Source organism: Sinorhizobium fredii USDA 257, assembly GCF_000265205.3.
GTDB lineage: Bacteria > Pseudomonadota > Alphaproteobacteria > Rhizobiales > Rhizobiaceae > Sinorhizobium > Sinorhizobium fredii_B.
Window position 1 is genome coordinate 4,373,320 of record NC_018000.1, and the last position, 113,183, is coordinate 4,486,502.

Annotated in this window: 106 protein-coding genes, 9 pseudogenes and 1 riboswitch (2 of these 116 only partly in view); of the genes and pseudogenes, 42 read left to right on the plus strand and 73 right to left on the minus strand. The window is 62.1% G+C overall.

Going from position 1 to position 113,183, the window contains the following annotated elements; genetic code table 11:
- Positions 1-905: the 5' portion of a glycoside hydrolase family 43 protein gene (locus USDA257_RS20430; protein ID WP_014764863.1), read on the minus strand. It extends 721 nt beyond the left edge of the window; 905 of the gene's 1,626 nt are visible here — the first part of the coding sequence; it begins with the start codon at positions 903-905; its stop codon lies beyond the left edge, outside the window.
- Between the two features lie 331 nt (positions 906-1,236).
- Between USDA257_RS20430 and USDA257_RS20435 the strand changes: the two genes are divergently transcribed.
- Positions 1,237-1,812: a TRAP transporter small permease subunit gene (locus USDA257_RS20435; RefSeq protein ID WP_014764865.1), complete on the plus strand. Its 576-nt coding sequence runs from the start codon at positions 1,237-1,239 to the stop codon at positions 1,810-1,812.
- Positions 1,809-3,596 carry a TRAP transporter large permease gene (locus USDA257_RS20440; RefSeq protein WP_014764866.1) on the plus strand — a complete coding sequence of 596 codons (1,788 nt, stop codon included), beginning with the start codon at positions 1,809-1,811 and terminating at the stop codon, positions 3,594-3,596. The genes USDA257_RS20435 and USDA257_RS20440 overlap by 4 nt, the downstream gene beginning before the upstream one ends.
- Positions 3,597-3,699: 103 nt before the next feature.
- Here the strand turns inward: USDA257_RS20440 and USDA257_RS20445 are convergent, their stop codons facing one another.
- From USDA257_RS20445 to USDA257_RS20485, 9 genes are all read right to left on the minus strand, one after another.
- Positions 3,700-4,806, minus strand: a complete 1,107-nt coding sequence (locus USDA257_RS20445) for a TRAP transporter substrate-binding protein (RefSeq protein ID WP_014764867.1) — start codon at positions 4,804-4,806, stop codon at positions 3,700-3,702.
- A 291-nt stretch (positions 4,807-5,097) separates the two neighbouring features.
- The gene (mgrA, locus tag USDA257_RS20450; protein ID WP_014764868.1) at positions 5,098-6,126 is read right to left on the minus strand and encodes an L-glyceraldehyde 3-phosphate reductase; all 1,029 of its coding nucleotides are present in this window, start codon (positions 6,124-6,126) and stop codon (positions 5,098-5,100) included.
- Positions 6,127-6,342: 216 nt separating this feature from the next.
- A complete protein-coding gene (locus tag USDA257_RS20455; RefSeq protein WP_014764869.1) occupies positions 6,343-7,476 on the minus strand; it encodes a Gfo/Idh/MocA family protein in 1,134 nt (377 codons plus the stop codon).
- A gap of 15 nt (positions 7,477-7,491) precedes the next feature.
- Complete coding sequence (locus tag USDA257_RS20460; RefSeq protein ID WP_014764870.1) at positions 7,492-8,253, minus strand: sugar phosphate isomerase/epimerase family protein; 762 nt, start codon at positions 8,251-8,253, stop codon at positions 7,492-7,494.
- 140 nt (positions 8,254-8,393) lie between these two features.
- Positions 8,394-10,868: a beta-mannosidase gene (locus USDA257_RS20465; RefSeq protein WP_014764871.1), complete on the minus strand. Its 2,475-nt coding sequence runs from the start codon at positions 10,866-10,868 to the stop codon at positions 8,394-8,396.
- A gap of 79 nt (positions 10,869-10,947) precedes the next feature.
- A complete protein-coding gene (locus USDA257_RS20470) occupies positions 10,948-12,033 on the minus strand; it encodes an ABC transporter ATP-binding protein (RefSeq protein WP_014764872.1) in 1,086 nt (361 codons plus the stop codon).
- A gap of 6 nt (positions 12,034-12,039) precedes the next feature.
- Positions 12,040-12,972: a carbohydrate ABC transporter permease gene (locus USDA257_RS20475; protein ID WP_048657419.1), complete on the minus strand. Its 933-nt coding sequence runs from the start codon at positions 12,970-12,972 to the stop codon at positions 12,040-12,042.
- A gap of 1 nt (position 12,973) precedes the next feature.
- Positions 12,974-13,882, minus strand: a complete 909-nt coding sequence (locus USDA257_RS20480; protein ID WP_014764874.1) for a carbohydrate ABC transporter permease — start codon at positions 13,880-13,882, stop codon at positions 12,974-12,976.
- Positions 13,883-14,088: 206 nt separating this feature from the next.
- Complete coding sequence (locus tag USDA257_RS20485; RefSeq protein WP_014764875.1) at positions 14,089-15,324, minus strand: ABC transporter substrate-binding protein; 1,236 nt, start codon at positions 15,322-15,324, stop codon at positions 14,089-14,091.
- A gap of 512 nt (positions 15,325-15,836) precedes the next feature.
- Here USDA257_RS20485 and USDA257_RS20490 point away from each other — a divergent pair.
- Entirely contained in the window at positions 15,837-16,898 is a 1,062-nt protein-coding gene (locus USDA257_RS20490) for a LacI family transcriptional regulator (protein ID WP_014764876.1), read from the plus strand.
- A 50-nt stretch (positions 16,899-16,948) separates the two neighbouring features.
- On the opposite strand, the gene USDA257_RS20495 is transcribed toward USDA257_RS20490, so the two are convergent.
- Positions 16,949-17,623, minus strand: a complete 675-nt coding sequence (locus tag USDA257_RS20495) for a hypothetical protein (RefSeq protein ID WP_014764877.1) — start codon at positions 17,621-17,623, stop codon at positions 16,949-16,951.
- 221 nt (positions 17,624-17,844) lie between these two features.
- Between USDA257_RS20495 and USDA257_RS20500 the strand changes: the two genes are divergently transcribed.
- The gene (locus USDA257_RS20500) at positions 17,845-18,444 is read left to right on the plus strand and encodes a YdeI/OmpD-associated family protein (protein WP_014764878.1); all 600 of its coding nucleotides are present in this window, start codon (positions 17,845-17,847) and stop codon (positions 18,442-18,444) included.
- Positions 18,445-18,465: 21 nt separating this feature from the next.
- Here the strand turns inward: USDA257_RS20500 and USDA257_RS20505 are convergent, their stop codons facing one another.
- The 5 genes and pseudogenes from USDA257_RS20505 to USDA257_RS37990 all read right to left on the minus strand — a co-directional run.
- The gene (locus tag USDA257_RS20505) at positions 18,466-18,966 is read right to left on the minus strand and encodes an SMI1/KNR4 family protein (RefSeq protein ID WP_161623538.1); all 501 of its coding nucleotides are present in this window, start codon (positions 18,964-18,966) and stop codon (positions 18,466-18,468) included.
- A gap of 218 nt (positions 18,967-19,184) precedes the next feature.
- Complete coding sequence (locus USDA257_RS20510) at positions 19,185-19,454, minus strand: hypothetical protein (protein WP_014764879.1); 270 nt, start codon at positions 19,452-19,454, stop codon at positions 19,185-19,187.
- A gap of 100 nt (positions 19,455-19,554) precedes the next feature.
- Positions 19,555-20,985 (minus strand): NADP-dependent phosphogluconate dehydrogenase, encoded by a 1,431-nt coding sequence (gene gndA / locus USDA257_RS20515; protein WP_014764880.1) that lies wholly within the window; start codon positions 20,983-20,985, stop codon positions 19,555-19,557.
- Positions 20,986-21,162: 177 nt separating this feature from the next.
- A complete protein-coding gene (ccoS, locus tag USDA257_RS20520; RefSeq protein ID WP_014764881.1) occupies positions 21,163-21,321 on the minus strand; it encodes a cbb3-type cytochrome oxidase assembly protein CcoS in 159 nt (52 codons plus the stop codon).
- Positions 21,311-22,426 (minus strand): annotated as a pseudogene (locus USDA257_RS37990) (HAD-IC family P-type ATPase); the annotation flags it as partial. The pseudogene USDA257_RS37990 and the gene ccoS, both read right to left, overlap by 11 nt.
- Before the next feature lie 57 nt (positions 22,427-22,483).
- Here USDA257_RS37990 and USDA257_RS20530 point away from each other — a divergent pair.
- Positions 22,484-22,839: pseudogene (locus tag USDA257_RS20530) on the plus strand (SRPBCC family protein); the annotation flags it as partial.
- The gene (locus USDA257_RS20535) at positions 22,836-23,183 is read left to right on the plus strand and encodes a VOC family protein (protein ID WP_014764883.1); all 348 of its coding nucleotides are present in this window, start codon (positions 22,836-22,838) and stop codon (positions 23,181-23,183) included. The pseudogene USDA257_RS20530 and the gene USDA257_RS20535, both read left to right, overlap by 4 nt.
- 546 nt (positions 23,184-23,729) lie before the next feature.
- Here USDA257_RS20535 and USDA257_RS20540 read toward each other — a convergent pair.
- The 13 genes from USDA257_RS20540 to USDA257_RS20600 form a co-directional block, all read right to left on the minus strand.
- Positions 23,730-24,440: a PAS domain-containing protein gene (locus tag USDA257_RS20540; protein ID WP_014764885.1), complete on the minus strand. Its 711-nt coding sequence runs from the start codon at positions 24,438-24,440 to the stop codon at positions 23,730-23,732.
- 315 nt (positions 24,441-24,755) lie between these two features.
- The gene (locus USDA257_RS20545; RefSeq protein ID WP_014764886.1) at positions 24,756-25,679 is read right to left on the minus strand and encodes a lipid A biosynthesis lauroyl acyltransferase; all 924 of its coding nucleotides are present in this window, start codon (positions 25,677-25,679) and stop codon (positions 24,756-24,758) included.
- Positions 25,680-25,690: 11 nt separating this feature from the next.
- Positions 25,691-26,719, minus strand: coding sequence for a zinc-binding dehydrogenase (locus USDA257_RS20550; RefSeq protein WP_014764887.1), 1,029 nt, complete (start codon positions 26,717-26,719; stop codon positions 25,691-25,693).
- Between the two features lie 43 nt (positions 26,720-26,762).
- Positions 26,763-28,046, minus strand: a complete 1,284-nt coding sequence (locus USDA257_RS20555; protein ID WP_014764888.1) for a beta-ketoacyl-ACP synthase — start codon at positions 28,044-28,046, stop codon at positions 26,763-26,765.
- Positions 28,047-28,057: 11 nt separating this feature from the next.
- The gene (locus tag USDA257_RS20560) at positions 28,058-29,257 is read right to left on the minus strand and encodes a beta-ketoacyl-ACP synthase (protein ID WP_014764889.1); all 1,200 of its coding nucleotides are present in this window, start codon (positions 29,255-29,257) and stop codon (positions 28,058-28,060) included.
- Between the two features lie 2 nt (positions 29,258-29,259).
- Positions 29,260-29,736 (minus strand): 3-hydroxyacyl-ACP dehydratase FabZ family protein, encoded by a 477-nt coding sequence (locus tag USDA257_RS20565; protein ID WP_014764890.1) that lies wholly within the window; start codon positions 29,734-29,736, stop codon positions 29,260-29,262.
- 115 nt (positions 29,737-29,851) lie between these two features.
- Positions 29,852-30,130, minus strand: coding sequence for an acyl carrier protein (locus USDA257_RS20570; protein ID WP_012708338.1), 279 nt, complete (start codon positions 30,128-30,130; stop codon positions 29,852-29,854).
- A 291-nt stretch (positions 30,131-30,421) separates the two neighbouring features.
- Positions 30,422-31,180 carry a glycerophosphodiester phosphodiesterase gene (locus USDA257_RS20575; protein ID WP_014764891.1) on the minus strand — a complete coding sequence of 253 codons (759 nt, stop codon included), beginning with the start codon at positions 31,178-31,180 and terminating at the stop codon, positions 30,422-30,424.
- Positions 31,181-31,201: 21 nt separating this feature from the next.
- Positions 31,202-32,185, minus strand: coding sequence for an adenosylcobinamide-phosphate synthase CbiB (cbiB, locus tag USDA257_RS20580; RefSeq protein ID WP_014764892.1), 984 nt, complete (start codon positions 32,183-32,185; stop codon positions 31,202-31,204).
- Positions 32,186-33,187, minus strand: a complete 1,002-nt coding sequence (gene cobD / locus USDA257_RS20585) for a threonine-phosphate decarboxylase CobD (RefSeq protein ID WP_014764893.1) — start codon at positions 33,185-33,187, stop codon at positions 32,186-32,188.
- A 2-nt stretch (positions 33,188-33,189) separates the two neighbouring features.
- Complete coding sequence (locus USDA257_RS20590) at positions 33,190-34,485, minus strand: cobyrinate a,c-diamide synthase (protein ID WP_014764894.1); 1,296 nt, start codon at positions 34,483-34,485, stop codon at positions 33,190-33,192.
- Entirely contained in the window at positions 34,482-35,324 is an 843-nt protein-coding gene (cobA, locus tag USDA257_RS20595; RefSeq protein WP_014764895.1) for a uroporphyrinogen-III C-methyltransferase, read from the minus strand. The genes USDA257_RS20590 and cobA overlap by 4 nt, the downstream gene beginning before the upstream one ends.
- 112 nt (positions 35,325-35,436) lie before the next feature.
- On the minus strand, positions 35,437-35,895 hold the full coding sequence (locus tag USDA257_RS20600; RefSeq protein ID WP_014764896.1) for a cobalamin biosynthesis protein: 459 nt from the start codon (positions 35,893-35,895) through the stop codon (positions 35,437-35,439).
- Positions 35,896-36,382: 487 nt separating this feature from the next.
- On the opposite strand from USDA257_RS20600, the gene USDA257_RS20605 reads away from it, so the two are divergent.
- The 3 genes from USDA257_RS20605 to USDA257_RS37995 all read left to right on the plus strand — a co-directional run bounded on the left by USDA257_RS20605 (position 36,383) and on the right by USDA257_RS37995 (position 37,956).
- The gene (locus tag USDA257_RS20605) at positions 36,383-37,168 is read left to right on the plus strand and encodes a TSUP family transporter (protein ID WP_014764897.1); all 786 of its coding nucleotides are present in this window, start codon (positions 36,383-36,385) and stop codon (positions 37,166-37,168) included.
- Between the two features lie 201 nt (positions 37,169-37,369).
- Positions 37,370-37,786 (plus strand): hypothetical protein, encoded by a 417-nt coding sequence (locus USDA257_RS20610; RefSeq protein ID WP_014764898.1) that lies wholly within the window; start codon positions 37,370-37,372, stop codon positions 37,784-37,786.
- Positions 37,783-37,956: a methyltransferase family protein gene (locus USDA257_RS37995; protein ID WP_223843348.1), complete on the plus strand. Its 174-nt coding sequence runs from the start codon at positions 37,783-37,785 to the stop codon at positions 37,954-37,956. The genes USDA257_RS20610 and USDA257_RS37995 overlap by 4 nt, the downstream gene beginning before the upstream one ends.
- 38 nt (positions 37,957-37,994) lie before the next feature.
- Here USDA257_RS37995 and cobO read toward each other — a convergent pair whose 3' ends face one another.
- From cobO to cobU, 4 genes are all read right to left on the minus strand, one after another.
- Positions 37,995-38,639: a cob(I)yrinic acid a,c-diamide adenosyltransferase gene (cobO, locus tag USDA257_RS20615; RefSeq protein WP_014764900.1), complete on the minus strand. Its 645-nt coding sequence runs from the start codon at positions 38,637-38,639 to the stop codon at positions 37,995-37,997.
- Between the two features lie 10 nt (positions 38,640-38,649).
- Complete coding sequence (cobN, locus tag USDA257_RS20620; RefSeq protein ID WP_041414468.1) at positions 38,650-42,666, minus strand: cobaltochelatase subunit CobN; 4,017 nt, start codon at positions 42,664-42,666, stop codon at positions 38,650-38,652.
- Positions 42,667-42,893: 227 nt separating this feature from the next.
- Positions 42,894-43,958, minus strand: a complete 1,065-nt coding sequence (gene cobW, locus USDA257_RS20625; protein ID WP_014764902.1) for a cobalamin biosynthesis protein CobW — start codon at positions 43,956-43,958, stop codon at positions 42,894-42,896.
- Positions 43,959-43,961: 3 nt separating this feature from the next.
- Positions 43,962-44,489, minus strand: a complete 528-nt coding sequence (cobU, locus tag USDA257_RS20630) for a bifunctional adenosylcobinamide kinase/adenosylcobinamide-phosphate guanylyltransferase (protein WP_014764903.1) — start codon at positions 44,487-44,489, stop codon at positions 43,962-43,964.
- Between the two features lie 135 nt (positions 44,490-44,624).
- A riboswitch (cobalamin riboswitch) is annotated at positions 44,625-45,019 on the minus strand.
- 240 nt (positions 45,020-45,259) lie between these two features.
- Between cobU and USDA257_RS34380 the strand changes: the two are divergent.
- Positions 45,260-46,263, plus strand: a pseudogene (locus USDA257_RS34380) (FecR family protein).
- Between the two features lie 57 nt (positions 46,264-46,320).
- Here the strand turns inward: USDA257_RS34380 and USDA257_RS20645 are convergent.
- Positions 46,321-48,486 carry a CHASE2 domain-containing protein gene (locus USDA257_RS20645; protein WP_014764905.1) on the minus strand — a complete coding sequence of 722 codons (2,166 nt, stop codon included), beginning with the start codon at positions 48,484-48,486 and terminating at the stop codon, positions 46,321-46,323.
- Positions 48,487-48,636: 150 nt separating this feature from the next.
- Positions 48,637-50,091 carry a cobyric acid synthase gene (locus USDA257_RS20650; RefSeq protein WP_014764906.1) on the minus strand — a complete coding sequence of 485 codons (1,455 nt, stop codon included), beginning with the start codon at positions 50,089-50,091 and terminating at the stop codon, positions 48,637-48,639.
- An 809-nt stretch (positions 50,092-50,900) separates the two neighbouring features.
- Between USDA257_RS20650 and USDA257_RS20655 the strand changes: the two genes are divergently transcribed.
- From USDA257_RS20655 to USDA257_RS20660, 3 genes and pseudogenes are all read left to right on the plus strand, one after another.
- Complete coding sequence (locus USDA257_RS20655) at positions 50,901-51,899, plus strand: glycine betaine ABC transporter substrate-binding protein (RefSeq protein WP_014764909.1); 999 nt, start codon at positions 50,901-50,903, stop codon at positions 51,897-51,899.
- Between the two features lie 193 nt (positions 51,900-52,092).
- Positions 52,093-52,191: pseudogene (locus USDA257_RS38000) on the plus strand (proline/glycine betaine ABC transporter permease); the annotation flags it as partial.
- Positions 52,184-53,230 (plus strand): quaternary amine ABC transporter ATP-binding protein, encoded by a 1,047-nt coding sequence (locus tag USDA257_RS20660; RefSeq protein ID WP_014764910.1) that lies wholly within the window; start codon positions 52,184-52,186, stop codon positions 53,228-53,230. The pseudogene USDA257_RS38000 and the gene USDA257_RS20660, both read left to right, overlap by 8 nt.
- A 48-nt stretch (positions 53,231-53,278) precedes the next feature.
- On the opposite strand, the pseudogene USDA257_RS20665 reads toward USDA257_RS20660, so the two are convergent.
- A pseudogene (locus tag USDA257_RS20665) lies at positions 53,279-53,688 on the minus strand (tautomerase family protein).
- 105 nt (positions 53,689-53,793) lie between these two features.
- Between USDA257_RS20665 and USDA257_RS20670 the strand changes: the two are divergent.
- Positions 53,794-54,657: a LysR substrate-binding domain-containing protein gene (locus USDA257_RS20670; protein WP_041414472.1), complete on the plus strand. Its 864-nt coding sequence runs from the start codon at positions 53,794-53,796 to the stop codon at positions 54,655-54,657.
- 122 nt (positions 54,658-54,779) lie between these two features.
- A complete protein-coding gene (bmt, locus tag USDA257_RS20675) occupies positions 54,780-55,796 on the plus strand; it encodes a betaine--homocysteine S-methyltransferase (protein ID WP_014764913.1) in 1,017 nt (338 codons plus the stop codon).
- 88 nt (positions 55,797-55,884) lie between these two features.
- Here the strand turns inward: bmt and USDA257_RS20680 are convergent, their stop codons facing one another.
- From USDA257_RS20680 to USDA257_RS20690, 3 genes are all read right to left on the minus strand, one after another.
- The gene (locus USDA257_RS20680) at positions 55,885-57,852 is read right to left on the minus strand and encodes an acyltransferase family protein (RefSeq protein WP_014764914.1); all 1,968 of its coding nucleotides are present in this window, start codon (positions 57,850-57,852) and stop codon (positions 55,885-55,887) included.
- 142 nt (positions 57,853-57,994) lie between these two features.
- Entirely contained in the window at positions 57,995-59,149 is a 1,155-nt protein-coding gene (locus USDA257_RS20685) for an aminotransferase class I/II-fold pyridoxal phosphate-dependent enzyme (protein WP_014764915.1), read from the minus strand.
- A gap of 52 nt (positions 59,150-59,201) precedes the next feature.
- The gene (locus tag USDA257_RS20690; RefSeq protein WP_014764916.1) at positions 59,202-59,840 is read right to left on the minus strand and encodes a helix-turn-helix transcriptional regulator; all 639 of its coding nucleotides are present in this window, start codon (positions 59,838-59,840) and stop codon (positions 59,202-59,204) included.
- A 117-nt stretch (positions 59,841-59,957) separates the two neighbouring features.
- Here USDA257_RS20690 and USDA257_RS20695 point away from each other — a divergent pair, with 117 nt between their 5' ends.
- The gene (locus USDA257_RS20695) at positions 59,958-60,302 is read left to right on the plus strand and encodes a hypothetical protein (protein ID WP_014764917.1); all 345 of its coding nucleotides are present in this window, start codon (positions 59,958-59,960) and stop codon (positions 60,300-60,302) included.
- A gap of 139 nt (positions 60,303-60,441) precedes the next feature.
- On the opposite strand, the gene USDA257_RS20700 is transcribed toward USDA257_RS20695, so the two are convergent.
- The 5 genes and pseudogenes from USDA257_RS20700 to USDA257_RS20720 form a co-directional block, all read right to left on the minus strand.
- Positions 60,442-62,439: a vWA domain-containing protein gene (locus USDA257_RS20700; protein WP_041414473.1), complete on the minus strand. Its 1,998-nt coding sequence runs from the start codon at positions 62,437-62,439 to the stop codon at positions 60,442-60,444.
- On the minus strand, positions 62,436-62,966 hold the full coding sequence (locus tag USDA257_RS20705; protein WP_014764919.1) for an RNA polymerase sigma factor: 531 nt from the start codon (positions 62,964-62,966) through the stop codon (positions 62,436-62,438). Before USDA257_RS20705 ends, USDA257_RS20700 begins: the two co-directional genes overlap by 4 nt.
- Before the next feature lie 112 nt (positions 62,967-63,078).
- Positions 63,079-63,780 (minus strand): annotated as a pseudogene (locus USDA257_RS20710) (phosphodiester glycosidase family protein); the annotation flags it as partial.
- A 177-nt stretch (positions 63,781-63,957) separates the two neighbouring features.
- Positions 63,958-64,659 (minus strand): ferredoxin, encoded by a 702-nt coding sequence (locus USDA257_RS20715; protein ID WP_014764921.1) that lies wholly within the window; start codon positions 64,657-64,659, stop codon positions 63,958-63,960.
- Between the two features lie 107 nt (positions 64,660-64,766).
- Complete coding sequence (locus tag USDA257_RS20720; RefSeq protein ID WP_014764922.1) at positions 64,767-66,341, minus strand: trimethylamine methyltransferase family protein; 1,575 nt, start codon at positions 66,339-66,341, stop codon at positions 64,767-64,769.
- 517 nt (positions 66,342-66,858) lie between these two features.
- On the opposite strand from USDA257_RS20720, the gene USDA257_RS20725 reads away from it, so the two are divergent.
- A complete protein-coding gene (locus USDA257_RS20725; protein WP_014764923.1) occupies positions 66,859-67,557 on the plus strand; it encodes a corrinoid protein in 699 nt (232 codons plus the stop codon).
- A 106-nt stretch (positions 67,558-67,663) separates the two neighbouring features.
- Here USDA257_RS20725 and USDA257_RS34385 read toward each other — a convergent pair whose 3' ends face one another.
- A complete protein-coding gene (locus tag USDA257_RS34385; protein ID WP_080605651.1) occupies positions 67,664-67,822 on the minus strand; it encodes an entericidin domain-containing protein in 159 nt (52 codons plus the stop codon).
- A gap of 39 nt (positions 67,823-67,861) precedes the next feature.
- Between USDA257_RS34385 and USDA257_RS20735 the strand changes: the two genes are divergently transcribed.
- The 9 genes from USDA257_RS20735 to USDA257_RS20775 all read left to right on the plus strand — a co-directional run bounded on the left by USDA257_RS20735 (position 67,862) and on the right by USDA257_RS20775 (position 76,226).
- Positions 67,862-68,485, plus strand: a complete 624-nt coding sequence (locus USDA257_RS20735; protein WP_014764924.1) for a DUF1638 domain-containing protein — start codon at positions 67,862-67,864, stop codon at positions 68,483-68,485.
- Between the two features lie 199 nt (positions 68,486-68,684).
- Entirely contained in the window at positions 68,685-69,503 is an 819-nt protein-coding gene (locus tag USDA257_RS20740) for a formyl transferase (RefSeq protein WP_014764925.1), read from the plus strand.
- A 20-nt stretch (positions 69,504-69,523) separates the two neighbouring features.
- A complete protein-coding gene (locus USDA257_RS20745; RefSeq protein ID WP_014764926.1) occupies positions 69,524-69,718 on the plus strand; it encodes a hypothetical protein in 195 nt (64 codons plus the stop codon).
- Between the two features lie 1,005 nt (positions 69,719-70,723).
- Positions 70,724-71,026 (plus strand): virulence factor, encoded by a 303-nt coding sequence (locus tag USDA257_RS20750; protein WP_014764927.1) that lies wholly within the window; start codon positions 70,724-70,726, stop codon positions 71,024-71,026.
- On the plus strand, positions 71,019-71,600 hold the full coding sequence (locus USDA257_RS20755) for a methylenetetrahydrofolate reductase C-terminal domain-containing protein (protein WP_014764928.1): 582 nt from the start codon (positions 71,019-71,021) through the stop codon (positions 71,598-71,600). The genes USDA257_RS20750 and USDA257_RS20755 overlap by 8 nt, the downstream gene beginning before the upstream one ends.
- The gene (locus USDA257_RS20760) at positions 71,597-72,688 is read left to right on the plus strand and encodes a methylenetetrahydrofolate reductase (RefSeq protein ID WP_014764929.1); all 1,092 of its coding nucleotides are present in this window, start codon (positions 71,597-71,599) and stop codon (positions 72,686-72,688) included. The genes USDA257_RS20755 and USDA257_RS20760 overlap by 4 nt, the downstream gene beginning before the upstream one ends.
- A 121-nt stretch (positions 72,689-72,809) precedes the next feature.
- A complete protein-coding gene (locus tag USDA257_RS20765; RefSeq protein ID WP_014764930.1) occupies positions 72,810-73,772 on the plus strand; it encodes a methyltetrahydrofolate cobalamin methyltransferase in 963 nt (320 codons plus the stop codon).
- Positions 73,773-73,774: 2 nt separating this feature from the next.
- Positions 73,775-74,107 carry a hypothetical protein gene (locus tag USDA257_RS20770; RefSeq protein ID WP_014764931.1) on the plus strand — a complete coding sequence of 111 codons (333 nt, stop codon included), beginning with the start codon at positions 73,775-73,777 and terminating at the stop codon, positions 74,105-74,107.
- A 70-nt stretch (positions 74,108-74,177) separates the two neighbouring features.
- Complete coding sequence (locus USDA257_RS20775; RefSeq protein ID WP_041414475.1) at positions 74,178-76,226, plus strand: ASKHA domain-containing protein; 2,049 nt, start codon at positions 74,178-74,180, stop codon at positions 76,224-76,226.
- Between the two features lie 21 nt (positions 76,227-76,247).
- Here USDA257_RS20775 and USDA257_RS20780 read toward each other — a convergent pair whose 3' ends face one another.
- The 3 genes from USDA257_RS20780 to USDA257_RS20790 all read right to left on the minus strand — a co-directional run bounded on the left by USDA257_RS20780 (position 76,248) and on the right by USDA257_RS20790 (position 78,022).
- The gene (locus USDA257_RS20780) at positions 76,248-76,715 is read right to left on the minus strand and encodes an SRPBCC family protein (protein WP_014764933.1); all 468 of its coding nucleotides are present in this window, start codon (positions 76,713-76,715) and stop codon (positions 76,248-76,250) included.
- Positions 76,684-77,046, minus strand: a complete 363-nt coding sequence (locus tag USDA257_RS20785) for an ArsR/SmtB family transcription factor (protein WP_048657420.1) — start codon at positions 77,044-77,046, stop codon at positions 76,684-76,686. The genes USDA257_RS20780 and USDA257_RS20785 overlap by 32 nt, the downstream gene beginning before the upstream one ends.
- A 61-nt stretch (positions 77,047-77,107) precedes the next feature.
- Entirely contained in the window at positions 77,108-78,022 is a 915-nt protein-coding gene (locus USDA257_RS20790) for a LysR substrate-binding domain-containing protein (RefSeq protein ID WP_014764934.1), read from the minus strand.
- Between the two features lie 131 nt (positions 78,023-78,153).
- Between USDA257_RS20790 and USDA257_RS20795 the strand changes: the two genes are divergently transcribed.
- The 3 genes and pseudogenes from USDA257_RS20795 to USDA257_RS38960 all read left to right on the plus strand — a co-directional run.
- Entirely contained in the window at positions 78,154-78,504 is a 351-nt protein-coding gene (locus USDA257_RS20795) for a hypothetical protein (RefSeq protein WP_223843350.1), read from the plus strand.
- A gap of 115 nt (positions 78,505-78,619) precedes the next feature.
- Entirely contained in the window at positions 78,620-78,820 is a 201-nt protein-coding gene (locus tag USDA257_RS35610; RefSeq protein ID WP_014764935.1) for a hypothetical protein, read from the plus strand.
- Positions 78,821-79,013: 193 nt separating this feature from the next.
- Positions 79,014-79,094: pseudogene (locus USDA257_RS38960) on the plus strand (Hint domain-containing protein); the annotation flags it as partial.
- 80 nt (positions 79,095-79,174) lie between these two features.
- Here USDA257_RS38960 and dmeF read toward each other — a convergent pair.
- Positions 79,175-80,167 (minus strand): CDF family Co(II)/Ni(II) efflux transporter DmeF, encoded by a 993-nt coding sequence (gene dmeF, locus USDA257_RS20805; protein ID WP_014764936.1) that lies wholly within the window; start codon positions 80,165-80,167, stop codon positions 79,175-79,177.
- On the minus strand, positions 80,164-80,436 hold the full coding sequence (locus USDA257_RS20810; RefSeq protein WP_041414476.1) for a metal/formaldehyde-sensitive transcriptional repressor: 273 nt from the start codon (positions 80,434-80,436) through the stop codon (positions 80,164-80,166). Before USDA257_RS20810 ends, dmeF begins: the two co-directional genes overlap by 4 nt.
- Positions 80,437-80,814: 378 nt before the next feature.
- Here USDA257_RS20810 and USDA257_RS20815 point away from each other — a divergent pair, with 378 nt between their 5' ends.
- Entirely contained in the window at positions 80,815-81,819 is a 1,005-nt protein-coding gene (locus USDA257_RS20815) for a GlxA family transcriptional regulator (RefSeq protein WP_012708387.1), read from the plus strand.
- Between the two features lie 39 nt (positions 81,820-81,858).
- Here USDA257_RS20815 and USDA257_RS20820 read toward each other — a convergent pair whose 3' ends face one another.
- Together USDA257_RS20820 and USDA257_RS20825 are read right to left on the minus strand one after the other, a co-directional pair.
- The gene (locus USDA257_RS20820) at positions 81,859-83,190 is read right to left on the minus strand and encodes a GGDEF domain-containing protein (protein WP_014764939.1); all 1,332 of its coding nucleotides are present in this window, start codon (positions 83,188-83,190) and stop codon (positions 81,859-81,861) included.
- Between the two features lie 285 nt (positions 83,191-83,475).
- Complete coding sequence (locus USDA257_RS20825) at positions 83,476-84,309, minus strand: response regulator (protein WP_014764940.1); 834 nt, start codon at positions 84,307-84,309, stop codon at positions 83,476-83,478.
- A gap of 231 nt (positions 84,310-84,540) precedes the next feature.
- Between USDA257_RS20825 and USDA257_RS20830 the strand changes: the two genes are divergently transcribed.
- The 5 genes from USDA257_RS20830 (at position 84,541) to USDA257_RS20850 (ending at position 88,153) form a co-directional block, all read left to right on the plus strand.
- Positions 84,541-85,950 (plus strand): adenylate/guanylate cyclase domain-containing protein, encoded by a 1,410-nt coding sequence (locus tag USDA257_RS20830; protein ID WP_014764941.1) that lies wholly within the window; start codon positions 84,541-84,543, stop codon positions 85,948-85,950.
- A gap of 81 nt (positions 85,951-86,031) precedes the next feature.
- Positions 86,032-86,274: a hypothetical protein gene (locus USDA257_RS20835; RefSeq protein ID WP_041414477.1), complete on the plus strand. Its 243-nt coding sequence runs from the start codon at positions 86,032-86,034 to the stop codon at positions 86,272-86,274.
- Positions 86,275-86,346: 72 nt separating this feature from the next.
- Positions 86,347-86,754, plus strand: coding sequence for a GFA family protein (locus tag USDA257_RS20840; protein ID WP_014764944.1), 408 nt, complete (start codon positions 86,347-86,349; stop codon positions 86,752-86,754).
- A gap of 180 nt (positions 86,755-86,934) precedes the next feature.
- Positions 86,935-87,594 carry a dihydrofolate reductase family protein gene (locus USDA257_RS20845; protein WP_014764945.1) on the plus strand — a complete coding sequence of 220 codons (660 nt, stop codon included), beginning with the start codon at positions 86,935-86,937 and terminating at the stop codon, positions 87,592-87,594.
- A gap of 139 nt (positions 87,595-87,733) precedes the next feature.
- Complete coding sequence (locus tag USDA257_RS20850) at positions 87,734-88,153, plus strand: CBS domain-containing protein (RefSeq protein WP_014764946.1); 420 nt, start codon at positions 87,734-87,736, stop codon at positions 88,151-88,153.
- Positions 88,154-88,233: 80 nt separating this feature from the next.
- Here the strand turns inward: USDA257_RS20850 and USDA257_RS20855 are convergent, their stop codons facing one another.
- Positions 88,234-88,497 carry a hypothetical protein gene (locus USDA257_RS20855; protein WP_014764947.1) on the minus strand — a complete coding sequence of 88 codons (264 nt, stop codon included), beginning with the start codon at positions 88,495-88,497 and terminating at the stop codon, positions 88,234-88,236.
- 377 nt (positions 88,498-88,874) lie between these two features.
- On the opposite strand from USDA257_RS20855, the gene USDA257_RS20860 reads away from it, so the two are divergent.
- On the plus strand, positions 88,875-89,507 hold the full coding sequence (locus USDA257_RS20860; RefSeq protein ID WP_014764948.1) for a TerC family protein: 633 nt from the start codon (positions 88,875-88,877) through the stop codon (positions 89,505-89,507).
- 238 nt (positions 89,508-89,745) lie between these two features.
- On the opposite strand, the gene USDA257_RS20865 is transcribed toward USDA257_RS20860, so the two are convergent.
- Positions 89,746-92,232: a mechanosensitive ion channel family protein gene (locus USDA257_RS20865; RefSeq protein WP_014764949.1), complete on the minus strand. Its 2,487-nt coding sequence runs from the start codon at positions 92,230-92,232 to the stop codon at positions 89,746-89,748.
- A 403-nt stretch (positions 92,233-92,635) separates the two neighbouring features.
- On the opposite strand from USDA257_RS20865, the gene USDA257_RS20870 reads away from it, so the two are divergent.
- The 3 genes and pseudogenes from USDA257_RS20870 to USDA257_RS20880 all read left to right on the plus strand — a co-directional run.
- Positions 92,636-93,118, plus strand: a complete 483-nt coding sequence (locus USDA257_RS20870) for a hypothetical protein (RefSeq protein ID WP_014764950.1) — start codon at positions 92,636-92,638, stop codon at positions 93,116-93,118.
- Positions 93,119-93,121: 3 nt separating this feature from the next.
- The gene (locus tag USDA257_RS20875; RefSeq protein ID WP_014764951.1) at positions 93,122-94,351 is read left to right on the plus strand and encodes an HlyD family secretion protein; all 1,230 of its coding nucleotides are present in this window, start codon (positions 93,122-93,124) and stop codon (positions 94,349-94,351) included.
- A 16-nt stretch (positions 94,352-94,367) separates the two neighbouring features.
- Positions 94,368-94,694, plus strand: a pseudogene (locus tag USDA257_RS20880) (SulP family inorganic anion transporter); the annotation flags it as partial.
- A gap of 49 nt (positions 94,695-94,743) precedes the next feature.
- Here USDA257_RS20880 and USDA257_RS20885 read toward each other — a convergent pair.
- From USDA257_RS20885 to USDA257_RS20895, 3 genes are all read right to left on the minus strand, one after another.
- Positions 94,744-95,211: a GFA family protein gene (locus tag USDA257_RS20885; RefSeq protein WP_014764953.1), complete on the minus strand. Its 468-nt coding sequence runs from the start codon at positions 95,209-95,211 to the stop codon at positions 94,744-94,746.
- Positions 95,212-95,321: 110 nt separating this feature from the next.
- Positions 95,322-95,882: a DUF924 family protein gene (locus USDA257_RS20890; protein ID WP_014764954.1), complete on the minus strand. Its 561-nt coding sequence runs from the start codon at positions 95,880-95,882 to the stop codon at positions 95,322-95,324.
- Positions 95,883-96,118: 236 nt separating this feature from the next.
- A complete protein-coding gene (locus tag USDA257_RS20895) occupies positions 96,119-97,894 on the minus strand; it encodes an SLC13 family permease (RefSeq protein ID WP_014764955.1) in 1,776 nt (591 codons plus the stop codon).
- Positions 97,895-98,223: 329 nt separating this feature from the next.
- On the opposite strand from USDA257_RS20895, the gene USDA257_RS20900 reads away from it, so the two are divergent.
- Both USDA257_RS20900 and USDA257_RS20905 read left to right on the plus strand, forming a co-directional pair.
- Positions 98,224-98,502, plus strand: coding sequence for a hypothetical protein (locus USDA257_RS20900; RefSeq protein ID WP_014764956.1), 279 nt, complete (start codon positions 98,224-98,226; stop codon positions 98,500-98,502).
- 32 nt (positions 98,503-98,534) lie between these two features.
- Complete coding sequence (locus USDA257_RS20905; RefSeq protein ID WP_014764957.1) at positions 98,535-98,828, plus strand: hypothetical protein; 294 nt, start codon at positions 98,535-98,537, stop codon at positions 98,826-98,828.
- Between the two features lie 91 nt (positions 98,829-98,919).
- On the opposite strand, the gene USDA257_RS20910 is transcribed toward USDA257_RS20905, so the two are convergent.
- The 3 genes from USDA257_RS20910 to USDA257_RS20920 all read right to left on the minus strand — a co-directional run bounded on the left by USDA257_RS20910 (position 98,920) and on the right by USDA257_RS20920 (position 100,441).
- A complete protein-coding gene (locus USDA257_RS20910; RefSeq protein ID WP_014764958.1) occupies positions 98,920-99,258 on the minus strand; it encodes a DUF1515 family protein in 339 nt (112 codons plus the stop codon).
- Positions 99,251-99,502, minus strand: a complete 252-nt coding sequence (locus tag USDA257_RS20915; protein ID WP_041414479.1) for a hypothetical protein — start codon at positions 99,500-99,502, stop codon at positions 99,251-99,253. The genes USDA257_RS20910 and USDA257_RS20915 overlap by 8 nt, the downstream gene beginning before the upstream one ends.
- 120 nt (positions 99,503-99,622) lie before the next feature.
- Complete coding sequence (locus USDA257_RS20920; RefSeq protein ID WP_014764960.1) at positions 99,623-100,441, minus strand: membrane protein; 819 nt, start codon at positions 100,439-100,441, stop codon at positions 99,623-99,625.
- Between the two features lie 333 nt (positions 100,442-100,774).
- On the opposite strand from USDA257_RS20920, the gene USDA257_RS34405 reads away from it, so the two are divergent.
- A complete protein-coding gene (locus USDA257_RS34405) occupies positions 100,775-101,617 on the plus strand; it encodes a glycosyltransferase family 2 protein (RefSeq protein WP_080605653.1) in 843 nt (280 codons plus the stop codon).
- A gap of 160 nt (positions 101,618-101,777) precedes the next feature.
- Here the strand turns inward: USDA257_RS34405 and USDA257_RS20930 are convergent, their stop codons facing one another.
- From USDA257_RS20930 to USDA257_RS36795, 13 genes and pseudogenes are all read right to left on the minus strand, one after another.
- Positions 101,778-102,248 (minus strand): hypothetical protein, encoded by a 471-nt coding sequence (locus USDA257_RS20930; protein WP_048657421.1) that lies wholly within the window; start codon positions 102,246-102,248, stop codon positions 101,778-101,780.
- A 26-nt stretch (positions 102,249-102,274) separates the two neighbouring features.
- A complete protein-coding gene (locus tag USDA257_RS20935) occupies positions 102,275-103,486 on the minus strand; it encodes a hypothetical protein (RefSeq protein WP_014764963.1) in 1,212 nt (403 codons plus the stop codon).
- Between the two features lie 124 nt (positions 103,487-103,610).
- A complete protein-coding gene (locus tag USDA257_RS20940; protein WP_014764964.1) occupies positions 103,611-104,960 on the minus strand; it encodes a tail fiber domain-containing protein in 1,350 nt (449 codons plus the stop codon).
- A gap of 7 nt (positions 104,961-104,967) precedes the next feature.
- Positions 104,968-105,414, minus strand: coding sequence for a GNAT family N-acetyltransferase (locus tag USDA257_RS20945; RefSeq protein ID WP_014764965.1), 447 nt, complete (start codon positions 105,412-105,414; stop codon positions 104,968-104,970).
- Positions 105,411-107,024, minus strand: coding sequence for a hypothetical protein (locus USDA257_RS20950; RefSeq protein ID WP_014764966.1), 1,614 nt, complete (start codon positions 107,022-107,024; stop codon positions 105,411-105,413). The genes USDA257_RS20945 and USDA257_RS20950 overlap by 4 nt, the downstream gene beginning before the upstream one ends.
- The gene (locus USDA257_RS20955) at positions 107,021-107,623 is read right to left on the minus strand and encodes a phage adaptor protein (RefSeq protein ID WP_014764967.1); all 603 of its coding nucleotides are present in this window, start codon (positions 107,621-107,623) and stop codon (positions 107,021-107,023) included. Before USDA257_RS20955 ends, USDA257_RS20950 begins: the two co-directional genes overlap by 4 nt.
- A complete protein-coding gene (locus tag USDA257_RS20960; RefSeq protein WP_014764968.1) occupies positions 107,620-108,216 on the minus strand; it encodes a phage adaptor protein in 597 nt (198 codons plus the stop codon). Before USDA257_RS20960 ends, USDA257_RS20955 begins: the two co-directional genes overlap by 4 nt.
- Positions 108,213-108,536, minus strand: coding sequence for a hypothetical protein (locus USDA257_RS20965; protein WP_014764969.1), 324 nt, complete (start codon positions 108,534-108,536; stop codon positions 108,213-108,215). Before USDA257_RS20965 ends, USDA257_RS20960 begins: the two co-directional genes overlap by 4 nt.
- Positions 108,533-108,709 (minus strand): hypothetical protein, encoded by a 177-nt coding sequence (locus tag USDA257_RS37215; protein WP_014764970.1) that lies wholly within the window; start codon positions 108,707-108,709, stop codon positions 108,533-108,535. Before USDA257_RS37215 ends, USDA257_RS20965 begins: the two co-directional genes overlap by 4 nt.
- 66 nt (positions 108,710-108,775) lie before the next feature.
- On the minus strand, positions 108,776-109,771 hold the full coding sequence (locus tag USDA257_RS20970; RefSeq protein ID WP_014764971.1) for a DUF5309 domain-containing protein: 996 nt from the start codon (positions 109,769-109,771) through the stop codon (positions 108,776-108,778).
- 158 nt (positions 109,772-109,929) lie between these two features.
- A complete protein-coding gene (locus USDA257_RS20975) occupies positions 109,930-110,883 on the minus strand; it encodes a hypothetical protein (RefSeq protein ID WP_014764972.1) in 954 nt (317 codons plus the stop codon).
- A 159-nt stretch (positions 110,884-111,042) separates the two neighbouring features.
- Positions 111,043-111,279 (minus strand): hypothetical protein, encoded by a 237-nt coding sequence (locus tag USDA257_RS20980; RefSeq protein WP_014764973.1) that lies wholly within the window; start codon positions 111,277-111,279, stop codon positions 111,043-111,045.
- A 541-nt stretch (positions 111,280-111,820) separates the two neighbouring features.
- Positions 111,821-113,183 (minus strand): annotated as a pseudogene (locus tag USDA257_RS36795) (portal protein); it runs 690 nt beyond the window's last position.

Sequence of the window (113,183 nt, forward strand, 5' to 3'; positions counted from 1 at the left end):
CAGCCATCCTCCCGCCAGGCGCACTTCTGCAGCGCCGTCTCGCGGCCGAGCGTGCAGCGGCGATGCGGCGGCAGCGGCCGGCCGCAAAGATGCGTGTGATAGGCTTGCCCGTCCGGCGTCTCGACATATTGGCCGTGGCCGGCCCGCTGCAACGGCGCTTCCGGATGGTCCTTCGAGGTGATGAGATAAACGTTCGGATGCATCTCGTAGGGGCCGTCGATCGCCCTCGAGCGCGCCATAGTCACCGCATGATCATAGCCTGTGCCCCCTTCGGCCGTGGTCAGGTAATACCAGCCGTCACGCTTGAAGAGATGCGGCCCCTCGACGAGCCCGAGCGAACTGCCGGCGAAGATGTTCTTGACCGAGCCGACGAGCTTGCGCGTCCGCTCGTCCCATTCCTGCAGCAAGATGCCATCGAAGGCCGGATGCTTCGGCGCACCGCCGAAGCTCTCGGAACGGTGGTTCCACTGCATGTTGAGGAACCACTTGCGGCCGTCATCGTCGTGAAAGAGAGACGGATCGAAGCCCGACGAATTGACATAGACCGGATCCGACCACGTCGCCTCCACCGCTTCGGCCGTGACGATGTAATTATGCGCATCCTTGAAGTTGCCGTCGAAACGCTTGACATCCGTATAGACGAGCCAGAACAGCCCGTCGCAATAGGAAAGGCACGGCGCCCAGATGCCGCAACTATCGGGATTGCCGCGCATGTCGAGCTGGCTTGCACGCTCCAGCGGCCGTCGGACGAGGCGCCAGTTCACCAGGTCGCGCGAGTGGTGGATCTGCACGCCCGGATACCACTCGAATGTGGACGTCGCGATGTAGTAGTCGTCGCCGACGCGGCAGATCGACGGGTCGGGATTGAAGCCCGGCAGAATCGGATTGCGGATCGACGCGGCCATGTTTCCTTCCTCCGTTTGCACGCATCCAGCCCGAAACTCTGGGCCGTTGCAAGGCTTACGCTTCGCTTTTCAGCCTCGAGACGGGCTGCCGACTCGGCTTGTCCGGCGCCGGGCCGCAAGCGGCGTGGGGACATCGAAGGCAAGGCGACGGGTTCTGCCGCGCGCTTGCGCCTTCGATTTAGGCATTCCCGAGGTCTCCCCACCCTACTTTCGTATATGGGCCCGCCGCCAAGCGGAAAAATGGACGCTCAGGCTTGAAAGGAGACTTGAAATCGGCACTGTGACTGTGCTTGGCAAGATAAAAAACCAGCCAATGCGGGGAGGTATTTTGATGAAACCGTTACTCGGCATCAGCCGATTGATAGACGTTGTGACCGAGAAGATCGGCAAGGCGGTCTCCTGGCTCATTCTCGTCGCCGTGCTCGTCAGCGCCGGCAACGCGGTCGTGAGAAAAGCGTTCAACGTCTCGTCCAACGCCTGGCTCGAGGCGCAATGGTATCTCTTCGGTGGCGCCTTCATGCTCGCGGCCGCCTATACGCTGAGCCAGAACGAGCACATCCGCATCGATGTCGTGTACGGCATGTTTTCGCGCCGCGTGCAGCATTGGATCGACCTCTTCGGCCACGTCTTCTTCCTGATGCCGTTTGTCCTTTTGATGCTCTATTATTTCGTGCCTTACGTGCGGATGTCCTACGTCTCCGGCGAGGTCTCCTCCAGCGCCGGCGGACTGATCATTTGGCCCGCAAAGGCCATCCTGCTGGCCGGCTTCATCCTGCTCGCACTGCAGGGTGTTTCGGAAATCATCAAGAAGATCGCGATCATGACCGGCAATATGGACGATCCGACTCCTTATGTGCCGACCCACGCGCCGCTTGAGGACGCCGTAGTTCCGGAGGTGCGCCAGTGATCGAATTCATCGCAGAAAACCTGGCGCCGATCATGTTCCTGTCGCTGATCGTGTTCCTGCTGCTGGGTTATCCCGTCGCCTTCTCGCTCGCCGCAAACGGCCTGCTGTTCTTCATCATCGGCGTGGAGCTCGCACCGCTGTCGGATTCGATCAATCTCTCCTGGCCTCTGCTGAACGCGTTGCCGGAACGTTTCTGGGGGGTGATGTCGAATGACACATTGCTTGCCATCCCCTTCTTCACCTTCATGGGAATCGTCCTCGAACGGTCCGGCATGGCGGAAGACCTGCTCGACACGATTGGGCAACTGTTTGGCCCTGTTCGCGGCGGCCTTGCCTATGCGGTGATTTTCGTGGGCGCCCTGCTTGCTGCCACGACCGGCGTCGTTGCTGCCTCGGTCATCGCCATGGGGCTGATCTCGCTGCCGATCATGCTGCGCTACGGCTACGACCGGCGCGTCGCTTCCGGCGTTATTGCTGCGTCCGGCACGCTCGCCCAGATCATCCCGCCGTCACTGGTGCTGATCGTTCTTGCCGACCAGCTCGGCCGTTCGGTCGGCGACATGTATGCCGGCGCCCTGATCCCGGGTCTCGTGCTGACGTGCCTCTACATGGGCTACATCCTGCTCATGACGTTCCTGAAGCGAGACTCCATGCCGGCGTTGCCGCTCGAGGCCCGCACCCTCGGATCGGGCGTGACGTCGCTCGTCGTCGCGCTCGCCGTCGCCGGCGGCATCGCCTATGCGGCCCATGTTTTTCTTTCCCCGACACAGGGTGAGAACGCGGACATCCTCGGGGCGGCCGTCGGTGTCGCGTTCATCTATGTGGTAGCCCTGATCGACCGGACGATGAAGATCAACGCGCTGTCCCGGCTGGCACAGCAAGTCATCATCGTGCTGATCCCGCCGCTGGCGCTGATTTTCCTCGTGCTCGGGACGATCTTCCTCGGCATCGCGACGCCGACCGAAGGCGGAGCGATGGGTGCCGTCGGCGCGCTGATCATGGCCGCGGCCAAAGGTCGGCTGAACATGGAGGTCGTTCGTGCGGCACTCGCCTCGACGACGCGCCTGTCCGCCTTCGTGCTGTTCATCCTGATCGGCGCCCGCGTCTTTTCGCTCACCTTCTACGGCGTCAACGGCCATCTCTGGGTCGAACACCTGCTGGTCGGGTTGCCGGGCGGCGAGATCGGCTTCCTCATCGCCGTCAACCTGCTCGTTTTCTTCCTGGCGTTCTTCCTCGACTTCTTCGAGCTCGCCTTCATCATCGTGCCGCTGCTCGCACCGGCAGCCGACAAGTTGGGCATCGATCTGATCTGGTTCGGCGTGCTGCTCGGCATCAACATGCAGACGAGCTTCATGCATCCGCCCTTCGGCTTCGCGCTCTTCTACCTGCGCTCCGTCGCAGCCCGGGTGCCCTATCTCGACAAGGTGACCGGCAAGATGACGCAGCCGGTGACTACCGGCCAGATCTATTGGGGTGCCGTACCCTTCGTCGGCATTCAGATCCTGATGGTGGCGTTGACGATCCTCTTCCCGCAGATGGTCATGCATTACAAGGGAAGTGGCGCCACGGTCGATCCGTCCACGATCAAGATCGAGGTGCCCGGCTTCGGCCAGGGCGGCGGTGGTTTGACCCTCCCGGACAATGGCGGCGGTCTGGGTCTTCCCGGTGGACTGCAACTTCCCGGCGGCAGCCCGCTTGATGGGGGCCAGCAACCGGGGCAGCAGAACGCTCCCCAGCAGAACAACCCGGCGCCCGACCTCAGCGCACCGCCGTCCTTCAAGTGAGCAAAAGAGCCGGCCCCGGCGGCCCTTTCTCATTTTCTTCCGAACAAAGAAAAACCCCGGAGCGCCGCTCCGGGGTTTTCTGTTTCGATGAATGAAGCTGAGCTCAGACCTTGCCGTTGCGCTGCTGGATCATCATGAACGTATCGTAGTTGTATTCGGCGATCTGGGCGTTCAGATAGTACTCGCCGCGGAAAGCCTTGATCGACTCCCAGATCTTCTTGAAGGTCGGGTTCGCGGCTTCCATCTCCGCATAGACCTTGTTGGCCTCGTCGAAGCAGGCGGAGAGGATTTCCGGGCTGAACGGGCTCAGCTTCGCACCGGCGCCGACCAGACGCTTGATCGCCGACGGGTTGAGGTAGTCGTACTTCTGCAGCATGTTCGCATCGGTCGCCTGGCATGCAGTGCGCAGCAGCGACTGATAGCCCTTCGGCAGGCCATCGAAGGCCGCCTTGTTGAACATCGCATGGACCGTCGGCCCGCCTTCCCACCAGCCGGGGTAGTAGTAGTAGGGCGCGACCTTGTAGAAGCCGAGCTTCTCGTCGTCATAGGGGCCGACCCATTCCGCGGCGTCGATCGTGCCTTTTTCGAGCGCCGGATAGATGTCGCCGCCGGCGAGTTGCTGCGGCACGACGCCGAGGCGTTCCATCACCTTGCCGGCGAATCCGCCGACGCGCATCTTCAGGCCCTTCATGTCAGCAACGGTCTTGATTTCCTTGCGGAACCAGCCGCCCATCTGGACGCCGGTATTGCCGCCCGGGAAGCCGACGAGGCCCTGGCCGCCCAGGAATTCGTTGAACATGTCGATGCCGCCGCCGTGATAGTGCCAGGCGTTCATGCCGCGCGCGTTAAGTGCGAAGGGTACGGCAGCACCCAGCGCCCAGCTCGGGTCCTTGCCCCAGTAATAGTAGGCGACCGTATGGCAAGCCTCCACCGTGCCCGCCGCCGTCGCGTCGGCTGCCTGAAGGCCGGGGACGATTTCGCCGGCAGCAAAGACCTGGATCTGGAAATTGCCGTCGGTGGCTTCGGACACGTATTTCGACAGAACCTCCGCGCCGCCATAGATAGTATCCAGCGACTTCGGGAAAGACGACGTCAGACGCCAGGTTACCTTCGGAATGCTCTGCGCGATGGCCGGCGCAGCGAGCGCCGTCGCGGCAGCCGCACCCAAGCCGCCGAGGCTTGCGTTTTTGATGAATGAACGGCGATCCATAATTCCTCCCAATTTCCCGCCATGACGGTTGCAAGCACGTGTAGCTGCCCGCGACCGTTGCTTGAGCCATTCCCCGGCGCGCATCCGCATACCGAGAGCTCGTTCTCCTCGTTTACCGGTCGCAAGAGGACAAACATCCTCCCGAAAATCGGACCGGCGACAGTGCACCATACATATTCACTAATGCGTGTCCAGCGGTGGCTTTCAGCCGCCACCCCCTACTTTTGTACAGGCCCTGGAAACCGTGTCGGATTGCCTGAAATCAAGGCGAATCAAAGAATTCAGCTGTGGTCAACGCTCGGCCGAAGATGCCCAGAGATTGACGTCCGCTTCCCGCGCGTAGAGATCGATCTCGGCCAGTTCCTCCGCCGTGAACGTGTCGTTCTCGAGCGACTTGACGCAATCGACGATCTGCTCGGAACGGCTTGCGCCGATCAGCGCCGAGGTGATGCGGCCGCCGCGCAGAACCCAGGCCAAGGCCATCTGCGCCAGCGTCTGACCGCGCCGTTCGGCAATGGCGTTCAACTTGCGGATGTTGTCGGTGATCGCCGGACGAATGAAGTCCTTCTTGAGGAAGTGATTCTGGGCGGCGCGGCTGTCCCCGGGGATGCCGTTGAGATACTTCGTCGTCAGCATGCCCTGGGCGAGCGGCGAGAAGACGATCGAGCCCATGCCAAGCCCTTCGAGCGCGTCGACGAGGCCGTCATCCTCAATCCAGCGGTTGAGCATGGAGTAGCTCGGCTGGTGGATGAGGCATGGTGTGCCGAGGTCCTTGAGGATCGCTGCCGCCTCGCGGGTGCGCTGCGAATTATAGGAGGAGATGCCGACATAGAGCGCCCTTCCCGAGCGGACGATGTAGTCGAGCGCGCCGCAGGTTTCCTCGAGCGGCGTGTCCGGATCGAAGCGGTGGGAATAGAAGATGTCGACATAGTCGAGCCCCATGCGCTTCAAGCTCTGGTCGCAGGAGGCAATCAGATATTTGCGACTGCCCCATTCGCCATACGGCCCCGGCCACATGTCGTATCCCGCCTTGGACGAGATGATCAGTTCATCGCGCAGGCCGGAAAATTCGGTCCTGAGGACCTCCCCGAAGGCAGTCTCGGCCGAGCCGGGCGGCGGCCCGTAATTGTTGGCGAGATCGAAATGGGTGATGCCGAGGTCGAAAGCCGTCCGGCACATGTCCACCTTGCGCTCGTGCGGCGTGTCGCCACCGAAATTGTGCCACAGCCCCAGCGAGATCGCCGGCAGCTTCAGCCCGCTCCGGCCACAGCGGTTGTACTTCATCTTCTCGTATCGGTTTTCCGCCGGTTGCCAGACCATGGGTGAAATTCCTTCGTTTCAGGTTGGGTGCGTTTGAATACCCCTCCCCAACCCCTCCCCACAAGGGGGAGGGGCTAGGAGCCCGCAGCAACGGCCTGCCAAGCTCCAGCCCCGAAGACTGGAGCAAGGGTCGACGCGAAAGCGAAATCGGAGCGGCACCGGAAGCCCCTCCCCCTTGTGGGGAGGGGTCTTCCTGAACATTAAAGGGGGCTCTGTTTACCGCAGAAGCGCCTGCGCCTCATCGATGCCGAGTGCTGCCGGCTGGGTGCAGGTCGTCGAAAGCGTTACGAAGCGGCCCTCCTCGCCCGATTTCAGGATCGACACCATGACGTCGACCGCATGCAGGGCGCGGTCGAGCGAGCAGCGCGCGTCACGTCCATTCAGGATCGCCTCCGCCAGGTCGGCGAGACCGGCCGTGCGGTAGTTGGCGATCGGGCCGAGCGGATGCTGCCAGTTGTTGACGGCGAAGGGATGCTCCCACATTTGCAACGGCTGGATGTCCTTGTCCTGCCCGCTTGCTTCGACCGTCCCCCCGAAGAAATTCGGATCCGGCACGAACAACGAGCCCTCAGTGCCGTAGAGCTCCATATGGGTGTGGCGATGCGACCAGACGTCCCAGCTTGCCGATAGGGTGATCGTGGCGCCGTTGTGGAATTCGAGCAGCGCATGGATGTTGGTCGGCGTCTTGACCGGGATTACCTCCCCCTTGCGCGGCTCGCTGGTGATGGTGCGGGTCCGGCTCGCCATCGAGGAAAGCGCTGCGACGCGTTTCACCGGTCCGATCAGGTTGACGAGATTGGCGATGTAATAGGGCCCGAGATCGAGCACCGGTCCGCCGCCCGGCAGAAAGAAGAAGTCCGGGTTCGGGTGCCACATCTCCATGCCGGGGCTCATCACATGGCAGGTGCCGGAGGTGATGCGGCCGATCTTGCCGGCATCGATATGGGCACGGGCAAGCTGGTGCGCGCCGCCGAGGAAAGTATCGGGCGCCGAGCCGACCATCAGTCCCTTTGCCCTGGCGATCGCCCGGAGTTCCTCCCCCTGCTCGATCGTCAGGACCAGCGGCTTCTCCGAATAGACGTGCTTGCCGGATTCGAGAATTGCCTTCGAAACCGGGAAATGCGCATCCGGGATCGTCAGGTTGACGACGATGTCGATCTCCGGATTGACCAGCATTGTCTCGATGCTCTGCGCACTGACGTCGAACTCAGCCGCACGCGCCTCGGCGGCGGCCGGGTTGATGTCGGCGCAGGCGACGACCCTGATGCCCTTGAAGAGCGGCGCAAGCTTGAAATAGGTGGTTGAAATGTTGCCGCATCCGATGATGCCGACACCGAGTTCCTTTGCCATGGACGTATCCGCTCCTCAGTAGGACTGAATGGAAGCCAGCGAGCGCTTGGCGAAGCGCCTGAAGTCGCTGGGGTTGTCATGTTCTGCGATGAAATACTTGGCCGAGGTCTTGGAGAGCGCCTGGATGAGCGCCTTCCAGCCGAGCGTGCCCTGGCCGACATCCGCCCAGCCGTCCTCGTTCGCATTCTCGCCCTTGGGCGCGATGTCCTTGACGTGGACGGCGGTGATGCGGTTGCCGTATTTCGAAATCCAGGCAAAGGGGTCGGCATTGCCACGCACGATCCAGGCGATGTCCGCCTCCCAGGAGAGATCCGTGCCGCCGGCAAAAATCAGGTCGAGCGGCACCGAGCCGTCCGCAAGTGCATGGAACTCGAAATCATGATTGTGCCAGCCGAAGTCGAGCCCCGCGTCGCGGAACGGCTTGCCGGCTGCCTGCAGCCGTGCACCGAAGGCGCGCCAGCCGGCCGCGTCAGTCGGACGCTGGTCGGGCATCAGATAGGGGCAATAGATGGCGCGGATACCGAGCGCCTTAGCGATCTCAAGGACCCGGCCCGGATCCGTCTCGAGCATGTCGAGCCCGAAATGGGCTGTCGGCATGGCGAGGCCATTGCGATCGAGGCCGCTCTTGAAGCCAGCGATCTCTCCGTCGGTCAGCGACGCGTAGAGTGCACCGTAACCTTCGACCTGGGTATAGCCCGCTTCGCCGAGTGCGGAGAGCACTTCGGCAAGAGGCGGGAAGTTGCGGGCGCTGTAAAGCTGGAAACTGACGTCTTTCATCGAAAATCTCCTCGTGGGTTTTGCGCGAATGGGATTTCGCGGGAATAAAGGTGGAAGCGGCTGGCGCCGCATCGTTGGTTCAAAGGGCGGAGTTCATGATGGAGAGGCACGCGTTCTGACAGAATGCCGCTTCATCTCGCTCAGCCTCTTCCTTGGCAGGATTCGAGATCGTAAGCGCCGAAACACGGAACAGCACCCTCGGTGAGCGGCGCCTTTGGCGTAAAGCGAACGACTTTGGATTGGCCAGCGGTCAGATCGAAGGCATTGTCGGAATAGCGGCCCTCGACATCCGCCTCGACCATGACGTGCAGCGCGAGACCGGTCGCGGTCACGGTAAGGTCGAAACTCCCGTCGGACCGCGGCGCCGCTTCGAGCGTCAGCCCGGACGGCGCGAGATCGAGCGCCTTGTAGGTGCCATGGACGTAATGGCCGTCGCCGCGCATGCCGTTGGATGCCTCGAACGACCAGAACAGGAGCGCATCCTGCGGAATGTCGCTTGCGGCTATCGTGACGAGCGTCGCCGCCCGGTCGGGCGAGCAGGAGCCCATCGCCGCCATCTGCGGGCGGCGGCTGCCGTCGAGCGAAACGAGGAAGGTCTCGAGTTCGATTGTCACCGGCTCGGGCGTGTCGTTCGCTACAGAGAAGGCTATCTCCCCGCCGTCCGACGTCGGAATGGCGGCAACGGCCACCGGCTGGAAAAAGCGCCGCGCCATGTAATGCATCGCTTTCCAATGGCCGCCATAGTCGAGGCTCGACCAGGAGGCGACAGGCCACGTGTCATTGAGCTGCCAGTACAGCGTCCCCATGCAATGGGGCTTCAGCGAGCGCCAGTAATCGACTGCCGTCCGGATCGCCAGGCCCTGCTGGATCTGGCTCAGATAGACGAAGCTAGGGAAATCCTTCGGGAAGCGGAAATAGCGGAACATGGTGCCGGCAATCCGCTCGTTGCCGCCGGCGTTTTTCTGATGCGCCTCCATCACCGGCGAGGCGATATTAAGATCGCTGGCCTCGGCGAACTGCCGGATCACCGGCATCGACGTATAGGACTGGAAGCCGAATTCCGAGCAGAAGCGCGGCCGAACGGTCCGATAATTGTCGAAGGACTTGTTCTCATGCCAGACGGACCAGTAGTGCATGTCACCGGCGCCGTCCGCATGCCAGGCATCGCCGAAATTGAGGTAGCCGACCGACGGGCTTGACGGCCACCAGATCGCCTCTGGCGAGGCAGCCTTCATCGTCGTTTCGACGGTTCGGTTCAGCCGATCATAGGAAACGAGGTAACGATCGCGATCCTTGCGGCTCTCCTCGAACCAGGTCAACGCTCCGACGAGTTCGTTGTCGCCGCACCAGAGCGCGATAGACGGGTGGGAATGAAGCCGCTTGACCTGATAGTCCACTTCGGCGGCGACGTTCGCGAGGAAGTCCGGCGTCGAGGGGTAGAGATTGCAGGCGAACATGAAGTCCTGCCAGACCAGCAGGCCGAGCCGGTCGCAGAGGTCGTAGAACCAATCCGGCTCGTAGAAGCCGCCGCCCCAGACGCGGATCATGTTCATGTTGGCTTCGACGGCGGAACGCAACAGGTCCTCGACGCCATCCGGCGTGACACGGGACATCAGCGCATCCGCCGGTATCCAGTTCGCGCCGCGGCAGAAGATGTCGCGGCCGTTGATGCGCAGCGCGAAGCGGCTGCCGGCTTCGTCCTTGTCGGTAACGAGTTCGAGGCTGCGAAAGCCGATCTGGCGCGTGATGCTCTCCTCAGGCGTTTCCACCTTGAGGATCGAGAGCGCCGGCTCCCCGCTGCCGGCCGGCCACCAGAGCCTCGGTTCCGCCACGTTGAACACATGGGTGATGCGGGTCTCGCCCGCCGCGACGCTGCAGTCCAGCCGCTCGCGCAGGCCGACGAGCTCGAAGTGGATCGGCAGGATACCCGGATCGCGGGCATGGAGCTCGACCGTCACCTGCAGGTCGACAGAACCATCCTCCAGCCAGACCTGTCGCGTCGTGACATGTTCGATCCGCGCCGTCTCGAGCCGGCAGAGCGCCAGCGCGCCGTAGACACCGAGCGGCGCGATGGCGATGTTCCAATCCCACCCGAAATGGCATTGCGGCTTGCGCAGCATATTGCCGTTGGCGATCGGCGAATTGCCGTCGTGATAGGGCACGTAAAAAGGCTGCGTTGCCTGGCGCCGAGCACCCTCAGCAATCGACGAATGAAGCACGATGCGGATTCGGTTCTCTCCGGCGACAAGCGCCTGCGCAACATCGGGGCGATGGCGGCGGAAGCAATTGTCCGCCTGCAGAACGAGGCGATCATTGACGAAGACCGAGGCGACAGTGTCGATGCTCTCGAAATCGAGATACCAGTGTCCTTCGAGATCGCCTGCATCAATGGCGACGGTGCGCTCAAGCACCCACTCCTTGTGGGCCACCCATTGGATATCCGCCTCGTTCCGGCCGCGATAGGGGTCGGATATGATGGCGGCCCGCTCGAGCGCGCTGTGCACGTCGCCCGGAAGCGCAATGGTCAGCGCGTGGCTGTTATCCGCCGAAGCGAGCAGCCAATCGCCGGAAAGGTCGATGCGGATGGCGTCGCGGTTGATGATTTCGGAAGGCATTCCCAGAGTCCATTCGTTGGCCGGCGGTTGGCCCCGGCTTTTTTTCGATCGGAAGCCGTCGGCCCCCGTCAGACATTAGTCAGAGACGGTTTTCCGAGACCGCGTCGAAGATCGAGGCGACGGCCATGTCGAAGGTGAGCCGTACCGTGCTGCCCGGTGGATAGCGACGCTGGCCAGCGATCCGCACGGACATCGATTGTCCGGCAAGTCTCAGCCATAGGAGATTGTCGGCGCCCATCGGCTCCTCGATATCGACGACCGCCTGGTGCACCGCGTCGCCGTCGCGCGCCTCGTCGACCTTGACATGTTCCGGCCTTAGACCAAGCACCACCTTCTGACCGGGCTGCAGCTTCGTTTGCGCCGGATAAGCCGTGACGTCGAAGGCGACGCCGCCGACCCGAACGAAATTGCGGCCGTCCTTCGCTTCCACCTCGCCGCGGAAGAAGTTCATAGACGGCGAGCCGATGAAGCCCGCAACGAAGAGGTTCTCCGGGGCATTGTAGATCGTCATCGGATCGGCAAGCTGCTGGATGACGCCGCTCTTCATGACGGCAATCCGATCGGCAAGCGTCAGCGCCTCGATCTGGTCGTGGGTGACATAGATCATCGTGTTCTTCAGCGACTGGTGCAGCCGCTTGATCTCGACGCGCAATTCGGATCGCAGCTTGGCGTCGAGGTTCGACAGCGGCTCGTCGAAGAGGAAGACGTCGACGTCGCGCACCAGTGCCCGGCCGATCGCCACACGCTGCCGCTGGCCGCCGGAAAGCTCCGACGGCTTGCGCTTCAGCAACGGCTGTATCTGCAAAATCTCCGAGGCGCGCTTCACGCGCTTGTCGATTTCAGGTTGCGGAATCTTGGCGACCTGCAAACCGAAGGAGAGGTTCTTCTCGACCGTCATCTGCGGATAGAGCGCGTAGGATTGGAACACCATGCCGATGCCACGATCCTTCGGCTCCTCCCAGGTGACGTTGCGATCCTTAATGAAAATCTGCCCATCGGACACGTCGAGCAAGCCGGCAATGCAGTTCAGCAGCGTCGACTTTCCGCAGCCGGACGAACCGAGCAGAACGAGAAATTCGCCATGGTCGATATCGAGATTGAGCTTGTCGAGAACCGTTACGGCACCGAAGTTCAGCGACAGATCCCTGACGGAAACACTTGTCATGCTTGCTTATCCTTTCACTGCACCGGCCGCGATGCCGCGGACAAAGAGCCGTCCGGAGACGAAATAGACGACGAGCGGAACGGCCCCCGTCAAAATCGTTGCCGCCATGTTGACGTTGTATTCCTTCACGCCCTGCACCGAATTGACGATGTTGTTGAGCTGGACGGTCATCGGGTAATACTCCGGCCGCGTGAAGACGACGCCGAACAGGAAGTCGTTCCAGATTCCGGTGACCTGCAGGATCATCGCCACCACGAAGATCGGCAACGACATGGGCAGCATGATCTTGAAATAGATCGTCCAGAACCCGGCACCATCGACGCGCGCCGCCTTGAAGAGCTCCTCTGGCAAGCCGGCGAAGTAATTGCGGAACAGCAGGGTGAGGATCGGCATGCCGAAGATCGTGTGCACGATGACGAGGCCGGTCAGCGTTCCGTAGACGCCCATTTCTCGGAGCACGATGACGATCGGATAGATCATCACCTGGTAGGGAATGAAGGCGCCGACGATCAGGATGGTGAAGAAGAGGTCTGCCCCCTTGAACCGCCAGTTCGCAAGCGCATAGCCGTTTACCGAGGCGACCGCGATCGAGATGATCGTCGATGGCACGGTGATGCGGACCGAATTCCAGAAACCGCGCGAAAGCCCGTCGCAGTTGAGGCCGGTACAAGCCTCGGCCCAGGCCTTCACCCAGGGCTCAAAGGTGATCTCGAGCGGCGGCGCGAAGATGTTGCCGACGCGGATTTCCGGCATGCCCTTCAGCGAGGTCATGATCATCACATAGAGGGGCAGCAGATAGTAGAGGGCCACGACGATCAAGGTGCCGTAGACGATGATGTTGCGCCGCGAGAGCCGCCGGCGCGGCTTGCGCCCGCTGGGACCGGTAGTGATCCGTCCGGCTCCCGCATCGGCGGTGAGCGTCCCGTTGCTGGTGACCATGTTATCCACGCTTGCGGCCTCCCCCGAATTCCAGATACGCCCACGGCACGATGATGATGGCGACGGTGACGAGCATCATGGTGGAGGCGGCGAAGCCCTGCCCCAGGTTCTGGGCGAGGAACATGTAGTCGTAGACGTATTTGGCCGGCACTTCCGATGCGATCCCCGGCCCGCCGCTCGTCTGCGCCACCACGAGGTCATAGACCTTGACGATGCCGCTCGCGATGATCACCAGGGTGGTGATGAAGACGCCGCGCATCATCGGGATGATGATCAGCACATAGGTCTTCCACATCGGGATGCCGTCGACCCGCGCTGCCTTCCAGATGTCCTCGTCGATGCCGCGCAGGCCTGCGAGCATCAAACACATGACGAGACCCGTGCCCTGCCAGAGCGCGGCGATCAGGATGCCGTAGATGACGATGTCGGCGTCGTAGAGCGGATCGAAGGAGAAACTCGTCCAGCCGAGCGAGCGAACGATCGATTGGATGCCGTATTGCGGATTGAGCAGCCATTGCCAGACGAGCCCGGTCACGATGAAGGACAGGGCGAAGGGATAGAGCATGATCGTGCGAAAGGTGTTCTCGAAGCGGATCTTCTGATCCATCAATGCGGCGAGCACGAAGCCGATCACCAGGCTGAAGATCAGCGAGAAAAACCCGTAGACTGCAAGGTTCTGGATGGAAATGATCCAGCGCGGCGCCGCCCACAGCCGCTCGTACTGATCGAGCCCGACGAAAGAGAGGCGCGGCAGCAACTTTGAACTCGTGAAGGAATAGACGACGGTCCACATTGTGCCGCCGAGGAAGATGACCACGGCTGTCAGGATCATCGGGATAGAGGCGATCTTCGCATTCAGGTTGCGCAGCCACTGGTTCGGCCTAGCCGAACCACGTGTGAGAGCCGTCATGTTTCCTCCTCCGGAACTGCGACAATGTCTGAGGGTGGCCGGCCTATGCGACGACTAAGCCGCCGAGCGCCAACACCGACCACGAGCGTAGCCCCTGCCCTCGTCTGCCTCTGCCGCCGCACCGCCTCATGCGGATCCGGCGCGGATTTTAGGACGAGAGCTTGGGCGACGGCCCCGCCAGCAGCGAGGCCGTCAAGAGGCCGCGATCAATCTGCCGCCGCGATGATCTCCGCGAAGCGCTTCTGCGCGTCTTCGGGCGTCATGGAGGCGTTTGCGAAGAACTCGGAGAAGAGGTCTTCCTTCTGCTTCTGGCTGTCGGGCGACAGAAGCTGGTCAGTGCCTTGGATCACATTGCCCTTGGCGAGGATTTCGAGGCCCTTCTTCATGCAGTCATTGGCGGTCGCGAGGTCCACGTCGCCGCGCACCGGCAACGAGCCTTTCTTCAGGTTGAACGCCACCTGCGTTTTCGGATTGATCAGCGTCGATGCCAGCACCTCCTGCGCCTTCGACTTTTCCTCATCCTCGAGCAGCGGGAAATAGAACGCATCGCCGCCGGTCGAGATCACCTCGTTCACGCCGAGACCCGGAAGGCAGGTGTAGTCGACACCAGCTTTCTGGCCCGCGACCTGGAACTCGCCCTGCGCCCAGTCACCCATGATCTGGCCGCCAGCCTTGCCGGTGATCACCAAGTTGGTTGCCTGATTCCAGTCCTGAACATTGCTGCCCTTCGACAACTTGCGAGCATCGTCGGCAGCCTTGAAGACCTTGGCGATCTCGGGTCCGGCAGCCACTGCCTCGTCCTTCTTGGCAAAGACGCTCTCGAAGACGTCCTTGCCGGCAATGGCCACCATCAAGACGTCGAACGCTCCTGCCGCCTGCCACGGCTGGCCACCGACCGCAAGCGGTATAATCCCGGCCTTTTCAAGCGCCGGTGCCGCAGCGACGAACTCGTCCCAGTTCTTCGGAACCGGAACGCCTGCCTGCTTGAAAGCGGCATTCGAGAGCCATAGCCACTGCCAGGAGTGGATGTTGACGGGTGCGCAATAGATCTTGCCTTCGATGGTGCAAGAGTCGAGCAGGCTTGCCGGCTTGACGATCTCCTTCCAGTTCTCCCGGGTGGCGACATCGGTCAGGTCGCGCATCAGACCAGCCTCAACCAATTCCTGCGCCTGACGGCCATGGTTGAACTGGGTTGCGCCCATCGGGTCGCCGCCGGTGATGCGGCTGATCATGATCGGTCGCGCCGTTCCGCCGGAACCGGCGATCGCACCGTCGACCCATTTGTTGCCGGTCGCGTCGAAGGCCTTCGCCAGTTCGGCGACCGCTGCGGCCTCGCCGCCGGACGTCCACCAATGCGTGACTTCAAGATCGGTGGCGTGAGCCAGGCCAAACGGCAGGGCCACGGTTGCGGCCAGAGCGCCGGCCAAAGAACGTAATTTCATGAGTCTCCTCCCTCACTGTAACGTTACCGTAAAAAACTTAGTTCAAACCATTTGCCGACGCAACACCCACAACGGATAATTCAAATTAATTAGAAAGCCACATCCGCAGATTGCATCCGGCAGTTCCTGGAACGTCTCCTTTGTTCCCCATTCGTATCCGATGCCATTGCGCGGGCGGAAGACGATAAATACTTGATTTGTCACAAACAACTAATGAAATATGTAGTTGCAACGGGCGCCGCGATTTCGCATGCGCAGTATGGAACTTCGCGGACGCCAGATTCAACCCTCTGTTTATGCTCTTCGCAGTGCAACAACAAAAAAGCTCGACATTGCTACTGTATCGTTACAGATTTCGTGGGCGATTTCGCTCCGCCCCGATATGGTACGTCTGGGCAAATCGTATATAACGGCGGCAATTGGCCAGGAGACGGGCTATCGCCATGGTGTCGGCACCGCGATTGCGGTTCGAAACCGATGGGGGTCCCGAACAGGCAGGCTATGTGACGGGCATGGAAGGCAGGACAAAGAACAGGCCAGCGGCAGCGCCGCCAGCGGAAGGCGGCAGGCCGACACTGAAGACGATCGCCTTCATGACCGGGCTCGGCATCACAACCGTTTCCCGCGCGTTGAAGGATGCGCCCGATATCGGCGCGGAGACCAAGGAGCGCGTCCGGTTAGTTGCAAAGCAGATCGGCTATCAGCCGAACCGTGCAGGCGTGCGCCTCAGAACCGGCAAGACCAATGTCATAAGCCTTGTCCTGACGCTCGAGGAAGAGATCATGGGCATAACCAGCCCGATGGTCATCGGCATCACCGAAATCCTCGCCGGCACACCGTACCACCTCGTCGTGACGCCCTACAGTTCCTCCAAGGATCCGCTCGGTCCGATCCGCTACATTCTCGATACGGGCGCCGCCGACGGCGTGATCATCTCTCGAATGGAGCCGCACGACCCACGCGTGACGCTGCTCACCGAACGTCAATTGCCGTTCGCGACGCATGGACGGACAGAGATGGGGATCGCCCACCCCTATCACGACTTCGACAACGAGCGCTTCGCCTACGAGGCCGTGCGCCGGCTCGTCGAGCGCGGCAGGCGCCGGCTGGTGCTCCTGGAGCCGCCGCCGCACCTCACCTTCCATTCGCATATGCGCACCGGCTTCGAACGCGGCCTCAAGGATTTCGATGCAGAGTCGGTGAGCTTCCACCAGGTCAACATCGACTACAGCCTGGTCGCCACGCGCGATGCCTTCGAAAAGCTGATGCGCTCGGAAGAGGCCCCCGACGGCATCGTTTCCGGTAGCGGTTCCGGCGCGATTGCGCTGATCGCCGGCATCGAGGCGGCACGAAAGAAGCTTGGCGAAGACGCAGACATGGTTTCCAAGGTGCCGAGCGACTTCCTGCGTTGGCTGCGTCCGGAGGTGATGACCATGTACGAGGATATCCGCCTGGCCGGTCGGGAGCTCGCCAAGGCGGTGATCGGCCATATCGAGGGAAAGCCCCCCGAGACCCTTCAAAGCCTCAGCCAGCCGGAGTTTCAGCCTCCGATGGCGAGGTCGGCCAAGGCATAGAGGTATGCTCTCAGGCATCGGCCGAAGTGGACCGCAAGTCTCACAACGCCTCAGAGGACACAGCCGCACCTCGCGGATCGGGCATAGGAGACGATCTCGTCTCGCTTGCTGCGTGCGCCGCCGAGGAACTCATCGACGGCCGCGGCAACGTCGTTCGGCCGGTACCGCGCCCAATGGCCGAGGCCGTGGAGGGCTGCCTCCTGACACGCGATCGAGTCGAGTCTTAACGATCGACGCATCACGTCGATCGCCGCCCTGTGCATGAGATCGCACGCCGGATCGTCGGCAAGCGCCAAACATGGGAACTCGTCCCACCACATGTAGCAGACGGTGTTAAGCGGAGCCGCCCCGGGTTCGTCGATGTGGCCCAACACGGCGGCGCAGCGCGACGCGAACAGGTCGGCGAAGACAGTCTCGATCGCCTCGACGCAGCGCAGCCGCGCTGCCGTGGGCGTGGTTGTCTTGTAGAACCACCCGTTGTCGCCCGAGGCGCTGGTGCTCAGCAGGTAGGTGAAGCCCTGAGCGATCTGCGCGTCGGAGAAGAAGGCCAGCGAACGCTCGGTCGTCGAAAAGAGTCTGGTGAAGTAATCGATGGCGACAGGCGGCTCCGGATCCCACCACGGAGGGTCTTCATCGAAGAACCAGGGATTGCCATGCGGCCGGATCGAGTGGCTGAACGCATGCTCGAGCCAATCATCGTAGCTCAGGTTCGACACCGCAGGCATGCAAACCTCTTCCCACAGGGATCACGTCGCCGACACGCTGGCCTGCCGGCGCGCTTGGCGTTACCTTTTCACGAGCCCGTCGCGCGCGCCAGTCGCGCTCACCGAGTTTCGTCATCGCCTGCGCGTACTCGCGGAACTTAAGGGCTGGAAGGCAGAAGCGCCGCCTTGTAGGCTGCCCGGTGCAAGGTCGAAATTTCAGCCGACAGGAGGAAAGTTGCTTCATGCCGCCCGTCAAGGTCGATCCCGAAAAGGTGCACGAGTTCGAGACCGCCGAGAGCTTTTATCGCTGGCTCGGCAACCACCATGACAAGGAGGACGAAGTCTGGATCAGGATCCACAAGGTGGATTCGGGGCTCAAGTCGATCACGCCCAAGGAAGCCATCGACGTGGTGCTCTGCTGGGGCTGGATCGACGGCGTACGCAAGGGCCTCGACGACAAGAGCTATCTGCAGCGCTACACCCCGCGCGGCAGGAAAAGCACCTGGAGCCAGATCAATGTCGACAATGTTGCACGGCTGGTCGAAGAAGGCCGGATGACCGAGCACGGTCTCAGGCAGGTGGAGATGGCCAAGGCCGACGGCCGTTGGGACCGCGCCTACGGGAGCGGCAAGGACATGAAGATTCCCGACGATCTCCAGGCCGCGATCGATGCGGAACCCAAGGCTCGGGAAATGCTCGGCAAGCTCAGTGAACAGAACCGCTTCGCGCTTGCCTTCCGCACCCATAACATGAAGACGGAAGTCGGTCGGAGGAAGAAGATCCAGACCTTTGTCGAAATGCTGAAGTGCGGCGAGACGATTTACCCGCAGCGGGAGAAGTGAGGCGGCCGAACGCGTGCCGCATCATTTTCGTGGGGCGAGCAACGGCAACCTGAATAGCTGTCTGTAGAAGGTGCAATCCGTCATCAACCGCGCGAGAAATTGGTTGAAGTTCCGTGCATACGCGGATTTCCCGAAAGGATAGTACACAGCAGTTCCATGCCCTCGCCTGAAACCCAGAACTGAATTGTTTCCCAGACTGAAGAAGGGAACTTCGTCGTCGTCGATGAAGTCAGGATCGATACGCCACTCGACCGGGTTACGGCGCAATATCTCGGCAATACTCGATGTGCTTAGGAAGGAATTCTCGAAATCGAGAGTATCCCCGCCGTTGATATCCGCTGTCAGCCGCCCGGTCCCAATCTGCCGCAAGAAGGCGAGATATACCGGCGGCAGAGCGTCACCAAATTCACGTTCGAAATCCTGGATTTCAGCTTCACCGTGAGGGACGAACAAATTCGGTGTCGTGTGGTCGTCGCGGTCACGCACGAATTGCCGATACCAGCCCCAGACTTCTGGTTCCATGTTCTCTTTCATTTGTCGGTAATCTGTTAGTTACTTCCGCTGCCTGAATATCTGCCAAACGAATGGGGCGGCGCATGTTTGGCCGTCCCATTTCCCCCATTCCCCAAAAAATCAAGTTCCGCTGAGACGTTCAACCCACTGCCCACGGCCTGGATGGCTGACGGCACCGTCGATGCGGCCGAAGCCGTTCAGCGCAAATCCGGGTGCGGCCGTATGCTTCATATGCTCACGGCTGGCCAATATTTATCGTCGGCGAAATCCGTCGGGATCGGATTGAGCTGTTCGAGTTTCTCGGCAACGAAATCGATCTGCATCTTCAGATAGCGGATTGAATGCGGCATCGGTGCACCGGTGGCGAGGCTGCGTACCCGCCATTGCTCGTAGCCCGACGCCCTTATGCGCCGCTCCGCCTCGCCGCGGATGCCTGCCGGCCCTTTTCCGGACCTGGTTTCGATCGCTTTGCCCCCTTCGATCACTCTGAATTTCATGCTGCCTTCCCGATTGCTCCCTTGCTTGAGATGCCGTGAGCTTGTCGTGAAAGGGCAGCCAGCGCCACCCTTCCTTTGGTAGAAGCGGTCTAAACTGATCTTACGCGTTCAGCCCGCTGCCCCACGGGCCGTGGTGGCTGTCGGCGCCGTCCACGCGATCGAAGCCGTGGGCGCCGAAGAAGTCGCGCTGCGCCTGGATCACATTGGCCGTGCCGCGGCCGCGGCGGTAGCTGTCGAAATAGCCGAGCGCCGAGGCGAGCGCCGGCACCGGCAGGCTGCCGAGCACGGCCGCGGAGACGACGCGGCGCAGAGCCCCGTCCGTCTCTTTTACCATCGAAGCGAAGGCAGGCGTCACAATCAGATTGGCCGCATCCGGCGCCTTGGTGAAGGCGGTGGTGATCTCGTCGAGGAATTGCGAGCGGATGATGCAGCCGGCGCGCCAGATCCTGGCGATCGTCGGCATCGGCAGGTTCCAGTTGAACTCCTTCGAGGCCGCGGACATTACGGCGAAGCCCTGGGCATAGGCACCAATCTTGGCGGCGAGCAGCGCGTTCTCCAAGTCCTTGATGAAGGCCTGCCTGTCGCCGACCTTGAACTCGCCGACCGCCGGCAGGCCGAGGATCTTTTCGGCGGCTTCACGTTCCTCCTTGGCGGCGGAAATGCTGCGGGCGGCGACGGCCGCTTCGATGGCAGTCGCCGGAACGCCCATGTTCTGCGCTTCGATCACCGACCACTTGCCGGTGCCCTTCTGGCCGGCCTTGTCGAGGATCAGGTCGACGATCGGCTTGCCGGTCAGCGCGTCGGCGGCCTTCAGCACCTTCTCGGTGATCTCGATCAGATAGGAATTGAGCCGACCCTTGTTCCAGGCGCCGAAGACCTCGCCGATCTCCTGCGCGGTCATCTTCAGCCCATCGCGCAGGATGCCGTAGATTTCGGCGATCATCTGCATGTCGGCATATTCGATACCGTTGTGGATGGTCTTGACGAAATGACCGGCGCCGTTTTCGCCGAGCCAGGCGACGCAGGGATCATTGTCATATTTCGCAGCGATCGAGGTCAGCACCTTCTCGACACGGCGATAGGACTCTTCGGTGCCGCCGGCCATGATCGACGGCCCATGGCGCGCACCTTCCTCGCCGCCGGAAACACCCATGCCGATGAAGGTGAGGTCCGAGTCCTTCAACGCGTCGAAGCGGCGCATCGTGTCGCGGAAATTGGCGTTGCCCGCGTCGATCATGATGTCGCCCTTCGAAAGATAGGGCTTCAACGCCTGCATCTGCTGGTCGACCGGATCGCCGGCCTTGATCATGATGATGATCGGACGCGGCGGACGGATCGCGGCGACGAACTCCTCGATCGTCTCGCAGGGAACGATCTGCTCCTTGAGCGCGCCAGCCTCCGCGTAGAATTTGCGCGTCGCGTCAACCGTGCGGTTGAAAACGGCGATCCTGTTTCCTTTTTCAGCGATATTGAGCGCCAGGTTCGATCCCATGACGCCGAGACCGATTAGGCCGATTTCCGCCTTTGACACGTGATTGTCTCCATTGGACAGGAGAGGCTGGCATCGACCGCGATGACCGTGTGCCGACCCCTTGAATTTGATCTGCGCATGTAGGGCACCTCACAAGAAAAGCGACGGGCGAGACATGCGGCGGCGGAGGCTGTTTTGGCACTCAAATCGATTTACGACAAGCCATTCCCGACAAAATCAATGCTTCTCCGGCTTGCCGTCGCCGTCGTCGAGCACGCGCCATGACGCGCCGTCGAGATCCTCATATTGTCCGCTCTTCAGCGCCCAGAGAAACGCGGCAAGACCGAGGCCACCGAGAAGCAGCGCGATCGGGATGAGATAGATGAGAGTGTTCATCGGGCGCTCCCTCAGCGGTCTTCGCGGACGCAAGGCTTCGCAACCTCAGGGCCTTCGCAACGACGATCATCGACGAGGTGGATGTCGCGATCGCCGCCACCAGCGGCGTTGCATAGCCGAGAATTGCGATTGGAACGGCGACGAAGTTGTAGCCGATCGCCAGGCCGAAATTCTGGCGGATCAGCCGACCGGCCCGATGCGAGATTTCGATGGCGAAGGGAACGGCGGTCAACGGTAGGGCATGAAGTCGAAATCGGCAGCCTGGCGCACGACGTCGGCGGCCGTTGCCGGCGCCATCGAAACATGGGCGGCGCGAAGTGCCGGGGCATCGTTGATGCCGTCGCCGACCATCAATACCCGGTGACCACCGGTTGCGGCGGCAAAAGCCCCATCTTGTCGCGCGGCGAAAGCTCGGCCCGCCATTTTAATATTCCGAGCCTGCGGCCGATCTCCGCCACGACTGGCTCCCGGTCGCCGGAAAGAATGCCGGTCGCAAGCCCAGTTTGTGCAGCGCGGCGACGCTCTCGCGTGCGGCTGGGCGCAGGCGATCTTCGAAGCGGAAGCAGGCAAGCTCTCGGCCGTCAAGCGAGAGGATCGCTTCCGGCAGCCCGCCCGAGACGCCGCTGCCGCCAGAGGCGAAGCTGCGGCTGCCAAGCCGATAGACCCCATCCGGCGTCCTGGCTTGAATGCCCGAACCCGGAATTTCGCTTATGTCCCCTTCCAGAAAACTGCCGGCCACGTGGTGCAGCGCGACCGCGATCGGATGGCGCGAATGCGCGGCGAGCGCCGCGGCGGTCGCCAACGCGTCAGGCGAAATCTCGTTCTGATTGACCAGCCGCGGCTCGCCGATCGTCAGGGTCCCGGTCTTGTCGAGAAGCACCGTGTCGATCCCGGCGAGGCGCTCCATGGCCGAGCCGTCCTTGACCATCACCCCTCCCTGGAAGAGGCGCCCCCGCATCATGTGGTCGAGCGTACGACCGATCAGCAGGAAGAACAGCAGGGTTACGGACGCATCGAACCAGGCATGTTCACCATGGCCGATCGTTTCGTAGAGCGACATGCAATAGGAAAGCGTCACCGCCAGCGCGATCGGCACATCCATGTCTATTTCATTGGCTACAATCAGCTCCTTTCGGCCCACTTCTCGTTGTAGGATCGCTGTCACGAGAAAATGCCGCTTTGGGCCTCGGGGCTCTCCTCGGGGCTTACGCGCGACGGAGACGAATGGATTGCGCCCGGCCCGCTCGGCAACGCCCGCGTCCGCTTCGCTCCCGACAATCAGCTCGGCGCCGTGGACCATCTCGTGACGCTCGAGAACGGCGCGAAGGTTCACAATGCGTTGCGTGTCGTACGAATGGCGATGGCGCGGAAGTGATGTTCACTTTGCTGAGACAGGCCGACATGAGCGACGAGCAGTTCGCGGCCGACGCCGCCTGTGTGGAGAAGGATCTCGCCGCGTTGAAGGCCATGCTGGAAACAGGTAACGAGAAGACAAAGACGGGAGAGGACATGCCATGATCGGCAACGACCGACGCATCGACTATATCGAATTCAACGTTGCCGACATCGCAGCGAGCAAAGCCTTCTACGGCAGCGCCTTCGGCTGGACCTTCACCGACTACGGTCCGGAATATTGCGAATTTGCGGACGGCCGGCTCACCGGCGGCTTTACGACGCTCGGATCGGTCCGCAGCGGAGGGCCGCTCGTCATCATCTATGCCGACGACCTGGAGGGCGCCCTGGCCCGTGTCGAGGGCGCCGGCGGCAAGATCCTCAAGCCGATCTTCCCCTTCCCCGGCGGCCGGCGCTTTCACTTTGCCGATCCGGATGGTTACGAGTTGGCGGTCTGGTCCAAGCAATAGTGGCGATGACGGCGAAGGATTAGTCGCCGAAGCGGATGAAAAGCGCGCTGACAAGGCCGAAGACGACGATGCACTGCAGGATGAACATGGGCCATTCCTGTGACATCACGCATCTCCTTTCGAGTGACGCCGCCACAATGGATCAGCTGCAAAGGGCGACGCCCGAACGCAGGTGCCTCTCGCGGCAAACGCCGTTTTCAATCGGCATCGGCGGCCTCCGGCAAAGTTTAGCATCTCCTGTTGATTTGCGCACAGAAAAGCCGCGCGCCCCTGAAGGGCGCACGGCAAATGCGCACAGCCATGCTTTGGCGCTCGATGCCTCTGCTACTCGCCGCCGCCAAGCGAATGAACGAACACGGCGAGTTGCTTGACGGCCGTATCGCCTATGCGGGGCAGCCACGGCATCCTCGCTCGGCACAACTGCATGTTTCCTTAAATCGCAGCCGATTTAAGGGTAAAAACATGCAGCAATTAAAAGTGCTACAGCGACCTTTGTGCGCCTGAAAGGCGCACGGCGCTGAAGGACGAGCTGCCGCATCATGGCGGTCAAGCGGCCACCGCCCTCCGCCTGTCGGCATGTTCCTGAATAACCAGGATGGCGCCGATGAGCTTGCCGGCACATGATCGGCAGGGTGTCATGCGGCAGCGGACGACGACGGTGCGGCCATCGACGGTCTTGGCGAAGGTGTAATCGATTACCTCGCCGGCGAAGCAGCGGTCGAGATGGACCTTGACGCGCTCTTCGAAGCGCCGAAAGCCGATGAACTCGACGACATGTCGGCCGATCAGATCCATCGGCCGGCGTTCGAGATGGATGGCATGCGCGGCATTGGTGTAGAGGTACCGGTAATCCGGCGTGATGACCGCGACGCGGTCGGGAAGACAATCTAGGATCGCCTCGTTCAGCAAGCCCTCGTCGGCGCGCCCTTTGGTCGGCAGTTTCGGAGCCCGGTCAAGGTCGAGCCCGGCGAGATCAGTAGTTCCTGTTGCCGCAAGATAGCGATCGATCAGCGACTTCAGCAATCGCGAGTGGCGCAGCACACAGGCGAGGTCGTCCGCCTCGGCACGCAACAGGTCCACGAGAAATTGGAACTGAAGGCGGGCATCTTCGATGCTCGCGGCCTTCTCGTCGTAGACGGCTCTCAAAATCGGATCGAGCTCTCGATCTAGTATGCCGACCAAATGCTCGTCTGCGACCTTTACCGCATACTGCAACTGCGAATACTTGAACCAAAACAGCTCAATCAATTCGTTCAATTCGCAAACCTCATTCCCACGGCAAAGCCTGCGCCAATGCGTTCAAAGGCGAGCCAGTACAGCTGAAAATTTGTAAATTTTGATCGAACCCCTGATGCGACGCGAGACCGCCTTGCACCTTCCACGCCCTCAGCGCAAGGACGAGTGTACACGCATCGCGTGGTCGTTCAACTGCAGAAGGCAGAGCGAATCGGCCGCAAACGTTTTCGACGCCGAATATTTGCAACATGTTCGATATTCGAGGCGAACTGTACCTCGCGGCGCGCGCCGTGCAAGCACGCCTAGTGACGCGGCAGACACATCCGAGATGATTGGCTAGAGATAGCGCTTGATATGCCAACGGTCGTGGTACCAGAGCCACTGGCCCGGATATTCGCGAACCCAGCTCTCGACCTTGTCGTTCAGCATCTGCGCCGTTGCGTTGACGTCGACGCTGCCATCAGCCCTGCGGGGAATTTCGATCGCCGGTTCGATTTCCAGGCGGAAGCGGCCGCCGGGGAGACGGATGCAACGGGCCGGATAGACCTCGCAATTGAACTGGCGGACCAGTTTTGCGAGCAGCGGATTGGTCTGGACGTCCTGCCCGAAAAACTTCGTCTTCAGCCCCTTGCGGAACTTCTGGTCGACCAGCACGCCAACGCCGCCGCCACGCTCGAGCTGGCGGGCAAGTGCGAAGGAAGAGCCCGCATGCGACGGCACGAGGTTGCCCATCCGCTCCTTGCGGAACTCGAATACCTTCTCCGCCATGTAAGGATTGTTCGGCGGCCGGAAGAGCACAGTCACGTCCAGCCCAAAGGCAGACCCCGCCACCGGCAGCATCTCGAAATTGCCGCTATGCGCCGTGAAGACGATGAAGGGCCGTGGATTGTCGCGCAGTTCGAGGAAGAGCGGTATGCCCGAAACCTCCACCCTGCCCGGCTCCGCACGGTGCGGATCGAAGTCGAACAGCCGGTCCAGGAAGACGTACTCGGCGGCGAGCCGGCCCATATTACCCCAGCTTTCGAGCGCGATCTCCTGTATCCAGCCGTCGCTCTTTTCCGGAAAGGCATTGCGCAAATTGGTGAGCGTCAGCTTGTAGCGGCGGGTCTTCGGACCGATCCAGCGAGCAACGCGATCCATGAAATTGATCGCGCTATCCGCCGGAAAGAGCTTCAGGATATTGAGCAGCAGGAACACGAATTGCGCGATCAGCCATTGCCGGAAGCGATCGGCAGCGAGCACCAGCCGTGTGATCAGCATTCGCACCGGGGTCAATCCATCCGCAGAATGATCTTGCCGAAGATCCGGCGCGACTCCATGCGCTCGAGCGCGCGATCGATGTCGGCAAGGCCGACCTCCGTATCGATCACCGGATGAACGAGGCCGCTTGCCATTTTCTGCATGGCGTTCGCCATGTTCTCCATGCGGCAGCCGAACGAGCCGAGCAGCTTCAACTGCTGCTGGAAGAGCATCATCAGGTTCATGTCGGTCGAGACGCCGGATGTCGAGCCGCAGGTGACGAGACGGCCGCCCCGCTTCATCGACAGCATCGAGCCTGCCCAGGTATCCTTGCCGACATGCTCGAAGACGACGTCGACGCCCTTCTTCTTGGTGAGCTTCCGCACCACGCCCTCGAAGCGGTCGGTGCGGTAGTTGATCACGTGATCGGCCCCGAGCGCCCTGGCCTTTTCGATCTTGTCGTCGGAGCCGACCGTGGTGATGACGGTGCAGCCGATCTTCTTGGCGAGCTGGATCGCCGCCGAGCCGATGCCGGAGCCACCGGCGTGGACGAGGATCGTTTCGCCCGGCTCGAGCTTGGCGTTGTCGAACAGCATGTGCTCGACGGTCCCGAAGGTGACCGGAGCGAGCGCCGCACCGACCGCGTCGACACCGGGCGGTGCGGGAACCAGCAGGCGCGCCGGCAGATTGATCTTCTCCTGGGCAAAACCGTCGAGGTGGAAGCCGTGCACGCCGCCGACATGCTCGCAGAGATTGTCGCGCCCTTCCTTGCAGGGACGGCAGAGGCCGCAGGTGCGCGCCCCATAGATCGAAACGAGTTGGCCCGGCAGAACGCTCGCCACACCCGGGCCGATGCTCTCGACGACGCCGGATGCTTCCGCACCGATGACCAGGGGCATCTTGCGTTTGGCGAAGGCCATGCCGCGCCAGCCCCAGACGTCGATATGGTTGAGCGCAACCGCCTTGACCCGGAGCGTCACTTCGCCGGGACCGGGCGCCTCCGGCTCCGGCAGGTCGGTGATTTCGAGCTTGCGGTCATCGAGCAATTGCAGGGCGCGCATGGTCTTTCCTTTGCGGAAGGCAGGTATTCAATCGTCGAGCGGCTTAGGCCGGCTCGGCGGTCATCACGAGGCTGGCGTTCTGGCCGCCGAAACCGAAGGAATTCGACAGGACGGCAGTGACCTGCTGGCTACGCTTCGCGTTCGGCACGACGTCGAGAACGATCGCCGGATCCGCGTTCTGGTAGTTGATGGTCGGCGGCAGCGTGCCGGTGAGCATCGTCTGGATCGAAAAGACCGCCTCGACCGCCCCGGCGGCGGTCAGCGTATGGCCGATCATCGACTTGTTGGACGAAACCGGGATCGATGGCAGCCGCTCGCCGAAGACGGCCGACATCGACAGATATTCCATCTTGTCGTTCTCCGGCGTCGATGTGCCGTGCGCATTGATGTAGCCGATGCCGGTTTCATCGATACCTGCGTCAGCGAGCGCGGCGCGGATCGTCGCGATCGCCGGCCCGCCATCCGGCGAGGAACGCGTGCGGTGGAAGAGATCGGCCTTTTCACCGCAGCCCTTGAGAATGCCGTAGACGCGTGCGCCGCGGGCGATGGCCGCTTCGAGCGATTCGAGCACCAGAGTGGCCGCGCCTTCGGCGATCACGAAGCCGTCGCGATCTTTGGTAAACGGCTTCGACGCCTTTTCCGGCGGATCGTTCTGGGTCGACAGCGCGGAAAGCAGCGAGAAGCGGATCAGCGCCTCGGCGCTGACGGAGCCGTCGGTCGCGACCGTCAGCGCTCGATCGGTGCGGCCCTGGCGGATCGCCTCGACGCCGAGCTGGATGGCGGTGGCGCCCGAAGCGCAGGCCGTCGACAGCGTCACAGGCAAGCCGCGCGTACCGAAACGATCGGCGAGCCGCTCGGAAATCGAGCCGAACAGCACCGCCTCGTGGAAGATCGGATCGGCCTTCTGGCGCATGGCAGCGAGGAACCGGTTATAGGCGTCGCCTGGCCGCTCCGAGGCCGGCGCCCGGTCCGCGAGCTCGAAGCGCGCGTTCCACTCCGGTTCGATCGGCGGCGCAGCCAGGAACAGCGGGCCCTTGAAATCGCCGGAAAGGCCTGCCTGCGCGAGCGCTTCCAGAGTGGTCTCGCGCGCCATCGCATAGGAGCGTTCGACAGCGTTTTCGGCCGGAATCTCAATGAAGTCGACCGTGCCGCTGATGCGGGTCGAAAGCCCCTCGGTCGGGAAGCGGGTGATCTTGTGAATGCCGGAAACGCCGCCGCTGAGCGCCGCCCAGTTGTCCTCCAGCCCGTGACCGAGCGAAGTGATGACGCCCATGCCGGTAACGGCGACGATCGGACGGCCGAGGTGGTCGGTGTAAGCTTTGCTCATGCTCGAGCTCCTTATTCCGCGGACAGCACGGCGATCCCTTCGCCGCGGGCATGGCCGATGGTCGTGACGATCGCCGCCTTGGCGGGCGCCGTCATCAGCGCTTCGGCAGGATCGAAGGGCGGTACCTTGGCCGCATGCCCGAGCGAAAGCGCGGCAAGGGCCATGCCGACCGGGAACTGCGCCTCGATACCGTGGCCGACGAGACCGCCATAGGCGCGGACCGGCCGTCCGGCCAGCTCCGAATCGAGGAAAGCCTTCTCGCGCCGCGCCAGGTCATGGAAGCCACTGGTGCCGGAAAAGACCACGGTCGACTGCGCCTCAAGCGCTGCGCCCGGCCGTGCCAGATCCCTAAGCCGTGCTTCAAGTCGGCCGTCCTCGCGGCTGCCCCGATCGCCTTCGATCGCACCAATGGTCGCATAGACGCGGGCGCCGCGGGCTTCGGCGTATTCGCGTGACTCCAGAACGAGGAAGGCGCCCACCGATCCCAGGATCATGCCGCCGCCGTTATCGGCTTTGCGCGACCAGATCGGATGCCACTCACCAAGGGCATGCCCCTGGATGGCTTCGATCAAAAGGATGATGTCGAGACGCTCGGCCGAAAAGGCGCCGCCGACGAGCGTATGCGTCGACTGCCCGGCCTTGATGCGGGCGAAGGCGGTTTCAATCGCCGAAATACCCGCCGCTTCCTCGCCCATGAAGGTGCGCGACGAGCCTGTCACCTTGTGCACGATCGAGATATTGCCGGCGAGCAGATTGGAAAGCTGGGCCAGAAAGAGCGTCGGGCGGAGCTCGGTCGTCAGCTTCTCGTTCAGAAGCTGTTCGCGATCGTTGCGCCTCAGGGCCTCGTCGACGATCAGCGAGTCGACATTGATGTCACGCTCGCCGCCACCGGCCGCGACGATCATATCCATGCTGCCGCAAGCTTCGAGATTGTCCTTGAGCCCCGCATCGTCCAGCGCGAGACCGGCTGCGAAGACGCCGAGACGCTGCCAATTCTCCATCTGACGCTGATCGCCGCGCTTGGCGATCTGCTGCGACCAGTCGATCTCCGGCAGAGGATGGACCGGATAGGGTGCAAAACGCTCCGTCTCGATGCGCGCCCTCGGCGGTTCGACGGCATTCAACAGGGCCACGTGCGGCTCGGCGCCAACCCCCTGGCTCGTTACAATGCCGACGCCGGTGATCACCACGTCGTTTGCGGATTTGGTCATCTTTACTTCTCCGAAGCGGCCGTCGCGGCCATCAATCCCACTTCCTCGGCGCGCTTGCGGACGATCTCGCCAAGCGGCACCTGATCGAACGGCATTGTCCTGAGCTTCAGCTGCGCGTCGCAGATCTTCTTGCCGCCCGAGGCGATCTTGGCCTTGGTCACCGCGAAGCCAGAGCCCTCGTGCTCGAGAAATGCTTCGATTTCGAGCTCGGCCGAAGGCTCGACGAATGTGCGCATCTTGGCGCCGTCGACCGACATCAGGAAGGGCATCGCCGCGAATTTGGTGGCGGCAAGCACGAGAAAGCCGGAAGCCTGTGCCATCGTTTCGATCAGTAGCACGCCGGGAACCAGCGGATAGCCGGGAAAATGGCCCTCGAACACCGGGCTCTTCTCCGGCACGACGGATCGCGCCGTGAGCCGGCCCGCCGCGAGATCGACGGATTCGACCCGGTCGACCATCTGGAAATATTCAAGCAGCATCAGGGCTCATCCCGTTCGTTTTGGGCTCAAGTAAAAATGCCGATGCCGCCTGTCAAGCGAAGGTCGCTGCAGGCGGCATCGGGAAACGGATCGAACCGTGTCAGCGGCGTGTCAATCAGGCCTTGGCCGCCCGAAGCTCATCGATTTTGGCACAGAGGTTCTTCAGCACGAAGTATTCCTCGGTCGACACCTTGCCTTCGTTGACTTCCTGGGTCCACTGCTCGAGCGGAATCTTGATGCCGAATTCCTTGTCGATCGCAAAGACGATGTCGAGGAAGTCCAGGCTGTCGATGCCGAGATCATCGATCGTGTGGCTTTCCGGCTTGATCGTCTCGCGATCGATCTCGCTCGTTTCCGCAATGATGTCGGCAACCTTGTCGAATGTAGCTGTCACGCGCTTACCTCTTGAAAATCGAGTCTTGGCGAACCCTATAGAAAAATGCACCGCAAAAGCCAATGCCTCCTGGTCTTTTGCCACTCAGATTTGAAAAACGGTGTTGCCAAACGGCGACCGACTGCGGCTCGAGCGCAGATATGCGCCGGAAACGGGGCCTGCACCTTCAAGCCGAGGATTGCAACATCGGCTGTTCACCCCCTCGGCTCGTCGTCGCGATCGCGCCGGTCGGAGCGCGGTTTTTAATCTCGATCAAGTGATCGCCAGCCAAAGCCGATAAATTGACATTCGTCAGTTCCGCCTGAGAATATCCATCGCCAGACGCGCATCGTCCAAGAGGATAGCGTCGGGTTCGATCCGATGCACTTGCTCAAGTCCTTCTCGGTCGATCAGGCCGACCGGAAAGGGCGGGTATTCCGGCAGTGGAATTGAGCGCGGCTGACCGACCATTACCGCAAGACGCAGGCCAGCGTCGCGAACGATTGCCGCGCGTTCAGGGCTCGCCGCGCCCTGCCATAGCCTGAACCAGTCGGCTCCGGCATCACGCGCCTGAGCGGCGGAGTCCGGGTCCTCCACGAAAGCGAGAATGGCGATGTCCGGTCGGACAGAGCGCGCGCAAGCGATGAGGTCGAAGCTGCGCAGCCCCAGCATCGTTCGCTCGATCGCATTCGCGCGTGCGACCTCATCGATGATGAGTGCGAGCGGCACCGGATCGTTAAGCTTGATGTCCAGGAGAACGCCCAACGGGCCGGACGCCGCCAGCGCCTCGTGGAGCGTCATCGTGCTCGGCAGCAGCTGCCGCAGCGTTGCGAGATCCACAGCCGAGACGCTGCGCGCATCTCCGCAAAGCCGTCGAAGGTCGTCATCATGCATGCAAACGAAGGCGCCGTCCTTCGTGACGCGTATATCCGTCTCGATGGCATCTGCCCCAGCACCCTCGGCGGCACGCAGCGCCTCCACGGTATTCTCGGCAGCAAGGGCAGCACCGCCGCGGTGCGCAACGATGAGAGGCTTGCGGCCGGAGCGACCAATCCACAAATCAGACGACATCGCCTCTCCGACGCTGGACTTTCAGAATAGCAGGAACGGCAGAACGATGACGGCAGAGGCCAGAGCGAGCGCGGTGCAGGCGCCATAGAAGACGCCAACGGCGGCGTCGATATCGTCAATCGTTGCGACTGCGCGGCCGGAGCCGTTGATCATCGGCTCGTCCACCATCGTTCCGCCGTAGACGCGCGGCCCGGCAAGCTGAATGTCGAGCGCGCCCGCCATCGCCGCCTCGGGCCAGCCGGAATTGGGCGAGCGGTGGAAGCCATGGTCGCGCTTTGCCACCTCGATCGCGGCTTTGGCCGCTTCGAGACCCCGTGTGAGACGGGCCCCAGCGGCAATGAGGAGAACCGAGAGCCGCGCCGCCGGAAGGTTGGCGAGGTCGTCGAGCCGCGCCGAGGCCCAGCCGAAATGAAGATACTTCGGGCTCTTGTGGCCGATCATCGAATCTGCAGTATTCAGCATCTTGTAGGCAAACAGGCCGGGAAGCCCGGCAACAGCGTACCAAAGGGCCGGAGCGACGACACCATCGGAAAGGTTTTCCGCGAGGCTTTCGATCGCCGCCCGGCAGACGCCGCGCTCATCCAGCGTTTTCGGATCGCGGCCGACGATCATCGAAACAGCCTCGCGGCCACCCGCAAGACCGTCGCTGCGCAGGCCGTCAGCGACCTGGCGAACGTGATCGGCGAGGCTCTTCTGCGCGAGGAAAACGGCAACGGTCATTGCCTCGAGAACGAAGCCAAGAGCGCCGAGAACATCGAACAGGCGATTGAGCACCACACCGAACACGATGCTCGAGGCGAGGAGGACGAGGATGGTCACAATGCCCCGCATTTTCAGCCAGCCGCCGTCCGCCGCTCCACGATTGAGCGCCGCGTCGAAAACGCCGATCGCCTTACCGAAGAGCACCACCGGATGCGTTAGCCTCTCCCAGAGCCAGTCGGGATCGCCGACGAGGCGGTCGATGATGAGAGCCACAACGAGGACGAGGAAAATTTCGGCCGACATCTAGACTCCTGCCCGGCGCAAGGCTTCGGCCAGACGGCGGTCGCCAGCCGCGTCGGCGGTCAGCCCGATCCGCAGCCAGCGCCGATCGTAGTCGAACTTGCGCGTCAGAATGCGCTCCTGGCAGAGCGCCGTATGAAGATCATATGCCCGTTCATGGTCGACGAGCGTGAAGAGCCCGGTGCCACCGATGAGATCGATGCCGGCGCCGCGGAGCACTGCATCGAGCGCAGCATTCCGTTGGAGGATGCTTTCCCTTATCGGCTTCGTGTCGCTTTCCATCAGCTTCGCCGAAACGGCAAGCGCCGGCCCTGACACCGCCCAAGGGCCAAGCCATTCGCGGAAGGTTTCCGTGATCGACCCGCTTGCGACAACGAAGCCAAGCCTCAGGCCCGCGAGACCGAAGAACTTGCCGAAGGAACGGAAGACAACGAGGTTGCCATGGGCGGCGACATCAGCGGCAACGCTTGCCTGAGGCTCGAGATCCCCGAAGGCTTCGTCGACGACGAGCAGGCCGTCGTGCGCCTTCATCGCCGCTGCCATGGCCAGAATTTCGTTGGGCTGGAAAAGTCGGCCGGTCGGGTTATTGGGATTTACGAGAACCACAATGCCGTGCGCCGCCGCGAGATCATCGGCGCGTGCGACAGTGTCGACGATGAAGCCCGCCGCCTTCAGGACGCGCGCGTATTCGCCATAGGTCGGCCCGAATATGGCGGCGCGCCTCCTCGGGTCAGCAAGCCGCGGCAGCAACTGAATGACGGCTTGGGTCCCGGGCACCGGCAGCGGCAGGAGATCGCTGGTCCTGTAATAGCCGCGTGCGGCTGTGCGCGCTGCCTCCTCCAGATGCCGATCCGGCAAGCGATGCCAGACCCGCGCGTCGATCTCCGGCAGTGCGACCGGGCACGGATTGATGCCGGTCGAAAGGTCGAGCCAATCGTCGGGCGCACCGCCGAAGCGGGCCGCAGCCTCGGTGATTCCGCCGCCATGGACAATCGGCGCAATCATCGTCACTCCGCAAGATCGATGAGATGCATGAAGGAGCCGGCAACAGTCCCGCGGCGAAGGCCGGTGCGGCCGAGGTCGACGCCTGCAGCATCCACCACGGCGAAGAGCGGCTCGGCCGCCCCTTCGGAAACGATGGTCGAATAGTGAAATTCGTGCGCCGTCATCGGTCCCTCGAAAAACCCATTGTCGATCGGCGCGACGCGCCGGTAGCCGAGATGCCGCCTGCGCTCCGCGAAACTGGTGACGAGCGGCAACAGCCCAAGCATCTCGTAACGTCTGCCGTCCGCTGCGACAAGCCCTTCGCCCAGCGCCATGTAGCCGCCGCACTCCCCGTAGATGCGGACGCCTCGCCCGGCCGCAGCCTGCATTGCCATGCGGAAGTGCGAAGCACCGACGAGCATCTCGGCGTGCAATTCCGGATAGCCGCCCGGCAGATAGATCGCGTCGGCGCCAACATCGGGCGCTTCGTCATTCAGCGGTGAAAAGAACGAGATTTCCGCTCCCTGCCTGCGCCAGCCGGAGAGCAGATGCTCGTAACTGAAAGCGAAGGCGACGTCGCGAGCGACGGCGATCCGCTGGCCGAGCGGACTCAGTGCTTTCGCTTCCGGCGGCGTATCCGCCCGCAAGGGAAACGCTACGGCGAGGATGGCATCGACATCGCAGCCCGACGCGACGCGCATCGCCGCATGGTCGATGAAGGCTTCGAGCGCCCCGTGCTCGCCGGCCTGTACGAGACCCAGATGCCGTTCTGGCAGCGTCAACGCGTCATCGTGGCGCAGCACGCCGAAAATCGGGACGGCTGCGCGGTCGAGCGCGTCGCGCAGCATCGCCTCATGGCGGTCGCTGCCCACCCGGTTCAGGATGACGCCGGCGACGCACACATCATCGCGGTGATCCATATAGCCGCGCACCAGCGCCGCGACCGAATGGGAGAGACGGGCGCAATCGACAACCAGGATCACCGCCAGCCCGAGCGTTGCGGCCAGATCTGCCGGCGATCCCGTGCCGTCGGCGGCGCCGTCATAAAGCCCCATCATCGCCTCGATGATGAGCGTGGAGCCGTCCTTCGTCGCGGCCGCAGCGTTGGCGAGGCGCAGTTCCGGCCGCATCGCCCAGGGATCATAGTTGAGACAGGGCTTGCCGCTTGCGGCGGTGTGGAAGGCCGGATCGATGTAGTCCGGGCCCGCTTTGCCTGGTGCGATGGAAAAGCCGCGCCGCGTCAGCGCCCGCAGCAGGCCGAGCGTCACCGTTGTCTTGCCCGAGCCGGAGCTCGGGGCAGCAATCATCAGACCGCTCATGCCGGGTTCCGGCGTATGCGGTTCGAGAATGGGTCCGCGGTAAGCGCGCGGCCACTGAGCGCGCCCACCCAGTCGAGCGACGGACGCAGCCGAACGACTTCCCCGACGACGACGATTGCCGGCGGCTCCAATCCCGAAGCCGCAACATCGGTTTCGGCACGGGAAAGCGTGGTCTCAAGCACCACCTGCTCAGGCGTCGCCGCATTGCAGACGAAGGCGACCGCCTCGTCGGGCGAACGGCCGGCGGCGATGAGGTTCGCCGAAATCTGACCGATATGCTTCATCGCCATGTACATGACGATGACCGGCGACCCCTTGGCGATGCCTTCCCAATTGATCTGGTCCGGCACCACGCCGGAGGAATCGTGGCCGGTGAGGAAGGTGACTGCGTGATTGACTTCACGATGGGTCACCGGAATGCCGGCATAGGCAAGCCCGCCAATGCCCGCGGTGATGCCGGGCACGATGCGGAACGGAATACCGTGCTCGACAAGCGTCAAAGCTTCCTCGCCGCCGCGGCCGAAGACAAACGGGTCACCGCCCTTGAGGCGCAGGACTCTGAGCCCGGCGCGGGCCAGTTCGACGAGGCGGAGCGAGATGTCGCGTTGCTTCGGCGACGGCTTGCCGCCGCGTTTGCCGGCAAATTCGAGTGCGGCGCTCGGCTTGGCAAGCTTCAGGCAATCGGCATTCACCAGCGCATCATGAACGATCACATCCGCCTGGCGGAGCGCATTGGCGGCATGAAGCGTCAAAAGCCCCGGGTCACCGGGTCCGGCACCGACGAGCCAGACCGAACCGGGATCGAGTTCGGGAAGGCCGGCAAAAAACGCATCCGTCACGGCTTGTTACTCCGGGCCTGGCGAAACATCTGAACTAGTTCTCTTTGGAAGGAAATTACGGCAGAGCATTGAATCTGCGCATCAAACACGGAATGGGCGGCAGTACGAACCATCAGACGGTCTCCGAGGCGCCTGTTGCGGCACTGTGAGGTCCGGCGTAGTGGCGCGGCCCCGCGATCGCTGCCGTCGCGCGGGCCGAGCGGATCTTCGGAACGAGCAGGACTGCATCGCACCCTGCCCCCGCCAGCGCCGCTCCCTCGGCGACGCCATGGCAGCCTGTATGGGCAAAGACGATCTCGGAAGGATTCTGCAGTCGGGCCGCCTCCGCCTCGAGCGTCGCCGCCTCGAAGAAGCGGACGGGCACCGAAAACCGCCGGCCCGCCGCATGAATGGCGGGCTCCTCGGAGCGCGCGTCAAGCGAAGCGACGAACGCGACATCTCCTTCGGCCGCGCCCGCGTCAGCGAGCGCCTGCTCGGCAAGCGCGATCACTTCCTCCGGTTTGGCGTTTCGCTCGCAGCCGAGGCCGAGAACAAGTTTGGCGGTCGGGTCTGGTCTCTTGACCGAAGGCATCTGCGGCGCGGCTCCCCGGCAGCGCCCCGCATCCATCCGGATGCACAAAGCCGCTGCGACTCATTGAACATCTGCGCGGTTTACTCCAATACCCACTGGTGTTGGAACCGCGCTGCGGTCGGCGTTCCAAACGAAGCGCCGGCCTGGGCAGACAGCCGCACCGGTCAGGACAGCACCGGATCGGGCCCCCTGAATGGGTCGACCGCACCGGACGCTCTTTCGATCCGCTCGCACGGACGCCGTCGTATGATCGTCATTTCTACCGAAGGCCTTCCGGGCGGTCAAACCGGATTGCGGCATCCCGGCGTCGTAAACGGTCCATCCGGCAGCGTCGGCAATGGATGCGCCGCCGTTCTGGCCAACGAAGGCAACGAGCCTGCAGCAGAAGAACAGCATTTTCTGCAGAAATTGCCGCCGACGAGCCTTTGCTTTTCGCGGCCGGCTCTGACACAAGGCGGAAGCAATTCCATTTCGTCTCGAGCCCTCCGTGACCGATCTCGCCCTTCATCTCCTGCTCTTTCTGTTCGCGGCCGCCTTCATCGCCGGCTTCATCGATTCGATTGCCGGCGGTGGCGGGATGGTCACCATTCCGGCCATGCTGATCGCCGGGATTCCGCCGCTCGAAACGCTTGGGACCAACAAGCTCCAATCGCTCTTCGGCTCCGGTTCCGCCAGCATCGCCTACGCGCGACACGGCCATGTCAATCTGAAGGAACAGTTGCCGATGGCGCTGATGTCGGCCGCGGGGTCCGTGTTCGGCGCATTGATCGCGACGGTCGTTCCAGCCGATGCGCTCAAGGCAGTGCTACCCTTTCTGCTGATCGCGATCGCCGTCTATTTCGGCTGCAAACCGAATATCGGCGATGTCGAAAAGCACCGCCGCATGTCGGCATTTCTCTTCACCCTCACCTTCGTGCCGCTAATCGGTCTCTACGACGGGGTTTTCGGACCAGGTACGGGCTCGTTCTTCATGCTCGGCTTCGTCTCGCTTGCCGGCTACGGCATCCTCAAGGCGACGGCCCACACGAAGTTCCTGAATTTCGGCTCCAATCTGGGCGCCTTCATCATCTTCGTTCTCTACGGCGTCGTTCTCTGGAAGGTGGGGCTGATGATGGGCGCGGGCCAGTTTCTCGGCGCGCAAGTGGGCTCCCGCTATGCGATGGCGAAGGGGGCGAAGATCATCAAGCCGCTGCTTGTCATCGTCTCGATTGCGCTCGCGATCCGCCTGCTGGCGGACCCGGCGCATCCGTTGAGGATCTGGCTGGGCATCTAAATTTCCGACTCGCGCACCGATGAAAACTGCGCTTCCGTCGCCTTGGTTGGCGCGTTCCCCAACGTGTTAACCAAGAAGCGAAAGGCTCGGATGAACCTCTAGTCGCTAGAGAGTGTGACGTCGTCTGCGTTATCCCGAAGCGGGACGGCCTCAAGGCAAGATCGCCGCAAAACGAATGCCGTTCGACCCCGAGGAGCCCCGATGTTCACGACGATCCCTGCGATCCTGATGCTTGTTCTCGGCCTCTTCACGCTGGCGCTGGCGATCCATCGCCGCCTTCCGACGGGGCGATCCCCTGTTGTCCTGACCTATGGCGACAATGCCGAAGGTTTCGCCGGCCGGCTTTTTCGCGTCCTCGCGGCGCTTATCCTACATCTGCTCGCCGTGGCGATCGTTCCCGCAAGCGTCGATGCCCTCCTTGGGCGGATCCCGGCTCTCGATCAGTCGCCACTCGCCTGGCTCGGGCTGGCGTTGATGGCTCTGGGCGTGCTGACGATGCTGTCGCAATGGAAGATGCGCGGTTCCTGGAAGATCGGGATACCCGAGGCGCAGGATGCCCCGCTCGTTACCGATGGCCTATATGCTTTCTCCCGCAATCCCATTTATGCGGCATGGTGACGGCGCTGGTCGGCACCGTGCTTGCCGTCCCGAACGTCCTCTCGCTGGCACTTGCCCTTTCCGCCTGGATCTCGATTTCCTACCAGATCCGCATGGAGGAAGCACATCTCTCCGACGCCTTCGGTGAAGCCTATCTGCACTATCGCCGGCGCGTTAGACGCTGGCTTTGACGGTCAGGACAGCAAAGGCCACCGCGAGCTCTCGCCCATCAGAACTCGATGCCCTTCTGCGCCTTGATGCCGGAGCGGAACGGATGCTTGACGAGTTCCATCTCGGTCACAAGATCGGCGATCTCGATCAGACCTTCCTTGGCGTTGCGGCCGGTCAGCACCACATGCGTCATGTGTGGCTTCTCCTCCTGGAGGAAACGTACGACCTCGGCGATGTCGATGTAGTCGTAGCGGAGCGCGATGTTGATCTCGTCCAGCAGCACCATGGAATTGCGCTCGTCGCGGATCAGTTCCTTCGCCTTTTCCCAGGCTTTCTCCGCCATCGCCACGTCGCGGGCGCGGTCCTGCGTCTCCCAGGTAAAACCTTCGCCAAGCGTGTAGAACTGGCAGAGATCGCCGAAATGCTTGTCGATCAGATCGCGCTCGCCGGTCTGCATGGCACCCTTGATGAACTGCACGACGGCGCAGGGCATGCCGTGGGCGATGTGGCGGAAGATCATTCCGAACCCGGCCGTCGACTTGCCCTTGCCCTTGCCCGTGTGGACAATGACCAAGCCCTTCTCGTCGGTCTTCGTTGCCATGATCTTGTCGCGCGCCGTCTTCTTCTTCGCCATCTTCATGGCGTGACGGGCTTCGTCCTTCTCGGCGACCGGCTCGCCGGTATTTGCGGTTTCGTCGCTCATAATGTCCTCCCTATTCGTTTCCGGCGCGCGGACGGTCAGTCGCCGCGCCGCCGGACAGGCTGTTCAGTTCAAATCGCGCCGAGTTGGAACGCGGGGTCCACAGACCGCGATTGACCGCCTCCAGGAGCCGCTCGGCGATCTCAGCAAGTGCGGCCGGGTTCTTGTCGCGCAGGAAGCCGAGAACCTTCTCGTCGGCGATGAAGGCGCGGTAGGCCGCCTCGAAATGATGGTCGCGCACGGCGCCCGTTGTCGCGGCGAAGGCGAACATGTAATCGACCGTCGCCGCAATCTCGAAGGCGCCCTTGTAGCCGTGGCGCATGACCCCATCGATCCACTTCGGATTGACGACGCGGGCCCGCACCACGCGGCCGATCTCCTCATCGAGCGAGCGGATCACCGGCTTTTCCGGGCGGGAGTGATCATTGTGGTAGATCGCCGGGCGCTTCCCCTTGAGATGCTCCGTGGCGGCGCTCATCCCCCCTTCGAACTGGTAGTAGTCGTCGCTGTCGAGTAGGTCGTGCTCGCGGTTGTCCTGATTCTGGACGACGGCCTCGATCGTCCGCAGGCGCTCCTCGAAAAGCCCGCGCTCCGCCTTGCCGTCTTCGCCTGCGCCATAGGCGTAGCCGCCCCAGGTGAGATAGGCCTCGGCGAGATCGCTGCGCTTGTCCCAGCCTTTTTCGTCGATCAGCGCCTGAAGACCCGCTCCGTAAGCGCCGGGTTTCGCGCCGAACACGCGATAGGAGGCGCGCCTTGAGGCTTCTTTCGGCTCGATACCCCTTTCCTCGAGCCGCCGGGCTTCGGCCCGCATCCGGGCGGCGATCATGTTGTCGGCGTCGTCTTCGTCGAGCGCGCCAATGGCACGGATCGCCTTGTCAAAGAGTGCGATCTGCTCCGGAAAGGCGTCGCGGAAGAAACCGGAAATCCGCAAGGTAACGTCGACGCGCGGGCGGCCGAGCACGGCAAGCGGCACGATCTCGTAGCCTGTGACACGACGCGACGCCATATCCCAGACCGGCTTGGCGCCGATCAGCGCCAGCGCCTGGGCAATATCGTCACCGCCGGTGCGCATGTTGGACGTTCCCCAGGCCGTCAGCCCGAAGGAGGACGGCCATTCGCCATGGTCCTGCAGATAGCGGCGGATCAGCAACTCGGCCGACTTCTTGCCGAGCTCATAGGCCGCCGGGGTCGGCACGGCGCGACTGTCGACGGAATAGAAGTTGCGACCGGTCGGCAGCACGTCTGGACGGCCACGCGTTGGCGCGCCGGAAGGGCCGGGCGCCACGAAGCGACCGTCGAGACCGGTGAGAAGGCCGTTGATCTCGGCCGCGCCCGAACGCTGGATGGAAGGCCTGAGCCGCCCGTCGATCTCCTCGAGGACGGCCTGGGTGTTGGCCCAATCGTCCGGGCAAGCGATTTCGCCCGACACCAGTTTCGTCGCGAGAAGTTCGATGCGCTCGACTGTGTCGCCGGCAGTGCGCCAGGGGGCGTCCGTGAGATTAGCCAGGAAACCGGGTTTCGGGCCGGTCCAGGGTGTGGAGAGGATGCAATCGAGGGGATCGAAGGGATGTGAGCGAGCAGCAACAACCCCCTCTTCCCTGCCGGGCATCTCCCCCACAAGGGGGGAGTGTGACTCGCTGCTGCCACTCGTTCCCGCAACTCTGTCAGAAACTGCGGCACCATCGGAAGTCGCAGGACGCATCTCAAATTCGACCGCCGTCGAAGAGGGAGCGCTTGCCTCCAGCCTCTCCCCCCTTGTGGGGGAGATACCCGGCAGGGCAGAGGGGGTTTGGCCACCCAACCCCAGATCCGCCGCTATCGCCCGCTGCAGACTCTGGTCGCCGCCCTCGCCCAAACCGCGCGGCACCCGGGCGAGCGCCACGGTGAGATCGGTCAGCAGCCGCCCCTCCGGCGCCATGCCGAAGACATGCAGCCCATCGCGGATCTGCATCTCCTTGAGGTCGCAGAGATAGGCGTCGAGCTTTTCGAGCGCCTTGTCGTCGCTATCGCCCTTATCGATGCCGGCGTCATGGTCGAGGCCGATATCGCGCACGAGATCGAGGATCTGGCGACTGAGCAACCGCAGCCGCCGCGGATCGCCGCCGGCGGCCTCGTAATATTCGTCGACCAGGGCCTCTAGGTCCTTGAGCGGTCCGTAGGACTCGGCCCGTGTCAAGGGCGGCGTCAGATGGTCGATGATCACGGCGCTGGTGCGGCGTTTCGCCTGCGTCCCCTCTCCCGGGTCATTGACGATGAAGGGATAGAGGTGCGGCGTCGGGCCGAAGACGGCCTCCGGATAGCAAGCCTCCGAAAGTGCCAGCGCCTTGCCGGGCAGCCATTCGAGATTGCCGTGCTTGCCCATATGGATGATCGCGTCGGCAGCAAAGACCTGGCGCAGATAGGCATAGAAGGCGAGATAGCCGTGCGGCGGCACGAGATCCGGGGCGTGATAGGTTTCCTTGGGATCGATATTGTAGCCGCGGGCCGGCTGGATGCCGACAAGGACGGCGCCGAAGCGGGCAAGCGGCAGCGCGAAGGCGCCATCGAGAAAGAAGGGGTCGGCCTCCGGCGCACCCCAGCGCTCGCGCACCTCCTGCTGAATCTTTTTCGGAAGAGCGGCGAAGAAGCCCTTGTACTCACGCAGGGAAATCGTCTCGCGGATTTCCCGGTCGCGGCTCGCCGCATTGGTCGGCCCGGCCATCAGAAAGCGGATCAGCGCATCGCCGTCCTCGGGCAGGTCGCCGATTGCATATCCTTCCGCCGCCATTGCCTTCAGCACCTGGATCGTGCCGGCCGGCGTGTCCAAGCCGACGCCATTGCCGAGACGGCCGTCGCGGTTCGGATAATTGGCCATCACGACGGCGATGCGGCGCGCCTTCGGCCGAGTGCGACGCAGCCTCGCCCAGTTGGCAGCGAGCCGTGCGGCGAAGCGAACACGATCGGCAAGCGGCTCGTGGCCGACGATGTTGGCTTCCACGAGCGGGTCGTAGACCGATGCCGCCTTGAAGGAGACGGCGCGCGAAAGGATGCGTCCGTCCACCTCCGGCAGAGCGACATTCATGCCGAGATCGCGCGCCATCAGCCCCTGCGGCGAGGCTTCCCACGCTTCCCGAGAAGAAGCGGAAAAGATCACCTGCAAAACCGGCGCGCCGGTGGATTCCAGCACCGTCGGCTGGCGGTCGGCGCCGGGTGCCGAGACGGCAAAGCCGGTGGCGTTCATCACCACGTCGGGTGCGGCTTCGGCAAATATCGCCTCGAGCGTGCCGATCGAGACCTGATCCTTGAGGCTGGAAACGAAGACGGGAAGCGCGCGCATTCCCTCCTCGGCCAGCGCCTCGATCAATGCCTCGACGGGTTTGGTCTCACCGCTCTGGACGAGGGCGCGGTAGAAGCAGATGGCGACGGTGGGGATGGATTCCTTCGTCTCTTTGGAAGCCTTGCCCCCCTCTGCCAAACGCATCCACTCGCCGACCCCGATCACGCCTTCGCCCGGCCACCAGATGCCGGCCTTGAGCAAGGGGCGCGCTGGCTGCGGCTTCTCGCCTCCATCGATCAGCGCCTCGGCATAGTCGAGGAACAAGCCCGCATTGTCGGCACCGCCCTCGGTGAAATAGGCCCAGAGACGCTGACGGTCTTCCGCCGAAACGGTCGAAAAAGGTTCAAGGCCGGGGTCTGGCTTGTCGTCACCCGGCAGAACGGCGATCTGGAACTTGCCAGCGACGGCCGCGGCATAGAGCGCCTCCAGTATGTAGCGAAAATAGCTGGCGCCGCCGAGCGGCCGGACGACGATCAGCTTCGCACGACGCGCCGTGCGTTCGACATAGGTGTCGACCGACATCGGATGCATGAGCGCCATCAGGCTGGCGATACGCAAGGTCTTCGCACCCGTGCGCCTGCGATGGGCGGCGGCGATCGAGGCGAGTTCCGTATCGGCCGCCGACAGAAACAGGATATCGGCCGGGCTTTGGCCGAGATCGATCGCTTCGTTGCCGTCCGCGATCGTGCCTTTCTGGGCTAGGAGGAGATGCATGGATGCTCCTCGTGGATGGCGTGAGAAGACCCGTCTCCAACACCTCCCCACAAGGGGGTGGGGTGGGGCTGAACCGTGCCCGACGCGTCGGTTCGCCAAGCATCAGCCGTTTGTGCCATGCCGCCGTGCCTCTTGACCGGCAGCGTTGCGGCGGACGCCAACGAAGCCCCTCCCCCTTGTGGGGAGGGGCTGGGGCGGGGTTATTCCCATACGCGCTCAAAATCGCCTCACACCAGCGCCGAGATTGCCGCGCGCACCGCGGTCTCGTCCATGTCGTGCAGGCCGATGACGACGAGGCGCGTGCCGCGCGTCTCGCCGGGTGCCCAGGCGCGGTCGTAATATTGATCGACGCGGGTGCCGACCGCCTGGATCAGGAGACGCATCGGCTTGCCGGGTACATCGGCGAAGCCTTTGAGCCGCAGCACGTCGTGCTTGGCAATAACCCCCTTGAGACGGTCGACGAAGACAGCTGGATCGGCGATCGCTCCGAGCTCGACAACAAAGCTGTCGAACTCGTCGTGGTCGTGCTCCTCGCCGGCCTCATGCTCCATCTCGTGATGCGATTTGCGGTTGGCGATCTCGCCTTCCGTGCCGACCCCGAGGCCGAGCAGGATCGCGGCCGCCACCTCGCCGTTCCTTGCCTCGATCATCGTCGGCTTGCGACTGATACGCGAGGCAACCTCTTCGCGTACGGACTTCAGGCCGGCGGCATCGATAAGATCGGTCTTGTTGAGAACAATGAGGTCGGCGGCGGTCAGTTGGTCCTCGAAGAGCTCTTCGAGCGGGCTCTCGTGGTCAAGGTTGTCGTCATTGACGCGCAGTGCGTCGACCTTGTCGTGATCGTCGGCAAAACGGCCCGCGGCAACGGCGGCGCTGTCGACGACGGTGACGACGCCATCGACCGTCACTTCGCTGCGGATGTCCGGCCAGTTGAAGGCGGCGACCAGCGGCTGCGGCAGGGCCAGACCAGAGGTCTCGATAACGATATGGTCGGGGCGGTTCTCGCGCTCGAGCAATTTCGTCATTGTCGGTATGAAGTCGTCGGCGACGGTGCAGCAAATGCAACCGTTGGTGAGTTCGATAATGTCCTCTTCCGAGCAGGCTTCCGCTCCGCAGCCTTTCAGCACGTCGCCGTCGACGCCGAGATCGCCAAACTCATTGATGATCAGGGCGATCCGCTTGCCGTCGGCATTCTGCAGCAGATTGCGAATCATCGTCGTCTTGCCGGCACCGAGGAAGCCGGTGATGACGGTGGCGGGGATCTTGCCCGGTTGGGCCTTCGCGAGTGTCATGAATCAACCCTTCATTTTCAGCGGCAACCCAGCCGCGACGAAATAAACTTCGGCGGATTTCTCCGCGACGATCTGATGGAGGCGGCCGGCATGATCGCGAAAGTCGCGCGCCATGCGGTTCTCCGGAACGATGCCGAGACCGACCTCATTCGAAACGAAGACAAGCCGCGCCCGTGCCGCCGGAAGCAAGGCGGCAAGATCCGCGAATTCGGCTGCCATGTCGCGCCCCTCCATCATCAGGTTTGTCACCCAAAGCGTGAGGCAGTCGACAAGGATGGCGCACCCCGGAGCATCCAGGCGGCGAAGCAGTCCGGAAACATCGATCGGCTCCTCATGCGTCGTCCAGCCCTTGCCCTGCCGCGCGGCCTGGTGGTGAGCGATGCGGTCGCGCATTTCCTCGTCATAGGCGCGGCCGGTCGCGACATAGTGCATCGGGAGCCCCGAGGCTTCGACGAGCTTTTCAGCGAAACTGGATTTTCCGGAGCGCGCGCCGCCGAGCACGAGGACTGGGCCGGCGTTCGAGATTGTCATCCGACCCGGCCTCGCGCGATGAAACCTGTGGGGCTAGGACGGCCATAGGAAGCGGCTGCGTGACCAGCACGCGCAGAAGACAATGTGTAAGCCACGACAACCTCCGTGCTGGCGTTGGGGAGAACTCCCCCGGGCGAAATGCCCTGATGGACGGCAGGTCTCCTGGCTCTCGGCGTCACGGGCAAGCACTGCGCAGGTGCGCGCAGCGATGCTGGGCCCGAACGGGTCCGCCTCGCCTTCCCGGCGTTTGCTGGCTCGTGAAGGCGGACGATTCGTAGAAGAAGAGGCGTCCAGCCCGGCTGCTCACGATACCACGCCAGTGGCTTTTCCGGCGCGCCCTCCGATCCCGCGAAAACTGCCCCGTGCAGGTTCATCGGAAGCGGAGCGGCATGCCCAATGGCGAACCCTGACCGTTCTACAGTCGCGGGGTCGGCTGCGATAAGGGCGCCCGGTGTGGGTCCGCCCGTCACATTCCCATTTACTCCCCCGCGCCGCTTCGGTGCGGGGGAACCATCCATCGTCGTTAATTATGAAGCGCAGGCGGCAAAGTCAATCGACCGGCTGCGACGCGAGGCCGGCGAATTGCGGCAGCGCGGCCGCGTCGCCGACCGTATCCGATCCTCATACTCCAAACGGGTAGGCAGACACCCTTCCCCACCGCATGGTAAAACGCGCATCTCGAACCTGACGCGGGATACATGTTTCGCACAGGTTTTTTCGATCATGTCCATGGCACTGAGTTTCTCAGTACAGCCTTGGTGGGGGGTGCGATGGCATATCTGCGTCGTGCCGCATTTGTCGCGCTAAGCGTCGCGCTTTACGGCTCTATGCCAAGCAAGGCCGCCGAACCAATCGGCCAGGCGATCCGCATCCAGACCCAGGTGAGCGGGGCGCGCGGACCGCTGGTCGTCAGGGACCCGGTCCATCGGGACGAGCGGATTCGAACATCCAGATCGGGACTCGGCCAGTTCGTGTTCCGAGATGGAAGCAAGCTCGCCGTGGGTGCCGGCTCGTCGGTCGTCATCGACAGGTTCGTCTTCGACGACTCGAAATCGGTGCAGAAGCTAACCGTTGCGGCGGCGAAGGGAACATTTCGCTGGATCAGCGGCAACTCGAAACACGCGGCCTATGAGATCCTGACGCCGGCCGGAACGATAGGCGTTCGAGGCACCGTCTTCGACTTTTACGTCGGCGGCGACGGCACGACCGCGGTGGTCCTCTTGAGCGGCGCTGCCGAATTTTGCGGCCGAGGAGGCTGCCAACAGCTGACACGGCGCTGCGACTGTGTCGTCGCCCGCCCGAATGGCGACATGACACGTACAAGGCGGGTCGATCGGAGCACCCTCAGGACACTCGGCAATCAACAGGCGCTGCCGTTCCTCTCCGGCAAGCAGCAGCTCTCGCCCGGATGGAGCGGCACCGGCTGCGGCCTCTCAGCGGCGATCCAAATCCGTCCTGATCCGCCACCCCCCGTGCCGCGCCGCCAACCAAAACGGCTCCCCCTATCGAGAAGCCGCCCAAACCAGATAAACCCAGCAAGCCCGACAAGCCCAGCAAACCAGATAAGCCCAGCAAACCAGATAAGCCTAGCAAACCAGACAAACCCAGCAAACCGGACAAGCCCAGCAAACCGGACAAGCCCAGCAAACCGGACAAACACGGCAAGCCGGACGGACACAAGGATAGACCGAGCAAGCCCGACAGGCCCCACAAGCCAGACGGGCCGCGTAACCATGATCACTCGCGATACGATTGGAGCCGTTCGCCAGGATGATGGTGATTGCAATTGAGATCTTGAGAGAAGCAGCGCGGTCCTAGGGGGCGAAGCGCCCTACTCGGCAACCGCGTCCTTCGCCGTCGGCTCATTGACGAAGTGATCGCCGCGCCGCGAAATCCGGCGATAGAAGTCCGACAAACCTGGCGCCAGCGCGGACGCCGTGAGCTTTGCGGCTCCCAGAGCGCGACGGCTCTCGGTGGAGCGGGTGCGCAAAGCCTCAATCAGCCGCCAGTGGATATTCTGCAACTCGGTGAATTCGCCAGAGGCGGCAAGTCGCTCGTCACCCACGATTGCAAAGAGCCTCGTTCGCATGCTCTTGCCCTTGAGCCCCAACGCTCCGGCCTCTAGCACGGCACAACCACCAGCCAATTTTGCCGTCGTCTCGGAGACAAGGATATCGAAACCGACCTCCTTGCAAGCGGATTCGATGCGCGCCGCCACATTGACGGGGTCGCCAACGGCCGAATAGTTGAAATGCGTCTCGGCTCCCATGTTGCCAACGCAGGCAAGCCCCGTGTGGATGCCAATGCCGATCGCGACCTTTTGTCCCGCTCCAAAACCGAAAGCGTCCTTGTCATTGAGGCGAGCAAGCGTTTCTCGCATGGCCAAGGCGGCACGAACGGCCTTGCGTGGATGGTCGGCGACGTCGACGGGCGCATTCCAGAAGGCCATGATCGAATCGCCGATGAATTTATCGAGTGTGCCCTCGTTTTCGATGACATGCCGGCTCAACGCATCGAGCAGCGTATTCAGGAAACCGACGACCTCCGTCGGCGCCAATCGTTCGCTGATCTCGGTGAAATTGCGGACATCGACGAACATGATAGTCAATTCGCGATCGTCTCCGCCGAGGCGCAAGGCGTTCTGCGTGTGCTCGATGCGATAGAGCAGCGATGGCGACAAATATTGACCGAAGGCGCGCCGCACGACGCGGCGCTCCCTATCGGTCACGAGGAAGCGGTAGGCCGTTGCCGCGAAATGCGTGATCGACGCGGCAAGGATGGGGGCAAGCGGGTCGAGGAGCAGTCCCAGATGGAGAAAGGCGACCCAGGAGGCCGCCAGAGCCAGTCCGGTGATCAATAGCCCGCAGGCGAGCGCCACGCCCGGGCTGACGAAGGTCGTCAGCACCACGAGCAGACTGCCAGCAACCGCGATCGAAAGGATCTCAAGTCCGTTGGCCCAGTCCGGACGCGAGAGGAAGCGACCGGACAGGATCTGCTCGACGGCCTGGGCATGGAGCGAGACGCCGGGGACGTTGTGCCCGAGAGCCGTGGTCCGGATGTCCAGCAAACCGGCAGCCGACGTGCCGACGAAGACGATGCTGCCTTCGACCGCGGCGCTAACCTCCTGGGGAGCGGCGGCTGAGAGCACCTGGCCGGCCGACACATATCTCTCGGCCCGATCCTCGCTGACATAGAGCCAGAGTTCGCCGGTCGCCGTGACCGGAACGGCAAAATCGCCGATCTTGATCCGGGTTATGGTATCGGGCACATCCGTTGCGCCCGCCAGGAGATAGGTGGAGGCGCCCTGTGCGACACGCAGCGCCTCGAGTGCCAGATTCGGATAGAGTTGCTCGCCGTCGCTGAGAAGAAGAGGGATCGCTCGTACGACCGCCGTCGGGCTGCCCGGATTGAGGCTGATATGCCCGATGCCGGTCGCATTGGCCTCGAGCTGCGGCCGGAGCGGCGTTGCGGCCGTGAGACGCGGCGGTGCATCGAACGGGCTTTCGCCCGTGAAGGCGAAACCTGCCTTGACCGGCGGTCGATAATTTCCCTCGGTCGACAGGCCGAAACCCAGCACGACCGGCTTATCGGCAATCGCGCCGGCAAAGATCTCGTCATTGTCCGGCAGTCGTTCCAGCAAAGCGGGATCGATCCCCATGACGTCACGCACAACGGTGCGCGGCGACAGTCGATCGGGCTCGGCGAAGAGGATGTCAAAGGCAATGACGGCGGCACCCATCTCCGAGAGCCTGTTCACCAGGGCGGCCAAGCGGTCCCTTGGCCAAGGCCATTGGCCGAATTCCCTGAGCGACGCCTCATCGATATCGACGACCCGCACGGGGAGGTTTTCGAAGGGCCGCGGCGCCAGGCGCTGGTACTCGTCGAAGGTGATCTCGCGGGCGAATCTCAGCAATTGCGGATCGTTTGCACGCAGCACCGTCAGCGCCGCGACAATTGCCAATCCGATAAGGACGCCGACCAACTGGGCGCGTGTCATAATCGCCGACCTTTGTGCCGGACGGCGGCACGACCGGCTTCTCTCAAGAAAAGCAGGTCTGCCGCCTCGCCGGCCATGCTGCATCCTTCGCAGCAGCCATGCAATATCGACCAACGGGGGAGTCTCACGGGATGGCAGCGCTACAACTTGCTACCCAAGCAAGCGGTCGAGCCAGGCGCGGTCGAGCACGCCCTCCAGTTCGGCGGCAATCTCGTCCAGCGCGCTGTCGACCGACTGACGATAACTCGCTTTGCCGGCTTCAATCCCCAGGCTCCTCAGCAGTGCGGCGCGGTAGGCATCGCTGCCGAAGAGACCGTGGAGGTAGGTTCCCATCACCCGGCCATCGGGCGACATCGCCCCATCGGGGCGGCCGTCGATCGTCACGGGCGCGCGTTCGCAATCCGGCCCGATGGTCTCGCCGAGATGGATCTCGTAGCCCTCGAGTGCCACGCCATGCTCCAGCGACCAGGCGCGGCTGTTGCGAACGGTCTTTTCCGGTGCCATCTCCGTTTCCGCCGAAAGCAGCCCTAGCCCGGCAATCTCGCGCTCGCTTCCTTCGATGCCGAGCGGATCGGTAACCCGGACGCCCAGCATCTGATAGCCACCACAGATGCCGATCACCCGGCCGCCGCGCCGGACGTGGCGCTCGAGATCGCGGTCCCAGCCCTGCGCGCGAAAGTCTCTGAGGTCCGAGATTGTCGATTTCGAACCGGGGATGACCACAAGCCCCGCGTCCTCCGGCAGCGGCATGCCCGGCCGAACGAAGACGAGCTCGACTTCCGGTTCTGCCGCAAGCGGATCGAGATCGTCGAAATTGGCAATGCGCGACAGGACGGGCACGGCGACCTTCAAGGCCTTGCCGCCGCCGCGCGCCAGCTTCTCGAGAACGACGGAATCCTCGGCCGGCAGCCGCCCGGCGCTTTTCAGCCAGGGCACTACACCGAAGCAAGGCCAGCCGGTGAAGCGGCCGACGGCCGCGATACCATCGTCGAAAAGCGTGACGTCGCCGCGAAACTTGTTGATGAGATAGCCGGTGACCATCCGCCGGTCGCCCTCCGGCAGGATCGCGTGGGTGCCGACAAGCGAAGCGATGACGCCGCCGCGATCGATGTCGCCGACGAGAACGACCGGGACATTGGCGCGCGTGGCGAATCCCATATTGGCGATATCGCCGGCTCTGAGGTTGATTTCGGCCGGCGAACCAGCACCCTCGACGACGACGAGATCCGCGCCGGCCGAGATATGCTCGAAACTCTCCATCACCGCGCCGAGCAGCTTCGGCTTCAGCGCCTGATATTCCCTGCCCTTGGCCTGCCCCGCGACCTTGCCCTGCAGGATGATTTGGCTGCCGACATCGGATTGCGGCTTCAGAAGCACCGGATTCATGTGCACCGACGAGGGCACGCGCGCGGCGAGCGACTGCAGCCACTGCGCCCGGCCGATTTCACCACCGTCATCGGAGACGGCCGCGTTGTTCGACATGTTCTGCGGCTTGAAGGGCATCACCCTCAGGCCGCGATTGGCGGCGAGCCGGCAGAGGCCCGCCACCAATACCGATTTTCCGACATCCGAGCCGGTACCCTGGAGCATGATCGCGCGTGTCATGCGATCTCCGTAGCATCGAAAGCTTCTGTCGCAAAGCCCTGTCTCGACGTCATTTCACCGCATTTGCGCCGGCTCCGATCACGGCGTGTGTCACCCGCTCATCAAGCTTGCGACGAACCTTGGAGCGCTGGCCAAAATGCGACATGCGACGCCGAGTTTGGCATCGAGAAATATCCGCCCGCACGCCTATATCGCCGCCATCGCAACAACCGGAAATGAGCCCGGACTCCCAAGGCAGGAAAAATCCATGCTATTCATCTTCAGCAAACCCAACTTCGTTCAGATCGCCTGGAATTCACAGGCGCCGCGCAGTCAGTCCCGCGTCCGCAATATGCCGGTCGATTCCCCGTTAGGCCCCCTCGGCTTTATCCGCACCTCAAACGTCGGATAATCGGCTTTTCGTGCTCTGACTTTTGGCGGCATTCTCGGTCCGTGCAATTGGACCGCGTCCTGATCGCGTCCACCGTCCGGACGGGCCTCCCGCCCCGCAGGATACCGAGGTTGCCAAGGAGGCAGGTCCGGTACGCAACACCTGAACCGGACCTGCGGCAGTCGCCCGCCGCAGGCAAACAATTAGCCTGACATCCTTACCGGATGGTTAGTGAGAGCTTAACCAAACATGAATTCGCATCTTTTTCGAATTCATCGCGCGATCCTTGGTCGAAAGAGCAACCGGCGCGGCCGCGTCTTTCCCAACAGGAGTGCCTCGAACGGCAGCTCATTCCAAAACATTTGAAGAGGTTGATTTCTCTTCGAAAACACCTAGGCTGATTGGTCGTGGGCCGCGTAAAGGCGGGAGGCCTGGGAACATGACGAAACTCCTTGCAATGACGTGCGCGGCTGTTGGCATCTGGGTCCTGGCCGAACCGACGCGGGCCGCCGAGTGCGGCGAGATCAGCATTGCCGAAATGAATTGGGCTTCGGCAGGTATCGCCGCCCATGTCGACAGACTTATTCTCGAGAACGGCTATGGCTGCACCGTGTCTCTGGTCGCCGGTGACACGATGCGGACCTTCGCCTCGATGCACGAGAAGGCGGAGCCCGACATGGCACCGGAGCTCTGGATTCATTCCGTGCGCACGCAACTCGAAGCGGCCGTCAAGGAAGGCCGCCTTATTCAGGCTGCGCCGATTCTCAGTGAAGGCGGCGTCGAAGGCTGGTGGATTCCAAGATTCCTCGCCAATGCCCATCCGGAGATCAAGACCGTCCAGGATGCCCTGAAGCATCCGGATCTGTTCCCCGCGCCTGACGATCCCGCCAAGGGAGCGATCCACAGTTGCCCCTCCGGCTGGAACTGTCGGATCTCGACGGCCAATCTTTACAAGGCACTCGGGGCGGAGAAAGCGGGCTTCAGGCTTGTCGACCCCGCTTCGGCGGCCGAGCTTGACGGCTCCATTGCCGAAGCTTTCGAGAAGAAGACGGGTTGGCTCGGCTACTATTGGGCGCCGACGGCGATCCTCGGCAAATATGAAATGATCCGGCTCTCCTTCGGCGTCGATCACGACAGGGCGGAATGGGACTCCTGCTCGGCCGTGCCGAACTGCCCAAGTCCAAAGGTCAACTCCTATCCGGTCTCGGACGTGTTTACCGTGGTGACCAAATCCTTTTCCGAAAAGGCAGGCGTCGCCATGGATTACGTGAATGTCCGGGGATGGGACAATGCGACGGTCAACAAGATCCTCGCCTGGATGGATCAGAACCGTGCGACCAACGAGGACGCCGCACGATATTTTCTCGAGCACTTTCCGGACATATGGGCAAAATGGGTGAGCCCGGACGTCGCAGAAAAGGTGAAGGCGGCGCTTTGAGGCCGGCCGCGCGGTGGATTCTGTTGCGTTCTGTGGTACTCCCTATCGCATGTTTCGCGACGAAGCGGCCGCGCCCCACGTCGCAAACAGCACAGCAGCGGACTTGTTCCGCTGTCACATTGCTCGAGGGGAACCTGGAAGCGGTTGCGCCCGTGCACGCGCCCAAAGAAGCGCAACGGCGGAACGCAACTCCAGCGGTGTTGCACTGATCGGCAGCGCCATCATTTTCGATCGTGCCAGCCAAGCCTTCGGTAGGTGGCTGCAGAAGCATTCGGAGGTAGTTTATGGCTAGTCGCGCAATCGAGGTGAAGAACCTCTACAAGATCTTCGGCCCGCGCGGGCACGAGTATATAATTCCCGTCAAGAACGGCATGGGCAAGGCCGAGCTAAACGAAAAACACGGCCATGTCCTCGGCCTGCAGGACATTAACATCTCGATGCCCGGTGGCTGCATAACAGTGGTCATGGGGCTTTCCGGCTCCGGCAAGTCGACGCTCATCCGTCACATCAACCGGCTGATCGACCCGACCGCCGGCGAAGTGCTCTATGACGGCGTCGACGTCTGCAAGATGAATCAGAACGACCTTCGCCAGTTCCGCCGCAACAAGACGGCGATGGTGTTCCAGAAGTTCGCGCTTCTTCCGCATCGCACCGTGCTTGAAAACACCGTTTACGGCCTGGAGATCCAGGGGGTCGACCAGCGGGAGAGCGAAAAGCGGGCGCTCGGCTGGATCGACCGTGTCGGCCTCAAGGGTTTCGAGAAGCACTATCCAAACCAGCTTTCCGGCGGCATGCAGCAACGCGTCGGTCTCGCCCGGGCGCTGACCAATGACGCCGATATCCTGCTGATGGACGAGGCTTATTCGGCGCTCGATCCGCTGATCCGGATGGACATGCAGACGGTGCTGCTCGACCTGCAGAAGGAGCTGAAGAAGACCGTGGTTTTCATCACCCATGACCTCGACGAGGCGTTGCGGCTCGGCGACAAGATCGCGATCCTGCGCGACGGCCGCGTTGTGCAGCAGGGGTCCGGTCAGGAAATCGTGCTCTCGCCGGCGGACGACTACATCACCGCCTTCGTCAAGGAGGTGAACCGCGGCCGGGTGGTGCATGTCGAGACGATCATGCGGCCGCTGTCCGGAAATCCGGAGGGGCTCGCGATCGCCGCGGGTACGGTCCTCGAGGCGGCCGCCCGGACGATGACGGGTGCGCATATCAACACGGCCCACGTCATCGACGCCAACGGCCGCCCGATCGGCGCCGTCGACCTGCAGTTGATCATTGGCGCAATGGTGACGCCGACCAGCCACAGCGACCGCAAGGCGGCGTAAAGGCCTCCGTTGAGAAAAGGGCGCCGGGTTCGGCGCCCTAACCGCTTTCTAAGCGGCGGCCTGCAAGTTGCCGCTGATAAACCGGAACTCCTGCGTCTTGCCGCCATAGCTATAAGCGGCGGCAGGCACCTCGTGGACGAGCACGTAGCTTTCGGGGTGGACCTCGCCGAGTAGGGCTTCGAACGCGAGATAGACCGCCTCGACATAGCTGGCGAGTTCCTGTTTTAAATTGGTCCCGTCGACAACCTTGATATCGAGCCAGAAGCTGGCTGTCTGCTGCGAAGCCATCGACTTTCCCCCGGCGAACCAGTGGTGCGGGTCGATATAGCTTATCGTAATCGCCGTGACAGCCGGATCCTTGCGCACATGCAGGCGTGTCAATTCGCTGACGGATGCCGCGATTTGCGCGGCAGATCGGGGTTCGCGGCCGCGGAGACGGCGATGTTGATGATCGGCATAAGAATTCCTTTCTTGGATGGGTTAGACGACGAGGTAAGCTTGTCATCTTCATCACATCAGAAAAATCGAATTGTTCTGCAGAAATAATTCTGCATTATCGAACTATGAGAATGATCGACCCTGAGCTCCTGCGCACTTTCCTCGCCTTTGCAGAGGGCGGATCGCTCGCCCGTGCGGCGGAAGCGGTCAATCGCTCGCCGTCTGCCGTGACGGCGCAGATGCAGCGGCTGGAAGCGCAGGTCGGCGAGCCTCTTCTCGCACCAGCGGGGCGCGGGCGATCCTTGACGCCTACGGGCGAGGAGTTCGTCGCTCATGCCCGCCGTATCCTCGATGCGCATCGCGACGCGTGGCTCAGCCTCAAGGGCGCCCGGGCGGACGGCCGGGTGGTGCTCGGCAGTACCCAGGACTTCGCTGACACAACGCTTCCAGCCTTGCTTCGCCGCTTCGCCCGGTCGCATCCGCGCGTTCGCCTCGATCTGCGGATCGGCCGCACGAAAGAACTGACGGCGGCTTACGAGCAGGGCCAGATCGACATACTCCTGGCGATGCGGCAGACATCGTCAGCAGACGAATTGCTTATCCTGCGCGAAGCGATGATCTGGTTGAGCTCGGAGCATCGCATGACCTCCGCCAACACCGATCTCGCATTGGCAGTGCTCGACCCGCCCTGCGGCTTTCGCACCGCCGCCATTTCCACGCTCGAGGCAATCAACCGCCCCTTCCGGATCGCCGCGACCAGCCCGAGCCTGTCAGGCCTGCGTGCCGCGGTCCTGAGCGGCATTGCGATCACGGTGCGCACGGATCGGTTTCTTGGTACCGGCATTGTCCCCGCGCCGCGACAGCTCGATCTGCCGGCGCTGCCAATTGCGGAATTCAGCCTGCGCCTGCGCCTGAACGCAGAGCAGGTCTCGGTCGATCTCGCTGCCCTGCTGGCGGATGAATTGCCGCGGCTGCCAACGGGCGCTTGATCCTCCGAATCCGATTACCGTCCACTTCGAGCCTCGATTCATATTTAGCTTGCTTCCTCACGCGCAAACACATAAAGATATGTTTATATCTTGCTACACTTTAGTTCAGCCGGGAAAAGCCGATGTCCATTGCAGCCAACGCTCTCTCCGATCTCCTCGCCCAGAAGGGCGTTTTGCTTGCCGACGGTGCGACCGGGACGTCGCTCTTCGCCATGGGTCTTGAGGCTGGCGAGGCGCCGGAACTCTGGAACGAGACGAAGCCGGAAAACATCACCAAACTGCATCAGGATTTCGTCGACGCCGGCGCCGACATCATCCTGACCAATTCCTTCGGCGGCACGCGCCACCGGCTGAAGCTTCACCAGGCGGAAGATCGTGTGCATGCGCTCAACAAGCGCGCCGCCGAGATCGCCCGTGCCGTCGCCGACAAGGCGTCGCGCAAGGTCATCACCGCCGGCTCCGTCGGTCCGACCGGCGAACTGCTGATCCCGCTCGGTGCGCTCTCCTATGAGGATGCCGTTTCAGCCTTCGTCGAGCAGATCGAAGGTCTCAAGGCCGGTGGCGCGGAAGTCGCCTGGATCGAGACGATGTCTTCGCCCGACGAGATCCGCGCGGCAGCCGAGGCCGCAACAAAGGTCGGTCTCCCCTACGTCTACACGGGCTCCTTCGACACCGCCGGCAAGACGATGATGGGGCTGCATCCCAAGGACCTCCACACGGTTGCCGCGGATATCGGCGAGGGCCCGGTCGCGGTCGGCGCCAATTGCGGCGTCGGCGCATCCGATATCCTGTCGTCGCTCCTCGACATGACCGCCGCCAATCCGGAGGGCATCGTCGTCGTCAAGGGCAATTGCGGCATTCCGGAGTTCCGCGGATCGGAGATCCACTATTCCGGCACGCCGCCGCTGATGGCCGAATATGCGCGGCTTGCCATGGACGCCGGCGCCAAGATCATCGGCGGCTGCTGCGGCACCTCATGCAATCACCTGGCGGCGATGCGGCTTGCCCTCGACAATCACGCGAAGGGCCAGCGTCCGTCTCTCGAGGTGATCGTCGAAAAGATCGGCCCCTTGCGCAACAAGACGGCCAATGAAGCTGCCGCCGCTCCGGCACGCGAAAGACGCAGCCGCCGCGCTTAAAGCCTCTCACGGCTCGGTGGAATCAATTTTTTCACCGAGCAGTGTAGGATTTCGTCAGCGCAGATGCCAAGCGCCGCCAGATCCACGACTAAAGGTCGGAAACATCAAAGGCGCGCGTAGGCTTCACCAAGCGAGAGAGGACATCCTGTTCTGCCGCGTCCACGAAGGCTCGGTAGAAGTTGAACGAGAGACCCATCTGGCGTGAGCCCCCGGCAGAGAAATGTCCGTGATCCTCGAATAGGGCGACGCCCTTATCTTCGACTTTGCAGAAGTCCCCGTCGCAAAGATGGTCCATGAAGCTGACCACAGGATATTCTTCGGCGATGTCGGCGATGACTTGAAGCACGCCTTTGTTGCTGGCCCGGACATCGCCCAGCGACAGCTCACAGCGCTCAGTCGCTTGACCAAGAAGCCTCGCCCGCGCAACGCAGAGGCCGGTATCCCTGCCATTCTGCGGCGGCGGCGCTACCGAAACCGTATTAAAACCGTTGGACTCCAGCCAAGCAAGCGTCGAGCGGAAGTCATCCGTCAGGATCTCTATGTCGGAGGGAACCTCCCGACGCCCGTCGAGAAGCACCGTCTTCTCGTTCATGTATTGGCTGAGCTGCGATGAGAGGACAACGTAGCGGATCGACTTATTGGCAAGCAAGAAGCGCCTGACGTCTGCATTGTGCTGCGCGCATTCCTCCGACCAGCCGCGGCCCAGCCGCGGCAAAATGGGCGCCAGGTTCAGAAACGGGCCGCAATTGTTCTTGGTGAGTTGCACCAGTCGCACATCGGGTTTTGAAGCGATGATGCCGTCGACAAGGTGTCGGGCGTACGAGTCGCCCCAGACTGCAATTTCCGGCCTGGGATTCGTCGCGCATTTGAGATCGACGACAGCGTCGCATTCCTTGGCGAGACCGACGCTCGGTTCGATTAGCCGCGCAAGCTCACGGTTTTGGAATGCGAACCCGTCGGTCCCGTCAAGACTCAGCCCCGCGCCGATTGCGACGCTGGCACCGGTGAGCGTCAAAGCGAAAACGGCGCCACGAGCCACGCGAGCCGGTTTGCGGAACGGCAGTTCGATGTAGCGCCAGCTTAGATAGGCAAGTACCAAACACAGCCCCAGCAAGAGGATGTAGCCCATGGGGGGAATCTCGTCGATCGCGCGTAAACGCGCAAAGGCCAAGACCGGCTGATGCCAGAGGTAGAGGCTATAGCTGATGAGGCCGATCGCCACCAGCGGCCGGGCGCTTAATAGCCTGCCGACAAGCGTGTCCGCCCGCCCAAAAGCGAGTACCAATGCGGTCCCAAGCACCACGGGCGCTGTTGTCCAGCCAGGATAGAACGCCGACTCACGGACGAGAAAGTAACTTGCAACAATGGCAAAGAGACCGAGCCCGGCGGCAAATTCGCGAAGGCCTCTGGAAAGACGGATACGCTCCTGACCAGCGAGCGCCAGCATCGCCCCGACGCCGAGTTCCCAAAGACGGCTTGGCAACAGGTAGAAGTTTGCCGCCGGCTCAACGCGGGCGAGAATCTGGGTGGCACCAAAACTGAGGACAACACCGACGGCCGAGACCTTCAGTACCGTCTCCGCTGGATAGCGGCGAAGCGCCAGCAGAAACAACGGAAGGACGATATAGAACTGTTCTTCGACCGCCAGGGACCAGGTGTGCAAGAGCGGCATCAATTCGCTGCTTGGCGCGAAATAGCCGGTCTGGTTCCAGAACACGAAGTTCGATCCGAAAAGATTCACGGCATAGAGACCCTTGCCGAAGTCATTGAGCTCCTGCGGCAGCATCCACATGACGGCGAAGATCGTCGACACGACGCATACGAAGAACAATGCCGGTGCGAGCCGGCGCGCACGGCGCTCATAGAAGGAGACGATGCTGAAGCGGCCCTCACGGATTTCGCGGTGAATGATCGACGTGATAAGGAAGCCGCTTATGACAAAGAAGACGTCGACACCTGCAAATCCGCCCCCAATGAAATCGAAACCAGCATGAAAAAGAAGGACGGGCACGACTGCGATCGCGCGCAGTCCATCGATTTCGGGTCTGTAATGCATCAAGGAAGAAAACGCCTATTGGATGAATGCCCGTTACCACGGACTTCGCCGACGAGCCACCGCGCCGCCCGGTATATTCACCTTTGTGCGAATTCTAAGGCGCGTTGTTTCGGCCGCCGCCGATTAGAGCGATAGCCGTGGCTTACGCGCGGAGCACCTGACTGCGGCCAGCGTTGAGATGTTGGCGCCATGCATCCAGTCCCGCCTCTATGTTCTTCCGACCGAAGCCGACGCGGAAGCGGTCCTGCGCGACCGGCAGGAGGTCGGACGTGAAGAGGCTTGAAGGAAGCAACAGCACGCCGGATTCTTCGACCAACTGCCGGCAATGCGCCTCGACTCCATCCACGCCGAGATAACGGGCGAAACCGACGCAACCGCCATCGGGCGGGAGCCATTCATAAAACTCCGGGAACTTCGAGAAGAAGTCACCGAGCTTTTCGAGATTGGCCGCGCAAAGTGCGCGATTGCGAGCGAGAATGCGTTCGCGCGATTTCAGTGCGATCGTCGCCAGCACTTCCGACGGTCGAGAATTGCAGATCGACAGATAGTGCTTCATGCCCTCCATGCGTTTGAGCAACGCGTGGTCCCGGCAGGCGATCCAACCGATCCTGAGGCCCGGCAGACCATAGGCCTTCGACATGACGTTCAGCGAAACACCCCCTTCGAAGAGCTCGGCCGTCTGCGGCAGGCGCTTGGCGTCTTCGCGCTCGAGTCCGCGATAGACCTCGTCGCTGAAAAGATGGATGCCGCGCTCGGCGCAAAGCTCGGCGAGTTCCCGGAACGTCTTCTGATCGGCGATCGCGCCAGTCGGATTGTTGGGAAAATTGACGGCAATCAGTCTTGTATTGGGCTTCAGCGCCGTGCGCACATCGGCAATGTCGAGCTGCCAATCATTCTCGGGCCGAAGCGGCACCCCGCTGACCGAAGTGGCGATCGTCAACGGCAGCGTCTCCATCGATTGATAGTTCGGCACGGTGACGATGGCATGGTCGTCGGGGCCGAGCAGCGCGAGCATGGCGCAATAAAGCCCCTCCTCCGCGCCGGCGAAACAGAGAATGTCTGCCGCGTCGAGGCCCTCGTAAGTGACCGCAATCGCCTCGCGCAGCGCCGGTGCCCCATAGGTCTCGGTATAGCCAAGCGTCAGCCGCTCCCAGGCGTCGCGATCGGCGTCATCGGCATGGGACAGCAATTCGGCCATCGTCATGGTTTCGCTGTCGCTGGCGGTCATGTGGTGGCGCGCGGTAAACTCCCAGCGCGAGAAATGCTTTTCCAGCCGGAATGGCGGCAAGACCGTCATGGTTTCGTCCTCCTCGTGCAGGTCGGTCGGGCGGAATACGTGGTTCGGAAGTTCAGCCGCCGTTCTCTTGGCGCGCGGCGGCAAGATAGTTGTAGATCGAAGCCCGCGAGGCGCCGAGCAGGCTCGCCAGGTGATCGACGGCGTTGCGCGTCTTGAAAAGGCCCTGCTCTTCGAGCGCCGCCACAAGAGCGACGCGGTCCGCGCGCTTCAAGGCGGAAAGCGCAAGGCTCTTCGCCTTCAGCCAGCCATGGAGCGCCGCATTGATCTCCTCCCGCCAATCGCGCGAGAAGAGCGCCTGTGGCCGCGGTTCCGGGGTGCCGGCAAGGGCCGCCAGCAGCTTCACTGCAGCATCAATCCGCGAGACATCGAGATTGATGCAGAGAAGACCAATGGCGCCGCCGTCTGTATCGCGCAGCACGGCGGAAACCGACTTCAGCCGGCGCCCATCCGGGCCAGTCTTTTCATAGGGTCCGAGCACCAAGGCGTCGTCTGTCACCTCGCCAAGGCCATCCGAGACGAGCGACTCCATGCCCGGTGCCCGTCCAGAAAAGGCGTTCCACAGCGCCGCGATGCGGCCGGTGGCAAGATCGTGGAGAACGACCTCCGCATGCGGATAGAGCAGCGCGCTTATCGCCGCGGCGGATGACCGATGCATCGCGAGATCAGAAGGAATGGCGGGTTCGATGTTCATGAGCACATTTGGCAGGACGTTAGATTTTTTGTCAATATTTGATTTTATGTCTATTGTTGCGGATCGCCTGCGCCTCGCCTATCCCGAGGGTCGTTCGATTCGAGGGGAGACGATTCCATGGGCACAACAGCCGCCTTTCCGGACAGGGACACGACCGCTACCAAGCTGTCGAGCTTTGGCGAAGCGGACCAGGCCTTCGTCAAGCTGCTGATGGAGAACCCGGAACAGGATGAGAACCTGATCGAGGGGCTCTATCGCCATCTCGACCTTACCGCCGAAGCGCGCTTACTGAATTCCTTGAAGCTGGAGAAGCTCGGGCAGTGGCTCGGCAACGAGGCACCGGCCCGGCTCCAGATGCGGCTCATGGAAGCCGCCCGTTCCAGCCAGCATCCGGCCTATCAGGCGTTCAGGGCTGGTCTGACGAAATCCGGCGGCTTGGAAAGAGCCCTTCCAAAAGCTTGAGCGAGCTAGGTTCGGAGCATGGGCGGGCGCTGCATCTTTCAGTTCGCGGCGCCCGTGCACTCAGCTGACCGCTCGCCGTCGCGGCGAGCGGCGTTTCCCGTTTCACCGCCTGCGGATCGCAGCGGCGGACAAGCGGTCATCATTCACCCGAAACCCCTTTTGCCAGCCGAACCAGATTGACGAACTCGCCGCGATATCCGAACGGGTCCGCCCCCTTGGCACCGGCTGCGAGATCGGCAATCGCCGCATAGGGATAGTCGGCAAGCGCCGAATTTCCAGCGAGCTTCTGGCCGAAGGCCGCGACCGACACGGAAAAGCGGACATCCGCAGGTGCTTCCGCGAGCGAGGGCACCGCATTGGCCTCAGTGACCGGCGTTGTGATCAACTCGCTCTTGGCGCCGTCCGGTTTCTTGTAGCGGATCTTCAGGAAGGCGAGTTCGCCACTGTTGGCGGTCGCGTTGGCCGAGGGTTTCTCGGCCGTCGCATAACGCAGGTCGTCGTTGAGGACCGCCGGGCTGCCCTTGGGCGTCACCTCGTAGATCGCCGTTATGCTGTGGCCGGAGCCGACATCGCCCGCATCGACCTTGTCGTTGTTGAAGTCCTCGCGCTTCAACGCGCGCGTCTCGTAGCCGATCAGCCGGTATTCGGCGATCGCCGCTGGATTGAACTCCACCTGCAGCTTGACATCCTTGGCGATCGGGAAGAGCGACGAACCCGCCTCCTCGACGAGCGTCTTCTGGGCTTCCGCCAGTGTGTCGATATAGGCTGCAACGCCGTTGCCGTTCTGGGCGATTGTCTGCATCAGCGCATCGTTGTAATTGCCGCGGCCGAAGCCGAGGACGGAGAGGAAGATGCCGCTCCTGCGCTTCGTCTCGACCAGCCGCTTCAAGTCTTCGTCGCTCGATGGTCCGACATTGAAGTCGCCATCGGTCGCCAGCAGGATGCGATTGACGCCGTCCTTGACGAAGGCTTTCTCCGCCAGTCGATAGGCTGCGTCGATGCCCGCAGCACCGGCTGTCGAGCCGCCTGGCTGCAGCGTGTCGATCGCCGCCAGGATCTTCGCCCTGTCCGTAATCGATGTGGGCTCCAGCACCGTGCCGGCATTGCCGGCATAGGTGACGATCGACACCGTGTCCTCCGGCCTCAACCGATCGACCAACAGCCGGAAGGCATTTTTGAGGAGCGGCAGCTTGTCCGGTTCGTCCATGGAGCCGGAGACGTCGATCAGGAAGACGAGGTTGGCTTTCGGCGCCTCCTTCTGAACCAGCTCATAGCCCTTGATCGCCACATGCATCAGCCGCGTTCCGGCGTTCCATGGCGTCGGCGTCACCGTGACAGTGGCCTTGAACGGCTCCGCCGCCGCAGTGGGGCGCGGCCAGTCATACGGAAAATAATTGACCATCTCCTCGACGCGGACGGCATCGGGAGAGGGCATCTCGCCCGCCATCAGCGAGCGGCGGACGAAGGAATAGGAGGCTGTATCGACATCGACGGAGAAGGTCGAAACCGGCTCGGTCGCGACGCTCTTGACAGGATTGGCATCGGCGTTGCCGAAGCGTTCACGGTTCTCGATTGGCGGCGGGAGGATATCGCTCGGCGCTGCTGGTGCCGGCATGATTTCCATTCGGCCGCGCGCAACAACTCCACCCGCTGCGCCAAGAGGTGCGGCGGCATCGTCCATCGCCTGGCTCGCCACCGCTTCTGCCTCCGGTCCGGCGGCCGGCTTGCTCGCCGGCTGCTCGGCAACTTCGGCCTTCTTCTCCTCCAGAAGCATTGGCGCGGTGGCGTCAGCCGAGGACGCGGCCAGCTTGGCTTGCTCGCGCTTGGCGGCGATCTCACTTTCGAAACCGATCGGTGGCCGATTGCGGACAAATTCCAGAGTCAGGAAGGCGGCGGCAGGTACGACGATCAGCGTCGCCAATGCCGATCCGGCAAGCAATTTGCGGATCATGCTGGGGCTCCATATCCGGTTGAAGATGGAGCTTTGACGAGTGGGCCTCGCCGATCCTTGGCTTGCTGTGGAATTTTCCGCCGGGGCGTCATAGGCGTGCATCGCGGCGGCAAGCGCCCGCGCCCGCGCCTCGTCCGTCGGCTTCGGCGGCGTCCGTCCGGACAGCATGTCGAGTTCGTCAGTCATTGCACTGCCTCCTTGCCGAGCAGCGTCCGCAGGCGCTTGCGCGCCTCGTGGACGTGCCAGGAGATGGTCGCTTCCGAGCAGCCGAGCACGTCGGCGGCTGCCGCATGGCTCAGGCCCTCGGCATAAACGAGCAACACGGCATCGCATTGCTTTTCCGGCAGTGCCCGCACCGCCGCCCAGAGCGCCTCCCGCCGGTCCTCGTCATCGCTTCCTGAACCAGCTTTCAATGCGGGATCGGACGCATAGGCCTCGAGTTTTCGTTCGTTGCGCGCCTGCCGGCGCCGGTGATCGCGCGCCGCATTCAGCGCCAACGTATAGAGCCAGGTTCGGAACCGACTGGTGCCGCGGAAACCGCGGATCGCTGCGCCTAGCCGAATGCAGACGTCCTGGGCGATATCCTCCGCGTCGGTCTCGCTGCCCGACCAGCGCCAGGCGACCGCATGGACGAAATCATAGTGACGCTCGATCAATCGGCCGAAGGCCTCGCGATCCCCCTTCACCGCCCTGTCAACGAGTTCCGCGTCCAAGTCCCTGCCCGCTTTTGTCCTGTTCGACTACTAGACGTCCTTCGATCGCCATTCCTTGGGGTACGAGGCAAAAAATCTTGCGTTGGCTCAACGCGGAAAGCTGGCGACAACAGACAACGGCGATGATCGGCCCGAGCGGAAACAGCCGGTCGTGACGATTGATCTCCGGTGCGTAGAGGCTCGAGATCGTGCCGTCGAGGAAGAGCGCGTTCGGGCAACCAAGCGGATCGCGGAACAGTGTCGCAAAATCATGGAAGCGCACCGGCCGCTTTGAAACCGCGAAAACGACCTCGCCGCTTTTCGTGACGCCGACGCCGTTGCGGGTCTTCAGGCTGTCGCTGTCCGGCAGGAAGCGCGGGTGAAGCGCGCCGTCAATCACCAGCATCGGTCCGGACTGCGTTGCGAAGCGCGCCTTGATGCCGGCATCGCGATAGGCCTCCGCCGCCATCACGCCCGCCTTGCCGTCGTCGACATAGAAGACGCCGTTCGGCAATAAATGGAAATTGCCCCAGCCGGGGTTGGTATTGAGCTGCGCCTGCTCGACGCCCTCTTCGACATGCAGGCCGACCGGAGAAAGGTCCTCATGATACATGCCACCGTTCATCGCAAAGACGATGTATTCGCCCCGCTGGCGCATTTCGAGTGAAAGCGCCTTGAAGGACCTGAACGGCGCACCAGCCTGGTCCTTGTTGTAGAGGCGAATGTCGCTTACCGTACGGCAGGCGGCCGTTGCGGGTTCGGCCAATGAGGGCTTTGCAAGACCAGCCGTGAGGATGGCGGCGCCGACGAGCAAGGCTCTGGGGAACAGCGGCATGGGGCTGGGTCTCGCGTGAATCTCACCCGCAGCATTGCATGAATTGCGGCAGTTTGATGCGCACGATCTTTTCGAGAATTGTAAGCTCAGAGAGTCAATCATGGCGCGTCCGCGGCGCCGGAAATCTTCGTCACCTTCCTATCGGGCCCGACTGGAGCCGACCATCGTTCACCGGCTTTACAGGCTGAGCGCCGCCATATGGAAACTGAGTTGCGCAGGCGGATAGCGGTAGTCCCATCCGACAGGACAGGCGTCGCGTGAAAGACAGCCTCGGGCGAGGCAGCCGCCTGCCGCCTCGGCCTTGAGATGCGCGCGACAGCGACCGACTTCGAAGGTGCCAGACGCCAGAGCATCGGCCGGACAGGCGGAAATGCACGGCTTCGCTTCACAAATTTCGCAAGGGTGGCCGGCCATAACCGAGCCCGTCTCCGGCAATGCGCGGTCAAAACCAAGCGCACCGCGATAGCTGTGCCAGAGGCCATAATGCGGGTGGATCAGGATGCCGAGCGGTGACGGCTCCAGTCCCTCGGCGCGCATCGCCCACTGCTGGAAAGGCTGCCACGGTGGATCGGACGGGAAATAGGCTGTGGCAGCGACCACCTCCGCCACGGGACCGATCACCCGCTTCGACCAGTCGTCGAGCGGATCCGAACCGCCGCGAGACGGCTTGCCTTCGCGCCAGGTCGTGAACGGCTTCCAAATCGAGCCGCCGATATTGCCGATCAGCACGACGCTCGCAGCAGGCTCGCCGCCGCCCAGCAGAGGTGCGGCTTCTCCCGGCGCAAAATTCACGGTGCCGCGCAAAAAAAGTCCGTGCGGCTCGAGAGCCGCACGGAGCGTTTGGAGAAGATTGTCGACACAACCCGAGGCCGCCGTCATTTCGGCTTCGGCCCCTGAGTTTCGTAATGCGGGCGCCAGACCTCCTTCTGGATCATGTCGGCCACCTGCGCCGCGCCGCCTTGCTCCCTGGCTCGCTCGGGAGCCTTTCAGGTGAAGGCGTCGGGCATCGAGTCCTTGCGCTTGGCGATGTAGTCCTTGAGGGCTTCGTCGATTGCCGGATCGAGATAGGGCGCCTCGTAGTGTTCGAGCCAGCTGCGGGCGAGCGCATTGGCGCGCTGCTCGATCCGCTTCTCGCCTTCGATCTCCCACTGTTCGAAGGAATTGTTGTCGGCGAGCGGAGAACGGTAGAAGGCCGTCTGGAAGTTGGCCTGGGTGTGGGCGCAACCGAGATAATGGCTGCCGGGACCGACTTCGCGGATCGCGTCGAGCGCCTGGGCGTTTTCGGAAAGATCGACGCCCTCGGCCATCTTCTGCATCATGCCAAGCTGGTCCTGGTCGATCATGAACTTCTCGTAGGACGAGACGAGACCGCCTTCGAGCCAGCCGGCTGCGTGCAGCACGAAGTTGGTGCCGGCGAGCAGCGTCATGTTGATCGTGTTCGCCGACTCGTGCGCCGCCTGGGCATCGGGGACCTTCGAACCGCAGAGCGAACCGCCGGTGCGGAACGGCAGGCCAAGACGCCGGGCGAGCTGGGCCGCGCCATAGGAGACCAGCGACGGCTCCGGCGTGCCGAAGGTCGGGGCGCCCGATTGCATCGAGATCGAGGCGGCAAAGGTGCCGAAGAGCACAGGCGCACCCTTGCGGATGAGCTGGGTGAACGAGGCACCGGCGAGCACTTCGGCCAGAATCTGCGTCAGAGTACCAGCAACAGTGACGGGGCTCATCGCGCCGGACAGGATGAAGGGCGACAGCACGCAGGCCTGGTTATGGCGTGCGTAGACCTTCAGCGCACCCACCATCGTCTCGTCGAAGACCATCGGCGAGTTGGCGTTGATCAGGTTCAGCGTGACGGTGTTGTTCTCGACGAAATCGTCGCCGAAGACGATCTTCGCCATGGCGATCGTGTCTTCCGCACGCTCCGGCGCCGTCACCGAGCCCATGAACGGCTTGTCGGAATATTTGATATGGCTGTAGACCATATCGAGATGGCGCTTGTTGACCGGGACGTCGACCGGCTCGCAGACCGTGCCACCCGACGAATGGACGGACGGCGCCATATAGGCGAGCTTAACGAAATTGCGGAAATCCTCGATCGTCGCATAGCGGCGGTTGCCCTCGAGGTCGCGTACGAAGGGCGGGCCGTAGACCGGCGCGAAAACCGTTGCCTTGCCGCCGATATGGGCATTGCGCTCCGGGTTGCGTGCATGCCAGGTGAAGTTCGACGGCGCGGTCTTCAGGAGCTCCCGGCAGAGCCCTTTCGGGAAATGAACGCGTTGGCCGCGCACATCGGCGCCGGCCGCCTTCCACAGCTCGAGCGCCTCGGCGTCATCGCGAAATTCGATGCCGATCTCCTCGAGAATGACGTCGGCATTGCGCTCGATAAGCTGCAGGCCCTCCTCGTCGAGCACCTCATATTCGCGAATCTTGCGCTGGATATAGGGCAGAGACGGTCCCGGGCCGCCGCCGGTGCGGGATGCGCGGCGCGCTGCCGCTCCGCGTCCCTCGCCACGCGCGCGGCGTCCGCCGCCTTCGACCGCGCCTTGTTCTGTAACGTCGCTCATTCGCTCATTCCTCTCCCGCCGCGCCCTAGCATGAAGGACGCTGCAATATATCGGTAGGTGGGCGCATAATCCTTTCCGCAGGTCGAATCCAGTGGCGGCACCATGCGCCCGGCATGGATTTGGCCTAATGCTACCAAGCCGCCGGAACCGTACGGGTCTTAATGCGCCAACAGGTGGCGCAACTTAGACACTCGACCGGCGCGTGCCCGCACAGGGACTGCGGTCGCGAGGACAAGGGCAGCACTCCTGCAAAATCTCCAAAGGATTGCGCAAGCGCCCGAACTAACGCCTTGAACTGTTGCATAATTTTACCCGCTGACAGTTTCCGTATCCGCGCATTTTGCGATAGGACTATCAAACGCGCGAGGCGTGAGAGCCGCGTCGTCGTTTTCATCATCTGCGACGTCGCATTCGAAAAGAGTTTTTTAGGCGCCGCCCGCTATGGATGGGGCAACGCGTCCGGAGTGATCGTGCCACCCGCGCGAAACGGCTATGCCAGGAACCGAGGAACCCTACTATGGCAGACGATGAAATCATTCTCGAGGACCTTTCCGACGAGGAACTCGTGCAGCAGATGCATGACGACCTTTATGACGGTCTCAAGGAGGAAATCGAGGATGGAACGAACATCCTCCTCAAGCGCGGCTGGACTCCCTACGATATCCTCACCCAGGCGCTCGTCGAAGGCATGCGCATCGTCGGCATCGACTTCCGCGACGGCATTCTCTTCGTGCCGGAGGTGCTGCTTTCCGCCAACGCGATGAAGGCCGGCATGTTCATCCTGCGTCCGCTGCTTGTCGAAACCGGTGCGCCGAAGCTCGGCAAGATGGTCATCGGTACCGTCAAGGGCGACATTCACGACATCGGCAAGAACCTCGTCGGCATGATGATGGAGGGCGCCGGCTTCGACGTGGTCGACCTCGGCATCAACAATCCGGTCGAGAACTATCTGGAAGCGATCGAACGCGAGCAGCCGGACATCCTCGGCATGTCGGCGCTCCTGACGACGACCATGCCTTATATGAAGGTCGTCATCGACACGATGAAGGAAAAGGGCCTGCGCGACGATTATGTCGTCCTCGTCGGCGGAGCGCCTCTCAACGAGGAATTCGGCAAGGCCGTCGGCGCCGACGCCTATTGCCGCGACGCGGCCGTCGCCGTTGAAACCGCCAAGGACTTCATGAAGCGCAAGCACAACAAGCTCGCTGCCGGCTGAGCCTGAACGATCATTCGAGAAGAAAGCCGGCTGCATCGGTGTAAACCGCAGCCGGCTTTCCATTTTGCGGCAGAAGGGCGCGGATGAGGCGCGCCTACCTCAATCGTCAGTTCGCGGCCCCCGCGACCCGGCGGCCAGCCGACTCTGTCGCGTTGACCGTATTCGCAGTATCCTGTCCCATGCCGCGGATTGTGTTGGCGCAGGAACTCAGGGTCGTCAAAGCCACCAGAATGGCGCCGATCGTTGCGAGAGTCTTCGTTGTCATGACTATGATTCCTTCATGTTGCTGCAAGGACGAATAGAGATGGAAAACGCAACGTCGGCAAGAGAACGTACACAACCAAAGAAAGTTCATGTCATTGGGTGCGGTGCCATCGCGCGCGAAATTCTTGCCATCTGCGAGGCCAACAAGCTCCAGCATATCGAGCTCAACTGTCTGCCCGCCATCTGGCACAATACGCCGGAAAAGATCGTGCCCGGCCTGCGTGAGGCGATCGCCCGGGCCCGCGCCGACGGTTTCGAACGCATCTTCATCGCCTATGCTGATTGCGGCACCGGCGGGCTCATCGATCGGCTCTGCGAGGAGGAAGGCGTCGAGCGGATCCCCGGCCCGCATTGCTACTCGTTCTTCGCCGGCAATGCCGATTTCGCCGCGCGCTGGGACGACGATCTCACCGCCTTCTTTCTCACCGATTTCCTCGCCCGCCAGTTCGAGGCCTTTGTGATCGAGCCGCTCGGCCTCGACCGCCACCCGGAACTGCGTGACATGTATTTCGGCCACTACCGCAAGCTCGTCTATCTTTCGCAGGTGGAGGACGAGGCTCTGCAAGCGAAAGCGCGCCGCGCTGCGGAGACGCTCGGGCTCGCGTACGAATATCGATACACCGGTTACGGTGATCTCAGCCGCTCATTGATCGAAGTGTCATAAACGCGGATCAAATTCCGCGTTGAGTTTTATTCACGGCGCAGAAGCGCCGAAGGCTTCCCTGGTCTTATGCTGAATCGGTTTCGCCATCGTCGCGACAGCCAACCCGCTTAAGACGTCGGTAACGTCTGAGTAGGCATATCTGTTACTGCGCCGCCGCCACGGCCTAGGAAGTCCGCCCAGAACAATCCTTCCCGAAGTCATGTACCGATCGAATAGCGCCCTCTCGGAGAAAGAAGCGGAACCGGCGGGCTCGGCCGGCCGGCGCATCGTCGTCGTTACCGCAGGGGGTGAAAACCCGAATATCCTGATCAACGCGCTCGCCGCCCATTATTGCGACATCGTCGTGCTGCAGGAGCAGCCGGAATCCAAGGTGGTCTTTGTCAGACGGCGCGCCCGAAAGCTCGGATGGAGCACGGCTCTTGGCCAACTCGCAACGATGATCGCCTCGCGTTTCGGCAAGCGCTTCTCGCGCCGGCGAGCCGCCGAAATTCTGCACCAGTATGGCGTCTCTGCCGAGACCAACCGCTTGGTGCCCGTGCACCACATTGCCTCGATCAACGATGCCGAGGGCCGCGCGCGGCTGACGGCGCTTCAACCCGCCGTGGTCTTTCTGGTCAGTTGCCGCATGCTGAAGCCGGAAACCCTGGCTATGGTTCCCTGCCCGATCCTGAACTTCCATGCCGGCATCAACCCGCAATACCGCGGTCTGATGGGCGGCTATTGGGCGCTCCTCAGCAATGAACCGGAGAATTTCGGCGCGACCGTTCATCTCGTCGATGAAGGCGTCGACACTGGCGCCATTCTCTACCAGTCGCGACAGGTGCCGAGTCGCGCCGATACGATGCACACCTATCCGCTGCTCCAGACCGCCGGATCGACAGACGTTGCGATCCGGGCGGTCGAGGATGCGCTCGCCGGAAAACTCCGACCGGTGAATGTCACCGCGCCTTCCCGGCAATGGTATCACCCGCCAGTCTGGACGTGGGTTTGGAACGGCATGCGGCGTGGGATCTGGTAGACCGGGAAACAGGAAACCTGATGCAGCAAGATCGCTATGAACTCGTGCTCGACCCGACGGACCATTGGATCGTGTGGGACAATATGACCGGTGTGCCGGCCGTGTTTGCCGACCAGATCCTAGCCGGGCTCACCGAGTCCGAGGCGGAAGCAACTCTCAGAGTGCTCGTCGCAATCGAGCGGACCCGCCCGACACCAGCGGAGGATGCGGCATAGTCGCTTCGGCGCTGCGAACGCTATCCTACTGAGCAGCCCCCAAGACGCGTTTGGTCGCACTATCCACAGCGTGACCTGTCTGCGTACTGTCCTGTCTGAAGCCGCGCGCAGTGTTTGCGCAGGATGAGAGTGTGAGCAGCGCAAAACACAACATTGCGATCGCAGTCCTTGACATCATAACCTCCAGGTGTGTCGGCACATCCGATGGAAATGATGCTCGTTTGCGCGAAATCAAGCGGCGCGGATATCTCGGGTCTAGGGAATGCTAGCGCCACGCCATATGTCATACCCAATCCATGACTGGAGAATCATGATGAACCCCAAATCATTGATTGTCGCAGCTGCGATTGCACTTTTGTCGGTAGCCGGATGTGTCAGCAACCAGGCCAGCCAACAGAACACCACCCCTCCTCCTCCAAGCGCATCCGGCGGTTCTGGCGGTGGTAGCATGGGCGGCAGCCAGGGCAGCGGAAGCTCCGGCTATTGAACGGGCAGCCGAGCGTCCGCTTCGAACAATCCACGCCGCCTGTCTGTCGCAGGACAAACGCGCCGTGAGAGTCTCAATAGTAGGGCGTGTCTCACACCCGATCTGTTGCTATGCTACATGTTTGCCGGGCGTGACGTGAATGGCTATAAATGACCATGCTCTAGTATTCTGAGCCAGCCACACAAACGCTTCTCAAGCCGACATCCCCCCGCGACGTCACCATCCAAATCAGGGCGCTTTCCAGGGCGCGTTTCGGCGCCGCGAATGACAAATACCGCCGCCAAGATGCCCGTGACGCATTTCGCTCGTATACGAACCGTGGAGCGTCGTTTTTGGACATATCCGACGTCGTGGCAAGGTGAGCCACGGTGCGTGGACATGCGCATTGTCGGCATTACAGCGCCGCGCGTCAGAACTGACACGTAAAGGACGATGTAACACTTTGACTCGGCGCATAATCCATTCCGAAAACCGATTTCGGTTTTCGGCGTTATGCGCTGGAGGAGAACAGGAATTCCATGGCAGACCGCATCATCGTTTACTGGCGCGATATCCCCGCCCAAGTCATCATCAAACAGGGCCGCAAGAGCGCCAAACGCGAGCTTTCGCTGCGCTTCACCGAAGCGATCGACATGTGCGCCATGCGCACCGGCGCCGCCGAGACCGACGACTATCTTGCCGAGTGGCGCAAGGCCGAACCTGTTTCGGTTTCAGACGATCTCGAGGCGGAGGCCGACAAGGCGGCCGCCGAATTGGAGGCTGCTTACGACAGGGACAGGCTTGTTGCGCTCGTCAAGGCCGGAGGGCGGGACAATGCCTGACGCCAAGGTCGTCACCGGCAACGCGCAGCCCGCAAAGAAGGCGGCCACGGGCGCCTTTACGCCGACCAACGTGTCCCCGAGCCGCCGTTCGCGCCACAAATATACGGTCCGGCTCTGGGCGGTGCGCCACTCGCGCTTCCTCGAGTGGTTCTACAATCGCTTCGCCGACATGTTCCTGATGCTCCATCCTCTCTGGAACGCCATTGGCTATAGCCGCGTTGAGCGGCCGGTGACCTTCGTCGAACGCCACGTCAAAGGCTTCCTTTTCGACTGTCGCATGTGTGGCCAGTGCGCGCTGTCCTCGACCGGCATGTCCTGCCCGATGAACTGTCCGAAGCAACTCAGGAACGGACCTTGCGGCGGCGTTCGCGCCAATGGCAACTGCGAAGTGGAACCGGACATGCCCTGCGTCTGGGTTCAGGCGTGGAAGGGTTCGCAGAACATGGAAAAAGGCAACGCGATTATGAACGTCCAGAAGCCAGTCAACCAGTCGCTGCGCGAAACCTCGTCCTGGTTGCGGGTGACGGCGGAAGCCGCAGCGAGCGCTGAGGCGAACAAGGAAGACCAGCGATGAGCCCGGACATCAACCCTTTAGATCCCGGTGCACCGCTCGATCCCCTGCCCGGCCATTCGTCGCGCGGCCGGCTGGAGCGGGTGCTCCGTCGCGGCGAGTTTGCCGTCACCGCCGAACTCAACCCACCGGATAGCGCAAATCCTCAGGACGTCTACGAGCGGGCGGCGATCTTCGACGGCTGGGTCGACGGCATCAATGCCGTCGACGCTTCGGGCGCCAACTGCCACATGTCGTCGGTCGGCATCTGTGCGCTGCTGACGCGCATGGGCTACTCGCCGATCATGCAGATCGCCTGCCGCGACAAAAACCGCATCGCCATTCAGGGCGACGTACTCGGCGCCTCGGCCATGGGCGTACAAAACATCATGTGCCTGACCGGCGACGGTGTGCAGGCCGGCGACCAGCCCGGTGCCAAGCCCGTCTTCGATCTCGACTGCATGTCGCTGCTCGAGACCGTCAGGATCATGCGCGACAACTCGAAATTCCTTTCCGGCCGCAAGCTGACGACGCCGCCGCAGGTCTTTCTTGGTGCGGCGATCAACCCCTTTGCCCCACCATACGATTTCCGGCCCTACCGGCTGGCAAAGAAGATCGAGGCGGGTGCCCAGTTCGTCCAGAGCCAGTATTGCTTCGACGTGCCGATGTTCCGCGAATACATGAAGAAGGTGCGCGACCTCGGTCTTCACGAAAAATGCTTCATCCTTGTCGGCGTCGGCCCGATGGCTTCGGCCAAGACCGCGCGCTGGATCCGCTCCAACGTGCCGGGCATCCACATTCCGGATTCGATCATCACACGCCTTGAAGGCGCTCAGGATCAGAAGAAGGAAGGCAAGCAGCTCTGCATCGACATCATCAACGAGGTGAAGGAGATCGAGGGCGTTTCCGGCGTTCACGTCATGGCTTACCGCCAGGAGGAATATGTGGCGGAGATCGTCCATGAGTCCGGCGTCTTGAAGGGTCGCAGGCCCTGGAAGCACGAAGCGACACCGGCGGAAACGCTGGTCGCCGAACGGCTCGAGCATCTGCGCGAAGGCATCGAGGAAAACCAGCAGCAGATGGCGGAGGCCGCGGCTCACCATCCGCATTGAGACAAGACCGCCGCTCGCGGCTTTATCAGAGGAAAACCGGCGCTTCGGCTCGTCCCGCGCCTTACAAACACAGACGGGGCCTATTACATAGCCCCACGCTTCAAGGATCAGAGGATCTTATATGACCCGCACCATCGTCGCTTCCGCCACACGCGAGATCGTCATCGGCTTCGACCAGCCCTTCTGCGTCATCGGCGAACGCATCAACCCGACCGGGCGCAAGAAGCTCGCTGCCGAAATGATCGAAGGCAACTTCGATACGGTTATCAAGGACGCGCTGGAGCAGGTCGCCGCGGGCGCGACGATGCTGGATGTCAATGCAGGTGTGACCGCTGTCAACCCCAACGAGACCGAACCGCCGCTGCTCGTCAAGACGCTGGAGATCGTCCAGGGCCTCGTCGACGTGCCGCTGTCGATCGACAGCTCCGTGACGGCTGCGATCGAAGCAGGCCTTCGCGTCGCCAAGGGCCGGCCGCTGGTCAACTCGGTCACCGGCGAAGAGGAAAAGCTGGAAGCGATCCTGCCGCTCGTCAAGAAATACGACGTACCGGTCGTGGCGATTTCCAACGACGAAACCGGCATCTCGATGGACCCGGACGTGCGCTTCGCCGTCGCCAAGAAGATCGTCGAGCGCGCCATGGATCACGGCATCAAGCCTCACGATATCGTTGTCGATCCGCTCGTCATGCCGATCGGCGCGCTTGGCGATGCCGGCCGGCAGGTCTTCGCGCTGCTGCGCCGCCTGCGCGAGGAATTGAAGGTGAATACCACCTGCGGCCTCTCCAACATCTCCTTCGGCCTGCCGCACCGCCACGGCATCAATGCCGGCTTCATCCCAATGGTGATCGGCGCCGGCATGACCTCGGCGATCATGAATCCCTGCCGTCCGCAGGAAATGGAAGCCGTGCGCGCCGCAAACGTCTTGAACGGGACTGACGCGAATTGCTCCAACTGGATCATGACCTATCGCGACCACAAGCCGGCCGAAGGCGGCCATGTCGTGGCCGCGGCGTCACCGGCAGCCGGCGGCGGACGGCGTGGCGGACGTGCGGCTCGCGCCGGCGGCGCGGCAAGGGGGGAATAGTCATGGCAAGACATTCCCTCGCGAGCGATCTGATGGCGCTGTGGTTCCAGGCGCCGATGGTCATTGCCGCCCGCACACAAGCCATGGCGTTTGCCGCCATGACCGGCTCTGCAACGGACTATGCCGAAAACAATCGCATGGTGACGGAGAAGATGGCCGCAGTCGCGGAAAGCGTTGTTGCAGCGAACGTCGCCATCGCGAAAGAGGGAATGGGACTCGCATCAGCATTTGCCGCCGGGAAGACCGTTTCCGACGGCCACAACCGCGTGACGGCCGCCGCCCTGCGCCCCTATGCCAAGCGCGTGCGGGCCAACGCCCGCCGGCTCTCGAAATAAACTGGCGCCGCGCGTCGCTTCGGACGCGCGAGGTCGCTCAAACCCCTTGGATTGCTGGCGAGACAGGAAAATGTTGAACGTGCCGCCGAAGGACAACAAGACCGATCCGCTGGTGCTGTTCATGCCATCGGGCAAGCGCGGGCGCTTCCCGATCGGCACGCCGATCCTTGACGCCGCGCGTTCGCTCGGAGTCTATGTCGAGAGCGTCTGCGGCGGACGCGCGACCTGCGGACGCTGCCAGGTCTCCGTGCAGGAAGGCAATTTCGCTAAGCACAAGATCGTCTCGTCGAACGAGCATATCTCGCCGGTTGGCCCGAAGGAACAGCGCTACGCGAGCGTGCGCGAACTGCCCGATGGCCGGCGCCTTTCCTGTTCCGCCCAGATCCTCGGGGATCTCGTCATTGACGTGCCGCAGGATACGGTCATCAATGCGCAGGTGGTGCGTAAAGCTGCGTCGGACCGGGTGATCGAGCGCAATGCCGCCGTCCAGATGTGCTATGTCGAGGTGGACGAGCCGGACATGCACAAGCCGCTCGGCGATCTAGACCGGATGAAGGCTGTTCTGGAGAAGGACTGGGGCTGGAAGGATCTCTTGATTGCTCCGCACCTGATCCCGCAGATGCAGGGCATGCTGCGCAAGGGCAACTGGGCGGTGACCGCCGCGATCCACCGGGACATGGATTCCTCGCGTCCCTTCATCGTCGGTCTCTGGCCGGGATTGAAGAACGAGGCCTATGGCATTGCCTGCGACATCGGCTCGACGACGATCGCCATGCACCTGGTGTCGCTCTTGTCCGGCCGTATCGTCGCCTCCTCCGGCACATCAAACCCGCAGATCCGCTTCGGCGAGGATCTGATGAGCCGCGTCTCCTACGTGATGATGAACCCGGATGGCCGCGAGGCGATGACCAAGGCGGTGCGCGAGGCGGTGAACGGCCTGATCGGTGAGGTCTGCGCCGAGGGCGAGGTCGACCGCCACGATATCCTCGACATGGTGATCGTCGGCAACCCCATCATGCACCACCTGTTCCTCGGCATCGACCCGACCGAGCTCGGCCAGGCGCCGTTCGCGCTCGCCGTTTCCGGCGCGCTGCAATATTGGGCGCATGAGATCGACATCGAGGTCAATCGCGGCGCCAGACTCTACATGCTGCCCTGCATCGCCGGCCATGTCGGGGCGGACGCCGCCGGTGCTGCACTTTCGGAAGGCCCGCACCGGCAGGACAAGATGATGCTGCTCGTCGATGTCGGCACCAATGCCGAGATCGTGCTCGGCAACCGGGAACGCGTCGTTGCCGCCTCCTCGCCGACCGGACCGGCCTTCGAGGGCGCCGAGATTTCCTCCGGCCAGCGCGCCGCCCCGGGCGCGATCGAGCGCGTCCGCATCGACCCGGAAACGCTGGAGCCGCGCTTCCGCGTGATCGGCGTCGACAAATGGTCGGATGAAGAGGGTTTCGCCGAGGCCGCCGCAGCGGTCGGCGTCACCGGCATCTGCGGTTCGGCGATCATCGAAGTGGTCGCCGAGATGTATCTGACAGGGATCATCTCACAGGACGGTGTGGTCGATGGCGGCATGGCCGCAAGAAGCCCGCGCATCGTTCCGAACGGCCGCACCTTCTCCTATCTGCTGCATGACGGGGATCAGCGCATCACCGTCACGCAGAACGACATCCGGGCGATCCAGCTGGCCAAGGCGGCGCTCTATGCCGGGATCAAGCTCTTGATGGAAAAGCAGGGCGTCGACCGGGTCGATACGGTCCGCTTTGCCGGGGCCTTCGGCTCATTCATCGATCCGAAATACGCTATGGTGCTGGGCCTGATCCCGGATTGCGACCTCGATGAGGTAAAGGCTGTCGGCAATGCCGCCGGCACCGGTGCCCTGATGGCGCTCCTCAACCGCGACCACCGTCGTGAGATTGAGGAAACCGTGAGGAAAATCGAGAAGATAGAGACGGCTCTTGAATCGAAATTTCAGGAGCACTTCGTCAACGCCATGGCGATGCCGAACAAGGTCGACGCCTTCCCGAAGCTGGCCGAAGTCGTTGCGCTACCGGAGCGCAAGGTGCTGGCAGACGATGGCGAAGGCGGGGGACGCAGGAGGCGTAGGAGCCGAGAGTAGGCGCGATCGGCGTCCGGCTTCTCACGCCGCCTTTGCGGCGAAGGAGGCCAGCAACCCGCCCCAACCTTTTTCAGAGTCGAGCACACCGCGCAGGTCGTGAGCTTTGGCGCCGTAGTTTGCCAGTTGGCGATGCTCGAGCGTCACGGTGGTCTCGTTTTCGCTCGTCGCTTCGAACCAGACTTCGACTTCGGTTTGGAACGCCGGGTCGAAGTCGAACTCGGCGTTAAGCTGCCACGCGAGAAGAATGCGATGCGGCGGATCGCACGCGATGACGCGGCCCCAATCACGCTCCTCGCCGGCATTGCCCACCTCGAACCATCTGCCGCCGGCTCTGGCCTCGACGATCACCGTCTTCTGGCCGGACTCCGTGAGACTGTGCTCTCTGATCCACCACCCTCCCATGCCGTTGACGAAGACGTCGAAGGCCTTCTGCGGCGATGCGCGGACGATGACTGATTTACGTACCGGAACCGGTTCGATCATGTGCATGAGGTTCCTCCCGGTTGTTCTCACCTCTATCGTCTGCCTCGACGATGGATTTGAACGCGTCAAGCTGGTCGGCCCAGAAGCGGTCCACCCACTGCCGGAGCGGCCCCAGCCCGGCGGGATCTATGCAATAGATCCGTCGGGCGCCCGCGGCTTCGTCCCGGACGAGGCCTGCCTGCTTCAAGACCTTCAAGTGCTGCGAGATCGCCGGCTGCGATACTGGCACGGCACGCGCTAGTTCGGCGACCGACTGTCGACGTCCTGCAACGCATTCGAAAATGGCGCGGCGTGTCGGGTCGGCCAATGCGGCGAAAAGCTTTCCTTCATAAGTCATGGCTTATTATAAGCTCATACTTATGGCGGTCAAGCTGGCGTCCAAGTTGCGGGAGGTCGGGCTAGACGGGCTCAGCCACCCTGCCCGCCTGCATCTGGAGGTCGGCGAAGGCCTCGCGGACGTGTTCGGCAACCGCGAGCACCGGTGCCGGCGCATCCTCGACCACTTTCAGACCGATGTCGTAGTGGCCGAGATCCGGCAGGCCGTCGCGCTCGCCGAGTTGCACCATCTCACCCTGGACGAGGTAGCGCGGCAGAGGCGCGATCGCAAGGCCGGCAAGCACCGCAGCCCGCTGTCCCGTTGTATAGGCGCTGAGGAACGCCACGCGGAACTTGCGGCCGGCCCGCGACAGCTTCTCCACCGCATCGGCGCGCCAGACACAGCCGTCCTCCCACATCGAAACCGGCAACGGATCGCGCAGATGCGCGTTGCCGCACTTGGCGCCAGCCCAGACCAGCTTTTCCTGCATGAGGATTTCGCCGTCCCTGCCCGCTTCGTCGGACAGGCTGTTGTAGATGGCGATATCGAGCCTGTGCTCGTCGACCCGCTTGCGCATGGCGTTGCTCATGCCGATCGACACATCAATTGTGACATTCGGGTACGTCTCGGCAAAGCGCTTCAGCACCTCGGGCAGGATGCGCTCGCCGACGTCCTCCGGCGCACCGACACGCACCACGCCGTTCATGTCGGGCAGCAGGAAGCGAGACACCGTTTCGTTGTTGAGCGACAAAAGCCGGCGGGCGAAGCCGAGCAGCAACTCGCCCTTCGGCGTCAACGAGACCGACCGCGCATCGCGCAGGAACAGCGTGCAGCCCAGCGTCTCCTCGAGCTTTTTGATCTGCATCGAGACGGCGGAGGGTGTGCGGTACACCGCTTCGGCAGCAGTCGTGAAATTGCCGGTTTCGGCAATGGCGACAAAGGTCTTCAACACGTCCATTTCCAGCAGCGGAAGCGCGTGGCGCAGCATCATGTTCATGGCGGCCTCCTCAATCAAAAAATCTGAAAGATAGCTTAACTCCATTTCGTTTGATTGAACATCACATCGGAGCGATAGTCAAGCTCGCAAGCAGGCGGGAACCACCCCGCATAACGCAAAGGAGCAAGGTCATGACCGCCCTGACATTGGCCATCGACAACGCCGCCGCAACCGCACGACGGATCAGTGGCACTCCTGCAAACCGTAAAGGCGTGCCGATGATGGACGCAGAAGGCTTGCAATTAAGAGGCTTCACCCGGCAGGCAGTCGACGACGGTGATTTCGTTCTAGCAATGCTGTCGCGAGCACGAATCTTCATCGAGCGGATTGCTGACAGAAGGCGCGCTACCAACGTCGCGAGAAACCGGGTGGAAACCCGGCGCCAATTGGCGAAACTGCCGGCCAGGGTCAGAAACGACCTGTTACAAGCGGAACAGAAGGTGATCAGGGCACCTGATACAAGCTGTTGCGTGGAGCCGTAACAGATCACGATGTTTGATGGAAAACATCAAGCATATTCGTTTGATTGATCAATAGGGTTGCGCCATAAAACGACACATGGTCGCGACCTTTTGAAAAGCTCAGAAGGAACCAGCAATGTCTACGAACCAGCACTCCTCGCCTTCATCAAGCCAGAGCCTCGCCGCTTTGCCCGGCCTTTTCAGCCTGCGTGCCCGCGCCTGGGCCGCTTGGAAGCGGCATCGCAACGAGCGCATTCTGGAAAACCTCTCCTACGATACGCTGAAGGACATCGGCTACCCATCGGTCGATGACGCGGTGCATAAGACGGAGCAATGAAAAGTGACACGACCTGTCATACGCCCCGCAATTGCTGGGTGATGAGACGATGAAGGGCATTCCCGCAAACGGAATGCCCTTCATGTTTTCGGCTGCCTGCTGATCGAGGAAGAGAAACTGTCGCCTCTTCAATGCATAAAGATTGCGTCCACCATCCGCCGAAAAATAGCCGTCGGTGGGTCTGCATAGAGGTCTTCGCATCGGCGATCCCGTTGAGACGGTCCGCGGCGAAGCGCTGCCGATTAAGGGGATTGGTCGTCACGTCTACCGCCGAATGCCTCTCCGGGATGCGCACGAACGAATCACGGCACGCGAGGGCAAGCCCGCCGGCTGACTACAGCGCCGCGCGTCTTATCAGACGCACAAAGGTCGCTGCAGGGGCTCGACTTCGATGGTCACATGCGAAAGTTCGCGCAGATGCGCGAGCTTGCGGCGATAGAGCGATGGACTCTTCGGATTTCTGCTCACCAGCGAGACAATGGCGCCGTGATGGCCGGGGCCGAGCTGCCAGACGTGCAGGTCGGTTATCCGGTCACCATCCGTCTCGATCGCCGCGCGGATGTCCCCCGGCAGGCGCTCGCCGGCTGGGAGATAGTCGAGAAGGACGCTGCCCGTGTCGCGAATGAGGCTTAGCGACCAACGAGCGATCACCAATGCGCCGACGACACCCATCAGCGGATCAAGCCATATCCAGCCATTCATGCTTCCGACGGCCAGCGCGACAATCGCCAGAACGGAGGTGAGCGCGTCGGCGAGCACATGCAGGTAAGCTGCGCGCAGGTTGTTGTCGCGGCCAGCCGCGTCATCGTGATGATGGTGGTCACCGCGGCCATGGTGCGCATGGTCATGGTCATGATGGCGCAGAGCATGGTGATGCGAGTGATTGTCCCGAAGCAGCCAGGCACAGGCAAGATTGACGACGAGGCCAAGTGCGGCGACGGCGATCGCCTGCGGGAAGCTGATCGCGATCGGATTAGAGAGCCGTACGAGGCTCTCCCAGCCGATAAGCAGAGCGATAAGGGCGAGCGTCACGGCGCTTGCAAAGCCGGCGAGATCGCCGAGCTTGCCGGTGCCGAAAGTGAAGCGCGGATTGCGGGCATTGTGCCGGGCGTAGACATAGGCAAGGGCCGCAATCAGCATGGCGGCGGCGTGAGTGGACATGTGCCAGCCGTCCGCGACCAGCGCCATCGAACCATAGATGGTGCCCGCGGCGATCTCTGCCACCATCGTCGCCGTCGTCAACGCGATGACGAACCAGGTGCGGCGCTCGTTGCGCCGGTGGTCGCCGCCGAGAAAGACATGATCATGGCCGAACCGTGCGGATTCGTTGAGACTGGCTTCGCTCATTTCAGGTATCTCCTGACGACCTCGATCAATTCGGCAGCGCCCTGCTCCCGATCCGTTCCCGCGCTCGGGCCTGCCACGTGCGCAAGGAGATGATCCTCGATCAACTCCAGAGTCAGCCCTTGGACAGCACCGCGCACGGACGCCACGAGATTGAGGATGTCGCCGCAAGACCGTTCGGCCTCAAGCGCACGCTCAATCGCCTCCATCTGCCCCCTGAGGCGACGGACGCGTGCGATGAGCTTCGCCTGGTTTCTGATCGTGTGAGCCATAGTGTGGCCCCCTACCCTATAATAAGCACAAATACAAGATCCCTGCGGCGGGGCGCCGGGCGGCATCTTGTCAGATACCGACATCAGCGTCGTCCCGCGTCGGATTAGTCGCAATTGACAAAACTGCAACCAGGGAAGGCAAGTTGAACCTCCGCGTCGCGAGGGGACGTTTCTAGCCGGTTTGCGCCACCACAGCCGGGCGTTCTGTCGCTTTTTACCAAATCGCCGGAGTATCGCCGTTGACGCCTCCATTTGCCTCATGTCGCAATGCGAAATTTCTTCTCGGTCGCGGCTTTCCATGTCAATGTCGCAAATCGACAAGCCGCATGACATATTACAAGCGACGAATAGACACCCTCGTCCAGCATGGGAAGCCTCATGAACAAGCCTCTGACCAAAAAGCGCTCGCTCGTCTTCTTTCTGGTGCCGAACTTTTCAATGCTGCCCTTTTCCGCGGCGATAGAAACGCTCCGCATCGCCAACCGCATGCTTGGCTACGAGGCCTACACATGGCGCCTCGCTTCGACCGATGGTCAGAAGGTCTTCTCATCCGCCGGCATCGCACTCGAGGTCAACACCTCGCTTGCGGACGAGCGCAAGTTTCTGGCGGGCGAAAACCGTCCGTCCATGGTGCTGGTCTGTTCGGGCGTTTATGTCGAGGAGTTCCAGAACAAATCGGTCAATGCCTGGCTGCGCGAAGTCTACAATCGCGGCATCGCCGTCGGCAGCCTCTGTACGGGCGCCCATGTGCTGGCCTCCGCCGGTCTGCTCACGGGCAAGCGCTGCGCCATCCACTGGGAAAACCTGCCCGGCTTTTCCGAGAGCTTCCCGCAGGCGGAAGTCTATGCCGACCTCTATGAAATCGACAGCAACATCTACACCTGCGCTGGCGGCACCGCTTCGCTCGACATGATGTTGAACCTGATCGACCAGGACTTCGGCGAAAGCCTGGTCAACCGAGTCTGCGAGCAGGCTTTGACCGATCGCGTTCGCGGTCCACATGACCGCCAGCGGCTTCCACTCCGCGCCCGCCTCGGCGTGCAGAATGCCAAGGTTCTCTCGATCATCGAATTGATGGAGGCGAACCTCTCCGAGCCGCTTTCGCTCCTCGAGATCGCCGAAAGCGCTGACCTGTCGCGCCGCCAGATCGAGCGGCTGTTCCGCCAGGAGATGGGCCGTTCGCCGGCGCGCTATTATCTGGAGATTCGCCTCGATCGCGCCCGGCACCTGCTGATCCAGTCGTCGATGCCGGTGGTCGAAGTCGCCGTCGCCTGCGGTTTCGTCTCCGCTTCACACTTCTCCAAGTGTTATCGCGAACTCTACAACCGCTCGCCGCAGCAGGAGCGCGCCGAGCGCAAGCTGACGCTGCAAATGGCGCGTTGAACGAGTTTGGTAGTAGGCCGACGTTCGGCCTACTGCCGCTTACGACGCCAAAGCATCGAGCAGCGTGAGCTCGGAGATGACGCGGTTTCGCCCGGCATGTTTCGCCATGTAGAGGAACTGGTCGGCGGCGTGCAGGTAATTCTCGAAAGCTTCCGGCGCTTCGATCGTCGCAAGGCCGATCGAGACGGTGATCGCCAGTTCCTCGTCGTCGGCGACGATCTTCGATTTCGCGAGCTCCGCCCGCAGCCTTTCACAAAAGGCGAAGGCGTCACGCACGCCGAGGCCATCGAAAAGAATGCCGAACTCCTCGCCGCCCAGGCGCGCCAGGAGATGCTCTTCGCCGACCAGCGTTTTCAATCGCCGGGCAACGTGCTTCAGCACGAGATCGCCGATTTCGTGGCCGTAGGTGTCATTGAGGCGTTTGAAATGGTCGATGTCGAGGACGGCGATCGATGTCCCCTCGCCGCGTCTGAGATATTGATCAACCAGGCGCGGCCCGGTCATGAAGAAATGCCGGCGGTTGAATGTCCCCGTCAGGTAGTCGCTGGCCGCCGCGAGCTTCAGGGCCTGAATACGCTTCTGTAGCGTGGCGGCGTGACGGATGCGGCCGCTGAATTCAGCCTCGAGGAAAGGCTTGCGGATGAAATCCGCCCCGCCGGCTTCGATGAAGCGCGCCGCCAGGCGCGCATCTCCTTGGTCCGAAAGGCCGATGATCGGCACGGCATCATCGCCCTGACGCTTGTGCACCTCTTCGAGCAGGGCGAGACCCGCTAGGTCGGCGAGACCCGTATCGGTGACGATGACGTCGATGATCTCGCCCTGGTCCAGGACTTGCAGTGCTTCCCAGGCCTCCGACGCCTCGATTACCGCAAACAGCCCACGCCGCAGGATGCCCGCAAGGTCCTGTCGCGAGGTCGCACAGGAGTCGACGAGCAGCACCGTGGTTCGACCCTTGGTGAGGACCCGGTCGACCGCCGCGATCAGTCGCTCGATCGATTCCGGCTCGTTCTTGACAATGCAGTCGGCAACGCCTCGATTCAGGATCTGATCGCGGGTGCGGTCGTTGAAGGCGGCAGTGAAGACGATAGCCGGTACATTGTTCGCGAGGATGAAGTCCAATGCCTCGCAATTCGGCGCGTCGGGCAGGTTGAGATCGAGAACCGCAAGCGAAAACGCCCATTCCCCCGCCGCAGCGACCTCAGCCTTCACCGCGGCGAGCGAGGCGCAATGGGCGACATTTATTCCGTGCGTGAGCTCCAGCCCGTGCTTGAGAGCGGCCGCGAACATTCGCGAATCCTCGACGAGCAGCAGACGCTTGTCGCGGTGCTTCTGAACATGGTTCGCCCGTCCCGACGCGCGGCGCAATCTCACGATCCCTGCAACCCCATCCCCTTCGGCAACCCCGTGCTTCAGTCGCAGCGACGCTGAGGCTTTTCGCCTCGGCGCGTACTGATCCCTGTGGCGGAGCCCCCATGGCCCAATCTGTATTTGCGCCCGTTCGCGCCGCTGACCAAACCCCCTTCGGTGAGAAGCGCGTATTCGGGAATTTCCCCATTTCTATTTGTCGCGATTGAACGGGCTGCCGGTTGCAATTTCGTTAACAGGGCAACCAGCAGCACGGAATTTCAATCGCTTGCTTAAGAAATTATACGCGCGTCAGGCGGGGATTTTCGCCCTTTCGCTCAATGTCTTGATCTTTGTCAGAGTATCGAGGTTCTGATTGACGCGGCAATAGAACTCCTCGTTAACGAAGGGACGCAGGACGAAATCGTTACCCCCGGCCTTGAGGAAGCGCGCGGAAAGCAGGCGGTTGGTCGACGACGAAACGCCGATGATGCGCAACTGATGTGGACCATGGGCCGAGCGGATGCGGCGCGTCAGTTCGAAGCCGTCGATGTCCGGCATGTTGTAGTCGGTGATGACCAGAGCGATGTCCTGATTGTTCTTCAGGATTTCCAGCGCTGCTGCCCCGCTCTCGGCCGAGCTCGTGCGAAAATTGTAGCGCTTCAACTGCGTGGTAAGCAGCGCCCGGGCAGTCGGGCTGTCGTCGACGATCAGCACATGATGCTTCTCGTTGGTGAGGAACCGGCAGACCGATTCCGCTAGCATGTCGACGGCGAAGACGCTGTCCTTGATGACATAGTCGACGATATCCTTGGCCAGGATCGCCTCGCGCGTCTTCTCCTGGAAGGAGCCGGTGAAGACGACGGTCGGCACGCTCATGTCGATCAGGTAGTTCAGCGCTTCGCCGTTTTCCGCACCCGGCAGGTTGATATTGGAAATGGCAAGCGAGGCCGGAAAGGAGGCATTCTCGACGGCAAACTGCAGATCCTCGTAGTCGCGGCAGACGATTACGTCGATATCGAACAACTCCTTCAGTCGCTTCGACACCATCGAGGAAAACAGGTTGGAGTCCTCGGCAAGCACAATGCGGTGCTCGCCAAGGGATTCGCCGGAATAATACATTCCGGAAACGCCGAAGAATGACATTGATCGCCTATGTGAAAGAGTGTCCCCGCAAGCATCGTAGGGGAAGAGGCTTTATTGGGTGTTAATGGAGGCCCCGCAGGTACTGAGCGCGACAGCGAGGCTTGCGGAAAAAGCCATCTTTGCCGTCGCCGGGCGAAGCCGTGCCATCCGGTCTGGTTGCACGGAACTTCCGCTTGCTCCATCGCGATCAAATCGCCTGACCGTGGTGGATTTTCCGTATAGAATGCCCGCATGGGTGAAGCTCAGACTCTATTTGAAGTGCTGCGCCAGTCGGTGAAGCCGGAGGTCATCAATGCCTTCGAGCGGCTCGTTCGGGATGCGCCGGACAGCAAGCTCTGCCGCATCAATGCGCTCGCCTTTGCCGCCGCCGAAGGGCTCGACGAGGAGGAGACGATTGCCGCCTTCCTGCACGCCTCGCGGCTCGGTATTTTCGAGCTTTCCTGGAACGTCCTCTGCCCCGGCTGTGGCGGCGTGCTCGATGCCAATACATCATTGAAGACAGTGCAGAGCACCGAATATACTTGCGCACTCTGCGCCGCCGGCTATGAGCCGACCCTCGACGAGATGGTCGAGGTGACCTTCACGGTGAGCCCGCGGGTGCGCCACATCGAGGCCCATAACCCTCACGAATTGCCGGCGATCGAATATTTCCGCCAGATGTATTGGGGCTCCGGCATCGACCTGCCGGAAGACGATTACGAGGAGAAGTTCGATGAGTTCATTATCGAGACGCTGGAACTGCCGCCAGGTGAAAAGGCCGTCATCTCGTTGCAGCTTCCGGCGGAGTTCATCATCGTCTTCGAGCCGGTGACGCATGCGGCACAGTTTCTGGACGTCAGCGGCGAGCCGACCAGGGAGCGTCGGAACCTTGCCCTCGTCTTCGATCGATCACACCGGCATGCCGAGACGCTGAAGATGCAGCCCGGCCCGCTTCGGATCCAGGTGGAGAACCATGCGGAGGTCCGCACCCTCCCCTCGGTCTGCATCGCCAACGAGGCGCTGCATAGCATGCTCGGTCGCCGTCGACCGTTCCTCACCGCCAAGCGGCTGCTCTCCAACCAGACCTTCCGCGACATCTACCGCACCGATACGCTCGACGTCGACCAGCGGCTGAAGATCACCAGCCTCACCTTCCTCTTTACCGACCTGCGCGGCTCGACCGAGCTCTACGAGCGTGTCGGCGACTTGGCGGCGTTCGACCTCGTGCGCGCGCATTTCCGAGTCCTGAACGAAATCGTCGCGGCCGAGGCCGGCGCCGTCGTCAAGACGATCGGCGATGCGGTGATGGCGACCTTCCCGACACCAGACCGAGCGGTCGCCGCGGCCATGCGGATGCGCGACGCCATGCGCAAGCTGAACGACGAACGCGGCAGCGAGGATTTGCTACTAAAGATCGGCATTCACGAAGGGCCGTGTATCGCGGTCAATCTGAACGAGCGGCAGGACTATTTCGGCCAGACCGTCAATATCGCCTCGCGCGTCCAGCACCTTGCCACCGCGCGCGAGATCTTCGCGACGGGCTCAGTGCTCGAAGACCCGCGCGCCTCCGGCCTTCTTTCGGACCGGGGCCTAAGCCCGATGTCGCACAATGTCACACTACGCGGCATCGCCAACGAGATCAGCATTTTTGCGATCCCGTGAGGCCCGCCAAACCAGATATCCATCGTTCAGGAGAGGTTCAGGCTTGACGGCTGAATGTGGTGGCAGGTGAAGGAGTAAGCCATGCGTATCCCGCTGATTCTATTTACCGCCGCGGCAATGGTGGCCAGCACGGCCGAGGCCGGCAGCCAATCATCGAACACAAGCTCGAACAGTTCGTCCAATAACGGGGTCGTGAACGAGCGGATCGTCGATACCTATTGTGAAGACGGCTATTGCGAACGCCGCGTTTTCCGTCGGACATATCGCGAACGACGTCATGGCGGCGAAGGCGAATGGCGCCGCTATTTTGAATACGATGACTGAGCGGAAACCCAAGAGGCACATCGGGCCTGCCCCGACGCGGATCATCTACAACGTCCTGCGAGGTGATGCACAATGCGTTCTCGAACAGCCACGTGTTCATGCGGCCAGTTGCGCATCGAGGTCCAGGGCGAGCCGCTCGGCATCGGTGTTTGCCACTGCCTTGCCTGCCAGCGTCGTACCGGTAGCGTCTTTGCAGCCCTCGCCGGCTTCGCAGCACCTTACAAGGTCTACGGCACCGCGATTGAATACGTTCGCGTCGGCGACCAGGGAGCGAAGTTCAGGTTTCGCTTCTGTCCCGTTTGCGGGACAAACCTGTTCCACACGGAGGAAGGCGGCGATGAATCCTCGGTTGGTGTCGCAGTCGGCGGCTTTGCTGACCCCACGTTTCCGCCGCCGCAGGATTCGGTCTATGATTGCCGCCGGCACTCCTGGGTTCAACTGCCGCCGGGGACGACGATCTACGAGAAGAATCCCCTCTGATTGAGGCTTTCACCGCCGAGACTCGAGTGGAGCACCTATCGCGAGCGAAGTCCCCTTGCCCCACCAGCGACGCGACGGAAAGGGTCGATCAAACATCGAAATTATCGCCTGGCGACTGTCGGAATCAGCCGCTGCAATCCGTCTTAATCCATAGGAACATGGCGACGAAGGAGAGCGATAATGAGAAAGATCATCGTTGGTGCATTCGCAAGTCTTGATGGAATCATGCAGGCGCCGGGTGGGCCGCACGAAGATCCTGTCGGCGGCTTCAAGTATGGCGGCTGGGCCTTCCCCTATTTCGACGAAGCCATGGGAAAGGCGGTGGACGAGATGTTTTCCGAGCCGTTTGACCTTCTGCTCGGCCGAAAAACCTATGACATCTTCGCGGCGCATTGGCCCTATGCCGGCGCCGGCGACCCGATCGGTTCGCTGTTCGATCGAATCACAAAATATGTCGCGACGCGCAATCCGGACTTGAAGCTTCATTGGCAAAACAGTCAGACGCTCGGCAGCGACGTGCTCGCCACGCTTGCCAATTTGAAAAGCGAGGAAGGACCGGATCTGTTGACGCAGGGCTCGACCGATTTCCTTCAGACCCTTTTCCGCAATGATCTGGTCGACGAGATGTATGTCTCGTACTTCCCCGTCATTCTCGGAAAAGGCAAGAAGCTGTTCGGCGACGGAGCGACGCCAATGGCGCTGAAACTGGTCAGTTCGAAGGTTTCCGGAACCGGCGTCACGGTCAACAAATATGTCCGCGGCGGACCGGTCGTCACGGGTTCGTTCGAATTCGCGCAGCCATCCGAAGCAGAGCTGGAACGGCGACGGAAGTTGACCTGAGCGACCGCATTCGCTCCTGTGAGCGCAACCGTCTGCGCGCATAGAATGCGCGTGCGAATTTCCCGTCAGGCCGTCAGTTTCCGACCATTAGCCATGATTTCAGGCGTATAATAGGGTTCGTGAACCATGGGAGGATATGATGAGAACCGAAGAAGCCATGCATTCCGGTGTTCGGTGGGTCGGCCCGGAAACGGATTTGCGGACGATCGCGCGCATCATGAAGGAAGAGGATATAGGCGCGCTCCCGGTCGGCGAGAACGATCGCCTGATCGGAATGGTGACGGATCGCGACATCACGCTACGAGCGCTGGCCAACGGCCGGGACGTCGCCTCCCTGACGGCCCGCGACGTCATGACCGAGGAAATCGTCTATTGCCGCACCAATGAGTCCGTCGAAGACGCCGTTCATCTGATGGAGTTGAAAAAGATCAGGCGGCTGCCGGTCATCAACGAAGACAAGCGCATGGTCGGCATGCTGTCGCTCGGCGATATTTCCCACTGCTCCAGCCAGGAAATGGCAGGCGAACTGGTCAAGGCGGTCAGCGCCCACCACGCCTGAGCTGCAGTAAGAAAAAATGTCCAGCTCAAGACCGCGGCGGCGGAAAAGCGCCGCCGCTCGTTTATTGGTGGCTGTTTTCTTTACTTGACCACAACGGACCCGTTAACGATTTCGATTGTCTCATCACCTTGGAGACCGATGTGATCGCCGCTCGGCGCGGTCACGAAGCAGCCGCTTGGGCAGATCATTTCCGTAGCGCCGGAATCGACGACCACTTCGATCCGGCTTTCCCCCTCGACAATTACCAATATGGCGGATTGCCCATCCTTATTGGTCACCATCGCAGCATTCGCACCGCCGGCGACGAACGTGCCGCAAAGCAAGGCAGCAACAACTGTTTTCATGGCCTTCGACGCGCTACCCGCGCGCCGCCCCTTTGGCCGGTCACCCTTTCGCCCGTGGCAAAACTACCGGCCACCCCCTTCAGCCGACGCCAGCCCAAACGGTGGCGGGTGAATTGCATGCTTTTTTACAAGAGAAGTGCTGAATACGCGCTGAATGGAATATCGAGCGGCTGTTCAGAAGCAATCGCGACCCTCACCCCGTGGGCAAGCCCAAGACAGGACGGGCGAAACGCCCGTTGCGACTGCGAATCGCCGTTCTCCGCAATATCTTTTGGGCGATATCTTCCCTGCCCCTTGATCCCTCGATTGTTCACGGTCTATGCGTTTGCAACGCCGGCCCGGCGTTTCGGGGATACAGGGTATAAGGATTACCGCCTATGGAGATTTTCACGTCCGCCGGACTATTGGCGCTCATGCAAGTTATCGTCATCGACCTCGTACTTGCCGGGGACAATGCCGTCGTTATCGGCCTCGCGGCAGCCGGTCTGCCGATAGAGCAACGCAAGAAGGCGATTCTCGTCGGCATTATCGCGGCCACCGTGCTTCGTATCGTGCTTGCGGCCTTCACCGTCCAGCTTCTGGCAATCATCGGGCTCCTCCTCGCCGGCGGCATTCTCCTGCTTTGGGTCTGCTGGAAAATGTGGCGTGAGATTCGTTCGGGCGGGCACGAAGAGGTTGGACTGGACGCCGCCAACGCGCCGAAGAAGACTTTCAGACAGGCGGCGACCCAGATCGTTGTGGCCGACGTGTCGATGTCGCTCGACAACGTCCTCGCCGTGGCGGGCGCCGCGCGTGAGCACCCGACGGTCCTCGTCTTCGGGCTTATGCTCTCCATCGCGATGATGGGCATTGCCGCGAGCTTCATCGCCAGACTGCTCGCCCGCTACCACTGGATCGCCTATGTCGGTTTGGCCATCATTCTCTATGTCTCTATCGACATGATCTATCGCGGCGCATTGGAAGTATGGCCACACGTCGCGCCGGTCGCCCAGGCCTTGGCCGGGCTGTAGCAGCGGCTTCTGACGGGGTGGCCTCGCGCCGCTTGCTCGTTTTTGTCACCATGTTCGGGAGCCGGTGCCGTGAAGGCGCCGGCCCTTACGGCAGCGGTAGCGAAGTACGGCGCCGACAAGCGTGGCAAGTCGAGCTGGTGATACAGGTGGCCGTGCCAGGCATTCCGGCACCCCTTGCCCGTCCGCACCCTTGCTCGCAAGCCTCGCCGGTGGCCACGATATTCGAGGATCATTCTTCTCAGCGGCTGCTGCTGCGCTTTCCAACGGACCGGCCGCGCGTCTCACTCTCCTCCGCCGGCATCTCCGCCTTATCCTCCTCAACCGCTGGGAACTCGACGTCGGACGGCGTTGCTTCCTCAGGCGTCGTGTCCTCTACCTTCACCGGGAACGGGGCACCGATCTCCTCGTCTCGGAAACGCTCGTAGATCGACACACGAATGTCGTTGCGGACATTGCCGGCCGTCAGCACGTCGGCGACATAGATGCGCAATTCGAAGGTCATGCGCTCGTCGCCGAAGGCGGTGAAGCCGACATTGGGCGCCGGGTTCTTGAGGACCATCGGATGGGCGGCGGCAATTTCGTGCAGCAGATCGATCACCCGGCGCGGATCGCTGGCATAGCTGAGCGTGACGGAGATCTCGGAGCGTCCAAGCTTGTTGCGGTGGGTCCAGTTGCCGACTGACGCGTTGATGAGCAGCGAGTTCGGCATCATGATCGACTGATGCTGGAAAGTCTCGATCTCGGTCGCGCGGACCGAAATGCGCCGGACGAAACCCTCGGTCGTGCCGCTAACGATCCAGTCGCCAACCTTGAAGGGGCGCTCGACAAGCAGGATCAGGCCGGAGACGAAGTTCGAGACGATGTTCTGCAGGCCGAAACCGACGCCGAGCGAGAGAGCACCGGCAACAAGCGCGAGGCTTGAGAGGTCGATGCCCGCCGCCGAAACGCCGATGAGCCCGGCGAGGGCGACGCCGATATAGCCGATGCCGGTGCGGATGGAATTGCGCACGCCGGCATCGACGCGGCTGCGCGCCATGATGTTGCCGTCGATCCAGCGCTGCACCCAACGGGTGACGACAAAGCCCAGCGCGAAGAAAAGCACGCCGGCGAGAAGGCCGACGAGCGAGATGGTAATCGTTCCGATCCTGATCTCGGTGACGAACCGATAGACCCACGACTCAATGTCGGCGATCTGGAAGCCCCATTGCAGCAGGATCAGCGGGATAAAAAACGAAAGTACCAGGGCATAGATGGCGAGCCCGGCGGCAAGGCCTACTTGGTCAAGTGCCACCTGCTCTAGATTGAAGCGGCGTTCGAGGTAGCGCCCTCCCATCGTCTCGGCGAAGGCGCCCTGCTTGGAAACCGATCTGCCGGTGAGAATGCCGATGTACATCGTCACCAGGATCGCGCCGGTGATGATGATTTGCGAGGCGATGAAGCGGGCGAGGCCGACATAGCCGGCGAGCGCAACGGCAATAAGCAGCGCCCCCATGAGGAGAAGCGAAATCCAGATGACCCGTGGCCAGGGCCTGCCCGGCGCGTCGAAGGCTTCCTCCGGCCTCAGCGTCGGCCGGATCCAGGCCATCGACATCAAGATGAGACCGATGACGATCGACGCAAGGAAGCTCTTGGCGACGGTCAGTATGACGGGAGAGCCAAGGGATTCGCTGATGCTTCCGGCGAGGTAATCGAGGATATTGACCAGCGCCATCACGAAGATTGAAATGAACAGCATTCTCGCGCCGCGATCCGAAACGCGCACGAGGCGCCAGTTCGAATGCCGTGGCGACAGCACGGCCTTGGCAAGGCTGGTCACGAAGAGCTGCGCAACGCCGACAGCCAGGATGACGGCCAGGATTGGCGCAATATCCGGCCGCAATACGTTGAAACTATTTAGGAAAAAGTAGCTCGACGCGGCAAAGGCGGAGGCCGACACCGTCGGGATCATGGTTGACCAGAACGCCACCGAAAGCTGCCTGAAATAGTTCGGCTGCTCCTCATCGCCGTCGTGCCGGAGGAAGGGCGAGAAAAGCCGGCGGCTGCCAGCCAGGAAGATCAGCGCAGCGCAGAGCGAGAGGAAGATCGCGGTGAGAAAGGGCACACGCTTGTAGTTCCAGGCAAATGTCAGCCAGCTGCCGACGCTGCGCGACAGCGCCTGGGTCTCGCCGATCGTCGTCGTAACCGCCTCGCCCAGCGTTGCCGCCGAGATTTCCGTGTGCTTCAGAAGCGTGTTCGAGAAGAGCGCACGCCTGGTCGCAGTGACGGCATTGGCAAGCTTCCTCGCCTCGACCGAGAGGTTCTCCGCACGACCCGTCAAGGCGTTTATCGCGCCGCGCTCGGCGAGCAGACCCTTCCTTTCCTCGGTCAGGATAGCGGCTTCCGGCGGTTGCCCCTCGCCGGGCGGATCGCCAAGTTCGGTAAGCCTCGCCTTGATTTCCTCCAGTCGGGGCCGCGTCGCGACGGTCGCGGCGAGAATCTGCCCGGAAAGCGCATCGACCTGCACCTTCAGTTCGGCGAGCAGGGTATCGTCATCCTTGGCACCCTGGACGCGATCGGTAAGCCGCTTGAGGTCGCGTTCGGCCTGGGCGAGCTGCTCTTCCGCCTGCTGCAACAATGGAGAACCAGCTGCTGCCCCGGCATCGTCTGCCTCACCTTGAGCCGGTTGAGCGGCCTGCGCAGGCTTGATTTGCGCGGCCGGCTGGGGCTGCTGCGAGGGGGCCTGCATCGCAGGCGTCGCCTGTTGCGGTTGCTCCGCTTGTTGGGCCGCCGCGGATCCTCCGCCGGCCAGCGTCAGCGCGACGAATGAGACAGCAATCAACAAAACGGTCAACTTTCCAGCGGAATGCAATTCGATATCCTTCGAAATCCGGGGGCCGCACAGGCGGAGTCGCCGAAGCGATCAGCTCGTCCGATGTGCATACGGAACACGGCAAAAAGATGCAAAGCCGTACCGGGGCGACGATTTCTACGTGAATCTCCGTCCGTTCACAATTATCACACCTCTCGGTCGTGCGCGGGACCGGCTTCAATCGGACCTTTATCGACGCATTCACCCAAAAGGGAGACTGGGAAACAAGAAAGAGGTATGATGAACTGCGCAATACCGCGGTCTGCGTGAGGGAACGTAAATGGCAGACTCGATGCATTCGGCCGCAGTCGATCATCTACCCATATTCATCACAGCACCGGGCGACACGGATATCCTCTTCAATGTCATGGTCGTGTTCGTGCTGCTGCTGATCCTTCTGGTCGGCGTCCTGTACCTCAGGCTGCACGCTCTGCCGGAGCATATGGCGCACGGCGCCAGCAAGGTGCAGTTGCAATTGGTGGCTGTTTTGTCGCTGATTGCGCTCTTCACGCACAATCACCTCTTCTGGATCGCCGCGCTGCTCCTGGCATTGATCGAATTTCCGGACTTTTCGACGCCCATGAGTTCGATGGCCGACTCGCTGCAAAAAATCGCCCATCGGGACGAACGGCTTTTCGAAACCGCGGCGACGGTACCTCCCGTCACGCCGTCAAAACCTCATCCGGCGCAGCCCGAGCACCAATGGGCACCGTTCGAACCGGAGCCTTCGCCGAACGACACCTTATCAGAGCGGAGGGGGTGAGCCATGCTGGAGTTCTTGATCTGTTCGATGCTTACGATCCTTCCGGATTTCCTCTTCCGACGCTACGTTCAGGGAAAGCGGATCGGGCGCGAGATCAATCTTTATTCGATGTGGTTCGAACTCAGATGGGGCATCACCGCCTGCGTGATCCTGACGGTGTCGCTGATAACCCTGATTTTCTACTATCATCCGTCAACAAAGAACGTCACGGCGGTCTTCCGTACGGTCACTATATTGCCTGAGAGAAATGGGCGGGTGGCCGAGGTCTTCGTCGGCACGAACGAGAAAGTCGCCGCTGGCGCTCCCCTCTTCCGCCTCGATAACAAGGAACAGCAGGCGGCGCTTGAAACGGCCCGACGGCGCGTCGCGGAAATCGACGCCGAAACGGCTGTCGCCAAGACCGAACTGGCATCGGCCGACGGCCTGATCGCGCAGGCAGAGGGCGCCTACCAGCAGGCCCTCGATGAACTGGCCACACAGGTCGAACTCAATCGGCGCAATCCGAACGTGGTGGCAAAGCGCGACATCGAAAGGCGCCAGGTTACCGTGAACGCTCGGAAGGGTGCACTCGATGCGGCCATTGCGAACAAGCAGACGCTGGAGACAAAGATCTCGACCCTGCTGCCGGCACAGAAGGCAAGCGCCGAGGCGACACTGGCCCAAGCTCAGGTGGAACTCGACAAGACCATTATACGTGCCGGAACGGCCGGCATGGTTCAGCAATTCGCCTTGCGGCCCGGCGACATCGTCAATCCGGCAATCCGGTCGGCCGGCATTCTCGTGCCCGATGATCGCCGCATAGGGCTGATTGCCGGCTTCGGCCAGATCGAGGCCCAGGTCATGAAACCCGGAATGATCGCCGAGGCGACCTGCATCGGCAAACCCTTCACCATCATCCCGATGGTCGTCACCGAGGTCCAGCAGGTCATCGCAACCGGGCAAATTCGCCCGACCGATCAGCTCGCAGACGTGCAACAAATGGCTAGACCGGGAACGCTGACCACATTTCTCGAACCGCTGTTTCTGGGCGAGTTCTCGGACATACCGCCGGGAAGCAGTTGCATCGCCAATGCTTACACCAGCAATCACGATGAGTTGCAGTCGCCCGACATAGGCACCTCGCGGTGGCTGTTCCTGCATATGGTGGATGCGGTCGGGCTCGTGCACGCGATGATCCTCAGGCTGCAAGCGCTGCTCCTGCCGGTGCAGACACTTGTTCTGACTGGGCATTGATCCGGAGGGCGTCCGAATGCCCTTGAACATCCCCCGACTGCCCCTTTTCGCCGGTCTCGACGGTTATCAAACGAGCGCCTTGCGCAGCGACGTCTCTGCCGGCCTGGCGATTGCCGCAGTCGGCCCGCCGAGCGCCATCGCCTATCCCGCGATCGCCGGCCTTCCGCCGGAAACAGGGCTCTACGCCAGCATCGCGCCGCTCGTCGCTTGTGCGCTCTTCGGCCCCTCACGGAAGCTCATCGTCGGGCCGGACGCGGCAACGATGACGGTGCTCGCCGCGGTCCTTGCTGCGATCTTTGCAACGCCGGGAGTAACGACCGACCGGGTCACCGTCACGCAAGCAGACCAGGTCTGCCTCGATAGGCAGCCCAGGTCCGCGTTGATAGAAAGTCTCACGCCTCCGGCTTCGCGGCCCATTCCGAATATTCTTGCAGCAGCCCTTCATAGTCTTCCATAGCCGGCACCGTCTCGTAGCTGTGAATGGCAGGCGTGATCGCCCACGGCAATTTCTCGCTCGTCCAGGTTTCGATGAAGGGTGTGAACCGGCCAGCGTCATCGAGCATGGTCGCGCGAACGTTTACGAACCAGTCCATTCCTTCGGGCCGCGTGAACATCCAACTCATGCAGTGCGGACAGAAATAATGGCGCGTCGCGCCGTGCAGCCCGCCGATCACCGGGTCGCCCTTGGTTACGGCGAAGCCTTCGCTGGGGACCGCGACACTCAGTGAGTAGGCGCTCGCCGTCATGCGCTGACACCCCGTGCAATGGCATGCCATGGTGAGCAACGGCGGAGCGCTGACCTTGATGCGCACTTGTCCGCAGCGGCACCCGCCTTCCCACGGCAGCGTCTTGATGCTCATGACCTTCCCTCCCTACGTAATCCCCATGGCGCCGTAAGTTCTCCCTCAGGCGTATAAAGGCGGCTGTACTTGTTTCGTTCAATCGGCTCCCCGTGATGACCACGCAGGATCTAGAATCCGGCGCCCGGCTGCGCGAGATATTCCTCCTCGGCCGGGGTCGAAATACGTCCCAGGATCGTGTTGCGATGGGGAAAGCGCCCGAACCGTTCGATCACCTCCCGGTGGCGGATGGCATAATCGAGATAGCCGGGATCGCCAAGCGCGGTAAATAGCTTCACCGACATCGTCTGATCGGTGAGGTTTTCGGAGTGCTCGAAGGGCATGTAGAAGAAAGGGCGCCATTCCGACGGCACCGCAATATCGGCGCTGGTACCGATGGCGAGCTTGGCTTCGCGCAACGCAAGGCAGTCGGTCGCATAGGCGAGCGGGGAGCCGCGATACATGTTTCGAGGCAACTGATCGAAGAGGATGATGGCGGCGAGCCAGTTGCTTGGTGTCTGGCGCCAGATATCGTCGAGGCTTCTTGAAAGCACCAGATGCGACGTCTGAAAGCGTTGCATGCACTGCTTATCGAGCTCGGCACTTGGCGTGAACCAGTGGTCATAGGAAAGCTCCGTGAACCAGAATTTCAACACCTCTTCCGGCGTGCAGATTTCCGCTACATCGCTCATGTGACCGCCTCTCCTGTGACTCGTTCTTCAGATAGGCGCCGATCTTCCGGTTTCCACTGTCGATCTTCAATGTCGTTCAGCGCCGCCTTGAAGCCTCGCCGCAACTTGCCGGCGCCAGCAATGCGACAACGCTTCTGCTCTCTCCTCAACGCGCCGCGTATTGCTGCGTCTTACATATGCCCCGATGCGAGATGGGTCTGCTCGGTCCGCCTGCATTGAAAAGTCGGAGTGGAATCCTACCGCAGCGGCCAGACCCACATCAGCATCGGTACGGCGACAATAATGATGACGATGGAGAGCGGCAGGCCGAGCCGCGGATAATCGCTGAAGCGATAACCCCCTGGCCCCATGACCAGCGTGTTGCACTGATGGCCGATCGGCGTCAGGAAGTCGGAGCCGGCGCCGATCGCCACGGCCATCAGAAACGCATCCGGCCGGTAGTCGAGCGCGGATGCGAAGCTCGCGGCGATCGGCGCCATGACCAGCACGGTGGCGGCATTGTTGAGGAAGGGGGTAACCGCCATGGCTGCGACCAGGATGAGCGCGAGTGCACCGGCCGGCGGCAGATTGACTGCCATGTCGCTCAACCAGCCCGCGATCAGGTCTGAACCGCCGGTCGTACGCAAAGTGTCGCTGACTGGAATAAGCGCCGCCAGCATCACGAGGATCGGCCCGTCGACGGCCCGATAAACCTCCCGCAGCGGGATGACCCGAAAGACCACCATGGCAAGCGCGGCTGCGAAGAAGGCGACCTGCACCGGCAGAATGCCGACCGCCGTCGCTCCCATGGCGGCAGCCAACACGAGCAGCGGCACGGGGGCGCGTCGGATGGTCCCGAGTAAAATGTCCCGCTGCGCAAGCGGCAGACAGCTGAAATCCTGGAGGAAGGCCGGCAGGTCCGCCCGCGTCCCTTGAAGGACGACGATATCGCCGGCCCGCAACCTTATGCTGCCGAGGCGCTGCTTCAGCCGTTCGCCCTGTCGGCTTACGGCTAGCAGGTTGATTTTATGATTGTGAAAGAGAGCAAGCCGCTCCGCAGACATGCCGATCAGTGGCGAGCCGCTGGCAATCACCGCCTCGATCGCTTCGATTTCGGTGCGCGCCGTCTCGGCGGATGTGGGCGATCGGTCGCCGGATATTTTCAACTTCGCCTGGGAAACTATGCGGTCGAGCGCAGCGGGCCCACCTTCGAGCAGCAGGATGTCCTCGGCCTCGATCACCACATCGGGCAGCGGCGCCAGATGGGTGCCACGGCGGAAGATCGCAATGACGACCGCGCCGCCGTCGCCGAGCTTCACGAGGCTGCTTAGCGACTTGCCGATCGCCGGTGAGCCGGGCGCGACCACCGCTTCGGACGTATAATCGGTGATCTCGATCGCCTGCTGCACCGACACCTGCTGGCTCTTTCGCTCCGGCACCAGCCGATAGGCGAAGAGCAGAAAGATCGCTCCTACCAGGGCCAGCGAGGCGCCAACGGGCGTGAAATCAAACATGCTGAAGCTCTCGCCGGTCAGGTCCTGCCGCATCCGCGACACGACGACGTTGGGCGACGTTCCGATCTGCGTCATAAGTCCGCCGATCAGCGAGCCGAAAGCCATGGGCATCAGGAAGACCGATGGCTGGACGCTCGAGCGCCGAGCGAACTGGAAGGCGACCGGGATCATGATCGCAAGCGCGCCGATGTTCTTGATGAAAGCCGAAAGCACCGTGACGGTGACCACGAGGAGCGCGAGTTGCGCCCTCACCGAGTTGAGATCCGGGAGGAAGCGCTGGATCGCCGCGTCGACGACACCGGACCGTGCCACGCCGGCGCTGACGATCAGCGCGCTGCCGACGATGATCACGATATCGTCGCTGAAACCGTCGAACGCATGGTCGAACGGTACGATGCCGACGGCGACCGCAAGCATCAGCGCCGAACAGGCAATGACATCATAGCGGAAGCGGTCCCAGATGAAGAAGACCATCATGGTGCCAATGACGAGAAACGAAAGAGACTGTTCGGCAGTCATGTACGATACCTGCGGCGGACTGGACGCGACACGCGCTGAGACGCCCGCAGGGCTGCAACGCGTCATTCCTTGAAAAGGTCCACGTTTCCCCGCACGCCGCAGCTTGCGTGTCCGACTGTCTAAATCGTCCAATCCGTCGGTTCTGCGCAACCGAAATGTTCAAGAATTTTCGCCAAATTGCCGTGCGTCACCAGGAATTCTGAGAAACCTCTGCCTCTCTTTGCTCGTTGCTGCTTCGGGAATACAATGGCGCACCAGTTAGACGTGCAAACAGCACCTGCTGGCGCCGCGCTCGCTGCGCCGTCGCGGCCGAAGCGGAGAACATTGCCATGAGGAGTGCCCTTCCCGCGATTTTCGCGGCTCTGATGATCGGCGCCTGCACCTCGTCACAAACCGTTGGCTATGGGCCCAACCTGGAGCCGATACCCGGCAGCATTACCTATGGCGGCCAGCCGCGCACCAAACTCACCAAGGCGCCGGTCGGCAGCACCGTGCCCCACCGCTTCTTCGACGATTTCGGGCGCCAGGTCTCGGAAACCTATATAATCGAACCGGATCGCTCGTTGCGGCTGACGAGCCGGCGCATCGACTACGATATCTTCGACTGACTCGGCAGGAACTCTGCAACCCGGAGATTGCCATGAAACACACACTTCCCACGCTCTGCACGGCCCTTTTGCTTGCCGGCTGCGAGATGACGACATCGTCTGTCGGCTACTCATACGGCCTTGAGCCCATTCCCGGCAGCATCACCTATGGCGGCCAGCCGCGTACGAAACTCACCAAGGCGCCGGTCGGCAGCATCGTGCCGCACCAGTTCATCGGTCCGTTCGGTCGTCGCGTTTACGAGACCTATGTGATCGAGCCGGATCGCTCGCTGCGGCTGGTCAGCCGGCGTTATCGGGATTTCCTTCTCTTCGACGACGACGACTGACCCGAAAGCAGACGTTCGAACCGGGCGTCGAGGGATAGATTTCCGACGGCACCGCGGCGTTCGCAGACCGCCGGCGCCCACACATACAAAGCTACGCTGCCCTGAGCAGCATGATTGCCCGTCTCGCCACATCGGCGAAGGTGACGCCGAGTGCCGCGCCGCCGATGCCTATGACGCCGAGCGCGCCCATGCCTATCAGCTTCCATTTGCGGACGTCTTCGGTCACCGGCTTCATCTCGGCGATCTCGTCTTTGACGAGCGTCATCGATCCCTCGAGCGTTCCAACGCGTTCGACGAGTTCGACCATGCGCCGGTTGATCGACGCCCGCCCGGCATCGGACCTGTCCTCGGACCGGCGGAAGTCCTCCCGCAGATTTTTCACCTCGGCAATCAGCGTCCCGAGCTGTTGGTGAACCGTGGCGTCAACCATCCTGGCGCTCCCCATGTCTCACGCATTCACTCTTGGCCCAGACGGACGCGGCGCAGAGGCCGACGACCGTCCGGTCTATCCTGCGCTGGTCTGCCGCCGTCGCACCGCGAGCCCCGACGAGGTCAGTGCCGACCACTTCGCGCAGGCCGCTGACATTTGCCGGCCCCGAAGTTCCACAGCCCGCCAGAAGCAGAGCAGGCATCATAGTCAAGGCGCTTCGCATCGGCGCTATTCGCTGCTTCATTGTTTTGCCTTTCGATTGAGTTGCGGACCGCTTGCGCACCATCCTCGCGAATTTGCAGCACGACCCAACAGAGGGCGGCCAGCACAAGCGTGCCGCCCAGTAGCCTGCCCCAGGGAGAACTCATCGCCCAAGCCCTATGGCTACCCGAACCGCCGGCATGGATGAAATTGCGTAAATTGCAAAGCCGACGATCGTCATCAGGATGGCGAGTTGTACGCGCCAGTCGAGCGCCACGAGGTTCAATTCCTTGAGCGCTGTGATGATGGTTCCACCGGCGGTCAACAGCCATGTCCAGAACCGCCCGGAACGGGCAACCGGCTTGCGCCGCAACTCGGGTCTCACCGTCGAGGACAGCACGTCCCCCGCCGATCCTGACGCCGCATCCGAGGAGCGAGAGGCAGCGAGCACCTCCTGGAGCACCGCTTCGAGCTTTCCAGGTTTCACCAGCGCCCTGTTGAGCCCGTCTCCGGCATAGTAGGACTGCCCGCGCTTCACCCGCCGCCACTCGCCTTCGCTCTCGGCAAGCACGGGAAGCGATGCCCATTCCATCGCCAGCCGCCGGCCGAACTCGCTCAGACTGATTTCGCCAGAAACGAAGCTTTCGAAGCCCCTGCGGTTCAGGAGATGAAGTCCCAAACTATCCTGCAAAGCGGGATCAAAGATCTGCTCCTCGTTGAGCCCCGGAATTTCCCTCAGGAGGCCAAGCAACGTCGCGCGCATGAATTGATAGCCGCCGGCGGCACTCGACCCATGCGCCCTCGACCACGTCTTCTGGGCCGCAATCACCTCGCCAAGCGTCATGGTGGTCAACGGTTTCGCCAAGGCATTCTGCTTGTGGGCATAAATCACATCATAGGAGGCGCGGTCACTGCTGCCGACTTCCGCTTCGCGGATGAAGCCGAGCAGAAGCGCCGCGCCGTGAGGCATGGTGTTGGTCATGTGGTTACCTTTGCTGCTGGGGAAAAGGATGATCGATCCCTTGGGAATTGAGAGTGGCGTATTCTCTTTCCGCGCTACTTGCTGTAGGGATGCCTCTTGTTGAGGCGGGGCATCTTTTCGTGGACAGGGTCCTTGTTACAGGAGCAAGCGGCTTTCTCGGCGGGCACATCCCACAGTTTATCTCGGAAGCCGAGGCTTCAGTGCATGCCTTGGGGCGGGCGCCATGACCGGGGCAACCGGATGTCGTGGGTGATGCTGGTGCGGATGTGTCCTGTTGCGGGTGGTGGCAACATTCTGTATGAGCAACACAATTCCAATCCCGAGACAATATAAATGGCGAAAACTAAAGTCGTGGTCGTCTTTCCCGTTTACAATGGCGAAAGAACCCTCAGCAGCAGTCTACAGTGCATCGCTGATCAGACATTTATAGATTTCGAAGCGATTATTCTCGATAATAAATCGACAGACGACACACTCCGCGTCGCTGAGCAATTTTGCAAAATGGATAGTCGTTTCTCCATTGTCCGAACAGAACAGCATGTGAGTGCGCCGGAGAATTTCGCTCGCGCTGTCCAAATCGGTGCAGCGCGTGGCGATTATTTCTGTCTGCGTGCATGTGATGACCATTCTTCTTTAGATTTCTTAGCGTGTCTGGTCGAGGCACTTGATCGCGACCCCACGAAATTACTTGCGGCGTGCTCGACAAAACTGGTTGGGCCGAACGGAAATCGAATCAAATCCCCAGATGATGCTATTTTTGGTTTCACCAAAGCGTATGTGTCCGGGCGCGTACCAAGAAACCTTACGTTTCCGGCAGAATGGATTTACGGGCTCTATAGGACCAGCGCGAAAGACATGCTGATGGCACGCTGGTTCGAACTGGGAAATCCTTGGTGTCTCGCATCCTATGTCGTATCAGAGCTTGTTGTTCGTGATTTGGTGGCGTACGTGCCCGGACCAACATACGACTTCACCGAAGGGTCCGGATCAGAGCAACGTTATGGAGCAAAGAGTCTCCGTGAAAAATTCAATCAACGCTTGAGCTATACTTTAGGATGCTACAAGTTAAGGAGGAAACTTCCAAAGGTTAGTTTCATCACAAGATTGAAGTTCTTGAGGATGTGCTGGAACGATGCGCGGCGAAAGACGCGTTACAAGATTTTTTGGATTTTTTAACAATACATCCTCTGACCAAAGCTTTTGGCTTCCAGCAGAGTATCATTGATCACCTGCAATACGGCAATTGAGGTTATCGCTCGGTCGTGCAGCAACGGTGGAAGGTCCCGACAACTTTGAGCTGCGCACAATTGCTGACAGCACATTGCAAGAGCGCGCGTTAAAGATCGAGCGCGACAGTCCACATCGCATCGATTTGCATGTCGGTTAAGCCGAGCGCCCGACCGACCATTGTTGTCAGCGGATGCAATCGGCTGAACGAGGTAGCATATTCCCACTCAATTTGCGCCCGATCCTTTTCTTGGCCGTCCGGCATCGCGTCAATGGCAGCCGTCACTTGGGTCGGAGAAATCCCTGCGTCGACGAGTCCGAGACGCAATTGCCGCGCCGAAAGCGAAAGCATGGAAGCGCGTATCTGTTCTGCCGCCGGCGGTGTGTGAGACTGGATTGGGAAATTCGGATTTTCGGCGAGCCACTTGCGAATGATAGGGTTCAAACCGAAGGTATCATCGGGTCTTGACAGATATTCGCCGTCGTAAGTTTGTCCGCTCATGTCGGTCAGGTTGATCGAGAGCTCGTAAACTTCCGGCTCCGCCGTCGCAAAGATCGCATGGACCTCATTGAGCGTCATTCTACAGTGCGTAGTGCTAGTCATGTCTATGCGGTCCTTTGAATGATAAGCCAATCAGACGTAGCGACAATCCCCCGCACACGCCAAGTACCTGAAAGCGCTGTGCCTGCCCCGGAATAGCCGCTTTGAACGTAAGCGTTGGTGCTGTACAAACAGGGGATAACTGAAGCTTGCCGCGCGGGGTTGGAGCCGTTCTGCGCCATCGTGAGGATTGTCCCGATCGGGAAGCTGGTATTAGTGGAGGACGTTCCGGTGTAAACCTCCGCTGCTATAAACCCCAACGCATGGGTATGGCTCGTCCCGCTGACAGAATTCGTCGTCGAGTTGGTGATGTCGGATGGCGTGCCCAGCGTCAGCGTGCGGTTTGCCGAAATCGCGCCGCCGCCGGTCAGGCCGCTGCCGGCGATCACCTGTATTGCATTGCTTGCAGGCGTGTAACCATAGAGCGCGTTGACATCGGCAGCAGCGAGATTTCCGGAATGCCAGACTGTGTTATGCGCCGCCACGGAGCTGTCGTAGAATTTCAGCGCGTCGATGCTGTTCACATTCGATAGGTACAGATAGTCTCCGGTCAAGTCATTCGCAACGCGAAGACCGTCACCATTCGCCGTGCCGTCGCGGTGCTGAATGTAGCCCTGGCGAGCCGTCGCCTTCCAGAAACCTACATAGGGGTCGCCCGTCGCCGAGCCGATGAGTTTGATGGCTTCGCTATCCGTAGTTACGGCGATCTGGGTGAAATCGACATAGGCGCCATCGAGTCGAGCTGAGGGTATCGTACCGGTCGTGAGATTCGACGCGCTGTTGGCGCCAAGCGTCACGCGCGCCGCAGCGGCATCCGCATCGTTGAGCACCGTCTGCGCAAAAGCTGAAACTCCGAGCGTCGTAAGTGCGGCGCCGGCGGTCGCATCATCCAGCAGTGTCCGTGCAAATGGCGTCAAAGCCGTCGTCGCATATGCGTCCGACGCGGTCGTGTAGATCATCTTGTCCGCGCTCGTTGCAAGACCAGCAATCGAAGCGAGCGCCGCGCTTGCGGCTTGAGCACCAAGTGCTGTACGCGCCGCGCTGGCGCTTGTGGCGCCCGTTCCGCCTGCGGTAACCGGCCGCGCGGCATTGGCGTCGGCGGTGAGGTCGTCGATCAGCGCGTTATAGGGCACGCTCTGGATCGTCGTGTTCGGCACCCCCTTGGTGCCGGCGGGTGGGGAATAGACTCCGCCTGTTCTTGGCAAGATAGCCTCCATGAAAAAGGCCTCCGAATGGGAGGCCGCTTAGCGATTGGAACGATGATTTGGGCGGACTGCCGCCCGTCACCTCCGCGAGACCAAATTGCGCGTCAGGCCGGATGCGCGTCTTGCCGCGATGCCTCTACTTCCGCCCCTCCCCCGCCGCGAAAAGCCGGCCGTAATCCACCCGGCGCATGCCGTCCGGCCCGCGGCTCACCACGTCCGGGTGGGTCTTTTCCACCTCCTGCGCCATCACGCCGATATGCTTCGGCCCGCCGGCGGGCTCGTCCTTGTAGCGGAACTCGTAGAGATTGTGCCCCTTGAGCCTGCCGACCTTCTCGACGTTCTTCTTGGCGCGGCGATCGGACTTCGGAAGGAAGCCCAGCAGAGAATCGAGCAGATTGCCGCCCGCCTGCTGCCGGGCGTTATAGGACGCCATCTGGTTCTGATAGTTCTGCTGCACCAGCCCGGCATAATCGACCGGCTGGATGCTCTGCCCCTGCGTCGGAACGAAATTCGGGTTCGTCACCTGGGCGCCGGAAAGCAGCGCAGAGATCTCGTTGATCGGCTGGTTGCGCTGCGCATATTGCTCGTTGAGATAGTTGGAACGCGCGGTGTTCTGCGCGTTGATCCGTGCTTGCTCCGCGTTGAAGCTCTGGTCTTTCAGCGCATTGTTGGCGGCCGTCACAGACTGGCTGTTCTGGTGCATCTGCTGTCTGGCATTGTTGCCGAAATCGGCGTTCTGCAGCGCCTGGCCGTAGGCCTGCGCTTGTGCCGCATTCTCGAAGCTCGCCTTCTGGCCGGCGAGATTGGCGAGCCGCGTCTGCTCCTGGCCGGCGTTCAGCACGGCGGCGATGCGTGCGTCGTTCGACGTCCGGTTCGCCTCGTCGATCGCCCTGTTGTAGGCTTCCGATCCCGGCTGAAGACCCTGGTTGGCGAGCCGCGTTTCCAGCGCCGAGCGGTCGCGCGCGAGTTGCGGGTTGAGCCTGGCCATCAGCGCATTCTCGTATTTCGACGTATCGAAGTCAGCCTCGTAGCTGCGGGTGATGTTGCCGGCATTGCCGACCGAGGTCTGAAGTTCGGGACCGCTGGAAAACTGCTGGTATTGCGGCAAGGCGAGCTTCGAAGGGTCGCCGGCGGCCGGGGCCTTCGAAATGTCCATCGGCTTGCCGAGCAGATCGTTCAGCCGGCTCGACTGCGCGGTGGCGAGCGTCGCGAGATTGAGGTTCGCCGAATCGTTCTGATCCTTTATCTTCTGCTGCATCTCCGAAAGCTTCTGGGTCGCCGTCGCCACGGGCAGATCATAGGCGTTCCCGCTCAGCGGATCGGTCCATTTTTGCGTCGTGTAGCTGTAGCTGAGGCTGCCGTCCGGCGTCACCTGGTTGACATTGCCCATGTAGCCGTTGGCAACCGCCGTGCCGACATTGGTCGCGGTCTGCGCCGCCGCCGTCGCCTTCGGATCCGGGGGAGTGGGCGCTTTCGATTTTCCCATAGAGCACCTATCGTTGATTGACGGGATGCGCCCGCCAGTCGTTGTCTGTCAGGGTGAAGATGATTTCCGCCTCCTCCCGCCCGCGAAGGCGGGGAATGCGGTGGCTCGTGAACCCGAAGCGCCGGGCGATCCCGACCATGCCGGCGTTCTCCTCCGAGACGCGCAGCACCGCCAGCTGGCAGCCGATCTCGTCGAAGGCATAATCGAACATGGCCTTCAGCACCGGCCGCGTCAGCCAGCGTTTGCTTGTGGCGGCGGCCGAAAGCTCGATCACGCCCGCTTCGGGTGAATAGTTGTGATAGACGACGCCGGCGACGAGCCTGCCCTCCTCCGTCACGCCGAGCGTGGTGAAGTCGGCAAAGCCTCTCTCGCAGCCGTCGATATGGGCGGCGACGAAGCCGGCGATCGCGTCGTTCTTCGCGGGGTCGCCCGCCCCGCCCCAGATGATGTTCACGCGCTCGCCTCCCCGGCCGCGACCTGCAGTGTGGCGAGGTCCACTTCGATGTCGAGTTTCACCGCGCCGCCGGAGGTGATGACGCAGCCGATCGCCAGCATGTCGCCGCTCGCGCGCACGTTCTGGCGGAAATCGTAGCGTAGCGCCTGCGATACGCCGTCCCAGCGCGCCACGTCCCAAAGGCCGACGTCCCATTCCGGAGAGGCCGTGTCGCCTTCCGTCACTCGATCAAACGGCGGCGCGGTCCGGTCGAAGTCGGCGCGGGCGAAGAGCTGCACTTTGGGCCGGATCTTGGCGCGAAAGTACATATGCGCCATTGTCGCCGCCGTCCGCTGGCCGAATTGCCCGGCCGGCGTGAACTGCGACAGATAGGTGGCCGCAAAGGCCAGCCCATCGTCGGTGCCGCCCGTGTCGCCTTGCCAGCAATAGCCCTCGCGCGAGCCGAAGAAGAGCCCGCCTTGCAGCGTCTCGAAGCAGTTGGCCCGCCAGTTGCTGATCGTCGCCCATCGCCCGCTCAAGACATTCAACACGAAAGTCGTGTCGCTGACGACGCTGTTGTCCGGAAAGGCGACGAAGACCAGGTTCTGCTCTACCCATGGCTTCAGCGTCCAGCCTGAGCCGGTTGCGTTCGCCGCTAGCCTCCAGTCGTCCTCTATCGGCCGTGAAATCGACACCTGGCTGAGTGCGGCACGATCGCGCTGAAACACCTGCGACATCGGCGTCAGCCCGTCCGACGTCGCAATCAGCACGTCACCGCCGACGCGGATCCAAGCATTTTTCCCAAGCGGCTTGCCGATCTGGTACACGCCCTTCAATGCGAAATCGCTGGCGCCCGAAGGATCCGAGCCGGCATAGACGGCGATCTCCCCTTCCGTCGAGACGAAGACGCAGAGATCGGAAAGGCCATCGCCGCTTTCGAGCGACCAGGAAAAGCCAGTGAGCAGCGAACCGCCTTTCTTCATCACGCCGCCGAGCGGAAACACGGCCGCAGCCCCGCCGATGGCGTTTACCGGCAGATAGTAAACGTCGAGCGTCGCGTTCTTGAGGAAGAACTCGCGGTTCTTGAACAGCCAGCCGTGGTTGAGCTGTGCCATGGTCGTGCTGTCGGAAAAGGTAATCGTCGGCGTCGTCGTCCAGACGCTGCCGTCATAGATGCGTCGCGTGTCGGCCCCGTTCAGGCAGACCAGAAAAGAGCCGCCGGCTGTGGTGTGCTGGAACGCGCACCAGTCGCCACCGTTCAGCCCGCTGACCGCCGCCGCCGTCGTCGCCGGTGGGGCTGCCGGCGCGGTCATATTGTGGATCGCGCTGGTCGTCGCCATGAACAGCTTTTCGTTGCTGCCGAACTTGTATTTGAAGGCGCTGCGGATGGCGCCCCCATCGGCAGCGAGTCCAACCTTCCGGGAGCCCCCGCGGATCCTGCAGCCGGCAAGCGTCGGCAGGAAGTTCACCAGCACCGTGGCCGAGCCCGGTGTCTGCGAGGCCATGTCAGCGGTCGTCACCAGTCCGCCTTTCGGCGCCGGGAAGGTCAGCGGCTTCGAGATCTGGAGTCGGCCGATGCTCGCCGGCCCGCGGTTGGTCTGCGGCAGGCGGCCGGGGCGAATAGTTGTCATGATGACCCCCTGTCCGCATTGATCTCCTGCAGGAGATCCGCCTCGAACTCGGCGAGGTTGTCCTCGAAAGCTAGCCCCTTCTGCCGCTTCCAGCGCCAGATCAGCCCTTTCTTCAGCAGCCGTTCGGGAAAAAGCGTCGTGTCGTCGTCGGCCCGGAACGTATCGCGCTCTTCGTAAGGGTCGCCGAGCACCCAGTTCTTCGAGAGATAGTCGATCGTCGCGCCGGCGGCCGTGGCGGCCGGCGAGAAGAGCATCTCCTTGCCGCGGAGGTGGCAATAGGGCTCCCCCGAGGCAACGCCGACGATCACGGCCCATTGCGCACCGTTGGTGACCGTCCGGAAGAAGCGGCCGTCCGACGCTTGCACCGCACCTCCGGGTGCCAGCCTCTGGTAGTCGGCGGGCAGGATCTCCGGCGACGCCGAGACGGCATGCGTCTTCAGCATCCGTTTCCAGTCGACGCGCCGCGCGATCTCGGCGCCCGCTTCCTCGGCCAACGCCACCATCGCCTGCGCGTTCGGATCGTTCATTCCGTAGACGCTGTCGAACCGATCAAGCGAAACGATGTCCGCGACTTCGTTGATTACGCTCAGCAGCGTCATGGCGTCAGCCCTCCGATGACGATTTCGCCATTGCCCCAGCGCAGGCGTTCGTCGGCAAGCCCGAGCCCGGCCATCGCCTGGCGTTTCAGCGTCTCGGCCGCGCCCGCCTTGGCGGCGTCGCGCTCCCAGACGGCGATCTCCTCGACGACCGCGTAGAGATAGACGTCCGGCGCCTTTTCGATCAGCCAGTTGCTCGGCGCCGTGGGAGTGAGCGGTGGAATCTTCGCGTAGTAGGTCAGGTAGAGATTCTCGCCGCCCTTCTGCCGCACCTGGATCGCACTGCCGACGATCGCGTAGCCAATCGACGCACCGCCGGAGGTGACGTGACCGCTCAGTTCCTGCAATGCCAGCGCCCGCAGCGCACGATGATCGGAGCCAAGCACCTGCCGCGCCTCCAGGAAATCGGCAGGCAGGGTGCCCTCGCCTTCGGCAAGCGGCATCGTCATCGTCTTCTCCATGTCGGCGACGCGCAGGACGCGGCTGAGTTTGAGTTCGGCAAGCGCGAGGAAGCGCGGGAAAAGATGGGCGACGTCATCGCGGCCGGAATAGTCGCCGGCATCGACGAGGAGCGACGCATAGTCGGATATTGTCATAGGTGTCCCTCGAAGCTGCGCCAGGCGCGATTGTCGCCGTCGTTGAGCCACCGCTTCACATAGCGGTCGTCGCCTTCGGAATGGGCTCGCACCAGGTTTTCGGAATGCGCGAGGTGGAGCGGGATCGAGGCGACTTTGGTCCACTCGCCGAAAGCATTGCCGGCGGTCGCATGGCGGGTGAATTCGTTCTGTCGGACGAGGTTTTCGACCGGATAGTCCGTCCGCCAATGGGTTCTGTTGCCGTCCTCCATCACCCAGACGGAGCGACCGGTGTGAAAATCGTAATCGAAGAGCTTCCAGTCGCCGTCGCGTACAATCATCCTTCGTCACCTGGAAGAGGATCGTTGCGCTCGGCTTTGCCCTGTGCGATCAGGATCTTTGCCGCCTTGACTGGCAAATCGAGTTCGGTGCCGGCTGGAATCCGTTCCTCGTCAATCGCCCAGGTATCATAGAGAAGCCTGACGGGTACCGTGGTCGTCTTTGTGTCTGCCATTCATTTCTCCCGAAAACAGGGACCGACGCGCAGTCGGTGCGCTTGAGCCGAAACTTGGAACCCGGGCTAGCTTGCGGAGCTCAATCCGAAGAGGTCGGCGGCAACGCCAAGACCCCGCTCGTTGTGTACCTTCAGGGTGCCCTCGCCGATGATGACGCCCTTGTCGGCATCGCCGGTCTTGGCGACGTCGCGGTCCTCCTGGATCTGGCGCAGCCACAGGAAGGAGAGCATGTCGGTGTCGATGAAGAAGGCGTTGCGGGCGACCGCGCCGTTCACCGCCTGTACCCGGTTCGGGTGGATCATCACCGTGCCGAACGGGCCCTCGTAGTAGTCGGCCGTCGCGACGATGGTGTTGCGCTCGCCGCCCTGCGACACCGCGTACCGGAAAGGCGCGACGTTGCTGTCGGACATGAAGGTGACGAAGACGGATTTGACATAGGGAGAGACAGAGACGTGACGGAAGTTGGCACCGTTCTGGTAGCCCTGCTGCATTACGGAATCGAGGATCGCCTTGGTGAAGGCACGCTGCGTGCCGTCGGTCGGCGCCACGGTCAGACCGGTGCCGATGTTGAAGCCGTCATTGGCGCCGCCGGCGCCCCTGGAAGCGTTGCTGACGATCCAGGTGCTGAGCGATCCGAATTCACGCGTACTGCCGGCGACCGTTGCGTTCGTGTCGATGATCGCGAACTCCACGTCCTTCCGAATTTCGACGCCCTTCTTCAGCTTCTGGTACTTGCGCTTCTGCACGTTGCCGGCCTCCGCCGTCACCTCCTGCGTCGCGGAGATGATCCAGTCCTTGCGCATGATCTGGGTATAGTTGCCGAGCCTTGTCGGCGGGGTGATTGCGCCGAAGGCGTATTCCTCGCCCTCCTCGCGAATATTGGCGCCGGGCGCGGCCAGTTCGTCCGTCTCCCATTCCGGGTGATAGGTCGTGCACTTGCCCTTCTCGATCAGCGAATAGATCGGTGTGTCTTCCGGGGTGATGCGCGACACCACATCGGAAAGCTCCTCGCGATTGCCGACGGCCTGCGTCGTCTGAAATGTATTGGTTAGAACTGCCATTTCCTGATCCTTCTATGATGATGAGACGCACCGGCCGCTCGGCCGAGGAGGCGCGGAAGCCGATTTTTGATGGGTTGCCTTTGCCGTGGGTAGCCGTTCTCGCATCCGCTACCCTCCGTCACGCAAGGGGGGCGCGGTCCACCCAGGTCTTCCTGTCGCTATTCGAAATCGACCGCCATCGCGTCGCGGATCGACCCGCTTCTCGCGAGCCGCCGCATTGCCTCGCGACTTTCACGCTGCTGGCGCTGTGCTTGGTTCTTCGCCTTCATCCGCGGCGCCGTGGCCGGTGCCACGGCCACCTTCTGCAAGGCCTTTGCCCTCGCTCGTTCCGCAAGAAGCCCGAGCCTGGCATAATGCGCGAGCTTGAAGAGTCGGTGGTCGACGACCTCGCGAACCTCCTCGTCGGAAAAGCCGAGTTCCCTCGCCGCCTCGAAAGCGTCTGCGAAGAAGGCTTGCCGCCCTTCATCCTGCCCGGTCTGCGGAAAGGCCACGAGGAGCTTGGCGTTCTCTGCCTCCAGCCTATCTTCACTCGCAGCGGCTTGAAGCTCCGCCGCAACGGCTGCCGATCCTTCGCCCAGCGCCATTACCCGCGCAAGCTGCTCCAGCCCCGCCTGGTGTACCGCCCACTGTCGCTGATAGGCCTCCGGATCGTGGAGCTTCAGCTCCTCCGGCGGCTCCGCGGGGATCTCGGCCGCGATCAGTTCCGCAACCGTGTTGGCCGTAGCCGCGACCCGGCTGCTCATGCTTTCGAGCATCCGCTCGCGGTTGGCGAGATCCTGAGTCTTGTGCCGGTAGTCGCGGTCACGCATGTAGCCGAGCTTCAATTCCTCGAGCGGAATTGCTTCCCCGCCCTCGAGCGTCACGATGATGTTCTCGGTTTCATCGGTTGCCTCCTCCTCGTCAGGAAAGATTGGCTCATCGCCTTCCCCGGCAGGATCATCCGGCTGGTGAACGTCGTCTATGGTCTCGCGGTCCCGGGCTTCTTCGTCCTCATCTGGCAGTTTGGCCTCGTGCGGCTCCCGGAAGTCGAGCTTGTCGAAGCTTGCGGGATCATGCGAGCCGACAACGGTTTTGCTCCCGCGGGTAGGCGGGTTGGCACTATCGTTCATCATGGAAAGACCTCTTGAGAGAATTTCGGCGTGCAAGTGCCGCTTTCGCGCTTTCCCACACCGTGAAATTCGCGAAGTTTCAGAATGCTGCACCGATTTCATGAATCAGTTTGGCAATAAGGCGCTTGAGGGCGGCCGGCCTGCCGCCCAATGTACCTCGCTTCACACCGGCGCGTTCGCGCCTTCGGCCTTGGCTTGCTCCGTCAGGAACTTCAGCTTTGCGCAGAAATTGCGGACCGCCCGCGCTTCGGCCGCGAAGGCGGCCCGCGCTTCGTGGTCCGTGAGTTTCGCGTTGATACAGCCGTTGATAGCCGCCGCCTCCAACTCCTGCATCAATCGCTCGAACAGCGGATTGTCGAGAAGCGCCCGCGCCGCCGCCTGTTTTTCCTCTGGCTTCATCTCAGTGCCCTTCTTGCGAGCCGACCGACCCACCGAGCAGCGCACACGACAGGATTGCTTTTTGTCTGGAGTTTTTACCGACTGCTCGGGAGGGGGTCGTGCAGGCACCCTCGGCTGCGCGGGATGCGAGCCGGATAGAAGCGGCATCGATTTGCCGAAGATGAGTGGGTATGCCCCGAAGACGACCAGCCGCCGCCGGGCAGCTTTTAGTCGCGCTCGGGAGAAAGCTGCGTTCCCATCGTCGTAACGCCTACATCCGGCGTGCCGTCGGTTGCCCAGCAGGAGCATGGCTCACCGGCGGGACCGGTGCCATAGGGGCAAACCTGAGCCGGCGTCGAGCATTGTCGGGGGCTTGGCTTGGCTGCCGTTTTGGTTGCCGCTTGGACCTTGCCCGACGCGCGTGCGGACACCGCTGGCGTAGCCGATTCGCTGCAAGACGAAAGGATGAGCGGAAGCGTGGCAAGGAACAAGCAGAGGTAGCGAACGTTTTTCATGCCATAGCCATATTCTGAGGCGCGGCAGGTTTCAACCCTCCAACTTCTCATCCCGATAGTCCTCCGATATCGACCGCCGTGACCGGCTCGCCGCTCACTGCCTCCGCCATATTCTGCTGTCGTTTCAGGTTCAGTTCGGCGTCGATCTGGTATCGCCTCAGCGCGCCTTTCTGCTGAAGCTCTGCAAGCTTCAGCTCGCGCTCGATTTCCAGCCTCCGCCGGTCGGTTTCGGCCGAAAGCCGCGCCTTCTCGGCCTCGACCTGAACCCGCATCTGCAATTTCTGCATCTCCGGGTTCGGCTGCTCGGCCCCGGCCTGCATCCGCCGCTGGATCTCCTCGGGCGTCGGCTTGGTGAAATAGAGATCGGGCGATTTCAGCCCCGCCGCCTCCACCGATTTGGCGATACCGTTGTAGAGGTTGTCCGGCGAGACATAGGGATTGTCCGGCCCGAGCGTCATCAAGAGCTTCTCCTGCAATTGCTGGATCATCTGAATCATCATCATGTCGCGCTCGCGCGTGCCGGCGCCGAGCCCGGTATTGACCGTCGCATCCATCTCGGCGTTCCAGTGGCGCGGGTCGAAGGTCACCCATTGGCCGCGCAGGCGAACCGCGCGCGGCCGGTCCTGGTGCTTGATGACGAGCCGTAACAATCCGCGAAAAACGCGCCTTAGCCCCTGTGCGAAGGTGCGCACCATCAGTTCCGTTTGGCCGATGCCCGCCTGTTCGATCAGTGCCGTCGCGCGCGCCGTCATGTTCTGAAGCGCGTCCGGCGCCAGCCCGCTCGACGCATCCGAAATCCCGGTGCGGTCGGTCGCCTCCTGGTCGAGATAGGAGAGCATAGCGAAGGATTCCTTGGCGACGAAGGGCACCATGGTGTAGCCGAGCACGGCACGCGCATCGATCCCTTGGCTGATGCGGATCGGTTGGCCGAACTTCGGGTTGAGCACCGCTTCAGGGTTGGCGATCGCCCCCTCCTGGACGATCGGCTGCTGGTTGTTCTGCCAGTAGAGATTGTCGAGCGTCTGGCGCATCAGCACGGTTTTCACCCGCTGGATCTCCGCCATGTCGTCGGTGACCGAGCCGCCCTCGCGCTGGTGCGGCCGCCGCTCGACGATCAGATCGGCGAAGGGCACCTCGTCCCATTCGTCGTTGGAGAGCAGGTGCTCCTCGCCTGTGCCGCCGGCAAAGACCAGCCGGCGCAGTTCCGCGATGCCGTCGTCGTCAGCGTCCACCTTCACGTAGAGCTCGTAGTAATCCACCTCCTCCAGCGCCTTCGGCACCGCATCACGCGCCTCGAAGGCACCGCGCCGGCGGGTGAACTCCTCGTCGTCGCGGCCGCTGTCGCTCGTCGAGGCGGGCAGTCCTTCAATCAGGTCGCGGTCGTAGCCCATCGCGATCAGGTCGGAGCGG

Coding starts and splice junctions, on each gene's coding strand:
- USDA257_RS20875 (WP_014764951.1), top strand. CDS start 93,122: ATGCTGGAGTTCTTGATCTGTTCGATGCTTACGATCCTTCCGGATTTC.
- USDA257_RS20825 (WP_014764940.1), bottom strand. CDS start 84,309: ATGTCATTCTTCGGCGTTTCCGGAATGTATTATTCCGGCGAATCCCTT.
- USDA257_RS20445 (WP_014764867.1), bottom strand. CDS start 4,806: ATGGATCGCCGTTCATTCATCAAAAACGCAAGCCTCGGCGGCTTGGGT.
- cobU (WP_014764903.1), bottom strand. CDS start 44,489: ATGACAATCTCGAACGCCGGCCCAGTCCTCGTGCTCGGCGGCGCGCGC.
- USDA257_RS20955 (WP_014764967.1), bottom strand. CDS start 107,623: ATGACGCTGCTGAGCGTAATCAACGAAGTCGCGGACATCGTTTCGCTT.
- cobO (WP_014764900.1), bottom strand. CDS start 38,639: ATGAGCGACGAAACCGCAAATACCGGCGAGCCGGTCGCCGAGAAGGAC.
- USDA257_RS20950 (WP_014764966.1), bottom strand. CDS start 107,024: ATGACAACTATTCGCCCCGGCCGCCTGCCGCAGACCAACCGCGGGCCG.
- cbiB (WP_014764892.1), bottom strand. CDS start 32,185: ATGTCGGCCGAAATTTTCCTCGTCCTCGTTGTGGCTCTCATCATCGAC.
- USDA257_RS20480 (WP_014764874.1), bottom strand. CDS start 13,882: ATGACGGCTCTCACACGTGGTTCGGCTAGGCCGAACCAGTGGCTGCGC.
- USDA257_RS20725 (WP_014764923.1), top strand. CDS start 66,859: ATGGCAGACGATGAAATCATTCTCGAGGACCTTTCCGACGAGGAACTC.
- USDA257_RS20965 (WP_014764969.1), bottom strand. CDS start 108,536: ATGATTGTACGCGACGGCGACTGGAAGCTCTTCGATTACGATTTTCAC.
- USDA257_RS20850 (WP_014764946.1), top strand. CDS start 87,734: ATGAGAACCGAAGAAGCCATGCATTCCGGTGTTCGGTGGGTCGGCCCG.
- USDA257_RS20830 (WP_014764941.1), top strand. CDS start 84,541: ATGGGTGAAGCTCAGACTCTATTTGAAGTGCTGCGCCAGTCGGTGAAG.
- USDA257_RS20695 (WP_014764917.1), top strand. CDS start 59,958: ATGGGCACAACAGCCGCCTTTCCGGACAGGGACACGACCGCTACCAAG.
- USDA257_RS20765 (WP_014764930.1), top strand. CDS start 72,810: ATGACCCGCACCATCGTCGCTTCCGCCACACGCGAGATCGTCATCGGC.
- USDA257_RS20855 (WP_014764947.1), bottom strand. CDS start 88,497: ATGAAAACAGTTGTTGCTGCCTTGCTTTGCGGCACGTTCGTCGCCGGC.
- USDA257_RS20575 (WP_014764891.1), bottom strand. CDS start 31,180: ATGTCGTCTGATTTGTGGATTGGTCGCTCCGGCCGCAAGCCTCTCATC.
- USDA257_RS20810 (WP_041414476.1), bottom strand. CDS start 80,436: ATGGCTCACACGATCAGAAACCAGGCGAAGCTCATCGCACGCGTCCGT.
- USDA257_RS35610 (WP_014764935.1), top strand. CDS start 78,620: ATGTCTACGAACCAGCACTCCTCGCCTTCATCAAGCCAGAGCCTCGCC.
- cobN (WP_041414468.1), bottom strand. CDS start 42,666: ATGCATCTCCTCCTAGCCCAGAAAGGCACGATCGCGGACGGCAACGAA.
- USDA257_RS20930 (WP_048657421.1), bottom strand. CDS start 102,248: ATGACGCTCAATGAGGTCCATGCGATCTTTGCGACGGCGGAGCCGGAA.
- USDA257_RS37215 (WP_014764970.1), bottom strand. CDS start 108,709: ATGGCAGACACAAAGACGACCACGGTACCCGTCAGGCTTCTCTATGAT.
- USDA257_RS20960 (WP_014764968.1), bottom strand. CDS start 108,216: ATGACAATATCCGACTATGCGTCGCTCCTCGTCGATGCCGGCGACTAT.
- USDA257_RS20900 (WP_014764956.1), top strand. CDS start 98,224: ATGAGGAGTGCCCTTCCCGCGATTTTCGCGGCTCTGATGATCGGCGCC.
- bmt (WP_014764913.1), top strand. CDS start 54,780: ATGTCCATTGCAGCCAACGCTCTCTCCGATCTCCTCGCCCAGAAGGGC.
- USDA257_RS20660 (WP_014764910.1), top strand. CDS start 52,184: ATGGCTAGTCGCGCAATCGAGGTGAAGAACCTCTACAAGATCTTCGGC.
- cobW (WP_014764902.1), bottom strand. CDS start 43,958: ATGACACTCGCGAAGGCCCAACCGGGCAAGATCCCCGCCACCGTCATC.
- USDA257_RS20835 (WP_041414477.1), top strand. CDS start 86,032: ATGCGTATCCCGCTGATTCTATTTACCGCCGCGGCAATGGTGGCCAGC.
- USDA257_RS20845 (WP_014764945.1), top strand. CDS start 86,935: ATGAGAAAGATCATCGTTGGTGCATTCGCAAGTCTTGATGGAATCATG.
- USDA257_RS20870 (WP_014764950.1), top strand. CDS start 92,636: ATGGCAGACTCGATGCATTCGGCCGCAGTCGATCATCTACCCATATTC.
- USDA257_RS20470 (WP_014764872.1), bottom strand. CDS start 12,033: ATGACAAGTGTTTCCGTCAGGGATCTGTCGCTGAACTTCGGTGCCGTA.
- USDA257_RS20755 (WP_014764928.1), top strand. CDS start 71,019: ATGCCTGACGCCAAGGTCGTCACCGGCAACGCGCAGCCCGCAAAGAAG.
- USDA257_RS20645 (WP_014764905.1), bottom strand. CDS start 48,486: ATGACACGCGCCCAGTTGGTCGGCGTCCTTATCGGATTGGCAATTGTC.
- USDA257_RS20780 (WP_014764933.1), bottom strand. CDS start 76,715: ATGCACATGATCGAACCGGTTCCGGTACGTAAATCAGTCATCGTCCGC.
- USDA257_RS20715 (WP_014764921.1), bottom strand. CDS start 64,659: ATGACGGCGGCCTCGGGTTGTGTCGACAATCTTCTCCAAACGCTCCGT.
- USDA257_RS20500 (WP_014764878.1), top strand. CDS start 17,845: ATGCCGCCCGTCAAGGTCGATCCCGAAAAGGTGCACGAGTTCGAGACC.
- USDA257_RS20745 (WP_014764926.1), top strand. CDS start 69,524: ATGCAGCAAGATCGCTATGAACTCGTGCTCGACCCGACGGACCATTGG.
- USDA257_RS20475 (WP_048657419.1), bottom strand. CDS start 12,972: ATGGTCACCAGCAACGGGACGCTCACCGCCGATGCGGGAGCCGGACGG.
- USDA257_RS20455 (WP_014764869.1), bottom strand. CDS start 7,476: ATGGCAAAGGAACTCGGTGTCGGCATCATCGGATGCGGCAACATTTCA.
- USDA257_RS20840 (WP_014764944.1), top strand. CDS start 86,347: ATGCGTTCTCGAACAGCCACGTGTTCATGCGGCCAGTTGCGCATCGAG.
- USDA257_RS20975 (WP_014764972.1), bottom strand. CDS start 110,883: ATGATGAACGATAGTGCCAACCCGCCTACCCGCGGGAGCAAAACCGTT.
- USDA257_RS20490 (WP_014764876.1), top strand. CDS start 15,837: ATGGAAGGCAGGACAAAGAACAGGCCAGCGGCAGCGCCGCCAGCGGAA.
- USDA257_RS20735 (WP_014764924.1), top strand. CDS start 67,862: ATGGAAAACGCAACGTCGGCAAGAGAACGTACACAACCAAAGAAAGTT.
- USDA257_RS34405 (WP_080605653.1), top strand. CDS start 100,775: ATGGCGAAAACTAAAGTCGTGGTCGTCTTTCCCGTTTACAATGGCGAA.
- USDA257_RS20550 (WP_014764887.1), bottom strand. CDS start 26,719: ATGCGCGCCCTGCAATTGCTCGATGACCGCAAGCTCGAAATCACCGAC.
- USDA257_RS20740 (WP_014764925.1), top strand. CDS start 68,685: ATGTACCGATCGAATAGCGCCCTCTCGGAGAAAGAAGCGGAACCGGCG.
- USDA257_RS20750 (WP_014764927.1), top strand. CDS start 70,724: ATGGCAGACCGCATCATCGTTTACTGGCGCGATATCCCCGCCCAAGTC.
- USDA257_RS20670 (WP_041414472.1), top strand. CDS start 53,794: ATGAGAATGATCGACCCTGAGCTCCTGCGCACTTTCCTCGCCTTTGCA.
- USDA257_RS20545 (WP_014764886.1), bottom strand. CDS start 25,679: ATGCTGATCACACGGCTGGTGCTCGCTGCCGATCGCTTCCGGCAATGG.
- USDA257_RS20680 (WP_014764914.1), bottom strand. CDS start 57,852: ATGCATTACAGACCCGAAATCGATGGACTGCGCGCGATCGCAGTCGTG.
- USDA257_RS34385 (WP_080605651.1), bottom strand. CDS start 67,822: ATGACAACGAAGACTCTCGCAACGATCGGCGCCATTCTGGTGGCTTTG.
- USDA257_RS20655 (WP_014764909.1), top strand. CDS start 50,901: ATGACGAAACTCCTTGCAATGACGTGCGCGGCTGTTGGCATCTGGGTC.
- USDA257_RS20795 (WP_223843350.1), top strand. CDS start 78,154: ATGACCGCCCTGACATTGGCCATCGACAACGCCGCCGCAACCGCACGA.
- USDA257_RS20970 (WP_014764971.1), bottom strand. CDS start 109,771: ATGGCAGTTCTAACCAATACATTTCAGACGACGCAGGCCGTCGGCAAT.
- USDA257_RS20690 (WP_014764916.1), bottom strand. CDS start 59,840: ATGAACATCGAACCCGCCATTCCTTCTGATCTCGCGATGCATCGGTCA.
- USDA257_RS20435 (WP_014764865.1), top strand. CDS start 1,237: ATGAAACCGTTACTCGGCATCAGCCGATTGATAGACGTTGTGACCGAG.
- USDA257_RS20485 (WP_014764875.1), bottom strand. CDS start 15,324: ATGAAATTACGTTCTTTGGCCGGCGCTCTGGCCGCAACCGTGGCCCTG.
- USDA257_RS20650 (WP_014764906.1), bottom strand. CDS start 50,091: ATGACACGCGCGATCATGCTCCAGGGTACCGGCTCGGATGTCGGAAAA.
- USDA257_RS20535 (WP_014764883.1), top strand. CDS start 22,836: ATGATCGGCAACGACCGACGCATCGACTATATCGAATTCAACGTTGCC.
- dmeF (WP_014764936.1), bottom strand. CDS start 80,167: ATGAGCGAAGCCAGTCTCAACGAATCCGCACGGTTCGGCCATGATCAT.
- USDA257_RS20935 (WP_014764963.1), bottom strand. CDS start 103,486: ATGGAGGCTATCTTGCCAAGAACAGGCGGAGTCTATTCCCCACCCGCC.
- USDA257_RS20700 (WP_041414473.1), bottom strand. CDS start 62,439: ATGACTGACGAACTCGACATGCTGTCCGGACGGACGCCGCCGAAGCCG.
- USDA257_RS20760 (WP_014764929.1), top strand. CDS start 71,597: ATGAGCCCGGACATCAACCCTTTAGATCCCGGTGCACCGCTCGATCCC.
- USDA257_RS20790 (WP_014764934.1), bottom strand. CDS start 78,022: ATGAACATGATGCTGCGCCACGCGCTTCCGCTGCTGGAAATGGACGTG.
- USDA257_RS20920 (WP_014764960.1), bottom strand. CDS start 100,441: ATGACCAACACCATGCCTCACGGCGCGGCGCTTCTGCTCGGCTTCATC.
- USDA257_RS20815 (WP_012708387.1), top strand. CDS start 80,815: ATGAACAAGCCTCTGACCAAAAAGCGCTCGCTCGTCTTCTTTCTGGTG.
- USDA257_RS20565 (WP_014764890.1), bottom strand. CDS start 29,736: ATGCTGCTTGAATATTTCCAGATGGTCGACCGGGTCGAATCCGTCGAT.
- USDA257_RS20775 (WP_041414475.1), top strand. CDS start 74,178: ATGTTGAACGTGCCGCCGAAGGACAACAAGACCGATCCGCTGGTGCTG.
- USDA257_RS20895 (WP_014764955.1), bottom strand. CDS start 97,894: ATGACTGCCGAACAGTCTCTTTCGTTTCTCGTCATTGGCACCATGATG.
- USDA257_RS20610 (WP_014764898.1), top strand. CDS start 37,370: ATGTTCACGACGATCCCTGCGATCCTGATGCTTGTTCTCGGCCTCTTC.
- ccoS (WP_014764881.1), bottom strand. CDS start 21,321: ATGAACACTCTCATCTATCTCATCCCGATCGCGCTGCTTCTCGGTGGC.
- mgrA (WP_014764868.1), bottom strand. CDS start 6,126: ATGGTCTGGCAACCGGCGGAAAACCGATACGAGAAGATGAAGTACAAC.
- USDA257_RS20905 (WP_014764957.1), top strand. CDS start 98,535: ATGAAACACACACTTCCCACGCTCTGCACGGCCCTTTTGCTTGCCGGC.
- USDA257_RS20590 (WP_014764894.1), bottom strand. CDS start 34,485: ATGAGCGGTCTGATGATTGCTGCCCCGAGCTCCGGCTCGGGCAAGACA.
- USDA257_RS20890 (WP_014764954.1), bottom strand. CDS start 95,882: ATGAGCGATGTAGCGGAAATCTGCACGCCGGAAGAGGTGTTGAAATTC.
- USDA257_RS20600 (WP_014764896.1), bottom strand. CDS start 35,895: ATGCCTTCGGTCAAGAGACCAGACCCGACCGCCAAACTTGTTCTCGGC.
- cobD (WP_014764893.1), bottom strand. CDS start 33,187: ATGATTGCGCCGATTGTCCATGGCGGCGGAATCACCGAGGCTGCGGCC.
- USDA257_RS20910 (WP_014764958.1), bottom strand. CDS start 99,258: ATGGTTGACGCCACGGTTCACCAACAGCTCGGGACGCTGATTGCCGAG.
- USDA257_RS20495 (WP_014764877.1), bottom strand. CDS start 17,623: ATGCCTGCGGTGTCGAACCTGAGCTACGATGATTGGCTCGAGCATGCG.
- USDA257_RS20555 (WP_014764888.1), bottom strand. CDS start 28,046: ATGAGCAAAGCTTACACCGACCACCTCGGCCGTCCGATCGTCGCCGTT.
- USDA257_RS20720 (WP_014764922.1), bottom strand. CDS start 66,341: ATGAGCGACGTTACAGAACAAGGCGCGGTCGAAGGCGGCGGACGCCGC.
- USDA257_RS20560 (WP_014764889.1), bottom strand. CDS start 29,257: ATGACCAAATCCGCAAACGACGTGGTGATCACCGGCGTCGGCATTGTA.
- USDA257_RS20980 (WP_014764973.1), bottom strand. CDS start 111,279: ATGAAGCCAGAGGAAAAACAGGCGGCGGCGCGGGCGCTTCTCGACAAT.
- USDA257_RS20940 (WP_014764964.1), bottom strand. CDS start 104,960: ATGGGAAAATCGAAAGCGCCCACTCCCCCGGATCCGAAGGCGACGGCG.
- USDA257_RS20865 (WP_014764949.1), bottom strand. CDS start 92,232: ATGCAGGCCCCCTCGCAGCAGCCCCAGCCGGCCGCGCAAATCAAGCCT.
- USDA257_RS20685 (WP_014764915.1), bottom strand. CDS start 59,149: ATGACGGTCTTGCCGCCATTCCGGCTGGAAAAGCATTTCTCGCGCTGG.
- USDA257_RS20510 (WP_014764879.1), bottom strand. CDS start 19,454: ATGAAATTCAGAGTGATCGAAGGGGGCAAAGCGATCGAAACCAGGTCC.
- USDA257_RS20785 (WP_048657420.1), bottom strand. CDS start 77,046: ATGACTTATGAAGGAAAGCTTTTCGCCGCATTGGCCGACCCGACACGC.
- USDA257_RS20885 (WP_014764953.1), bottom strand. CDS start 95,211: ATGAGCATCAAGACGCTGCCGTGGGAAGGCGGGTGCCGCTGCGGACAA.
- USDA257_RS20460 (WP_014764870.1), bottom strand. CDS start 8,253: ATGAAAGACGTCAGTTTCCAGCTTTACAGCGCCCGCAACTTCCCGCCT.
- USDA257_RS20860 (WP_014764948.1), top strand. CDS start 88,875: ATGGAGATTTTCACGTCCGCCGGACTATTGGCGCTCATGCAAGTTATC.
- USDA257_RS20505 (WP_161623538.1), bottom strand. CDS start 18,966: ATGGAACCAGAAGTCTGGGGCTGGTATCGGCAATTCGTGCGTGACCGC.
- USDA257_RS20770 (WP_014764931.1), top strand. CDS start 73,775: ATGGCAAGACATTCCCTCGCGAGCGATCTGATGGCGCTGTGGTTCCAG.
- USDA257_RS20915 (WP_041414479.1), bottom strand. CDS start 99,502: ATGAAGCAGCGAATAGCGCCGATGCGAAGCGCCTTGACTATGATGCCT.
- USDA257_RS20465 (WP_014764871.1), bottom strand. CDS start 10,868: ATGCCTTCCGAAATCATCAACCGCGACGCCATCCGCATCGACCTTTCC.